This window comes from Natronomonas gomsonensis (genome assembly GCF_024300825.1).
GTDB classification, from domain to species: Archaea; Halobacteriota; Halobacteria; order Halobacteriales; family Haloarculaceae; genus Natronomonas; species Natronomonas gomsonensis.
Window position 1 is genome coordinate 2834470 of record NZ_CP101323.1, and the last position, 114967, is coordinate 2949436.

Sequence of the window (114967 nt, forward strand, 5' to 3'; positions counted from 1 at the left end):
CGACCGGACCGAGGCGACCCGTTGGACCATCGAGGGGATGGCCGACTACTACGCCGCGTTGCTCACTTACGAACAGGGACGAATCGACTTCGAGACGTTCCAATCCCAGATGGATGACGGGGCGCGCGACCGATACAGCGACGTACAGCTCTCCGACCCCGCGACGTGGGAGAACGGTCGTGGAAACTACGAGAAGGGCGCGCTCGTCTTCGGCCACCTCGACCGACGGCTCCGAGCGGACGCCGACACGACGCTTGCGGCCGCAATCGCCGAGTTCAACGACCCCGGGACGGAGTTGACACAACAGCGGTTCCTCGACGCCGTCGAAACCACTGGGAGCACTGCCATCCGCGACGATGCCGAACGGTACACCGAGACGACCGAGACGCCGGAGGTCTGGAGCCGCCAACAGCACCTCGATGCCTTCGGCGGCGCCGACATCCGATACGAGTTCGAGGGGTTCGCGGTGTCGGGTCCGTACCGTGAGGCCACAATCGATTCCCCGCGTGTCGTCACCGACGAGACGCTTGAACCGACCGTCCGGATCCGCAACGTCGGCACCGAGTCCGGCGAGTACACCGCCGAGTTACGCGTCGACGGCGAAACGGTCGCAGAGCGAACCGGCACCCTCGACGCCGACGCGGAGACGACGGTGACGTTCCAGCGACGCTTCGACGCCGCCGGCGAGTACGACCTTTCGGTCGGTACGACCACCACCACGGCTGTCGTCGAGGAACCGGCCGACGTGGCGGTCACCGACCTCACCGCAGACCCGGCAACGGCGGCGCTCGGCGAGTCGGTGACGCTGCGGGCGACCGTCGCGTCGTCGGCGGACCGACCGGCCGACGGCGACGTGACCTTCGCCGTCGGCGGCAAGTCGGTCGCAACCGAGCGGGTTCAACTGAACGACGGGCCGGTGACCGTCGAGGCGACGACGACCTTCGGGGAGTCCGGCGAGTACACCGTCACCGCTGGCGACCGTTCGACGACGGTGTCGGTCAAGGAGGTAACGGCGACGCCCGGCGGAACGGAATCGGCGATGCCGCAGTCGACGGAACAACCGGCTGACGGCTCCGACCGTCCCACGACGCCGACGGAGGGTGCCGGCTCCGGGTTCGGCGTCGGTACCGCGGCCCTCGCGACTCTCGCGGCGGCCGTGCTGTTCGGCCGTCGATAGTCGACGCGCCGCTACTTAGAGGTGTTCTGCGAGTGCGGGTGCGACGCTGACCGTCGATACCGCCCGCTCGATGGTGTCCGTTCCGAACACGCCGTCGACGCCGACGCGAGCCAGTTTCGTCCGGGCGCTGGCGGCGAGCATCGGGTGGACGCAGGTCACGAACACGCGGTCGGGATCATCCAATTGCGCGATGGCTGTGCTCATCGTCGACCCCGTGGCGACGATGTCGTCGACCAACACCACGTCGCGACCGGCCGTGTCGGCGTCGCTCGGTTGCATCTCGACCTCCGTATCCGAGAGGCGGTGTTTCTCGAAGTAATCCACCTCGCCGTCGCCCGCAGTGTCTCGAACGGTCTTCGCGAGGTCGATGGCACCCTCGTCCGGCGAGAGGAAAAGCGGGTCCGAAAGTGCCGGCAGGGTGTCGGCGAGCAATCCGGCGGCGTCGACGGCCCGACACGGCACATCGAAGAAGTCACACACCGCATTCTCGTGGGGGTTGACTGTCAGTACGCGGTCGGTTCCCGTCGAGATGGCTCGGGCCATCGCACGCGCGGAGACGGGTTCGCCCTCGGCGAAGGCCTCGTCCTGTCGTGCATACCCCATGTACGGGAGGACGGTGACGACCTCCTCGGCCTGCTGGCGGGCGGCGTCCTGCAACTGGAGCAACTCGACGTGGGCGCCGTCGGAGACCGTCGAGGCGACGACGACCGCGCGGTCATCGGTGTCCGGAACGCGGACGACCCGTTCCCCGTCGGCGAACTGTTCGTACTCGACGGCCGCAAGCGACTCTCCCAACGCCGCCGAGAGTGTGGCCGCGAGGTCCTGTGAGGCGGAGCCCGGAACTATCATGCGCGAGGCTCCGCGTTCCGGGGGTAAACGCGTTTTCCTTCGACCTTTTTTTGGCTCGGGTGTGCCGAAGGCGCACCGCGTGGCGGCTTCGCCGCCACGACATGCGGTTGCGGGACACAGGCCCGCAACCCACTCGCGGCAAAAACGTCGATGAAAAAGGCGCGAACGCGCCGACGGCGCGTTCGCGTGAACCGCGCTCGCTGCGCTCGCGCGGATGCTGGACTAATTACAACACAAGTTACCGCTCTCGAACCACGACGAACTCCGCGAGGTCTTCGAGATACCCGACTGCCTCCGAGCCGACGGAGTCGGCGGCTTCCAGTGCGGCGAGGGCTGCATCGGATTCCTCGCGGGCGCGCTGGTTCGCCTCTTCGGGCGTCATCTCCGTAATCTGGACCAGCGACGGCCGGGCCATCTCCTCGTCTTGGCCGGTCGGCTTGCCGAGTTCCTCGGCGTCGGCCGTCGCGTCGAGGACGTCGTCGCGAATCTGGAATGCAATACCGACCCGCTCGGCGTACTGGCCGAAGGCCTCGACGGTGTAGGCGTCGGCGTCGGCGGCGACCGCGCCCAACTCGGCGGCGGCCCGGAACAGCGCGCCGGTCTTCCGGCGGGCGAGTTCCATGTACTCGTCTTCGTCGGTCGGCTGGGCGACGAGCTCGGTCGCCTCGCCCTCACCGAGTTCGACCATCGACTCGCTGACGACCTGCATGGCGCGCTCGTCGGCCGAAAACAGCGCGAACGCTTCCCCGAGCAAGCCGTCGCTGGCGACGATGGCCGACCCGTGGCCGAAGGCCGCCCACGCGCTGTCGACACTCCGGCGCAGTTCGGACTCGTCGATGATGTCATCGACGACCAACGAGGCGTTGTGGACCAACTCGATGCCGACCGCGAAGTCGACGGCGTTTCGGGACGGCTCAGAGCCGCGGCCGTCGTCGCCGGACAGTTCGCCGCCGGCGGCCTCGAAGGCCAGAAGCGTCACCGTCGGGCGGACGCGTTTGCCCCCCGACAGCGAGACGTGTTCGAGGCGGTCGGTCATCGCCTCGGGGTCGGTCGAATCGAGGACGGCTTCGAGCCGGTCCTCGACGAACGACCGACGCCGCTCCAGATACTCCATAAAAGTGGTAGGTTCGTTCCTCGGAAGTACGTGTCGGATACGGACGAAAAATGTGGATATCGAGGGTCGAAAACCGGCCTACAGGTCGGGCGCTTCGCCGCCGAACTCCTCGATGAGTTCGGGAACGACATCGAAGAGGTCGTCGACGATGCCGTAGTCGGCGATGTCGTAGATAGGCGCGTTCGGGTCGGTGTTGATGGCGACGATGGTGTCGGCGCCTTTCATTCCAGCGACGTGCTGGACGGCCCCGGAGATGCCGATGGCGATGTACACGTCGGGGGTGACGACCTTCCCGGACTGGCCGACCTGTCGGTTCTTCGGCAGCCAGCCGTTGTCGACGATGGGTCGCGACGAGGACAGCGTCGCGCCGAGGGTGTCGGCGAGTTCCTCGACGAGCGGGAGGTTCTCCTCCTCGTCGATACCGCGGCCGATGGAGACGAGCACGTCCGCCTCGGTGATGTCGACGTCGCCGCCGCCGACTTCCTCGAAGCCGTTGACGGTCGTCCCGAGGGCGCTTTCGTCGATGTCAGCGTCGAAGGCCTCGATTGCGGCGTCGCCGGCCGCTTCGGCCTTCGGCCACTCCGCCGGCCGGATGGTCAGCGCGTAGTCGTCGGCGTCGATGTCGTAGGTCGTCTCGACCTTGCCACCGTACTGTTCGCGGGTGACTTCGAGGTTGCCGTTCGTCTCGAAGTCGACGACGTCGGTGACGAGCGGCAGGTCGAGTCCCTCGGCGACCGCCGGTGCGTAGTCGAGGCCGTTGACCGAGTTCGGCATCAGAAGCGCCGTCGGCTCGACCTCTGTGGCCAACTGCTCGATGGCTTGGGTGTAGACGCCGTGGTTGAACTCCTCGCCCTCGTCGACGGTGTAGATGGTGTCGACGCCGTCGCGGTTTACGTCGTCGGCGAAGCCCTCGACGTCGCCGCCGATGACGGCGAGTTCGAGGTCGGTGCCGAGGTCGTCGGCCAGTTCGCGGCCGGCCGTGACGAGTTCGTAGGACACGTCACGAACATCGCCGCGGCGGTGTTCGGTGATTGCGAGAACGGTCATCCTTCAACAACCCCCTTGTCGCGGAGGAACGTAGCCAGTTCTCCTGCGGTCTCCTCTGCACTACCCTCCCAGAGCGTGGCGTCGCCCTCGGATTCGGGCTCGTACATCGACGTGCGCTCGACCGGCGACTCGACGACGCTGTCGTCGAGGCCGAGGTCATCGAGCGTGTGAACGTCCAGCGGCTTGCGCTGTGCTTGTCGGATGCCACGGAGGCTCGCGTAGCGCGGTTCGTTGATACCGGTCTGGATGGTCAACACGGACGGGAGTTCGACGTCGGTGAGTTCCTCGATACCGCCTTCGAGTTCGCGGTGGACGGAGGCGACGCCTGCCTCGATGTCGAGGGCGTTGACGACGGCGGCCCACTCGAAGCCGATGCGGTCGGCCAGTGCGACGCCGGTTGCGCCGTTTGCGTCGTCGCCGGCCTGAACGCCGGTGAGGACGAAGTCGGGGTCCTCCTCTTCGACGACGGCGGCGAGGATGTCGGCTTTCGACTCGACGTCGAGGAACTGGGCGTTCTCGAGGGAGTCGTCCCACACGCGGAGCGCGCGGTCTGCGCCCTTCGCCAGCGCCATCCGAACGGTCTCCTCGGCGCGTTCGGGGCCGATGGTGACGGTGACGACCTCCACGTCGTCGTTCTCCTCCGAAATCTGTACGGCTTCCTCAACGGCGTAGTCGTCCCACTCGTTGAGATCATACTCGAGGGAGCCCTCGTCGATGTCGAGTCCCGAAATCTGGAACTCGTCGTCGACCTCGGCCACCTCTTTGACGGTGACGAGTATTTTCATGCGTTCCGATCGGTTCTAGCGAACTACGAAATCCAGATAAGTGTTTCCACTCGGCGCACTGGCTACGTTCAGTATCCGTCTCGGGCCCCCGCCGAAAGTTACATGCACGCACCGACAGTCACTCGATTCAATACAATGGATTCAGTACAGTCACTCGACGGACAGACGGCACTCGTGACCGGTGCGAGTCGCGGCATCGGGCGAGCAACGGCGGTTACACTGGCAGCGCATGGCGCAGACGTGGCACTAGCTGCCCGGAGTAGGGACGCACTATCGGCGGCGGCAGACGAGATTACGGACGAACATGACGTCAGTACGGTGGCCGTGCCGACCGACGTCACTGACGAGAATGCAGTAGAGTCGATGTTCGAGACAACGGTTGACACCTTCGATGGACTGGATATCGTCGTGAGCAACGCCGGGAGGGCCCACGAACGCCGACTTGGAGACCTCTCGACAGAAGAGTACCGAAGGCTGATGGCCGTGAACGTGGACGGGACGTTCTTCACCGCACGGAGCGCCGACCCGTACCTCCGAGCATCAAGCGGCCACCTCGTTTTCGTCGGGAGCATAGCCGCGAAGTACCCTGCCCCGAAGTTCCCGGTCTACGCTGCGAGCAAGTGGTGGATTCGTGGGTTTGCACTGAGTATTGCGGGCGACTTGGGGACCGACGACGTGGCGACGACTGTCGTACACCCGACATCGGTCCGTACAGATATCGGCGTGGAAGCCCGTCCAGAATCGCTCAAAGAGACCTATGCCCCCGGCGAGGTACCCGAACCGGAGGACATCGCGAGCGCAGTTGTCTTCTCGGTCACTCGCCGGTCTCCGAACACGGTTAGCGAACTCGACCTGTTCTGCCGTGACCAGTTCACTGGCTTTCTCGGTGGGTAAACCGTCGGAATCGGCCGCGGGACGAGCGACTACGTCCGTGAGGACGTAAAGTATAAGCGTATGATGGTGATTGACTAGGTATGTTAAATCTCGACGACGAGCAGCGGATGGTCGTACAGATGCTGTCGGAACTCGCGGAGAACGAGTTCGCTGACCGCGCGTTCCAGTGGGACGGCGAGTTCCCATGGGAAAATATCGAGTTGCTGGCCGACCAGGGGTTCATGGGAATCAACCTCCCTGAAGAGTACGGCGGCGGCGGCATGACGGAGTTCGAGGCTATCCTCGCGCTCGAGACCATCGGCCGGGTCTGTCCCGACACGGCCAACGCGCTCTACGGGCAGTCGATGGTGACGCCACGCGCGGTCGACATGTTTGGCACTGAGGCGGCCAAAGAGAAGTACATCCCACCGGTCTGTGCCGGTGAGTCCGCACTCGCTATCGCAATCAGCGAACCGCACGCCGGGAGTGACGCTGGCGCGATGGATACCCGCCTCGAGGAGAAGGACGGCGACTACTACCTCTCCGGCGAGAAAATCTGGGTTAGCTACGTCAAGGAATCCGATGCGGCCGTCGTCTGGGCGCGGTTCCCCGACGGCAACCTAGGTACCGTCATTATGGACTTCGACGCGCCCGGCATCGAAATCGGTGAACACTACGAGAATATGGCCGGCCACGTCCAGACTCATTTCTTTATGGAGGATGTCCCAATCCCCGAGGAGAACATCCTCGTTCAGGGGAAGGAAGCACTCAAAGAGCAACTGAAGGCCCTCAACTGGGAGCGCTGTGGGAGTTCGGCGTATGCCAACGCCATCGCTCGGTGTGCGTACGACCACGCGCTGGCGTACGCGAAGGAGCGCGAGCAGTTCGACCAGCCCATCGGTGAATTCCAGGGGATGCGCTGGAAGTTCGCGGACATGGCGAAGGAACTCGAAGCGTCCCGGTCGCTCACCTACCGCGCCGCGCTGAACGCGGAGGCGCAGGGGAGAGTGCCCGACCGGCTGGAGACCAGTATCGCGAAACTCTACTCTGGCGAGATGGTTGAGTACGTCGTCAGCGAAGCACTCCAAGCGTTCGGATCTACTGGGTACCAGCAGGATCACCCGTTAGAGTACCTGTACCGCCTCCAGCGCAGTCGCCGCATCGCCGCCGGGACCGATGAGATTATGAAGAACAACGTGGCCGACGAGGTCTTCGGGAACGGCCTCCCCGACCTAACCTGACCGCGGCCCGTCGTCTAGGCGCGCTCGCTCCCTCCGTAGCCACACCTCTCTCACCGTCGACACAGAAGTACTGTGCGACTGCACCTGAATCAAGGCAAAGACTTACACTGGTATGAGAAGTAGGTGGCAGTAATGGCAGCGAACGAACCGGTGTACATAGCAGGTGCCTTCGAACATCCGACCCGGGAAGCACCCGACAAGTCGGAGATGCAACTACACGCCGAGGTGGCGAAGGGCGCGCTTGATGACGCCGGCCTGCCGAAGGCCGATGTTGACGCGTTCTTTACCGCCGGTGTCCCCGAGTATGAGTTCGCTCTCTCGCCGCTCGTGGTCGCCGATTACCTCGGCCTCGACGTGTCGTATGCTGACACGACCGATTACGGCGGTTCGTCGTACATCGCGCACGTCGGCCACGCAGCGAGCGCGATTCGAGATGGGAAGTGCGACGTCGCGCTCGTCACGCTCGCCGGCCGACCTCGATCACGCGGGCAAGCGACAGGGTCTGGTGCTCGTGAACTCCGGACCATGCAGGACAGTTTCGAGCGCATCTACGGCGCCACCAATATTTCGATGTACGGGATGGCTGCACGCCGGCACATGCACGAGTACGGAACGACACCGGAGCAACTCGCGGAGGTCCGCGTCGCCGCGTCCCAGCACGCTCAGTACAACGACCAGGCGATGTATCAGGACCCGGTGACTGTTGAGGATGTAGTTGAGTCCAAGGTCGTCGCCGACCCCCTCCACCTGCTCGACTGCTGTGTCATCTCTGACGGTGGCGGCGCGCTTGTAATCGTCTCCGAGGACGCTCGCGCCGAACTCAACCGCAAGTGTGTCGAGGTGCTCGGCCATGGCGAGTCACCGAGTCATCACGATGCCGGCCGCATCGACCTCACGACGACTGGTGCGGTCCAGTCCGGTCGTCGTGCCTTTGAGGAGGCTGGGCTTGCCCCCGAGCACGTCGACTATGCCTCCATCTACGACTCATTCACCATCACCGTCCTCGAAGCCATCGAAGACCTCGGGTTCTGTGCGAAAGGTGAGGGGGGGGAGTTCATCGAAGGGGGGACACTTCAAGCACCCGACGGTGACCTCCCTTTCAATACTGACGGTGGTGGGCTCTGCTCGAATCATCCCGCCAACCGGGGTGGTATGACAAAGGTCGTTGAGGCCGTCCGGCAACTTCGGGGCGAAGCCAATCCGGAGGTACAGGTAGACGCGGACGTCGCCATCGCACACGGCACAGGTGGGAGCATCGCGACGCGACACGGTGCTGCTACGGTGGTTCTCGGAGGTGAAGACCGATGACGTGGGAGCCACGTCCCGTGCCCGACGTGACACCGGAGACTGAACCCTTCTGGAAGGGCGCGTCTGAGGGCCGCCTGCTCCTGAGCGAGTGCCAAGACTGCGGACTCGTATATCACTACCCCCGGGTGCTCTGTCCCGACTGTTTCAGCGAGGATGTAGAGTGGCTCGAAGCCGACGGTGAGGGCGAGGTGTATTCCTACTCGGTCACGCGCACGATGAGTGGTTGGCCTAAGGAGGACCTCCCGCTAGTTGTCGCTTACGTCGAACTCGACGAGGGGCCGCGACTGATGACGAACATCCAGGCCGACCAGGACGTGGTCGATGTCGGTACGCGCGTTACAGTCCGGTTCAAGGAAACTGAGACAAACGACATCGCCATCCCGGTTTTCGTCCCCATCTCGGCAGAGAGGTGAGACTATGCACCGAATATGCCTAGGAAATACAGTCTTCGAGGGGCTGAACAACGCGTACCTGTTTCCCTACGAGCAGACGACGCTCATCGACACAGGAGTCGACACACCCGCCGTACGCACCGAGCTTCGGGCGGCCCTCGACGAAGTGGGGTATTCCCTCGCCGACATCGACCGAGTGCTGCTGACTCACTACCATCCCGACCACTCGGGACTGGCAGCCGCGATTCAGGACGCTGGTGGTGCGTCAGTCCACGTCCACGAGGCTGACGCTCCGATGGTTCGCAAAGACGAGGCCGCGTGGGCGAGCTTCGAAGAACGCCAGCAAACCTGCTATGATGAGTGGGATATCCCGACGGACAAGCGAACAGAACTCCGGGCCGAGATGGCCAGCTCAATGGATCTCTACGGTCCGCCAGTGAGGGTAACGCCGTTCGTCGATGGCGATCGATTCAAGCTCGGTATCTATTCGCTCGAGGTTGTTCACACGCCTGGTCATACGGCGGGACAGTGCTGTTTCGTTGACCGCGAGCGGGGAACCGTCTTCAGCGGTGACACACTCCTTCCCCACTACACGCCGAACGTCGGCGGCGCGGATGTCCGGATGGATGAGTCGCTCGAACAGTACCTAACGAGCCTCGATCGCCTGATAGAGGGTAAGTTCGATCATGCGTTGCCTGGCCATCGCGAGGCCATCGTTGACCCAGCGGCATGCGCCCGTGACATCGTCCGCCATCACGAGGAGCGAGCGTACAGAATCGTTGCGTATCTCGACGAGGCTGGTCCAGCGACGACGTGGGAGGTCAGCGACCATTTGTTCGGCGACCTCGAGAGCATCCACATCCTGCACGGCCCGGGCGAAGCTCACGCCCATCTGGAACATCTGTGCATGGCAGATGACATCGAGAAGACGGACGGCGGTTACACCCTGGCCCCCGAGACAGCGACGCGACTCCGTGACGACGAGGGAGACCGCTGGCCGCTCCGAGTCTCTTCCTGAGCGCGTCGTGAACATTTAACCCGGTCGCCGACGGGATGGGGCGTATGCTGGAATGGCCGGAGGCCACAATCTACCAGGGCCTCACCTCTGTCGCCGCGTCTGCACCGTCCAGTCTCGCCCTCATCTTTGAGGACGAGACGACCACCTACGGCGAACTCGTCGCCGAGAGTCGTCGCCTCGCCCGCGCGCTTGCCGCCCTTGACGTCGGCGTGGGCGACACTATCGCCATCTGGCTTCGCAACCGACCTGCTTGGATCGAAGCACAACTCGCCGCCTCGTATCTCGGCGCATCAGTGGTTGCCGTGAACACGCGCTGTGGGTCCCGAGACCTCGACCATGTCCTTAACGATGCGGGCGTCGGGGTCGTCCTTACCGAGCCGGGGAGCAGTGACCCCACGCATCTCGAGATGCTCGCGTCGCTCGCCCCGGGAATTGTCGACGCCGACCTGGATGCCTTCTCGCCGGATCGCTATCCGGACCTGTCTCACGTCGTGACGACGACAGCGGCGCCGGGCTACGACGCCGTTAGGTCGCTCCAGGAAATGAAGGACATGGCAACGGCGGCCCCGACACCAGACCCGGTTGATACGCCTGCGGCCTCAGCGTGCGTCTTCTACACCAGCGGGACTACAGGCGATTCGAAGGGGTGCCCGCAGTCGAACCGGTCGCTTCTGAATCACTCCTACCAGGTTGGCGAACACTTCGACCTCTCGTCCGACGACGTGGCTCTCGGTGCCCTCCCATTCTGTGGTATTATGGGTCACAATACGTTTCTGAGCGCGCTGGCTCACGGCATCCCGCTGGTACTCCAGCCGGAGTTCGACGCGGCGGCGGCGATTGACCTGATCGAGACCCATGAGGTGACCTACTTCTCGGCTATCGGGTCAATGTACGAACGGATGGTTGTGACTGAGGAATTCACGTCCGAGCGGGTCACTACTCTTTCGAAAGGTGCCGTGGCGTTTGTCAGTGGGACCGATCGAGAGACGTTCGAGCGTGTCGAGGGCGCAGTCGGGTTCCCGCTAGTACGGCCCTACGGCCTCTCGGAGGCCAACAGCCAGGTGTTTGTCGGCGACCCGGACGCCACGGTCGAAGAACGCTTCCGCACTGGCGGCCCCCCGGTCCATCCTGACGAGGAAGCGGCACGGGTCGTCGACCCCGAAACGGGCGACCCGCTCCCGACTGACGAACAAGGGGAACTCTGCCTCCGGGGGTACAACGTCATCGATAGCTATCTGGGACGGCCGGAGGCGACGGCGGCGGCCGTCGACGAGGACGGTTGGTTCCATACCGGCGACCTTGCAGAGCGCGGTCCAGACGGGGTCTATTACCACGCCCGGATGGACGACGCTCTCCGTGTCCGGGGTTTCCTGGTCGCGCCGCGAGCGGTCGAACGGGCAGTCGAGTCCCACCCTGCAGTCGACGCTGCGCAGGTGGTCGGGGCACCTCACCCCCGCCATGGGCAGGTCCCCGTGGCGTTCGTCACGGGCGAGGACGCGGACGAGACTGCCGTCCGCGAGTTCCTTGTGGACCGCCTCGCGGACTACAAGGTCCCCGAGCGGGTGTTCGCCGTCGCGTCATTCCCTCGTACCGACGGTCCCCACGGGCGGAAGATACAGAAACACGAACTCCGCGACCGGGTCGAGACGCTATTTGAGGGGTGAGTGTCGTCGTCGTTGCGGCCGATCTAACGATGGGCACGCCGCAACGTTTTATATCGGTGGCTGGGGAAGTCACCTGTACATGTCCATCGAGACAGTTGCGGACATTCAGCAAGTGACAGTCATCGGCGCCGGTGAGATGGGACGCGGTATCGCCGCCGTCGCGGCCCTAGCGGGCTACGATACGATACTCCAAGATATCGACGAGGACCAGCTCAATGACGCGATTGAGCAGGTAAAGTGGAGTTACGGCAAGATTGTAGACGATGAGGATGTCACGGAGGCGGATGTTGAGGCAGCACTCGACCGGATTACATCCACTACGTCGCTTGAGGAGGCTGTCGCCAATACCGACATCGTGACTGAAGCCGCCGTTGAGAAACAGGCCGTCAAGGAGGACATCTTCGAGTCCGTCGACAACCTAGCTCCCGACGAGGCCATCCTGACGACGAACACGTCCGGACTCAACATCACCCGGCTGGCAGAAGTGACCGATCGACCTTCACAGGTCGCCGGTACTCACTGGTTCAATCCACCGATGCTGATGGATCTCGTGGAGATTATCGAGACCGAACACGTCGACTCACAAGTCGTTGACGTGGTAGAAGACCTCATCAAGGACTTCGAGAAGACGCCTATCCGTTGTCGCCGCGACGTGCCAATGTTCATCGTCAACCGCTGTATGCGACCTTACGGCGAGGCGGCGGCGTGGCTAGTTTACTATGACAAAGCGGAAATTGAGGAAGTCGACTCGGCGATGAAGTACCGTGAGGGCTTCCCAATGGGTCCCTTCGAGCTGGCTGATTTCACGGGCGGCATCCAAGTGCGCGTCGAAAGCGAGGAGGATCACCTCAACGACCCTCGCCCGCTCAACTACGATACCCGATACTGCCCGCTTCTACATGAGCGGTACGAGAAGGGTCACTACGGCCGGAAGTCTGGAAAGGGCTTCTACGACTATTCCGATCAGGACGAACCCGGTATCGATCCTGAGGCGGGCAAGGATGTCGACGTCCTGAAGATTTGGGCGCCGGTCATCAACGAGGCTGCGAAGATGGTCCAACATGACGTAGCGACGGTCGAGGACGTCGACACGGGGATGAAACTCGGTGGGAACTGGCCGGTTGGGCCGTTCGAGAAGGCCGACGAGGTGGGTGCGGAGACGGTCGTCCGGACCTGCGTCGAACTGGCTAACATGCACGAGCGTGTTGAGAACCTCGCCGAGACCCTCCCCTGTGACCTGCTCGTCGAGAAAGCGAAGGGAGACGAGACGTTCTACTGACGACCCACGCACCGGTTCTTATAAGACGATGGCCGCCATTACTTCTCAATGACCCGACGTGACAACTAATAGTGTCCCTCTCGACGAGGCCGAGTACCGGCCCGTCGGGAACTGCTACGAGGATTTCGAGGTGGGACGGACGTTCGAACACCATTGGGGTCGGACCGTGACCGACGGCGACAACGCACGGTTCACGACTCTCCGCATCAACCGGAATCCGCTGTATTTCAACGAGGAGTACGCGGCCACTTACGGGCACGAAAACGTGGTTATCGATCCACTGCTCGTGTTCAACACCATCCTCGGTCTCACGGTCGAGGACCTCAGCGAACGTGGTGGGCTCTTCCTTGGTGTGGACGACTGCACCTTCCATAAGCAACTGACGGTCGGCGCTACGCTAACCGCAGAGAGTGAGGTGCTAGACCGTCGACAGAGTGACTCGCGCCCAGACTTCGGGATCGTCACTTGGCGGACCCGCGGCTATGACGGCGAAGGCGACCTAGTCATTGAATACGATCGGACGAACATGGTGCCAAAGCGGTCCGATGAGGAGGGTGACGCATGACGGGCGAGCGCGATCCCGAATCGATGACGAGCGACGACACGTACTTCGAGGACTTCACCGCCGGCGACGTCTACGAACACGCTCGCGGGAAGACCCTCTCGGAAGATGAGATGCATGGCGTCGCTCATATGACGATGAACACTGCCGAGGCGCACTTCAACGCAGATGAGATGCGTGACTCTGAGCACGGCGAGCGTATCAACTACGGTGGAACAACGATGAGCATCGTCCTTGGACTGGCGAGTTCTGACACAACCGAGAACGTCGTCCAGACGACGGGTCTCGATGGCATTCGCTTCCACGCGCCTGTGCAGGCTGGAGACACGCTCTACGCAGTGACGAAGGTGCTTGAGACCGACGCCGACGCGACCGACAACCCGGATACCGGGTTCGTCCGTTTTGAGCACTATGGTCTGAACGAGGACGAGGACCACATATTTACCGGCGTCCAAGAGTGCGTCGTGAAGTGCCGACCCGGAGATGAGCGATGACTCGCCTCTGTCGAACCTTCCAGACGGCGCCGGCTGGCGTCGCGAAGGACAACACCGCCAAGTACCTCGAGTCGGCGTTTAACGCGACCGGCTTCCAAGTGCCAGACTGGCTCGTGCCGGACATCGAGGACGGCACGGCGCCGAGCATGAAAGAGACGGCGCTCGAGAATACCGTTGAACTAAGCGCCGAGTACGGCCCGGAGTTCGCCGGCGAAATTTGGCCGCGTGTGCAGTGGGCGTTCGACGACGAGTCGCTCCGAGAAGCCGGTACTCACGAAATCGAGACGCTGGTCCGGGAGGCGGGCGACCACATCGATGGCGTGGTCGTTCCCAAGGTTGGCCGCCTCGACGATGTTGAACGCGCGGCGTCGGCCGTCGCCAACGCAGAGGCGAACTCCGGCTACGACGCTGGAAGTATCGGCCTCAGCGTAATCGTGGAGACGGCACAGGCTAAATCTGACCTCAGGGAGATTGCGTCGTTCGGCACAGACAGTCGCCTCACTGGTCTCGTGTTCGGGCCAGTGGATTACACGGCGGAACTTGGTGCTCGAGAAATCGCCGGTGAGCGGCCGTCTTGGCCGGGAATGGTAGAGGATCTCTCGAACGAGGCGAGCGCAAACGACCTCGTCAGTATCGGCGGGCCGTTCGACCGCCTATTCCACACTCGGGCCGGCGTGACCGTCTACAACGCCGACGGCTACGCCGACCAGGTTGAGCGTGAGGCCCGTGTTGGATTTGACGGGAGCTGGTCGCTGCACCCAAAACAGACCGAGCAGGCCAATCGGATCCACATGCCTGACAGAGAAACGATCTCGCGGGCGGTGCGGAGCATCGAGGATTTCTCGGCGGCCAAGGCCGCTGGGTCCGGTGCTGTCACCATTGACGGTCAGATGATCGATGAGGCGACGCTGAAGAACTACGCCAACACCGTTGACACCGTCGTCTCCATCCACAAGGCCAGCGAACAACAGACCTCAAATGCGTACGATGACGATCTCCTCGAACGTGCGCTGTCGACGGACACGGATACCCGGACCTGAGCACAAAACTCATGTGCAAGATCTTCAGGACTTCCGCTGGCACGCGCATCTTTTCTCCATCTGTGTAGTCTAGCGACAGGTACAGCAGTTTCCGCGTGGCCGTAACGGGGTACCCGTACTTTTATACTAGCTACCCACCACTTGCGACCATGGATCGAAGTCTCAAACAGCTATCTCCGAGCGACGTGCGTGACGTAGCCGACCGATTCAGTCTCGACGACGAGTGTGCGCTGGTGACCGGTGCCGGAAACGGCATGGGTCGGGTGGTCGCATTCACCTTTGCTGCGGCGGGCGCCGATCTTGCTATCTCCGACCGCCTCACCGAGGACCTAACGGACACGGCCGCCGACCTACGTGACGCGTTTGACGTGACGATAACTGAAGTGGAAGCCGACGTGTCAGACCCTGACGCCGTCGCCGGGATGGTCGAGACAGCCACCGCGGACCTCGGTGACCTCGATGTCCTTCTGAACGTGGCTGGCGTCTCCACCTATGAGGACTCAGAAGACCTTGAGGTCAAGACTTGGGATCTCGTCCAAGACGTCAATCTCCGCAGCGTGTTCGTCGCCGCCCGCGAGGCCTTTCCTCATCTCAAGGGTGGTGGTCGAATCGTAAATATATCGTCTATTGCGGGTCTCTATGGCGCTTCCAGTATGAGTCACTACGGGGCTGCAAAAGCCGGCGTCCGGAACCTCACGCAGTCGCTTGCTGCTGAGTGGGCCGCGGATAACGTTCGCGTCAACGCGGTGGCACCTGGTCCCATCCTGACGCCGGGGGTTTCAGAGATGCTCGACGAGGCGGATGAGGACGCCTACGACCGATCTTCGGTCGATCGGCCAGTCGGGTCACCCGCTGAGATTGCCGATACGATGCTATTCCTCGCCAGCCCCTTGTCCAGTTTTGTCACCGGTGAGACGGTCCGTGTCGGCGGTGTCCCCCCGACGCAGGAAGACATCTCGATTACGCCGTACTGACCGTCAGAGACGTCGCTTTCACTGTCCGTCGCGTCAGTGACCCTCGAATTCGGGGTCGCGGCCCTCCTCAAAGGCCGCCATCGCCTCCACGTGGTCGTAGCTCTCGTAAGCGGTTTGCCGAAGGTCGGCGGCCCACTCGCGCTCTGCCGGCGTGAGCGCGGTCTTGTCGAGGAAAGCCCGGATGGTCCGCTTCATGCCGGCCAGCGCCAGTGGGGCGTTTTCGGCCACGCTCTCAGCCAGTTCGTACGTTCGCGCCTCTACCTCGTCCGACGGGACCACGTCGTTGACCAGCCCCATCTCGCGGGCACGCTCCGCGTCGACTGGGTCGCCAGTGTAGAGCAGCTCGCTTGCATCGGCCGGTCCGAGGAGGTGCAGATATCGCTGGATGCCACGTGCGGGGTAGACAATACCTAGTTTTGCGGGTGGGAGACCGAAACCTGCGTCAGTGCTCGCTACTTGGAGGTCACAGGTCGCCGCGAGTTCGACGCCACCACCCCACGTGATACCGTCAATCATGGCGACGACCGGGATGTTGACCGACCGCAATCGTCGCGCGAACCCGTCGAATGCGGCCGCCGACTCGTCAGCTCCCGCGTCGTCATCGAACGCCGAGAGGTCGAAACCGGCGCAAAAATTCCCTTCCTCAAGACTGCTCCGGATGACCACCACCCGCACGTCGTTGTCAGCTTCGGCGTCGTCGAGGGCCGTCTGGAGAGCGTCCAGCATTGACGGCGAGAGAGCGTTGCGCTTTCCTGGGTTCTCGAACTCGACAGTACAGATGTTGTTCTCGGTCTCGGTTGAAACACTGCCGGCCATGTCCATAAGTCACCTTGCGTGACCCTAAAGCTGCCGCCGGGATAGCGGATGATGGGAGCGGTGGCCGAAGCTTTATAATCCGGACTGGAGCATACTCGACTCGTCATGTCCGACCGACCAGTCATACTAGAGTACACCCACGACGGTCGCGCCGCCCGTCTTACGCTGAACCGGCCCAACAAAAACAATGCCATCGACCGGGCACTGCTGGAGACGCTAACGGCTCAAATCGAGGACATTGAGAGGGCAAACGACGTTCGCGTCGTTACTGTCCGAGGTGCGGGCGGGACTTTCTCTGCCGGTGCTGACTTGGCGGAGTTGAAAGGTACTATCGAGGACGGCGATCGCGCCGGGGCGGCGGCATTCCTTGACCTGATACACGAGACGCTCGACAGGCTTGCGGCTGTCACCGTCCCAACAGTCGCCATCGTCGAAGGATTCGCGCTCGCGGGTGGCCTCGAGACTATGCTTGCCTGTGATCTCACGATTTGCAGTCGCGACGCAACACTCGGCGACCAACATGCGAACTTCGGGCTCGTCGCCGGGGGCGGCGGGACCCAGCGGCTCCCGCGCATCGTCGGGCCCCGCCGTGCGAAGGAACTAATCTTCACTGGCCGCCGGCTGTCGCCTGTCGAGGCGAAGGAGTGGGGTCTGGTCAACCGTGTCGCCGATCCGGATGACCTTGATGACGCTATCGAGGATTTAGTCGATATACTGGCCGAAAAGAGCGGAAGAGCTGCTGGCGTTGCGAAATACCTTGTCGACCGCGGAGCCGACCTCGACATGGAGACAGGACTGGAACTCGAACGCGAGCAGGTCTGCTCGTATATGTTTGAGGACGACGCGAAAGAGGGGTTGAGGGCCTTCGCAGATGGGCGTGCTCCCGAGTTCTAGTAGCTCCGGGGCAGGTCAAGCAGGTTCTCACCGACGTAGTTAAGCACCATCTCGTTATTCACCGGCGCGATGCGGAGGAACCGTGTCCAGTCTCTGAGCGCGGCCAGCGGGTAGTCGTGACTGAACGCGTTTCCACCGAGCGCCTGTACGGCCGCGTCCATGGCCTTGTCTGCGGCCTCCGAGGCGGCGTACTTCGCGACGTTCGCGGCAGCCGCGGCGTTTCGCTGTCCCGCTTCGTGTGCAGCTGCGGCCGTCTGGAGCGTGAGCGCGGCCTGTTCGACAGCAACCTTCGCGCCGGCTAGCGGGTGCTGAACGCCTTGATAACTGCCGGTCGGGGCATCGAATATCTCTCGATCGTTCGCGTAGTCGGCGCCCTTTTCTATGACGAACCGACCGAGCCCGACCGCGAGCGCCGCGGTGACGACGCGTTCGGGGTTGAGTGCCGAGAACACATGCGAAAACCCGGCGTCTTCCCTCCCAATGCGGTTGTTGACCGGCACCCGGACATCGTCGAAGTGGACCGTGTACTGGCCGCTGGGTTCGGGGATGGACACGTCGAGCGGAGATGTCTCGATGCCATCTGCGTCCGTATCCACCACTAGCAACGTGCCACCGTGGTAGGGATTTTCGTTGGCGACGTCCTCGTAGGGGGTGGTACGGGTCACGAGTTGGATGTAATCAGCGCCGGCCGCGTCGGTGATGTAGGTCTTCTCGCCGTTCACGACGTACTCGTCGCCATCGCGTGTGGCGGAGGTTCGTATCCGGGAGGCGTTCGTCCCGCTGTGGGGCTCTGTGATGGCGAACGCAAATCGAAGGTCACCGCTGGCGATTCCCGGCAGAAACCGATTTTTTAGGTTGTCGCTCCCGTACTCAATGATGGGGAGCGGCGCCATCGTCGTCGTCGACAGGAACGCGAGCAACGGGACGCCGTGGGCGGCGAACGTCTCTATGAGCGTCGCGAGCGCTGGGATTCCCATCTCTTCGCCGCCATACTTCTCGGGAACGGCGATACCGAGGAACCCGAGCTCGCCGAGTTCCGCCCAGAGTTCGTCGACGAAGTGTCCCTCCCTACAGCAGGTCTGCCAGTAGTCGTGGTCGTATTCTGCGGTGAGATCGGCCACTGCGTCGGCTATCATCGACTGTTCGTCGGTCAGGGTGACGAGTGTGTTCATAGGAGCGTTTAATCAATTCACTCCGAGATGAGCACGTCTTCGTACTGATCGCGGAGCGTCTTCTTGTCGTATTTGCCGACAGATGTCTGAGGTATCTCGTCTACGACAATCATCTCATCTGGAATCCACCACTTCTCGATCTCGCCGCTCTCGACGTACTGCATGAGGTGATTCTCTAGATCGACATTCGCCTTGTCAACGCTATCTTCGAGCACTACGATGGCGAGGGGTCGTTCGACCCACTCCTCGTGGTTGACAGCGACAGTCACGGCGTCACTGATGTCTGGGTGTTCGGCAATGTGGTCTTCGAGGACTGGTGATGGTATCCATTCGCCACCGCTCTTAATCACATCTTTGATGCGATCGAGTACCTCCACGTTCCCCCACTCGTCGATGCGGACGAGATCACCCATCCTGAGATATCCGTCTTCGGTCGTCGCTTCCTCAGTCTTCTCGGGCATTCCCCAGTACCCGCCAGTTCCCCAGGGTGCTCGGTAAGCAATTTCGCCCTCGGACTTGCCGTCCCACGGGAGTGTCTCGCCGGTGTCCGGGTCGATTACCTTCGCCTCGGCACCGGTCACGAAGTAGCCGGCGACGTCGGCCTTGTACTGGAACAGTTCTTCTTCATCCATCGCCAACTCTCTGTCGCGGAGGTGATTCTGGATGTTGTAACAGAACTGAGGACCGGCCTCGGTGTATCCGTACACCTGCGAGGTATCTGCGCCGAGGTCCTCGAGGTCACGTAGTAGGGGCGTCGGCGGCGACTGTCCGCCGAACACGATTTCGAGGCCGTCAAGGGTGATGTCCTCTCCGTCCGTGCGGCGGTCCTCAACAATTTCGACGACTCGCTTGAATAGCGTTGCGACACCCGCTGTGAACGTCACATCCTCTTCGAGCAGAAGGTTCGCTAGATTATCTGGGTAGCCCGGCCCCGGAAGGACGAGCTGCGACCCGGCCGTAGGCGCAAGCCCCCAAAGAAGCCACCCGAGGTGGAACATCGGTGGTACCATCAACTGACTGTCTTGCGGGCCGACCCCTTTCGATGCGACCATACCAACCGTGTGGAGATAGACCATCCGATGTGTGTGGGCGACAGCCTTCGGTTTGCCGGTGGTGCCCGATGTGAACATCAAAACAGCTGTAGACTGCTCGTCGACCTCCGGGAAGTCGTAGGACGGCTCCTTGTCGGCCATCAGCTCTCCGATAACATCAAGCTCCCCTAGCGCGGTGTTACCGGGCTCGCCGCGGATGAGGTGGTACTCAAAGTCATAATCATCGCCAACGACTTCGGCGAAATCGTCAGTGAGCTCCGGAGCGACGAGTATCCGCTTGAACGGTGCGTTCTCGTCGACGTGGTCAAGACAGAACCGCTGGTGTTCCTTAGGGAGCTCCAAGTTGATTGTGAACGGCGCCGCGCCGAGACTGCTGATGGCGTACAGCAGTTCCATATACCGTGCCGTCGAATAGCCGTAGAGACCGACAACCTCTCCTGGTTCAATACCCATCTCTTCTAAGACGTGTCCCATCCGTTGGACGTTGTTCCACATCTCCGCGTACGTCGTGACTTCGTTGTCGTCCGCGTACGCGGTGATGACCTCTTGTTCTCGGTGTCCGCGTGCCGCGTGCTCGAGCAGCATTCGCGTGTTCAATTCAATGTCCGCAGTCGACCCTTGTAGCCCCTCAACTTTTTTTGTCATAGGTTGCCATTCCACACTTATATCACCGATTGTAATAAATCGTTCCCCACAGTTCGTCGTTTACGTTATCTGTTTTGGAGATCCGACGTACTGACCTGTTCAATATGCTTCTACCTGCTTCAGTTGGAACTGGACATGTCACTGATGGGTGACCATCGGACGGACAAGGACACATCCCGGGTGGTTACAAAAGCTTATCATCGTACCCCAAGGATTACCGTGTGCATGTCTAGCGAAGAGACGTACTCGACGATTCAGACGTATCGTAACGACGAGGACGACCGCATCTTCCACGTCGATCTCGACCGGCCAGATGACAATAATACGGTCACAGCGGAGTTGCTCTCAGAACTCGGTCATGCCGTCGAGTCTGCCGATGCTGCCGACGATGTGGATGCTATCGTTCTCGGAACCACGAGCGAGAACTTCTGTGCCGGCGGTAGTCTGGACGAACTCGGTGATATCGACCGTGAGGGGGGAAACCGGTTCCTCAGCGGCTACGTCGATACTGTCCACCTCTTGCGTGAAACCGGAAAGCCGACCGTCGCCGCCGTGAAGGGAACCTGCGTTGCGGGGGGCAATGAGCTCGTGATGGGGTCAGACATAATTGTCGCCGGCGAGTCGGCGAGATTCGGCCAGCCAGAGGCGCGTGTCGGCTCGACGGCCGCTGGTGGTGGCGTCCAGATGATGCCGCTCATCGTCGGCGAACAGCGCGCCAAGGACCTCCTTCTTACTGCCCGGCTTCTCTCGGCCGAAGAGGCTGAGGACTGGGGGCTCATCAACCGCGTCGTTGACGACGACGAGGTAGACGAACGTTCTATTGAAATAGCCCAAGACATAATCGACAACAATAGTCCACAGGCCTACCGAGTCATCAAGGCGATGCTCAAACAGTGGAATAATATGGCGATGATGAACCGTGAGGTCGCCCGCGAACTGACGGCGGCAGTCTGGGATTCCGAGGAGTTTTCCGACCGCGCTAACGCCTTCATGTCCGGTGAGGACCTTGACTCGCGCCAGTTCTCTGGAACGCTCGACAAGGGGGACGAATAAACGTACTTCACATCGCCGCGAGACCACCGTCGACGTTCAGTACTTCACCGGTGATCCACTCGCTCCGCGGTTCCGCGAGCGTTACGATACCCTCAGCGACCGCCGACGGTGGCACAGCGCCCTCCTTCGGCGTTTGTTCCTCCAGTTCTGCCATTGCCGCCGCGGTCTCCTCGGAGATCGACGTGTAGTAGTTGTCCTTGTCGAGCAGACCGGGGTTGACCGCGTTGACGGTGATGCCGTTGTTCGCTTGCTCGACCGCAAGATATCGGACTAGACACTCTAGCGCTGCCTTCGCACTTCCGAGGAGGCCGTGTAGTGGCATGAACGTGTGACTGTCGTTGCCCGAAACGGCGATGATACGGCCCCCCTCGTCCATACGTTCGATTGAGTGCTGGGCCGCCAGCAGGAACCCTGTAACACCGAGGTCGTAGGTCAGTGAGATATCCTGGGGCGTCACCTCGGTGAGCGGTTTGAACGCCGTCACGGCTGCATTGTGGACGAACACATCAACACGGCCGTACTCCTCGTCGACGCGCTCAAACAGGTGATCAATAGCGTCCGGGTCTGAGGCGTCTGCCTGGACGGCTATGGCGTCTGCCCTTTCGTGTGAATCCTTAACGGCTGCCACCGTCTTGGCCGCCGCATCTTCGTTGCTTCGGTAGTTGACAACGACACGCGTACCTCGCGCACCGAATGCTTCAGCAGTAGCGCGACCGAGCCCGCGACTGGCTCCAGTGATTACCACGACATCTCCTTGCAGGTCCGCTGACTGACTTGATGTCATCATTCCCCCGTGTCACCCGCTTGCTAATTAGTGTTTCCCGCCTCTAGAAATGTAGAAAATATAATATTAAAGTCAAGATTTAGTACAGTGACCGTACACAGCTTGAATGCATGGATATCGAAGCCATCGACACGATGTGTCGGGCGTTCTACGCCGAACCTGCACTCGCAAAACCACTGTTTGAGGTTCGAGAATTCAAAACACTTGCCGAATCGACGTTCGCGGGTGTGATGGCCCACCACGACATTCCTGAAGACGAAGCGTGGCGCGTCTTCGAAGTGCTGGGTAACGACTCGCTTGAAGAAACAGTTGACGAGATGGATGAGGTAGGCGTCGAAAAGGTGTTTATGGATCAGCTCGTTCAGTGGTCCCGTGATGCGAAGAAGACGCTTACAATGCTTAGCGTCGAGGAACTGGCCGAGATGGTGGACCGCTCGGACGGCCGTGTTGTCCCCGGCGTCGGGTACGACCCACACCGCATCCCCGAAAGCCTCGAACGCGTTGAGCGTGCCGTCGAAGATCACGATTTCAAGTACGTCTGGTTCCACCCGATGACGTACGGACTGCGCCCAACAGACGAAAAGTGCTATCCGCTGTACGCGAAATGTAACGAACTCGATGTCCCGGTCTGTTTCCAGACTGGGCACTCCGCGGAACCTCTCCCGAGTGAACCTGGCCACCCGATGTACGCTGACGAGGTCGCCATGGACTTCCCGGACCTGACACTTGTGCTTACACATGCCGGGTGGCCGTGGACGAGCGAGTGGTGCTCAATGCTCTGGCGACACCCAAATGTCTACGGGAACATCGGTGCCTACTATCCTTCCTTCCTTCCGGACAGGCAGGTCGAGTTCATTGATAGTAGCCGCATCCGCAACAAGGTCATGTGGGCAACCAACGGACTCGGATTCGAGCGCTGCAAGGAGGAGTTCCTTGATCTCCCGATTCGGGACAAAACTAAGCGAGCCGTACTTCGGGAAAACGCAATGAACGTCTTCGATATCTGATCGATGCTGTCCATAGTTCAATTACGGAGGTCAAACTATGAATAACGACCGGACCGACTTGCGCTACTTCGAGGATATCGAGGTCGGGACGGTTCACGAACTTGGAACGTATATGGTGAACAAAAAAGATATCATCGAATTCGCCGAACAGTGGGACCCCCAGTACTTCCACGTCGATGCGGAGGCTGCGGCGGATTCTATGTTTGGGGAACTCGTTGCAAGCGGTATTCACACGCTCGCTATCCTTCAACGTATCGCCTCACTAAACTACTACGCCGAGACTGATGTTCACGGCGGTCCTGGAATTGAGGACATCCAGTTCACTACGCCGGTCCGCCCGGGTGATACGCTCTCGGTGATAATGACAGTTGAGTCGAAACGTGACCTTGAGAGTAGTCCTAATCGCGGACTCGTTCACTTCGGGTTCACGGTCACGAACCAAAACGATGTGACTGTATTGACCGCGACAGTACTGAGTCTTATCGGGAAGCGTTGATAAACCGTACCTGCGGGGCAGAGTGTTTTTGTAGATGGGTGCGGTTTACCCTCTTGCATGACCGAGATGAGTTTCGAGACTATCCAGTGGTCGTTTGATGAGGTGACTGGTGTCGGGAAGATTGTCTTGGACCGGCCGGGAGCGATGAACTCGTTGTCGGCACAACTAAAATCAGATATAGGTGCGGGCTTCGACGCATTTGCAGAGGTGGATGATGAGGCTGACGGTGTGGCAGTTCGCGCAGTCGTTGTCGAGGGTGCCGGGGAGAAGGCCTTCTGCGCCGGCGCGGACATCAACGAATTTCGCGAGGTCACTCCGGGTGTATTTGAGATGGTTGAAGCCATTGAAGCACCGGAACAGTGCCCGGCCCCGGTGGTCGCGAAGATTGATGGATACTGTCTCGGTGGCGGGCTCGAACTCGCACTCGCCTGTGATTTCCGCATCGCTAGCAAGCGTTCGACCGTTGGACAGCCGGAGGTCGACCTCGGAATTATCCCCGGTGGTGGCGGTACTCAACGTCTTGCTGCGCTCGTTGGCGCGTCCCGCGCAAAATTCCTTTGTATGTCTGGGACACATATTGAGGCCGACACAGCGGCTGAAGACGGTATCCTTGATGCAGTCCACCCTGCTGACGAACTCGACACAGCGGTTGATTCGTTTCTCAACGAGATTGTTGAGAAGCCACCGCTTGCGGTTCGAGCAATTAAGGACGTCGTGAATGTCTCACAGGAGGTTGGCATGCAGGAAGGTCGTATGTACGAGAAGCGAGCAACGGATGGCCTCAAGAACACGGCAGACCACGCAGAAAGCGTTGAGGCGTTTGCTGAGGACCGCGAGCCGGAATGGCAAGGAAAGTAACCACTATGCGAGAGAATTGGACGACAGAATTTACCGCACGAGTGGCGGCCCGATGGGTGAAGAGGACAGGACAATCTCAAGAACGGAAAAGATGATGAGACGACATGTAGGGGAGTAACCGTGACGGCATCGCTTCGGCAGTGGCTGTCGAATCTGAACATCTACTATGGTTGGTTCGTCGTGGTGGCGTGTTTTCTGAGCGCGATGGCTGCGTTCGGCACGATCTACTCTTTTAGTGTCTTTTTCGGCCACATCGCCACCGCGTTTGACCAGTCGAGCAAGAGTACATCACTTATTTTTTCGCTCCAGTCAGTTGTGACCTATACGGGCGCGGCGGTTGTTGGGCTATACGTCGACCGTATCGGCGTCCGGCGGCTGCTCGTGATGGCGATGGTCCTCGTCGGAGGTGGCCTCTATGGTGCGAGCCAACTGCGCAGTCTTTGGGGCGTCACCCTCGCCTACGGGCTGGTCGCGGCTGCAGGGTTCGCCATTATCATCACTATCGCCATGGCGACGACACCACGCTGGTTCGGTCGCCGTCGCGGATTAGCCAATGGCATCGCTACCTCCGGGACCGGAGTTGGACTGCTGCTCGCGCCGCCGTTCGCCAGCGGCCTCATCGACCTATTTGGCTGGCGAACCGCCTATCTCGGGTTCACCGTCGTTGTCGTTGCCATCCTCGGTCTAGCGATGGTGCTGCTCGCTGATGGACCGGAGACCATTGATATCGAAACTGGCGATGAATTCTTGGATATGGATAATACGGTAGCGACAGCAGTAAGTAGCGAGCATTCTCCACTGCATAATATCGCTGTTACGGTTCGGCACCCGTCGTTTCTGCTAGTCTTTTTCGCTGTCCTGCTGGTGTACATGCCCGTATATGTCGTGCTCGTCTACCTCGTCGAGTTCGCGGCCAGTATTGGTGCCGGCCGGACGACGGGCGTCCTTGCAGTAAGCGTCGTTGGAGTGACCAGTATTGTCGGTCGCAACGCGGCCGGTGTCGCTTCAGACTGGTTCGGTCGCAGCTACCTCGCGGCCGCCTGTGCGCTCGTCATCGGAGCGTCAAGCATCAGTCTCACGATTTTTAACTCCCCAGTCGCGGTACTCGCTCTGGCAGTCGTCTTCGGCGTCGGGTACGGTGGAATCGGGTCACTTCTCTCACCGCTGTTGGCGGAACTGTTTGGTACAGGCGATCTCTATGCGTTGTTCGGCTTGACCAGTATTTCGTTCGCCATGGCCGGGTCGATTGGACCATACCTGTCGGGGGTGGGCTACGACGTGTTTGGGACCTTCCAGCCAGTATTCGTGACGGCCGGCGTTGTGGCTCTTCTGGCAGTCGGTATCTTCGTGGGAACGGCCATTGTCGTCGTCCCCGCCAGCGAAGGGTGACAGGGGAAAACCCCTGTTCCCGGTACGCTTAATAGCCACAGCACACATGCCATGCACATGGATTTCGGATTCACCGAAACACAGCAGATGGTTCGGTCACAGCTCCACGAATTCGTCACCGAACGCATTATCGGTGAGAATTTTGGATGGGATGACCGAGACTTCCCGACCGAGGTCTACGACGATATGGCCGACCTTGGGCTGCTCGGTCTTCATCTTCCCGAGGAGGCCGGCGGCGAAGAGTTTGATCCCGTCACGTCCGGCGTCGTCTACGAGGTGCTCGGCCGCGGTGACGTCGGCTTGGCGATGCTCGCACTCTCTGAGAACCTCGTCAACAAACTTCTCTGGGAGTACGGGGACAAATACCACCGTGATGTGGCAACGAGCGTCCGAGCGGGTGAGGAACATATCTGCTTCGCCTTGACCGAACCCGGGCAAGGTTCGGACGCACAAAATATCGAAACCCGAGCCAAACCAACCGACGATGGCTGGTTGCTCTCCGGAGAAAAAACGGCTATCACGGGTGCGACGCTGGCCGACCACTGTTTCGTTATCGCTCGCCAGACCGACCCCGAAGCTATCAGGGCGTACCTCATGCCGCTGGACGCCGACGGCGTTGACGTCCAGCCCTACGGCGGTATGGGTTGTGAAGTGAGTGGCTGGGGGCAGATATTCATGGATAACGTCGAGATACCTGCCGAGGCGCGGGTTGCCGACGAGAATGCGTTCAAGATGGCAATGCGGACGTTCGACCAGTCGCGAGCGTGGATTGCACTCTATGCGCTGGGTGCCGCCCAGCAGACCCTCGACGAGACGGAGTCGTACCTCACAGAGCGTGAGGCGATGGGCAAACCGCTGGCCGGCTACGAAGGCCCGCAGTTCGAGTTTGCCGAGTGCCAGACACGGGTTGATGCCGCACGCCTGAAAGCCTACCAAACCCTCTGGAAGGCCCGCGAAGAGAAAGCCCACACTCGCGACGCCGCGATGGTAAAGTGGTACGGCCCGCAGGTCGCTGTTGACACAGTCCGTGCGTGTCTCGTTCTGCATGGCCACTACGGCTACTCGGATGACTTCGGCCTCGGGAAGCGCCTTCAGGACGTGCTCGGCCAGCAGATAGCAGACGGGACGCCACACGTCCAGAAGATAATCGTTGCACGGGAGACGTTCGGTCGTGAGTACCTGCCCTACGACCGGTAAGCCGACTAGTTGTTGGCCAGGCCGATCTTGCTCCTGTGTCGTTTCAGACAGCGTCTATTATCGCCTCGATAGTTGAGTTCGGGGCCGAATACGGCGGAAAGAGCACGACGGTGTCACAGCCGGCGTTCTCATAGCGCTGGATGTCTTCCCGGAACTGTTCGGGAGTGCCGTAGATCGCCAATTCGTGGAGCATTTCGTCGGAGATTGCATCTGCGGCCCCCTCGCGGTCGCCCTCACGCCAGCGGTCATGGGCTTCGTTTCCCTCCTCGCCGAATCCGAATTTCTCGGCGAGTCGATTGTATCCCATCGCCATCTCTTGGGCGAGGAAGGACCGTGCGTGATTGGCGGCGACTTCTGGGTCGTCGTCAACGGCTGCTCCGACCATGGGGGCCACAGTTATATCATCGGGATCGCGGTTTGCTTTGCGCGCGCCCTCGGCGATGGCCCGTTGTGCGCTTTTGAGTTCGCTGTGGGGTATGAACGCAGGGAGCCAGCCGTCAGCGAACTCACCGGTCAGTCGACAGTTCGTCTCGCCCATCGCCGCGTTGTAGATGGGGATTCGGTCACGCTCAATGTCGAAGCCGATACTGTAGGGACCGACGTCGAAAATATCGCCCTCGTACTCGATGGCATCGCTGTGGAACGTCTGGCGAAGAATTTCGATGGTTTCGCGCATCCGCCTGAGCGGCCGGTCAAACGAGAGACCGTGGAAGTCCTCCACGACAGATTCAGAGCTCACGCCGAGCCCGAGGATGGTCCGGCCGTTGGACAGGGAATCGAGGGTCCCCCCACTCATCGCAAGAAGCGCTGGCGTCCGTGAGAAGACGTTCGCAATTCCGGACCCGAGCTTGATGTCATCGGTCTCGCGCGCAACGGCACTCAACGTCATGAGGCCGTTCCCCCACGACGCCTCGCCCTTCCATACGGAGTCGAACCCGGCGACCTCAGCACGCTTTGCGAAGTGTATAGTCTTCTCGACAGTCACACCAAACGCCTCGTCTGGCAACATCAATCCTAACTCGGCCATGTGGTCAGATACCACGAGCCGACAATAAAACTATTCCGGGAGTCGCCGCGACTGACACATAGGGTTATCGTTGTCATTCATAGATACCGTTTCATCGGGACCGGATGCCGTGGCCAGCCGTGGGTCTTCAGACTACTGGCTGGCTATGAGAATCCCGATCAGTCGTTCATCGTGAGACCCCCGGAGACGCTCAGTACCTGACCGGTGACGAATGAGGCGTCATCGGATACTAAGAAGGCAACGGCACCAGCAATGTCCTCGGGTTCGGCCATCCGGCCGAGAGGGATCTGGCTGGCCATGCTGCCAAGTATCTTCTCGCCGAGATCGCTGTCCTCGCGCATCTCGTCAACCAGTGGCGTCTCTGTCGGTCCCGGTGCGACGACGTTGACGCGCACGCCGTCGCGTGCGAGTTCACGCGCTAGCGTTTTTGAGAACGATATGACGCCGCCCTTCGCACCAGAGTAGACTGCCTCACCGGTACTGCCGGCACGGCCGGCGTCGGAGGCGATGTTGACGATGCGGCCGCCATTGTCTTCGGTCATGACCTCGCTGACGGCGCGTGCACAGTTAATCTGACCGCGGAAGTTGATGTCGATGATGCGGTCCCAGACGTCGGGATCTTGTTCGAGGAACCACTGCATCTCGTCCCAGCCGGCGTTGTTCACGAGGATGTCGACACCGCCAGCCTCGTCGATGACGTCGGACACCATCTCACGAACGTTTTTGAGATTCGTGACGTCGGCTACAGCCGAGAAGGCGCTCCCGCCGTCTTCCTTGATGAGTGACACCGTCTCCGCGGCGGCGTCCTCGTCTACATCGTTCACCGCGATTGTCGCCCCATCGCTCGCGAGTCGCCGCGCAATTGCTCGACCGATACCACTTCCACTCCCCGTAATAATTGCAACCTGACCGTTGATATTTGCCATTGCCATCAAGTGGGTCGGCTATCGACGACATAATTGTTCGGGTCAGTAGAACGTCATAGCGACTAGAACACTCGAGACTGCTCTTTCCTCGGTGGGGAACCAGCCACAAAGAACTAAGTAGCCTCCCGAGATACCCATGTAGAGAGTATGTTAAAAACCGAGTCATTAGAGAAACGGTTTGGGAATCTAAAGGCTGTCAATGATGTCTCGATAGATATCGAGGAGGGGGAATTCCGGTCGCTCATAGGGCCGAACGGGGCGGGTAAGACGACATTATTCAATCTCGTTACCGGGGCACTAACGCCGTCCAGCGGTCAAATCTACTTCGACGGCGAGAACATAACGGACCTCGAACCACATGAAATCGCCCAGCGGGGCTGTTCGCGTTCGTTCCAAATCACGAGCATTTTCCCCGACCTGAGCGTTGAGGAGAACCTCAGGGTGATGGCTCAAGCGAAACTGAGGGGCCGGCCCTCGATGTTCAAACGAAAGGAGGAACTCGTTGAGCCACTCAAACGAGTGGACGAACTCGTTGACCTCCTTGACTTGGAGGACGTCCGCGAGCGAACAGCGTCTGAACTTTCTCACGGACAGAAACGCCATCTCGAGATTGGACTAACGCTTGCACGGGACCCGAACTTGCTGATGCTTGATGAACCGACGGCAGGTATGTCTCAGGAAGAGACACGCGAGATTATCGACCTGCTCAATGAGATCAAATCTGACTACACGGTGTTGCTCGTTGAGCACGACATGGACGTCGTCATGTCCCTGTCCGACCGTATCATGGTTCTCCACCACGGTGAGGTTATTGCTGAGGGGACGCCAGATGTCGTCCGCGACGACGAACGCGTACGTGAGGCGTACCTCGGTGTGGAGGAAACCTATGTCTAGCATGGACACCACTGGGACCGGTGACACAGAACAGGACCTGCTCTCGGTTAAGGGCATCAATACGTACTACGGTGATTCCCATATCCTCTATGACCTCTCGATATCGGTCAGAGAGGGCGAGGTCGTTTCCATCCTTGGTCGCAACGGGGTCGGCAAGACGACGACGCTCCGGAGTATCATGGGTCTGACGCCGCCCCGAAGCGGCACTATCCAGTTCAGGGGGACTGATATTACCCAACAGGCCCCACATGATACGCTGATGGACGGCATCGCGCTGGTCCCGGAGGAGCGAGTTATATTCCCAAACTTAAGTGTGAAGGAAAACCTTCAGGTCCCGAAGGTAAGTAACAGCACCAGCGACCGCGGTGTCAGTATCAAGGACGTCTACGAGATGTTTCCACGCTTGGAGGAACGAAAGAAACAGACAGGCCACTCGCTGTCGGGCGGTGAACAGCAAATGCTCGCTATCGCGCGCTCGCTGATGACGAACCCGGATCTTCTGATGCTCGACGAACCGTCAGAAGGGCTGGCACCCCAGATTGTAGCCGACGTTCACGACATCATCGCCAAACTCGCAGACAGCGGTCTGACGATACTGCTCGTCGAACAGAACGTCAATATGGCCGACTCGCTGGCTGACCGTCATTATATCCTTGAGAAAGGGTCAGTCCAGTTTGAGGGACAGCTGTCGGACCTTGATACCGAACGCCAAAACAAGCTACTAGGCATCGAATAATCGAACGCTACGACGACGACGTCTGAGAGCCCGGAATGTGGCTTGTTCGCTCGCACGTACTGGGTCGCAGAAATCTCCCTGAGTCAGCAGAGCCCGACGCTTGTACTCCACACAGTCTATCGCTGATAACTGGGACCCAAAGATAAATATTCTAGCTCTCGATAGCTCATAGCATGCAACCCCTTGACGGGATAGTCGTGGTAGACGCATCGCAGGCGCTCTCTGGTCCGTACGCGACGCAGATTCTCGCGGACATGGGTGCGGAGGTCCTCAAGATAGAGAGTCCGAAGCGGGGCGATTTGACGCGCACGTTACCACCCAAATATGGCGAGGAAATCAGCGCGTACTTCGCGAGCCTCAACCGGAACAAGGAGAGCCTGACACTCGATCTGACCGCCGAGGAAGGGCAAACAGTCCTACACGACCTCGTCGCAGAGGCGGACGTGTTCATCCAGAACTTCGGGCCGGGAGCGGCCGAGGAGATGTCCGTTGACTACGACACACTTGAGGCCATAACCGAAGACCTCATCTACTGTGACGTTTCGAGTTACGGCGAGGACAGTCCCTACAGCGACCGCAAAGCGTTCGACATCGTGTTTCAAGGCCAGTCTGGACTGATGGGCGTCACCGGAACAGAGGACGAACCTATCCGCATCGGGACCTCCATCTCTGACATTGCCGCGGCGATGACGGCTACCTACGCAATCATGACGGCGTTGTATCACCGGTCGAACACTGACGAAGGGCAGTACATAGACGTCTCGCTCTTGGATACGAGCTTCCAGTTACTCATGTACCACGTCTCGACATTCTTCGCAACGGGTGAGAACCCAAAACGGATGGGGCGGAAACATTGGAACGTCGCGCCGTATGGTGTGTTCGAGACGGCTGACTCCTACATCGCAATGGGCGTCATCAACGAGCCGATGTGGCAGTCGTTCTGCCAAGCGGTCAACCGGGAAGAGTGGCTTGAGGACGGCCGATTCGAGACATTCTACTCCCGCGTGGACAACCGTGATATCCTCGACACGCTCGTGGAGAACCGCCTCAAGGACCAGACGACTGACGAGTGGCTCGACGTCCTGCTTGACCATGACATCCCGTGTTCGGCTATCAACTCCGTGGAGGATATCGTCAACGACCCCCATATCGAGGCCCGAGATATGCTCAAGACCGTCGAACATCCCGAGCACGGGGAGTTCACACTCATCAATAACCCGGTTAACTTCTCGACGCTGGAGGCAGAGGTCCGCACAGCGCCGCCAGCACTCGGTGAGAACACCGACGACGTGCTTGAAGCCCTCGGGTACTCCACCGAGGAGATAGCGTCACTCCGGGATCGGGGTATCGTCTGAGGCAGACCGTCGGATGTGGTGGTTCCAATTTTACTCACGCGAAATCAGCAGAAGTTTCCGTTGACAGGTGACTAACGGGAAAGATATTTTACTGACAACACCAATTCAAGTTGTATGCGAGTACGGCGTAGTGAGTTGACTACCCCCGGAGTTAGCCTCGATATGATGAAGAAAGCAGCGGCCTCCGCGGCCGACGAGGTGATGCTCGATCTCGAAGATGCTGTCGCGCCTGACGAGAAGGAGATAGCACGTGAGCGAATTGTCCGTGCTCTCGATGAATTCGACTGGGCGAAGACAGTGGTCTCCGTTCGTATCAACGGCCTCGACCATCCAAACTCGTACCGTGACCTCGTCGATGTTGTCGAGGCAGCCGGTAACAGTATCGACACCATCGTCGTTCCGAAGGTGCGCCAACCTGAAGACGTGTACGTGGTGTCAACATTGCTCGATCAGATAGAGGCTGCCACCGGCATCACTGACTCCATCGGTATCGAAGTACTTATTGAGGAGACAGAGGCCCTCCAGCAGGTTGACAACATCGCTGCCGCGAGCGACCGACTAGAGACGCTCATCTTCGGACCCGGAGATTATGCGGCCGCGCAGGGGATCAGCGTTGATCACCCCGGCGGACAGCCCGCGCCGGAACGGTATCCCGGCGACGTCTGGCACTACGCTCGCAATCGAATCGTGGTCGCAGCACGGGCTAACGGTCTTGACGCCATTGACGGCCCGTTCGCGGACTTCTCGAACCCCGAGGGATATCGACAGGAGTGTCGGTGGTCGCAGACGCTCGGATTCGTCGGCAAATGGGCCATTCATCCTAGTCAAATCGAAATCGCGAACGAGGAGTACCGACCCGATGCAGAGGCAGTGGAACGAGCACAGGAGATCGTTGATGCGATGGAGTCCGGCCACGAGTCTGGCCAAGGTGCGGTGCAGGTCGACGGCGAGATGCTGGACGAAGCCGTACTGAGGTCTGCCCGGCGCACACTGGCACGTGCTCGCCAAGTCGGCATGGTCAACGACGCACTGAACGATGATGAGAACTAAACATTTATATACGTAACAGGATACGTGGAGTATGTGCCCGCGGCTCACACCCTCGGAATTCGTGATGCCGGTGTATCGGTGGTTAGTGTCACACCCGGCCGACCGAACGCCGGGGGTAATGGATGCAATCGGTGGTATCAACATCCGTCTTCGCCTTCCAAACAAGGCTTCACAGCGGACGGACGCAGAATCGCTTCGCACTGAACAACGAACTACTTCCACAGATACGATATATGACATACCTTACAGACGAACTCAGAATGCTCCAGAACGAGACGCGCAAGTTCACTAAAAACGAGGTCCTTCCGGAAGCCAACGAACGTGATCCAGAGAACGAGCGAATGAGTAATGAATTGGTCAGAAAGATGGCAGACATGGGGTTTTTTGGGATTATGACGCCCGAAGAGTACGGAGGTCTCGGCATGGGGCCCTTGGCCTACGCCACAGTGACCGAAGAGCTAGCGCGAGGGTGGCTCAGCGTCGCCAGCATCATCGCCCGTGGCCAGAATCTCAGTGGTGCAACCGAGGCACAGAAGGAGGAGTACCTCCCGGATATGGCTGCCGGCGAGCGTCTGAAAGCCGTCAGCATCTCGGAACCAGGTGCCGGCAGTGACGTCGCAGGGATGTCGACAACCGCTGAGAAGGTCGGTGACGAGTACGAAATAAACGGTCAGAAGACTTGGTGTACGTTCGCGAAGGGAGCGGACTTCCTCGTGCTCTACGCCAGAACCGACCCCGACCCGCCGCGACGTCATGAGGGTATCTCGTCATTCATTGTCGACAAGACAGCTGGTGAGTTCGACGTCGACGGCCTCTCGGCGACGAAGCTCGATACTATAGGCTACCATGGTTGGCACTCCTACGAGCTCAGTCTGAACAACGTCCGGGTTCCTGAAGACAAGCTGATCGGTGGCGACGAGGGTAAAGGCTTCTACCATATCATGGATTTCTTCGAGCCTGCTCGCGTTCACACGGCGGCGCGAGCCATCGGCCTCGCCCGCGGCGCGCTGGAAGATTCACTGGAGTACGCACAGGATCGCGAGCAGTTCGACCAGCCCATCGGCGAGTTCCAAGCCATCCGGTTCAAGCTGGCGACGATGGCGACCAAAATAGAGGCCGCCAGACAGCTCACCCACTACGTCGCGAACGTCAAGGAGGAGGGCGGCCGTTGTGACATGGAGGCGTGCATGGCCAAGTACTTCGCCAGCGAGATGGCTGAGGAGGTCACCAGCGAGGGAATCCAGATTCTCGGTGGCAACGGGTACACGACGGATTACCCCCTGGAACGATACTGGCGGGACGCGCGCCTTACCAAGATATTCGAGGGAACTAGCGAGATTCAGCAACGAGTCATCGCCGATCGGCTATTCGAGAACGGCGTCCACGCGGGAGGCGTCTGACGATGATGCAGAGAGAGCATAGATCCTCCACTGTCTGTTTGAAAACGGCCAGTATCCAGACCAGAGACTCATGAGCCAGGACGCCAGCGCGGGGCCGCTTGCGGGTCTCGACGTCGTAGACATGACCCAGATGCTCGCTGGCCCGTTCGCTACGATGTTGCTCGCGGATCTTGGTGCGAACGTCGTCAAGGTTGAACCTCCCCAAGGCGACATGACGCGGTCGAATCCGCCTCACCTCAAGGACGACGAGGCCTATGGCGGCTACTTCCAGAGCGTAAACCGGAACAAGCGGAGTCTCGTCCTGAACCTGAAAGACGACACCGACCGCGAGGCGTTTGAGGGACTCGTGGCTGAGGCGGATGTTCTCGTCGAGAACTACCGGACTGGAACGATGGAGCGACTTGGCCTCCCTTACGAGGACCTGAGCGAAGATAATCCCGGACTGGTGTACGCGTCTATCCGTGGATTCGGCGACCCACGTACGAGCGAGAGTCCCTACGCCGAGCGGCCGGCATTCGACCTCATCGCCCAAGCGATGGGCGGCATCATGAGCATTACTGGGACGCCCGAGAGCGGCCCGGTGAAGGTCGGCCCTGGCATTGGAGACATCTTCCCTGCGGTCCTATCGGTGGTAGGAATCCTTTCGGCGATTCAGCACCGCGAGCGGACCGGTGAGGGCCAGTACGTCGACGTGAGCATGGTCGACGGCATTCTCTCGCTCACGGAGCGCATCGTTCACCAGTACTCCTACACGGACGAGGTTCCCGAACCACAGGGCAACACCCATCCGCTGCTGTTCCCATTCGATCGATTTGAGGCCGAAGACGGCTACGTCGTTATCGCAGCCCCAAATGCGAAACAGTGGCACGCACTCTGTGAGCACATGGACTGCCCCGACCTCGCGGAGCGATACCCGACTGAAGACGAACAGCGTGCCCACGCAGACGAGCTGCGCGCGGTCGTCAACGAGTGGACCAGCAGTTATACGAAGGGAGAATTGTTCGAGCTGCTCGCCGACGATGTCCCATGTGCGCCCGTCCAGACCGTCGCGGATATCTTCGAATCACCTCACTTCGACGCGCGGGATATGCTCGAAACCGTCAACCACGCTGAGACCGGCGAGGAGGTCACAATCGCGGGAACACCCATCAAGTTCACCGAGTGCGACACCGGTGTTCGCCACCGCGCGCCACTTCTCGGCGAACACACCGAGGAGATTCTACGCGAAAGAGATCTTCTCGGCGAGACCGAAAGAAAAAATATCTAACAGGAATCCGGAAAGTGCACCCGTAACCCGGTCGAACAAACCTAATTTATTAATTTACACACAATATTTTGCCAAGGATAGTTAGCTTTCCGAGAAAATGTGGCGGCAATATCATTTTTCCAAAACATATATATGATATGGGTGTAGAATGGTGTACGTTGGCATGACTAAAGATAACAGCCCCATGGAAAGACGAACATTCATACAGAGTGCAGGTACTATCGGTGCAATCGGAACTTTCGGCCTCGCCGGGTGCGCCCAGCAGACCGGCAATGGAAACAACACTCCGACCAGTACCGGGAACGGTGGTGGCGGCAGCAGCGAGGACACGCTTAAGATTGGCCTTCCATCAACCATCTCCGGCGCGTACGCGAGCCTCGGTGAGTTCAACAATGAGGGGTTCCGACTGAAGGCGGAACAACTGAATAGGAACGGCGGCATACTTGGTAAGGAGGTCGAACTCTTCGTTGAGGACAACGAACTGTCAGGTGATACTGCGGTTCAGAACACCCGTAAACTCGTCAATGAAGACGACGTGGATCTTATTATGGGCGTTCCATCCAGTGGTGTTTCATTGGCCGTCGCACCGGTCGCTGAGGAACTGGGCGTACCGTTCATCTCGACCGTCAACGGGACCGGACGATTGACGGGCGACCTCTGTAACAGGTATGTATTCCGGGTGAACAACAACGCGCCACAGGGAGCACGTGCCATGACGCGTTACCTAATGGAGGATCGAGGCTTTGAGACGCTATCGTTCGTCGGTAGCGACTATGCGTGGCCCCAATCGGTTCTCGAATACGTTCGTAGTGAATTAGAAACGCTAGGATACAACCCGGATGATGTAATTCAGTCTTCGGAGTTCGCACCGCTTGACACCCAAGATTACGCCTCATACATCACGTCGATGACGAACTCCGGCGCCGACGCGGGGATGGCTATCTTTGCCGGGACGCCGGCAATCCGGTTCCTCACGCAAGCGCGGAACTTCGGGTTGATGGACGAGATGCATATCTCGGGCACGACCCTCGCGCAAGTTGACCACATGCGCCCGGTAGGCGAAGACATGCGTGGTATCTCGTCGGTCGCTCGTTGGACCTTCACTCTTGATACCCCTGGTAACAACGAGTGGGTGAGCAACTACATTAGTGAGAACGGACGAGCTCCCCAGAACTTCACTGCTTCCGCTTGGCAGGGGCTTACAGCGGTCGCTAATGTTATAGAAGAGGCAGGATCAGTTGATCCGGATGACTTCATCTCCACATTTGAGGGCTACACTTGGGAAGATCCGTTCGAGGGCGAGTTCACCATGCGCGCTGAAGATCACCAAGCCTCGAATCCAGAATATATGGTGGAAGTTGTTTCCGAAAGCGAGTGGGATGGTAACTACGTTGGCGATGTTGAGACAACTGTCTTCCCAAACATTGTCCGAGAATTCCAGCCGGACACCGTCATGCGGAGTACTGATGAGACCGGTTGCTCGCTCTAGGCAGCCATGAATAATAACCACCCCCCGGAATTGCAGATCCGACAGCTGTCACGGCGGAGGAGTCAGCCATGATGGCCATAGCGCAGATAACAGTGAATACTCTGCTCACCCAAGCACTACATGGCCTTGTGTTCGGTATGATCCTGCTGTTGCTTTCTCTTGGCCTCTCACTCATCTTTGGTATTGCAGGCGTAGTCAATTTTGCACACGGTGCTCTGTATATGGTGGGTGCCTACGTGACTTTCGTGGTTTCATCCGAGTTCACCAACGTACTCGGCGGCCTCGTTGCAGCCTTCGTGGTTGTCGCACTGATTGGGGGCATTGCTGAGGTACTCGTGCTCCGGCCGTTGTACGACCGCGATGCTCTATTTCAGCTTCTTGCGACATTCGGCATGGTGTTTATTATTGATGGTGCGATAATCAACATATTCGGAGTAGAGACTCACCGAGTTGCCACCCCAGAGTTTGCGCAAGGTCCCCTCATGCTCGGAGACCTTATTTATCCAAAATACCGTCTTGCACTGGTGGGCATCAGTGCACTGTTCACAATCGGGTTGTGGATGCTACTGGAATTCACTGACTACGGCGTCCGCGTCCGTGCGGCGACATTCAGTTCCGAAATGGTCGATGCCCTCGGGACGAACACCAAGACGCTTCTCACGGGCACATTCATGCTCGGTGCTGGACTGGCTGGTATCGCTGGCGGCTTCGCCGCTCCCGTGTTCACTGTTTACCCGGCTATGGGCCTGAATATCATCATTCTCGTGTTCATCGTCGTGGTTGTCGGTGGACTCGGCTCGTTCCGTGGTGCCGTTATCGGTAGCCTCATTGTCGGTGAGTCGATTATGCTAGGACGGGTCTTCATAAGTGAGTACTCAGCAGTTGTGCCGTACATCGCAATGATAGCAATATTAATGGTACGACCGCATGGCCTACTAGGCCGCGAAATGGAGGTTGAGTGACCATGGACGACAAAACTTCTACCGGAGTCGTCACCATCAGCGGATACGACCTCTCGTGGATGGATATGTTCCGTGGTCTCATCATCGTGGCCGCGATCGCGGTCCCCCTCGTTCTCCCGGACTTCCAGACCGCGCTCGTAATTGAGATATTCCTACTGGCGATGTTCGCCATGAGCCTCGATTTGCTCATGGGATACACTGGCTACGTTTCGTTCGGTCACGCTGCGTTTTTCGCGACCTCTGCATACCTGACTGGATTAACGCTCATGCACGTTACTACATCGGCGTTAGTGGCGATATCCGTGGGTATCCTGTCAGTAGCTATTATAGCTGTACCGATTGGGTATTTTTCTCTAAAGCGGACCGGTATCTACTTTGCGATGCTCACGCTCGCGTTCTCTCAGGTCCTGCACGTATTGGTCGTTAACGATTTTATGGGCCTAACAGGAGGTTCTGACGGACTGACTGGCCTTCCAAGAGGGAACTTCGCAATACCCGGTATTTTTGATTTCGTGCCGACCCAGATGGGGTACTACTACCTCTTACTGACCACATTCGTTGTGGCCTATCTGTTGATGCGCCGAATCGTCAATTCTCCATTCGGTGCTGTGATGGTCGCCATCCGGGAGAACGAAAACCGCGCAAAGTATGCAGGCTACGACGTTGATCGCTTCAAACTCATCGCATTTATTGCGAGTGCGATGTTCGGCGGACTGGCTGGCGCGCTATACATGCCGTTCTATCAAGTACTCTCGCCGGATATTTTCTTTTGGGATTTCAGTGGTGAGGCCATCGTGATTGTCCTAGTCGGCGGTATGGGGACGCTCGTCGGGCCCGTTCTCGGCGCTTTCCTGTTCGTAGGACTCCGTGAAATCGTGTCTCCCTTCCTTGCTGACTGGACTATGGTGCTCGGCGTCGTATTCATTTTGTTCATCTTGTTCCTTCCGAACGGGATGATTTCAATTCGGGACTTCGTTATCCACCACCTCGACAGCGAAGACGACGAGTCTTAATTGGCCACGCCAACCCAAATATTCTTATCATCTCGGGTACTGAATATTTTTATGACGGTCAGTAGCGTAATCGGAGTCCATCGTGGCACTATGCAGATGGATAAGAATTTTTCACTCGAAGCGCACACAATCGCTACCCGCTCAGAACCAAATCCGGACCTTGAGTTTGCAGACACCCCCATTTACAACCTTATCATCGAGCATTCTGAGGGGACAATATTGTGGGACACAGGTGTCCATCCTGATGCAGGCGACGGTCACTGGCCACCGGGGCTGTTCGAGGCATACCCAATAGAAGACGCTGCAAAGCACACACTTAAGGCAGATCTCAACCGTACCGGATACGACTTATCAGACATCGATTACGTGGTTCAGTCCCACTTACACATGGACCATGCTGGTGGCCTCCACAACTTTGCCGACAAAGACATCCCTGTGTTCGTCCACGAAGCGGAACTACAGTACGCTTATTTCAGTGCTCAGACGAAGGAAGGGAGTGCCGGATACATCACCGATGACTTTCATCATAATATAAACTGGCAGGTGATTAGTCTTGACCGAGAGTCATACTTCGACGGTATCGAATTCATACACCTGCCCGGTCACACGCCTGGGATGATGGGCCTACGGGTGGAACTAGATTCGGGACCGCTATTTTTTACCAGTGATCTTATTGAGGAACAGGCCAATTACTCACAACAGCGCCCGCCCGGGCCGGGACTCGTCTGGAACCGAGAGCAATGGATGGAGAGCTTCAAGCGCGTCAAAGACGAGGTGCGACGAACAGGAGCCGAAGTGATATTCGGCCACGATCTAGACCAGCTTGACCGCATTCTCGAGGGATGGTAACAACCCCCGACGACAGACCAGTGAACGTCGTCAATATGGATAGTCCCACAGTTATTGATTTTTTATTATTTATTTGAGCACGTCTCTGTATTGGTCACGGAGGGTTTTCTTGTTGAATTTCCCAGTCCCAGTAATGGGTATTTCGTCGACAATGATTTCATCGGGTACCCACCATTTTTCGATTTTGCCTGCCTCAATGTAGGGGGCAAGGTGCTCATCAAGATCAAGATCTAGGGCTTCGGCGGAGATGCCCTCAACAGGTTCGATAACCACGACAGGGCGTTCACCCCATTCGGGGTGGTCTGCGGCGATGACACACGACTCGGACACCTGTTTGTGTTCGTTGATATACTCCTCGACAGTGGGCGACGGAATCCACTCGCCACCGCTCTTGACGGCATCTTTAACACGGTCAAGGACGGTCACGTTCGCGTGCTCATCGATTGAGACGAAATCACCCATCTTGAGGTATTCGCCGTATCGATTCTCTGCAGTCCGTTCTGGCATCTTCCAGTAGCCGGATACACACCATGGTGCCTTTATTGCGATCTCGCCAGGCGAATCACCATCCCAAGGGAGTTCGTCACCAGTTTCGATATCGAGAACCTTCAGGTCTACTCCGAGTGCTGGATAGCCTGCCACTTCAGAGACGTAATCGAACAATTCGGCGTCATCCATTTTGAATTCTCTGTCGCGAAAGTCACCCTGCTTGTTGTACACGAAGTGGGGGCCGCCTGCAGATTCAGAGTAGCCATATGCTTGTGAGGTGTCTGCACCGAGGTCTTCCAAGTCCTTGAGAAGATCACGCGGCGGCGTCTGACCGGCGAATGTGACCCGTAATCCGTCGAGCGAGAAGTCGGGGTCCTCCTCTCGGCGCTCCTTGGCCATCTCGGCAGCCCGGCGGAACAGAGTTGCGACACCAGCTGAGACGGTCACGCCCTCTTCGAACAGGAGGTCAAGGAGGTTGTCAGGGTAGTTTGGCCCTGGCATGACGAGTTCAGCACCGGCAGCCGGGACGAATCCCCACATGTCCCAGCCCCAGTGAAACAAAGGCGGGACCATGAGTGCGGTATCCTGCGGGTCAACCTGTCCGCCAGCGACGAATCCTTGGTTATGCAACCAGAGCGCGCGATGACTGTGGGTGATAGCCTTCGGCTTGCCCGTAGTACCCGACGTGAATCCGAGAATTGCGGCGGTATCTTCGTGCACTGTCGGCCAGTCGAACTCAGTGTCGTAGCCCTCAATGAGTTCCTCGTAGGTCGTTACCGGTTCGATATCGGCCTCGTCTTTACCCCCAACGGGACGGGTGACGACGTATTCGAGTGCTTCGGTGTCAGGGGCATTCGACTGGAGCGTGTCAAGCATCTCCCCGTCGACAAACATGTACTCGAGTGAGGCGTGCGTGCTGACGTGATCAATGCAGAACTCTTGGTGGTCCGGAGGTAGTTCGACATTGACAATGAACGGTGTGGCGCCAATGCCTCCCGCCGCGAACAGCAATTCAACGTTGCGGTAGGTCGAGTACCCGTAGATACCGATGGCGTCGCCCGCCTCGACACCGAGATTCTCCAGCGCCGCGGCCGCCTGCTGGACGCGCTCGTACATCTCCGCATACGTGTACCGGTGTCGCCCGTCTTGCATGTCCGTGACGACCGTCTGATCGCCATGTGCACGTGCCGCGTGCTCAATGAGCTGTCGAGTATTCAGTTGGACGTCGGCCGTGGTGCTCTCAATGCCGCGTCTAATCTCAGTCATTCGTTCTCCCGAGTATGTTCCAGCCTTCGCCTCAAATAGTTATCGTCGCTAGGGAGGGGGACGACACGATGGCTCACCCCTCGTCCGTCAGCCCGCGGAAGAACGCTGGGACCTCCTGTGAGGCGACAGCGGTACCGGGGACGGGAAGGTCGACCGACTCAGCAAGATCAAGCGCGAGCAAGAGATCCTTCTGACAGATGTGGGCGACCCCATCCCAACCACCCGGCTGGACGTCATCCCATCCGTCCGTGAGCCATTCCCAGTTCTCCAGTACGAAACTGTCGGCCGAACTCTCAGCCATCACCGCCAGAAGGTCCTTTTGATCGAGCCCCCACTCCGTACCAAGGGCGACCCCCTCGGCAGTCGTCATCATGTTGGAGATCCCCACGAGATTGTTCGCGATTTTTGCCACCTCGCCGCTACCGACGTCGCCCATCGCGTGCACATTTGCCCCCATCGAATCGAGATATGGACGAACATAATCGAGTGCCTGCTCGTCACCGCCAACCATAAACGCGAGGTCAGCCGACTCAGCACGGGTACGCGTACCACTGACCGGGGCGTCGAGGACGGTCACGTTCCCGGGCGCCGTCTCTGCCAGTTGTTCGGGCGTCTCGGGGTGAATGGTGCTGTGTATCAATACAAGCGTCTCATCGCCACAGTGATCGAAGACACCATCGGGCCCGGCGACGACGTTCTTGACTTGATCGTCGTCCTGAACGATGACCGAGACGATGGCGCATTCGGTTGCCAGAGCGGCAAGGCTGTCTGTACGGTCACCGCCCGCCTCAACGAATGCCGCCAGTATCTCTTCACGGAGGTCGAATCCGGTGACGTCAAATCCCGCCTTGATCGCATTTTTTGCCATGGGCATCCCCATAGTCCCGAGGCCGACGAAGCCGATACTGGTCTCCGATACGGGTCTCTCCAACATACACGTGCAGTGTCTCACGCCAGTAATAAGTAGTGTTCGGAGACGTGATTAATAATCAATACTATCGAGCACAGTATTGACAGCGATGCTGGACTAGGCCGCCAACACGGCTTCGGATCGAGCGAACGTTTAACCCGATTTCGTCAGTAGACCACTGACAGGATGGAGTTCGACCTCAATCCCGAAACGGATGCTCAGAGGGGAGATTCGGCAGTTCGTCGTCAAGAAGTTCCGCCCGCTCCTCGATGATGTGCAGACAGCCAATTCGGCCTGCCCGAAGTATCCATCAGCATTCTACCAGCAGGTGGTGGCACTCGGCAACTCGCTGCCATCGCCGGTGCTGGCGTTGCCAAAGAACTCATTCTGACGGCTCGCATTTTCGATCCCGCCGAGGCTGACGAATGGGGACATCGTGAACCACGTCCATTCGCGCACGACATTTGATGACGCCGTGGAATCAATGGCCGCGGATATGGTTGAGAACGCCGCTTGCGTTCCGTCTAACGAAATGCACATTCGCCCCCATAGAAGAGAGCATTAACCGCGGAGAGTACCTCAAGGGGGCTCGACTTCGAGCAAACCTCGGCCCAATCCCCTGCGGCCGCTACCAACCCACGCCATTAGTTCCGTATTCTCGAATCTATTTGTCTTCATCTAATGCCTCAAGTAGGAGCTATCAGACGATTCTAGGGAAGTTTACTCCTATAATGTGGAATACTATGTCCTCTATTGCCGTTCGATTATGTGGAACAATATCATGTAACGGACGGCCTCATTGCCTCAACATGACTTTCGATGGTACCGTAGAGGTTCCGGCCGTTTTCTGGAAGGTATTAGAGTCTGGTTGGACCGCCGACCAATGCGATCGGCGAGAGTACCCGCTATCTGTCCACTCTTTATCTAATTTTCAAACTGAGACTCTATAGATCGGTTTTGTAGCTTTAATTAAGATCCTCTATAATTTATATGCAAGAAACCGTTCTTCACACGGTTATCCACGAACCTTGTGAGAAACTGGCTTCTCAGCAAATCGCAAGATGTGAAGAGGTTTTCGACAAAGCCGTTTTGTATGTTTGAACCATCGCCTACAGCCTATACTTCCTATTTCATCTTATGATCCTCAAGATACCTCATAAAAACCATTAGATAGCGACCGAATCTTTGTCTCTTCGATGTCTGTTTTCACTTCACATAGCCATTACGATACTAGAATTGTAAAGGCCATTTTTTCTATTCCGTATTCTCGAACATAGCCAATAGGGTAACCATTCACATCATTAACGGACGGCCCAGTTCGGGCAGTAGCAGAGGGTATAAGGGGCGCTAACTAGCGTGGAATGACGTCACTCGCGGATGCACAGTGACAGAAACACAGGAGAGCGTTCCGGGATCAGGCGCGGTACTTGTAACGCTGCTTCTTGCCGGTGGCGGTGCGTGCGAGTTCGTCGACAAGTTCGTAGACGCGGGGGCGCTTGTAGTCAGCCAGTCCCGTATGTTCCTTACAGAACGTCTCTAGTTCGCCCTTATCAACAGTGCCATCTGTCGCCACGTAAGCCTTGACAACCTGTCCCCACTCCTCATCCGACTCACCAACGACAGCGGCGGCCTCAACAGCCTCGTGCTGCTCTAGGGTCTCTTCGACCTCGATGGGCGAGACTAGTTCGCCGCCGCTCAGTATCATGTCGTCGGCACGTCCTGTGATAGTGAGGAAGCCGTCCACGCTCCTCACACCAAGGTCCCCGGTGTAATACCAGCCCCTTCGGAGCGACTCGTCCGTTGCTTCTTGATTCCCGAAGTAGTAGTCGAGTACAGCCCCACCAGAGACAATAACCTCACCCTCCTCACCCGCTGGCACTACCTCGTGGGGCTGGACATCTCGTTCTTGATCAAACTCGACGACTCGCACCTGTTTATCAGGGCTAGCTCGGCCGACTGTGCCGGCTTGCTCAGGTAGGTTCTCCGACCCGAGCGTTGAGTCGAGCAACGTCTCGGTCGTGCCGTAGCCGTTATAGATATTCGGCGTCAGATTCTCCAGCAGGTTGTTGGCGAGTTGTTCAGAGAGGGGCGATCCCATGCACATCATACACTCGAGCGACGAGAAGTCACGCTGGTCGACATCGTCCATGTTCGCGATTCGCTGGGCGACGGTCGGCACACCCACGATGTGGGTAATACCCCGGTCCTCAATGAGAGCGGCCACCGGTTCGGGCTCCCAGTCCCTCGTGACGAGGATGGTCCCGCCGGCACAGATGGTCGGGTGGATGGTGAGATCGATTCCGCCAGCGTGGAACCACGGCGACACCTGCAGTGCGACGCTGTCCTGCGAGAGTCCGAGATCGAGCATCCCCTCTTGTGCGCGGTTGAACGCTGTCTTCCCGGAGAAGGTGACGCCCTTCGGTGCGCCCGTGGTCCCGCTTGTGTAGAGGATGTAGGCGACATCGCCAGGATTCATGGGGATCTCCGGAGGTGTCTTGGCTGTCCCCGAGGAACGGACGACGTCGTAGGATTCCCCGTCGGCTGGCTCGTCACCGACGCAGATTTTGTCCGGTGTCCGTACCGCCTCTTCGATGGCCCCTTCGACTTTCTCACCCACGTCAGCGTCGTACACGACGAACTCGGGGTTTACATCGTCGAAAATGTACTTGAAGTTGTCCTGTGCCAGCATGTAGTTCGCCGGGATGGGGACGGCACCGACCTTGTAGATGGCGTACAACATCACCGGGAACTCTAGGGTATTGTACAGCACCATAGCGACCCGGTCGCCCTTCCGGAGGCCACGGTCCCGGAGCGCGTTCGCGAGTTTGTTAACCTCGCTATCGAACTCCTCGTACGTGTACGTCTGGTTTGATGGCAGATCAACCAGCGCAGTCTCGTTTGGACGCCACTCGAGGTTTCGCTCCAGCAGTTGTCGATGAGATAACATCGGTCCATACACTACTTCGAAACGTTAAAAATATTGACCTACATGTAATATAGCCTTTACGAACAGCGGGCATATGATAGCCAAATACGTTCCGGTGGAATCCGGATTTTAATCCATTTTACATTCGGAACAAGCGGGTCTGAGTCGGGTTGACCGGAATCTATTTGCCGCGTGCATCCGTCGATAACAAGGATGAGCGTAGTCACTGACGAGTTCGTTCAGCTGAGCGAGAACCAGAAACTGGTCCGGAACAGTATTCAGGACATCTGCGACAACTTCGATCATGAGTATTGGCGCGAGCGGTCGGCGGCGGGCGAGTATCCCACTGAATTCGTTGACACCCTCTCAGAACAGGGCTGGATGGGGGCACTTATTCCCGAGGAGTACGGCGGTGCCGGGATGGCCACGACCGAGACTGTCGTTATGATGGAGGAGATTGCCGCTAGCGGCGGCGGATTCAGCGCGGCACAGGCCATTCACGGTGGCATCTACAACAGCGTACCACTGGTCAAGTATGGAAGTGAGGAGCAGAAAGAGCGTCTCCTCCCGGACATCGCGGCCGGAGACACGTCAATCCAAGCGTTCTGCCTCACGGAGCCCAACTCTGGATCGGACTCGACATCTATCGAGACGCGGGCCGAACGCGAGGGCGGCGAGTGGGTCATCTCTGGCCAGAAGATCTGGACCTCACGGCTCGACGTGAGCGATTACGCCATCGTTGTTGCACGCACGACGCCGAAAGAGGAGGTCGAAAAAAAGACTCAGGGCATTTCGATGTTCCTCGTGAATGTCGCGGATGCCGTCGAACAAGGCGGCCTCGAATACGACCAGATAGACAAGACAGCGAGCGATTTCGTTCACTCATACTCGGTCTACTTCGACGACCTCCGTATCCCGGGCGAGAACATACTCGGCGAGAAGGGTGACGGGTTCTACCAAGTGCTCGATGGGCTGAACGAGGAACGACTCGTCATTGCCGCGGAGTGTCTGGGGCTCGGTCGCCTCGCCATCGACCGCGGCGTCCAATACGCCAACGAACGCGAGGTGTTTGACCGTCCCATCGGCAAGAACCAAGCGGTTCAGCATCCGCTAGCCGACGTGTACGCCCGCCTCCAGAGTGCAAAGCAGATGACCTACAACGCCGCCGAACAGGGCGAAGACGCCACCGACCTCGGGGCGCTCGCGAACATGTCGAAGTACCTCGCTTCGGACGCCGCTTTCGAGGCAGCGGACGCCGCCGTTCAGACCCATGGAGGGTTCGGTATCGCACGCGAGTACGACGTTGAGCGGTACTTCCGCGAGGCGCGACTGACTCGGCTGGTCCCTATCACACAGCAACTCGTCCTGAATTACGTCAGTGAGAAGGTACTTGGTCTCCCCCGTTCGTACTGAACAACAAAATGACACACACAATCGATGCCTCCCTCGCCGGCTTCGTCGCCGGGGCTACCGGGCCCGATATTCCGGACGAGGCACGACGGATAGCAGAACGTGCGTTCGTCGACACCGTCGGCGTGACACTCCCCGGTATCGTCGACCCTGCTGGTCGGACGACCCGCGCTGTGTTCGCCAGTAAGTGTGGCGGTCCGGCCAGTGTCCTCGGAACGACGGACGCCACGTCCGTGGCAGACGCAGCACTCGTCAACGGGACAGCTGGCCACGCCCTCGACTACGACGATGTCACTTGGGGTGTCTGGCACCCGAGCGTCACTCTCGTCGCCCCCATCCTCGCCGTCGCCGAGCGTGAGGGGGCAAGCGGTATGGACGCAATCACTGCGTTTGCCGTCGGATTCGAGACCCAGTGTTACCTCGCTGAGGCCCTCCTGCCAGGCCACTACGAGCGGGGCTGGCACGCCACCGCCACTTTCGGGACGATTGGTTCCGCAGCCGCCGCCGTGTCCCTCCTCAACCTTGACGAGACCGCAACGCGACACGCTCTTAATGTCGCCGCGTCGATGCCCGCGGGGTTGAAATACAACTTCGGGACCATGACCAAACCACTGCATTCGGGGCTGGCGGCGCGGTCGGGCGTCACGGCCGCACTACTCGCCGCCGAGGGATTCACGGGCGCCGATGGTGCGCTGGGAACCGATCGTGGTTTCTGTGATCTCTACAGTGATAACGACGGTCCATCCGACGTAGATCCAGCGACCCTTGGCGACCCTTGGGCGCTCGTCGAGTACGGCTTGCAGGTCAAGAAGTACCCGTGCTGTTACTTCACTCACCCCGGAATCGCTGCGACCCAGCACCTCGTTGCGACCCACGACATCAAACCCGCTGATATCGAGCAGATTATCGTCACTGCCTCGCGGGGCGCTGCGGACGCGCTCCACTACTCGGACCCGTCGACGGGACTGGAGGCAAAGTTCTCGATGCAGTACGTCATCGCGTCGGCCGTCGCCCGTGACCGGGTCGGCCTCGCGGCGTTTGAAGACGACGCCATCAACAACCCTGCCGTCCAAGCCGTCCGCGAGCGCGTCGACTTTGAAGTCGACCCCGAGCTCGCGTACAACCCGTACCAGACAATGGTTAGCATTGAGACGACAGCCAGCGATCGATACTCGCACACGCAGGACCGGCCACCGGGAACGCCGGAGAATCCGCTTTCGGACGCCGAACTCCGGGCGAAGTTCGACGCGGTGGCGGCACACGCGCCCGACGGCATTGACGCTGATCGCGCTTATGACCTGTTGGACGACCTCCGGGCCGTCGAAGATGTTCAGACGCTGGTTAAGACACTGCGGTCGGTGTGACTCGTGGGACCACATTTATTAGCCCACCGCGACTTCAGAGCAACGACTGCGGCGATACAGACTGTCGCCTCGGCAGCGCCAGAGACAAACAATGCCCACGAAACCACTCTCTGAACTCAAAGCACAGGTCGGTCAGAGCGTACAGACAGTTGAGAAGCTCGAGATAGAGGCCGGTAAGGTCGAAGAATTCGCGCGCGCGTTCCGCGACGACAGCTCCGTCTTCCGGGACGAGGAGGCGGCACAGGAGGCAGGGTACGACAGCATCCCAGCCCCCCTGACGTTCACCCGAATCGCGTACTTTCCGCGGTACCGCCCTGACGATATCGGTGCCAACCTCGGGTTCGACCTTGGTCTCCGCAAGGAGAACATCCTCCACGGCGAGCAGGAATACGAATACGAACGTCCGCCCGTGTTCGGCGACATCCTCTCCGGGACGACTACCTTGGTCGATGTCTACCAGTCCGAAGGGAGCCGCGGCGGGACGATGACCTTCTGCGTCTATGAGACGGAGTATCGTGACCAAGACGACCAACTGGTGTTGACGGAGCGCCTCACGCGCATTGAAACCGGCGGCGACAGTAAGGAGGAAGACGAATGAGCGACGCCAGCCAGCGGTCCCCAACTGCAGCTGACCTCGCCGTCGGAGATGCCGGCCCGGAACTCGTCATTGAGAATCTCGAACGAAAAGACTTCGTGAAGTATGCCGGGGCGAGCGGCGACTTCAACCCTTTGCACTACGACGAACCGTACGCGAAGGCAAATGGTAATGACAGCGTCTTCGGACAAGGGATGCTGACCGCGGGCTACGTTGCCCGCATGGTGACCAACTGGTTCGGTATTGACCGTATCTCGAACTTCAGCGTTCGGTTTCAGGCTCGGGTCTGGCCGGGCGATACGATCACCATCACCGGCGAAGTAACCGATGTTACAGAGACAGACGACGGTGCGACCATCACGGCCGATCTCGTTGCCACCAATCAAAACGGCGATGCAGTCATCACCGGGTCAGTGACAACCGACCTACCGGCCGAGTGACAGCCACGGCAGTTCGTGTGACCGAATGTCCACGGGCACCATCAAGTTGGTATCGACACCGTTGTCCGATCAATGGCTGTAACGGAAGCCCACACAAGGTTTAGGTAGTTGGCTCCCGGCGTTACACTGTGAATCTCAGCACACTCCGTGTCCTTGACCTGACGCGTCTGCTGCCCGGTCCGTTCGCAACCCAGTTAATTGCCGACCTCGGGGCAGACGTCGTGAAGGTTGAGGATACAGACCGTGGCGACTACGCACGCGAGATAGACCCACAGTCGAAGACGGGCGTTGGGACGGTATTCGAAGCGGTGAACCGTGGGAAGCGGAGTGTCGCCATCGATCTCAAGTCGGACGAGGGTCGACAGGCGTTCTACGACCTCGTGGAGACGGCGGATGTGGTCATCGAGGGATTCAGGCCCGGCGTTGTCGACCGACTCGGTGTTGACTACGACACGCTCACCGAGTATAACGAAGACCTTGTCTACTGCTCGCTCTCGGGGTTCGGCCAAGACAGTCCACTAGCCAATCGCCCAGGACATGATCTCAACTACGCCGCGCTGTCGGGCTTTCTCGACCTTGACAGAGCCGATACCGACAGTACTCCCCACCCTCCGGGGTTTCCGGTTGTCGATATGGCGAGCGGGCTGTTCGCCGCATTTAGCATCCTCGGGGCACTTCTCGACCGGACGTTCGGCGACGGTGCCGGCGAATACGTAGACGTCGCGATGGCGGACGTGATTACGGCCTTCGCACAGTACCACGTCGGCGACACACTTCGTGGGGAGGAACCCCGACCCGGTGAGTCCCGCCTCGGCGGTAAGTACCCCTGCTACGACGTGTACGAGACGGCCGATAGCCGGTATGTCGCCATCGCTGCGCTCGAACCTCCCTTCTGGCTGGAGTTCTGTGCGGCCGTCGACCGCGAGGACCTCGTTGATGCCCACCTCAGTGACGACCCTGCAATCCGCGCAGAACTCCGTGCCGAACTCGAAGAGGTATTCTCGGCGGCGACCCGGGACGAGTGGGAGAGGCGGCTGAGTGACGTGGACGTCGCAACGATGGGCGTGTACACCCTCTCGGAGACGCTGACACACGACCATACCGAAGCGCGAGACCTCCTTGTCGAGTTCGAGGACTGGCCCACACGGCTGGGATTCCCCGCGAAGATGCGGAGTGGATTGCAGGTCGACGGGTCGATACCCAGTCATGGCGAACACACCCACGCGCTCCTCCGAGAGGTCGGGCGTTCTAACGCGGAGGTCTCATCACTTGCCCAAGCCGGTGCGGTACACACCCTCAAGTAACCGCCTCAACATCCTGCCGAGGACAGTACCGCTGCACCGCCGGTCATGCCAAGTCGCGAGGGGTATCAGCGATCCTACACAACGTTTATAGGGGTTTCGGGGTTTCGGTGAGACATGGTCGATTTTACCCCCAGTAACGAGATTAGCCTGATGCTACAGAGTCTCGATGACTTCCACGAAGCCGAGATCGCACCACTCCTTGAGGACCACCGTGACCTGCTCACTCCCGACTACAACCGCCTCGATCCCGACGGCCGGCTGAAAGACGAGGCCGTCGATCTTGTCGAGACAGTCCGCCGTCGCTCGGGAGAGGCCGGATTCTACGGCGTCACCATGCCGGAGTCTGTCGGCGGGAGCGACGTGAGCACCGTCGAACTGGTCCAGCTCATCATGCGGCTCTACTCGACTGGCCTAGGTCTCAACATGCACGTTATCGAGGGGGCCCCTGGTCCTCATCGCAACCTTCTCGAACTCAATGAATCCCTCCAAGAGGAGTACCTCATACCGACAGTCGAGGGCAAGCAGAGCGGTTGTTTTGCGCTGACTGAAAGTTCCTCCGGGTCTGACGCCACCGATATGGAAACTACCGCCGAACGCGACGGTAACGAATGGGTCATCAACGGCAACAAGATGTGGATTACCAACAGCCCTTACGCTGATTACGGACAGATCTTCGCCGAGACCGACTCCGATGCCGAGGGTGCACGCGGTATCTCCGCGTTCCTCTTCGACACAGACAATCCAGGGTTCTCGGTCGAACGGATGAACGAGACCATCCTGAATGACGGGATGCAGGCCGAGATTTCGTTCAACGACTGTCGCGTGCCCGACTCGCACCTCATCGGCGAACCAGACGAAGGGTTCTACCTAGCGATGCGGTTTCTGAACATGGGTCGGATCCGTATCGCAGCCCGATGTGTCGGGCTCATGTCGTTCCTGCAGGACTTGGTTGTCGAGTACGCGAACCAGCGTGAGAGCTGGGGGAAGCCAATTGGAAAGCGCCAGCACGTCCGCCGGATGGTGGCGAATATTGCCACTTGGAAGGAAACACTCGAGAGTCTCGTCCTCCGGACGGCTTGGCTCATCGACCAAGGAGAGGATCCCGCCAAACAGGCCTCGATGGCGAAGTACTATGGCACCGAGAAGTTGTTCTCGGCTGGGGACAACGCAGTCCAAGTGTTCGGCGCGAACGGCCTGACTCACGACTACCCTATCCAACGCATCTTCCGCTACGCACGCTTGATGCGCATTCCGGAAGGTACGTCCGAGATTCAGCAGGAGACCATCGCTAGGGAGGTCGGTCTGTGACCGATTACGACCTCCGCGTCCTCGAAGAAGGCGCTTACGAGGAGATTTACGGAGAGTTCGAGTGGGACGTTCCGGAGACGCACAACCTCGCTGTCGACGTCTGTGATCGCTGGGCCGACGCCCGCTCAAAGGTCGCGCTCCACTGGGAGGACAGCGAAGGAGCCGTCGAGTCGTACACGTTCGCCGGCCTCGCCCGACGGTCGAACCAGTTCGCCAACGCGTTGCGAGCGCGTGGCGTCGACCGCGGTGATGTCGTCGCGGTGTTCGTCCCGACACTCCCCGAAGCGATCGTGGCGATGCTGGGAACCCTAAAACTCGGTGCCATCTGCATGCCACTGTACCATTTGTTCGGTCCTGATGGCCTCTCACCGCGTCTTGAGGCAGCCGAACCGGTAGAAATCGTCACGGACACCGGCGGGCTGGAGAAACTGAGACAGGCCACCGATGTTCCGGAGAACGTGATCTTAGTCCGGAGCAACGATCCTGAGAGCCACACCACCACGACAGACTTCGATGCGGCGCTCTCGGCCCAAGCGCGGACCTTCGAACCGGTCGCCACCGATCCGACAGACCCCGCGATCCTGTTCTACACATCGGGAACGACCGGCGACCCGAAGGGCGTCCTTCAGCCACACCAGTACTCGATCGGCCAGCGGTACGTCGGCCAGTACATGCGAGATTACACGCCCGAGGACGTCCTCTGGCACAGTGGTGACTTGGCGTGGGCCGGCGGGTTCGCCAACCTCGTCGAGGCGTGGACACTCGGCATGCCGATGCTGAAGTATCGTGGCAAATTCGAGGCGCGGAAAGCGCTCCAGTTACTCGAGGCCTACGGTGTGACGTTGTTCGTCACCGCCCCGACCGCGTTACGTGCGATGATGGATGTCCCGAATGCCGAAATAGCTGACTACGACCTCAACCTGCGGCTGGTGGCAGCCGGCGGCGAGCGGGTGACACCTGACCTCCTCGAATGGACCGAGGAAACTTTCGATGTCTTCGCCACAGTTGGGTGGGGACAGACCGAGTGTTACGGCGTCGGCTACCCCCCTCTTGGTGCTGACCGCGACCGGGAGCTCGGCGCGCTCGGCCGACCTCTCCCCGGGTTTGAGGCGACTATTCTCGACGAGGCAGGGAACGAACTGCCGCCCGGCGAGGTCGGCGAGATGGCTATCAATCGTAACTCGAACCCCTGCCTGTTCTGCGAGTACTTCGACGACCCGGAAGCGACCGCTGCGGTCACCGAGGGCCGCTGGCACCGGACCGGCGATGTCGCCATCGTCGACGAAGATGGGTTCTTCTGGTTCTGGGGTCGGGACGACGACGTAATCATCAGCTCGGGCTACCGCATCAGCCCGGCTGAAGTCGAGTCGTCGTTGAACGCCCACCCGGCCGTCTTCGAGGCTGCGGTCATCGGTATCCCCGACGAGGAACGAACGAACGTCCCGAAGGCGTTCATCCAACTCGTCGACGATACCGAAGAGAGTGACGACCTCAGACGGGAGATACAGACACACGTCAAGGACGAACTCGCAAAATTCCAGTACCCTCGCGAGATATCTTTCATAGCCGAGTTGCCGAAGACCATCACTGGGAAAATAGAACGGAACACTCTCCGTAAACGTGAGCACGACCAGTGATGATGCTTACAACAGGGCGATCGAGATGGCGACTGTGACTTGACGTTCCGGGGACAATAGCTATAAGAAGTCGCTGTGTTATCTTTACCCGTAGAAATGTCATCACCGTCGTTACCGACGAATATCGCAACAGCTGATGAGCAAAACATCACGGTAAGAGGCCGAGACCTCACTCGCGAAATGATGGGCGAGACGAGTTTCGGCGAATTCTTTTACCTCCACTTGACTGGGGAGATGCCGACGGAATCGGAGCTTCGGATCTTCGATACGCTACTCATTACCGTCGTCGAACATGGTGTGACCCCGAGCGTCATCGCAGCGCGGTTGACCTATGACTCCGCGCCCGAGGCGGTACAAGGCGCCGTCGCGAGCGGGCTGCTGGGTGCCGGTAGTACCTTCCTTGGGTCGATGGAGAATGCGGCGGAGATGGTCCAAGAGGGCGTCAAACGGACGGCGAACGGTGAAGATGCGACTGCTGTCGCACTAGAGATGGTTGAGAAGCGCGAACGCCTGCCCGGTTTCGGGCATCCGCTGCACGAACCCACTGACCCTCGGACCGATGCCCTGTTCGAACTGCTTGAAAAAGAAGGGTTCGACGGTGATTATCTCGCGTTCATGCGAGCGGTTCAAGCCGCAACCGAAGAAGTGTACGGAACTGAACTCCTCATCAACGCGACCGGTGCTATCGGGGTCGGTATTTCGGAACTCGGCCTTGACCCAATCGTTGGACGTGGTATCGCCCTCGTAGCCCGCTCGGCGGGCCTCGTCGGGCACCTGAACGAGGAGATAGAACAGCCAATGGCTCGGGACATCTGGGCCGTCGTAGAGGATAACGTGGAGTACCAGTCATGATAGAAGACAAAGTCATCATCGTCACCGGTGCAGCGAGCGGTCTTGGACGCGCAACCGCGATGCAATTGGCCGATCTCGGCGCAACTGTCGTGGTCTGTGACCTTGGGGCCAAGCCACACGGGAAAGCCTCCGATATCGGGCCAGTAGAAGAGGCGGCCGAGGAGGTCCGTGAGCGAGGCGGTGAAGCGATGGTGAGTTTCGGCGACGTCACCGACGAGAAGTACGTCTCCGGGATGGTCGAAGAGGTGTACGATGAGTACGGCCGCATCGATGGCGCGGTCAATTACGCTGGCTTCCTCCGGGACGACATGTCGTTCAACATGCCTTTGGAGAACTGGAAGGCGGTGCTTGATGTTCATCTGACAGGACACTTCCTCCTCCTCAAGCACCTCGGAGCCCACTGGCGCGAGCAGTATAAGGCTGACAATATCGACAGCCAGCGATCGTTCCTCGCGGTTTCCTCAGCATCTGCACGGGGGAGCGCCTCACAGATCAATTACTCCGCAGCGAAGGCGGGAGTCCTCGGATTGACCCGGACGGGCGCACGTGACCTCCACCGCTACGACGTGCGAGTGAACGCTATGATGCCCGCCGCATTCACCCGAATGCTGGACGCGAACGTCCCCGAGGAGATACTGGAGAAGTTCCCGAAGGACTCACTCGGCCCAGAGAAGGTCGCGCCGCTGCCAGCGGTCTTGATGTCCGATGGAGCCGAAGACATCACTGGCTGGACATTCGCAATGGGCGGCGATACCATCTACACGGTCACCGATCCCGAGTTCGACCGGACAAACACCATGAAGGGTGGCTGGACGCCAGACGCGCTTGCGGATGCCCTCGAGGACCTCATTGACGGCCAGCCTCGAGCGAAAACAGACCCTGGCGGCCTCCTGAGCAAAATTGTCGAGTGATCCGAGACCGCGAATCGGGTCTTAAACGGGACTCTACCGTTTAACAGTTGTGCGGCCTCCCCTCAGCACTCAGAAGGGGAGTGAGAGACATCACTGCTACCTAACGGCCAGCAACAGCACATTACTCAGGAGTCCCCTGTCGTCCAGTCGAACGCCGCCGAAAGGTCGTGTGGCATGTGACCGCCCTGCTTCCGGGACTGTTCGTAGTACCGGGAGAGTTCGGCACGGTAGTCTGGGTGTGCGCAGTTCTCGATGAGCTCAACCGCTCGCTCACGCGGAGAAAGCCCGCGGAGATCGGCGATACCTTGCTCGGTGATAACCGCCGAAACGTCGTGTTCAGTGTGGTCGACGTGGGGTGCCATCGGCACCACGCGCGAGATTGCCCCGTCACTGGCTGTCGACGGGAGCGCGACGACAGAGACAGCGGCGTGGCGGTTGTAGTCGTTACTTCCACCGATGCCGTTGATGAGGTGGCTCCCATCGACGTGTGTCGAGTTGACATGTCCATAGAGGTCGACCTCAAGGGCGCTATTGACCGCGAACACGCCCATGCGTTTGATAGTCTCCGCCGCGTTCGAGACATCAGCAGGCCTGAGAACGACGTTCTCGGCGAAGGTGTCGATATTCTCGAACAATCGGTCCTGACCCTCCGCCGAGAGGGCGAGTGTGGTTGCGCTTGCGACCGTCAGGTCACCGTCCGCGAGGAGGTCGAGCAATCCGTCTTGGATGACCTCTCCGTAGTACGAGACTGACCGGTCGCCGAAGTTGTCGGCGGCGAGTTCACTCATGAGGGCGTTCCCAAGGCTCCCAACCCCGAACTGCAACCGGACCGTCTCCGCAAACACCGGATTGCGCTCCAGTTCGTCAGTGAGAAACGACCGGAAGTTGGCCGCAATCGCTTGGTCCTCATCCGTCGGCGTTCTGAACGAGTACGGTGAGTCTCGGTGGTCAGTTCGCACGACACCGACGAGCTTCTCGGGGTCGAACCGTATCTTCGGGTCGCCGATGCGCTCTCCGGGGCCCATGAGAGGTATTGGCTCGCGCTGCGGTGGCATCGCGGGCCGGTAGATGTCGTGGAATCGCGCGAGATTACGTGGTTGTACGGCGTTCACCTCAACGACCAGGTTGTCGGCCTGTTCGACGTATGCAGGGGTGTGTCCAACCGATGTAGTCGGGATAAGCCAGTCTTCTCCGACAGCAACGGCTTCGACCACAGCTACGTCTGGGCTGGCGAGTTCCTCAAACACGATTTCGTCCGCCAGACTACCGATGTGCCGGTCATGGAGTGCGATATTCCCTGTGTTGACCGCATCGCGCGCGATGCTAGTCGATTGGTACGGAAAACGACGAGCGATGGCTCCAGATTCAACCAGTGCTGTATCGATCTCTTCGCCAACGCTCCCTCCACTGATGACAGTGAGTGACAGGTCCCTTCCGCTGTTCGCCAGCGCTAGGGGCACTGCTTTCGGGTACCCGACGCTTCCAAACCCGCTGACGGTCATCGTCGCGTCATCAGAGATAGCCTCAGCTGCTGCTGCCGCCGATAGCTCGGGTACGTCTCCGCCGACACGGTCCATATTCGACCAGCTAGTCATCTTGAGCTAGTTCCTCCTCGGTCGTTCCAATGCCCTCGGGCCACCCGGGTGGACACTCGGCCGACGGCTGTGCGTGCACCCGCTTCAACAACATGCCGGTCCGATTCAACGAGAGAACCTTCGTGTCCTCTTGGTTATAGGCGCGAAGTTCAGTCGTTACGATTCCCACGTGGTCACGGGAGTCGCTCTCTCGTTTGTCTATGACCTCGCTCTCCACGAAGAGCGTATCCCCGTGGAATACTGGCGCATGGTGACGAACGTTGTCGTACCCTAGGTTCGCTGTCGCATTCATCGAGACATCAATAACGCTCATCCCCACGGCAAGTGAGATGACGAACAACCCGTTGACGAGGCGCTCTCCGAACTCTGTCTCCGCTGCGTAAGCCTCGTTGAAATGCATTGGATTGAGGTTCATCGTAATGTTTGTCACCCAGACATCGTCGGTTTCAGTAACCGTCCGTCCGTACGGATGTTTGTAGATGTCTCCGATCTCGAAATCTTCGTAGTACCTGCCCTGCCATCCAGACCGGAGAGTACGCTCTGGCTGGGGGGTTTCTGAATTTCCGACCATATCGTTCCATTGTGTTCCACCTCTACTTAGCCTTGTGGTATATCCACACACACAAACGGTTAAAACTGCCATCCACCCCTTTATATAGTATCTGACAGCTCAGTTGAACTCCACATCGCCTGCGATGGAGTACTTAGTTAGTATTGGAGCAGACACCAGTAGTTAGCCCGGGGAAAGACCTAATAAGTTCGCCAAGTACTGGCAGGGTATGGATTTGGGGATCTACGATTTAACCCAGTACGACGCCGCAGAATCACAGGCGGAAGTCTGGCAGGTTATCAGAGATGTGGCTATATTGGTAGACGAAAGCGGCTTTGACTCGCTGTGGTTTGGGGAGCATCACGTGACTCCCGAGGACCAGTACATCCAGGCACCTATTGCATTGGCCGCCGCTGCTGAAGTGACGAGCAACGTCAGGCTCGGTGCCGGTTCGATGCTGTTACCGCTACACAACCCCGTCCACGCAGCAGAACTCGCCGCCTCTATCGATGTGATAAGCGACGGTCGACTGGTACTCGCGTGTGGGCTGGGATACCGGGACGCAGAGTTCGACGTCTTCGGCGTCGACAAATCGACCCGCGTCGGGCGACTGGAGGAAGGCATCGAGGTTATGCGCCGGGTCTGGACGGAGGACCACGTAGACTACGACGGACGCATGTTTCAGTTTGAGGACGTCACCATCAACCCAAAGCCTGTCCAAAACCCTCACCCACCACTCCTCGTCGCGGGATACGTCGATGCAGCCGGCGAGCGGGCCGCCCGCATCGGTGACTCTTGGTACTTCGGAAACTTAGCGAGCCGCGAGGAACTAGCCCGCCAGTTCGCGGTGTATCGAAACGCCGTCGCGGAGCACGGCCGCGAGGACGAGACGTTCACGCCGCCGGTGATGCGCGAGGGCTACGTGCTCCCGGATGAGGACGAGGCGTTCGAGACCGTCAGGCCTTACCTCCAGTCGAAGTTCGAGAGCTACGCTGGTTGGGGGCTAGATGGGGTCGACATCGAGGACGACTTCCGTGACGCCGCCGAGAGCCGCTTCCTCATCGGGTCGCCTGAAACCGTCCTTGAACAAATAAAAAGATACCACGATCTCGGTGTCGAAGAGATTACCCTGCGGGTTCAGTTCCCGGGCATGGACCCCGCGGATGCTAGGCGCAGCATCGAAACTATCGCAGACGAAGTGCTCCCCCACCTTCCCTGATACGGTTAAACCTGTGTGATGTGTCCGCCATCGTGTTTAGTTAAGCGAATTCCAACAGATGGAGAAGGCTTGCAGCCATGTTTCTGCTGTCGTCAGCTGCACGTGGCCAAAACTATTACTAAACGAAGAAGTACGTCGTTTTACTTCTCTAAATATATGTTCAACAGTATTCCGGTTTCCATGGCGAACCGTCTGAAACCGGAGCCCTGCTCGGCGGAGTGCTGTCGCTAGATGATGAGCGTAATCGATGAGAAACACGGCGTTCACAAGAGCAGAACTCTTGTGCAGCCTATCAGAACGCAACGCGTTCTGAGGACGTCGGAGACGTCGTGTTTCTCCTGAAGCTCTCGCAGAAACTGCTGTCTTAATACGGTCGTAGTGGTCATAAACAGCCGTATATGCAGGAATTTGTTCGTATCTGGATCGACAGCCGCGTACAGCCAAAACTGCTGCCCATTGATTTGGATCACGGTTTCGTCGAGCGCAACGTGATTCGGGCTGGCATCGTCGGCCGGCTGTAGATCGGCCTTCTGCACCCAATCATGACGGCTTTCCGTGACCGTTTGACACCGAACTTCTCAAGTTCTCGAATGGTATTCAAAATGATAGTCCAGAGAGATGGAGCCGAACATCGAGCTTCATCAGCTCACTCGATGTCCGCTCTCGCTCCACAAAATCTAACTTAATCCAGTCGATATGACCGCTGAGGCGTGTGATTTCTGCCATAAACCAGCACAAAATCACCATGCCGCACTCTTCATCCTTAACTAAACACGACCCTCAAGACCACCGCAATACTGAATACACATCAGCCGAAATCATCCCAATCGAACGCGAAACAGCAACGTCCAGAAACTCCTCGGCCGAATGGTCTCAGTCACAGAAGGCAAACTCGGACAACTCCGCAACAGCGGAGAGTGGATCCTCGGCACTTTTCGAACAATTGCCGAAGTCAAAGATCTTTGAGAACGATATTACCTAATATGGCGTTCCCGAAATCCTTGATTGCAGCTGTGGGTTCTCAGGATAGATTTCAACCACGTAGTTATGGATATTAGCGTTTGTCACAATTGCAAAGAGTTAATATACGCATCGTACTTGTAAATTTGCATATGAATACAGAACAAGCCGAATCGAAAGGAGTGCTTTCCGTTAGTAATATCGGTGGAATCGACGAAACGGAACTCACAGTCGAATCGGGTATCACTATACTCTCAGGCCGAAATGCCACCAACAGAACCTCGCTGCTACAATCGATTATGGCAGCCCTCGGCAGCGACAACGCCTCTATCAAGGCTGACGCCGACGAAGCACACGTCGAACTCGACATCGGCGGAGAAACCTACACGCGGACGCTCCAGCGCCGAAACGGCACGATTCAAACCAGTGGTGACCCGTACCTCGAAGACCCAACCGTCGCAGACCTGTTCGCGTTTCTCTTAGAATCTAACGAGACCCGGCGGGCCGTCGTCACTGACGCAAACCTCCGTGACATCATCATGCGACCGGTCGACACCGACGAAATCCAATCGGAAATCGACCAACTCCTCGACGAACGACGGCAACTCTCCGACGAACTCGACGAACTCGACTCGCTCAAAAATCGACTGCCGTCGCTCGAAGAAGAACGGACCCAATTGCAAAACCAAATCGAGGAAAAACAAGCTGAACTCGAAGACCTCGAAGCCGACATCGAACAACGAGACGCCGACGTCGAACAGAGCCGCGACGACAAAGCCGAACTCGAAAACACGCTCGAAGACCTCCGCTCGAAACGCTCGGACCTCGAAAACGCCCGATACGAACTTGAAACCGAAGAAGACAGCCTCGAATCGCTTCAGACGGAGAAACAGGAAGTCGAAGACGACTACGAGAACCTCCCCGAGACGCCCGCCGGCGACCTCGACGAAATCGAATCCAAAATCGACCAACTCCGCGCCGAAAAACAATCGCTCGAATCCGAAGTCAACGAACTCCAGAGCGTCATCGGATTCAACCAAGACCTGCTCGAAGACGCCGGCAACGGCACATTCGACGCGCTTCAAACCAGCGCCGAAAGCGAAGAGGTAACTGACGAACTGCTCCCCGACGACACCGTCACCTGTTGGACCTGCGGCAGCGATGTCGAGGCCGACCAAATCGAAACCACCGTCGAAAAACTCCAAGACCTCAGCAAAGACACTGTCAGCGACATCAACGACCTCGACGCGGAACTCGATGACCTGAAAGAACAACGCCGTGAACGCCAAGACCAACAGCGAACGCGCGAACGCCTCGAGCGTCGCCAGCGAGAACTCGAATCCGAAATCGAAGACACGGAAGACCGAATTGAAACCCTCGCCGAGCGCCGTGACGACCTCCGCGAGGAGATTAAGACCGTCGAAGAAGAGGTCGATGAGTTGGAAGACGAATCCAACGAGGAACTACTCGAATTGCACAAAGAGGCCAACCAGCTTGAGTACGACCTCGGGTCGCTCGAGAGCGACCTCGAACGCGTCGAAGACAACATCTCGTCCATCGAAGAACGGCTCGACGAAGAAAGTGACCTCGAAAGTCGCCGCGAGGACATTAACGACGAAATCGAGGAGCTACGGACGAAGATCGAGCGCATCGAACAGCAAGCCATCGAGGGGTTCAACGAGCACATGGACACGGTGTTGGAGACGCTCGACTACCAGAACATCGCCCGAATCTGGCTCGAACGAACGGAACAGGAAGTTCGCGAGGGCCGGCGAAAGGTGACCAAGAGCGTCTTCGAGTTGCACATCATCCGCCAAACCGAATCGGGGACGACCTACGAGGATTCGATAACGAATCTCTCCGAGAGCGAGCGCGAAGTGACGGGGTTGATTTTCGCCCTCGCGGGCTATCTCGCCCACGAAGTGTACGAAACCGTCCCGTTCATGCTGCTCGATTCCCTGGAAGCAATTGATTCGGACCGCATCAGCCGCCTCGTCGACTACTTCGCCGGCTACAGCGACTTCCTCGTTGTTGCACTGCTGACCGAAGACGCACAAGCACTGGACGACAGCTATCACCGGATTACCGAGATCTAAGACGCGCCTCTCAGTCGGTTTTCTCGTCGAGGATTTCTTTGAGCCTGCTCTTCCCGAGTTCCTCTATAAGGACGGAGAGTTCGAGGATTTTCTCTTCGCCCAGCTCCTCGACGAGGGCCTCGATTTCGTCGGGCGAGAACGTACGAGCGAGACTCGACATCGTGTCGACGACCTCGCCGGTTTGCTCGGCGACCTCCGGCGTCGGCGCAATCGTGAGCGGCCGATTAACGAACTCACCGTCCTTGTTATAACAGAAGCGGAGCTGGGTGTGGTCCGTCTCTTCGGGCGTGACGATCTGGACGACGCCGTAGCCGCCCTCCCACGTGTCAATCGGTTGGTCGAGCAGTGTTCTGAAACGCATACACACAACGATTCACGCATAGTTCCGTAAGCGTATTCATTTATTATACCCTTACACAACAGCCAACTACGTCACGCAGCTCACTCTCTCGTAGCTTTATTCGGGTGTCAACTCACTTAAGCAGTCCGAGCTCACTCAGTTCCTCCTCAACTACATTGAGAGCATCTTCAGCGTCCTCAAGGTGTTTCCCGCCAGTCACAACGAATTTGCCACTCCCAAAGAGAAGTACGACGACGTTCGGGTCATCGAGCCGATAGACGAGTCCCGGAAACTGTTCGGGTTCGTATTCGACGTTCTCGAGTCCTAATCCGATCGCGATCGCATTTAGATTGAGTACGTGTTCAAGATCCCCGCTAGAAACGATGTTCTGGATTTCGATCTCTGGTGTATCGGCTACCTCAATACTCAAGTCACGGAGTTCATCAAAGACGTGCTCAAGAGCTGCTGTCACATCGTCTACGCTGTTCGCACCCGTACAGACAACTTTCCCTGAGCGAAAGATGAGCGTCGCGGCTTTGGGCTCTTGGGTTCGATAGACGAGTCCAGGGAAATTATCGGGGTTAAAATCGGCCGTTGGGAAGTCCGTAGCGAGCGTTTCGAGATCGAGTTCCTGCCCAATATCAGACGAGGCCACCACGTTCTCGACCTGAATTGACTTCATTGTCGCGCTCATATACGTAGCTACCAGGCACGAGCGGTATAAAACGGGGAGTAACTTCAACCGTTGGTTGGTACCTTCCGAACTAGACGTCGCAGACCTGATCACCTTCCGGTCATTGACGTGGATGACGATAGTTTTCGTTGTGGCCCTGAGTCCGGGTTCTGTATCGAAATTATGGTCACCTTCGTCGATGAGTTGTTTCACGGAGCGTACGGGCTTTCTTCCACGGCAAAAGACGTGGGCTTCCGAGCTGCTATCGGTGTGATTGCCGACAACCAATCGACTGTCTAGTGTATTGACACTCGAGGGTTTTTAAGGTAGTTCCGATCCCTCTTACCGGTAATGACTGACCAGCCGTCTCTCACAACGCAGGAGGCCTCTACTGATATCCAGGAACTCCCACCAAGTGCAAAACTCGTCGCAAAAACGCTGGAATACGAGGGCGAAAGTACCCAGTTGGATCTCGCTGAATCGACACGTCTCCCACCACGAACCGTTCGCTATGCGCTTACCCAACTCGAAGAAATCGGCGTCGTCACGGCACGTATCTCAATCATGGATGCCAGACAGAGTATTTACTCCCTTGAACTAACCAATGACTGAAACAGTAGAGCCGCACTTCAGAGTGTCCTACTCTTCCGTCTCCCAGACGAAATTTAACTAGAGTCAGTCGGCCTGCGGAGTGATCGGTAGTTGAGTTCTATCCCGCCTGTGACTGTTCCAGTCATGCCGAATCACCGCACGTGAATGGCATCAGAACCCAGATGCCTCAAATCCTCGAAACCGCGGGGTTATCCCCCTGAACACTGTATATAGAGGCACGGTGCCCTCTCCCAAATCTCTCGGACGTTCTCCAACTCCAAAGACGACGCTTTACTGTCCGACTTGCGGTCATGCAAGCCGTATCGACGGCGATTGGGTGGTTTGCAAACATGGCGAAACTACCGACATCAATTGTCCCGAGTGCGACCACACACTCACCACTCGCCCCACCGCCGACCAGTCGACCGAGGAAAGTAAGGTGCCCGGCGAGAAGCGTCTCGCCCCCTGACCACTTGGCGCCTCTGTTACCTGTATCAAGTGGCGACGCGGCGGTAGTATTTTTGGTAGCTACCACGTTCTCATTCCTGTCTCGGTCTGTCGATGGCTCACATCTCGATACCGGGACCGCACATATGGGTCGTGTCTGGTTTTCGCAGATGGTCCCGGGCACGGCCCGGATAGTGCGCGGGCGGAGAATACTCTGAGTGATAGACAAACTGACTCCCGAGCTGTCTTTTTCCGCATCCTATGAGAGATCGCCCATCACAGGGACGTTTCAGGATGCGACCGCCATAGAGAGCATTTCCGGCACCAAGGACCCAATCAGGACAATGAAATCGAATGGGAGGGAAAGGCGCTTAGCGCCCCAATCCAAGCAACAAACAGTCCAAACAACTATCTTCTAACTACACCAACACCCATCTATGTCGAGCGGTACTATCGATATCGAGGAATTCGAGAACGCCGATAGCGACGAATTCGAAGAGCGGACGGATACCGAGCGAATCGTGCTTTTCCTCGATGCACACGACGACCGTGCGTGGAAGGCTGCGACGATCGCCAAGCGACTCGGGATGGAGACGGACGCCGTCAGTGCAATCCTCTCACGACTGAAAGAGCGCGGACTCGTGCGGCATAAGCGTCCGTACTGGGCGATCACCGACGACGACGAGCGGCTTCAAGCCGCCTACCAACTTCACCAGTACCACGAGAATGCAACCGAACAGTACGGCGGGGAGGATCTCGAGGCGTTGCGTACCAGCGAGATGGAGGATGTGCAGTGACTGCATTTGACGAACTGAAACGTGGCGATATCATCTGGGGGTCCGACCCACTCTCAGAGAAGGGGCGGCCGATGCTCATACTTGGGAGCCCTCGATTTCCGGTCCACGGTATCCAACTCATCACGGTCCTGGTTTCCACGAAAACCTACCACGAGGACTCGCTCACGCTCCGAGATAACGACTACGAGGGCGATCCCCTCGGGGAACGAAGTCATGTTCTTCCATGGTCGCTCGCGACCCTCAACGATGCTGCAGACGTTGAGTTGTATATGACATCCCTCGTCAGCGATCGCACGGCCGAAGTAGCAACACGTGCAATCGAATACATTTCCTGAATCGATACGAGATGAATACGCAATAGATAGTCCGATAATGCCATCCGACAACTCGACACTTGGCCGATGCCCCGACTGTGAAGCATCGATCCCGAAACGATGCCTCCTCATCGAATACGAGACTGAGGATGGTGATGCGTCTGCGTACGCCGAATGCCCGGACTGTGATAAGGTCGTTTCACCCGACGCCTGAACAGCAGTCGGTATTCTTAACATTTGATAGATTAACAGATATGTATGCACGATCTGACGGGATTCCAGCGCGATTTACTATACGTGATCGACGGCCTCGACAATCCCCATGGCCTCGCAATCAAGGCAAGCCTCGAAAACTACTACGAGAAAGAAATCCATCACGGTCGGCTGTATCCCAATCTCGACGAACTCGTTGAGAAGGGACTCGTCGAAAAAGGTGAGAAAGACCAGCGGACAAACATCTATACGCTCACACGTCGTGGTCGCCGGGAAATAGAGGCGCGACGTGAGTGGGAGCAACAGTATGTTCAGCCTCAAGAGTAACACCCCACTTGCAGTTGCCAGAAGAGGCCCTCTGAACATCGGGGTTCTCCCGCTTTCACAACCCCCACCCAGAACCGTGCGAACCAATGTATCGTGCTCAATCGTTCAATATAGGAGACTCACATATCAGTCAACCCGCGGACTTACTTGATACCAGCCAGGAATGCCGTACGAGATACAGAGAGTACGTACACCGGACGGCCGCAGACGAGTGTGTGATTTCTAAGTAGACACCGAACCCCGGCAGGCAAGCGCCCAATACCATCTCGAACCGTCTCTATGGGTGAGCAGTAATCTATGTTACGAGCGTGTAGTTATTTATTCAGAGTCCACCAACGCCCCGGTATGGGGGGTAAACCGAGTCGACGACAAGTACTGTCACTGATGGGTGCGACACTCGGAGGGGTCGCTGTCTCCGGGCGAGTCACGGGAGACGACGCGACGGATGGGACTGTCTACGCCGTCTCCGAAGCCGGTGAACTGGTCGCCTTCGCCGCGGCGACCGGCGACCGCCGGTGGGGATTTGAGTTCTCAGCCGACCCGCCCAGCACTGCGGGACCGCCGCTGGTCTGGAATGGGACAGTCTACCTCAACGGTCGGGGGCGACTGTACGCCGTCGACGCCGCGACAGGAGAGGAGGAGTGGGCCTTCGAGACCGACTTCCCGGCAATCAGCCCTCCGACGATCCACGACGGATCCGTCTACATCCAGAATTATTCCGGTGCCACACCCAGAACGGTCCCTCGTCGCCCCAAGGGGACAGCGTACCTGTACGCGCTCGATGCCGAAACGGGTGAACGAACGTGGCGGACTCGCAGCGCGGTACTCACGCTCCCATGTCAGGCGCCGCTAGTGTACGACGGATCCGTGTTCGTACTCGGGAAAGCCGCCTTCAGCGGGGGCACGATGTCGGCCTACGATGCCGAGACCGGCGACCAGCTCTGGGAGCAAGGGACCTACGACGGGCTTCCACTCCGCGTCCCACGGTACGGGCCAGTCGCTCTCGACGGAACCGTCTACGTGCGAGGGATAAACATTCTGACCGGAGTGGATCCGGACACCGGCGAGACTGTCTGGGGCGTGGGCGAAAGCTTGCTACGGGACAAACCCGGAGGTCCCAACGCAGGGAAATTGTCGGTGTACGGACAGACGTTATTATCAGCTCGCGACGAAACAATGGACCGGTTCGACCCGGACTCGGAGAGACCAACTTTTCGCCCGTTCGACAACGTTGGCGAACTCGGCTACCTGAACTCCGCGTTCGTCGTCGGGCGTCCCACGGCGGCGCGCCACCCGTACGTGGTGGTCGGGTCCCGACCCGAATTAGACGACGGCGCTGGAGACGATCCAAGCGTCCGGTTCCGAGCAACGACGGCGAATCCCACATTCTTCAATCCGGACCCCGAATGGACGTACGAACAGTCGACCCTAGTGAATCCGACGGCCGCCGGCGCCACCGTCTTCATCGGCGGCGCGGAACTGACAGCGCTGGACATCCGGGACGGAACCGAGCGGTGGTCGTCCGACGCGTTTGCGGATCGAATCGTCACTGCTCCGACCGTCGCGACTGACCCGGAGGGCGGCCACAGCGTCGACGAACGGATCCGCCATCAGACCATCAACGGCCACGACGAACTCGGACCGCGTCCGGCGTCGTTCCGAGTGGGTGCCGGTCGACTCTCCGCATCCGGACTCAATACCGGGGACGAGTACTGGTTCCCCGACGAGCAGATAGAACCTCGAATAAAACTCGACTACGACACGCGGTACGTCGGTCGAATCGACGACGACCGAATCGTTGTTCCGCGGGCGGCAGTGGATGAATTCCGAGCCGAACACAACGGCTCTCTTGGGGTCGTAGTGATGTTGCACAACACCGGTGGCGTGGCGACCGAGAAGCCAGTCGAGGTACGCGTCGGAGAGACGACGCTACAGACGAAGGTACACATTCAGGGGTACGGTGCCGGCCTCCTGTACCTGTTCGAAGACGTGGCGGCGACTCCAAGGTACGTCGATTCGGAGAACATCGAGGCGGGGACGACGACGTATTTCGACAGTTCGACACACGTCAGTCTCTCGGGGGAGCGGTTGCTGAACAACGGTTACACCGACCTCACGGTCGCGACACCGGACCACGAGCGGACGATTCGATTCGAGGGCGCCGCGTCGGGTGACACTGCAGCCCAGACAGAATCTCCGGAGGGCGCCGACTCCTCGAATGAGCAAACAGAGCCAGTAGACGGGGGAGGGCAGGATGCGACTGAAGCGTCTGGCTCCGGATTCGGAGTGGCAACTACACCTGCTGCGATAGCAGCTGGGGGATACGCTCGATATGTGTGGCAGAAGCGAAACGAAGAAAAATAAGAGTTATTCAGTGTAAATCGCCCTATCTAGGTGAAGCACGTATCATTCAGTACAGGCGGGATATTTACGTCAGTATTGTTCGATTAGACGACTAATGACCGATTGGGAGCGAGTGAGACAAGAACTCAAAGAGGCGGGATATTCTGGATTCGAGTTCGATAGCGGCGATACGGCCGTGCCAGGATTGTCTGGTGAGTGGGTATCCGGTCAGATCCCACGCGAGGGAGGACTGAAACACGAGAACCAACCACTTTGGATACGGATTCTCGACGCGTTACCGATGGGTGATACTATAGAAGCCGACCCGAAAAATGCCCCGGAAAGCATACGCAACATTGCCACTGAACACGAGTTGAAAGTCGTGATATTCACCGTCTCTGCCGACGAGGTACGCATCGCACTTTGTGACCCCTCAGAACATGATTTGTAACAGTGTGTTCGCACGTCTACAATCCGCTGGGGATTGCGCATATAGAAGGACTTCAATCCCGAAGGTGTTGAACGCCGAAAATCATCACTCCTCGTGTGGTAATTTCCATCACCCTAAAAATCAGTTGTGATATCCCTCCGTAGTGACGGCGCTTCGAGAGCTATACCACCGGATTTCGTGAAAAGGCCTCTCAGAAAATTCTCCTTGGCACGCTCAACGTCGGGACACAAGCATGGAAGAAGTCCGCCCTCTCTCTAAACTACTGCAAGTAATCTGAATCCTGCAGGGCAAGCGGCAGACCGATTCTGTATAAAAATTCGACTAGAATATCGTGTAATGTACTGGATGCTTTATTTGAACTTGAGATAGATTAGCAATGCCCGATTACCACGAACTGTTCGAGAAAATCCCGGATGGGATTACGCTCCACGACACGACAGATGGCTCACTTCTCGATGCCAACGAACAGTTCTGTGAAATGTTGGGCTACACCCGCGAGGAACTCCTTGAATTGCGCTTTGAAGATATCATCCTTGACGAACCACCCTATACGAGCGAGCGCGCCGAGGAATACATCCAGAACGCAGCCACCGACGGCCCCCAGACCTTCGAGTGGCGTGACATAACCAAAGCCGGAGACCCCCTCCCCGTCGAAGTCCATCTCAGACAAACCACTATCGATGGCAAGCAACGCATTCTCGCGGTCGTTCGGGATATCACCGACCGGAAGCAACGCGAACGCGAACTGCAACGCAAAAACGAACGGCTTGAAGAGTTCGCCAGCGTCGTCAGCCACGACCTCCGTAACCCCCTAAACGTCGCACAAGGATGGCTCGACCTCGCCCGCGAAGAGTGTGACAGCGAACACCTTACTGCCATCGAGCGAGCCCACGACCGGATGGACACGCTTATCGAGGATTTGCTGACGCTCGCCCGCGACGGAGAAACGACGATGGAACTCGAGAACGTGGTGCTAGCGGACATCACCGCCCGCTGCTGGGAGAACGTTGAGACAGCTGCAGCAACGGTACACATCCAGACGACGCAGACGATTCGAGCCGACTACACCCGCCTCCAGCAATTACTTGAGAATCTGATGCGGAATGCTACCCAACATGGCGGGGAGGATGCGACGGTCACGGTGGGTGAGTTGGCTGATGGCTTCTTCCTCGAGGACAACGGGCCCGGAATCCCAGAGGAAACACGCACACGGGTGTTCGAGGCGGGGTACACCACATCCGCCGAGGGCACAGGCTTTGGCCTCAAAATCGTGAACGAAGTCGCCGTTGCCCACGGATGGGACATCACCGTAACGGAGGCCGAGACCGGCGGCGCACGCTTCGAAATCACCAACGTCACCCTGAGTGAGTGATGGGCAATATCGAAAGTTAACAGACCAACCCAGACGGGCGAACAGAAATCTAAAACAACTGCTGTTCGACCGCACGACGAAGGCGCCCCGGTTGGCTTTCCCCGTAGACAATCAGCGTGCCGTGTTCTGTCCCAGCAGTCACGGGGTCGGTGCGACCGAACAGCCGGTCGGTAAGCCCACGCTGGATACCGCTGACAACAATGACATCGGAGTCCGCAGCCGCGAGTTCGATCGCTTCATCGATCCCCGACTCGATAACTCTCGTCTCGACCGGCGCCTCACACAACTCAACCAGCTCAGAGAGGTAATCGTTGGTCGTGTTCCGGCGACTCTCCGGGGCGTCCGCTCCAAGCGGGAAATAGAAGGTAATGGTTCCACCAACAGCCGTGGCGAGGGCGTCGGCCAGCCCCACCTTCGTTGGATCGAACGGCCCTTCGTCGGTCACGACGCCGATACGTTCGACGGCTTCGTGATCGAGATTCGAGACTTCGATCACATCACAGGGAGCGTGGTTCTCGATCCAGTCCGCATCACTGCCCAGCAACGGCTTCGATCCGGCCGAACGCTCGATAATCAGGGTATCGGCGTCGACCTCGGCGGCGTAGTTGACGATAGCGTGGCGGGTGTCGTGGCTGACGACCTCGCCGTACCGAATCGGTATCGTCGAATCAGTCGCCCGATCAGCCATTCTCGTCTCGAAGGCTTGGTCGGCCTCGGTGAGGGTATCGGCGGATTGCGGAAGGGGCGTCTGGTCGGGCGCCTCGTCGAACTGGACGACACGGACACCGCCCTCACGAGTCTGCGCTAAATCCACAGCAAGGTCAATCAGTGCCCGCTCAACGGCAGGGGCCGTCCGCTCGGTGACTGCCACCAGCACCTCGTCGCCGCCGGTTTCCACCGCAGCTTGGGTCTGCTCGACCACGTCCCGCCCAACGCTCCGTCGGACGGCGTCAGTCATTGCGCCCTCACGCCCGACCCCGCCCCGGCGGGAGACGAAGAGATAGTACCACCCCATCGAGCCCGCAATGATGACGACAGCCCCGACCAGCGGAACGAACCCAATGTATCGCAGGAGAACGATTCCGCCGACAATGCCGACCAGCTGAGGAAGGGGGTACAGCGGTGATTCGAAACTGGGGTCGTAGGCTTCGATTGAGCCCTGTCGGAACGCGATGAGCGCGACGTTGATGAGGATGAACACCAGGATTTTGAACGCACTGGCGAGTTTGGCGATGTCGTCGATTGGGACGAATGCGATGAGGACGAGCAACACGCCGCCGGTAATCGTAATGGCGTTGACTGGCGTCTCGAAGCGGTCGCTGACGGTCTCGAAGATGTCGGGTGCGAGACCGTCGCGACTCATCGCGAAGGGGTACGCGACGAGGAGAGAATGCCCGCATTAGCGGTGCTGATTAGCGCGAGGAGCGCCGCGATAACGACAGCGATGACACCAAGGGCGGGGAGGGCGTTGTTGGCGGCGACTTCCATCGGGGTTTGCGTGTCGGTTAGGGCGGCTTGGTCGGCGACGCCGACCATGACGGTCACGATGGCGACGTAGATAGCGGCGGTGATGATGAGCGACCCGAGGATGCCGAGTGGGAGGTTCCGGTCGGGGTTTTCGACCTCTTCGGCGACGCTGGCAATTTTCGTGACGCCGGCATACGAGACGAAGACGAACCCGGTCGCCCCGAGGATGCCTTCGAATCCACTATCGAAGAAGCCCTCGAAGCGGGCGCCTTCGACGCTCGGTACGCCGGCGACAATGAACCAGACCATTACCGCCAGCATGACCGCGACGATAGCGATTTGCATCCGCCCGGTCTGCTTCGCGCCGGCGATGTTCAGGACGATGAGGAGTGCCGCGACGGTAAGTGCGACTGGTGTCACCGGCAAATCGAACAACAGGACCAGGTACGGTGCGCCGCCGACCAGCGCCAGCGCTCCCTTGAACGTCAGCGAGAACCAGGTTCCGACCCCGGCGATAGTCCCGAACAGCGGGCCCATCGCTCGCTCGATGTAGAGGTATGTCCCGCCGGCCTCGGGCATCGCCGTCGCCATCTCGGATTTGCTCAGGGCGGCGGGCAACACCAGCACCCCCGCGAGGAAGTACGCGAAGACGACTGCCGGCCCAGCCATATTCATCGCCAGCCCCGGCAGGATGAAGATGCCGCTGCCAACCATCGCACCGATACTGATGGCCGTTACCGACGGGAGGCCCAGGTCGCGCTCCAGTTGTTTTCCCATTGTGTGGAGATACCGGCTCGTCAGTTGTTTGCGGACGAGTCCACGATCGACGCGGTCTCGAAAACTGGGCCGGTCGGGTACCCGTATCGGATGCTCAACTGCAAGCCAATTAAGTAACGCGATACGGTGTCGAATATCCCGCAAACGCGCCGAAACAGCTGGTAAATTGGACTACTACGAAACCATCAATGTGGACTTGATTGAGACAGACGAACGACATAGCTGGCCAGTTGGGTCTCAACTCACTCCGTATACGTTTCAGTCTCCGGTGTCTTCGACAGGAAACGATTCCGACAAGAATAGTTAAGAGTTCGTCAGAAGACACCACTCCATGGCTACAACTCAGAGGCGTCTTAGGTGTGGTCTCTTAAATTATATCAATTCAGCAATATTATGTATCTTGGGGAATCTTTTATTTTGGAGTCAATCCATGAAATTGTATGTTTCGGACGTTAAAGAGGCTCCTTGGTACTAATGAGAGGAAAGCTGTAGAGACAGTAGAAACCGCGATGGATGCCGCAATGGTGGAAGCAAGCAGTGGTGGGGAGACGACATTTAAATCCTATGAAGAGCAGAAGAGAATCGCGGAAAAAAAGAAGGGCAAGCAGCATCGCCAGCAAGAACAACAGTACAACGAGCATTTTGACGGATGCCCTTCATGCTCCAAACACGGCTTGACTATACAATGGATTATCCTTAGTGAAAATAAGAAAGCCAAATCAATTGAATGCCAATACTGCAATACAATGTTTCGTGAAAAAGTTGTCAATGGTGAACTTGAACTCCAAGCAGTGGATTCTATTCACGATGTACGCCCAGTAAAATCAGCCGAACAATACGAACGACGAAAGCATGAGAAATTAGGTAATTTATAGTTCGAGAACTCTGACCCTTACAATGCTGGCGTCCACGTTCATTCCTGATCAGGACTCCCTATTACATATTTTCGGAATAGACGAACGCCTTATCACCACTATTGAGTTCGCGTGCGAGTTCCCCTTCCAAACGCTCTGCCTCTTCCGAGGAGGAACAACCGTGTATCTTGAGTATACTCCTTGGTCGATACACATGAGTAAACTTGATTCCGTGATGACCACTCCCGGCGTTATGCGCCTTCATCCGCCTCAATAAATCATCTGCTTTCCCGACATAGATCAAGCTTTTATTCTGATTTAAAGCAATAGCGGCTTGGTCAACCGGATCTAAAGAGTCCAACGCTTGGTCAGCAATTAATTTCGCTTTAGCCATAGAACGCTTATGCGTGACCTTAGCAGGCTCTTCATGCCCTTTGGGTGGGGTGCAATTCAAGACGTACACAAATGATTCTGAATCAGCCAAATCTGAGTTTTGGTCAAGCCAATCCCTAAGGACCTGTTCACATCTATCATCGAAATTGGCGATAGGTACGACATCAGGTTCTATAACTCCACTACGATGAGGGATATCAGGGGAAGAGTCCACTTCCTCAGGAAGATCAGTTGGCACATGATTTTCCTGTTGGACGACTTCTTGGTCTGTGTTGGCGTCAAATGCTACAATGCACTTCGCGTAGAGACGATTTGTTATTGTACCACCCCACATATCGTGAGGGGGATGCCCAATTCTTTCGTGTAGCAATATTGCCAGCCCAAGCGACCGCTTACCTACCGGATCTAAATCATCTGAGAACTCCTCACTGCGAGATGCATAATCTATCGGAGTATGTTCAGGGGCCAATTCACGGAACATCACTTCGCACAGCGGGTTATAAGAAGTGGGTCGCTCACCAGTACGTTCCTCAAATGCGTCCCTGAGTTCTCGCTTAGTGTTATTCCGCTCCCATACCTTGATTTCTTCGCGAAAATCGGCCATTTATGCTAGATTACACCCAGACAAAATAATAGTGATCGGTCGTAACTGGGTCAATTATCACATCGACTCGCAATGAATAGCTGCCAGCAATCTCCCCCGGATTACAGCACTCGATATCGAGTGTTTCCTCAAATCCCTCTAATTCAGACCGAACTCACCCGGAGAACCGGTTCAGTATTGAATCATCTTTATAGACTCCTAACGTAGAACTCCAGTACACTTCCACCCACTATGTCATCACCCTCTGATTCTGAACACACGCCACGGCAGTCTGCTGACGATCCACCAGAGGTGACTGAAAACGACCTCTTCGAGTACCCACGAACGATTTCCCCCGCCGAAATCGGTGAGTACATCAGTTTCGACCAGTGTCCTCGCTATTTCAAACACCGCGTGGAAGAGCAAGATTCGTCCTAGTACCACGATGGAAGTGACTTCACCGAAGCCTTCCGGGCATTGAATCTCCTCCTCTCAAAGGCAGGACAGGACTTCGAAGAAGAAGTCGTCGAGAAAGTCGCAACCGATGCCTGTGATCTACTGGATTTAGAGCGGGACGTCGACGACTTCACGCCAGATCACGGCACGCTCGTCGAGACAATCGCTACAGCGTGCAGCCAGCAGCCAGCCCCAGATACACCAGCCATCATTACTCAGGCGAGTGTCGCCGGGACGATTGGCGTGTGGAACGTCGGTGGTGACATCGACCTCGTATTCGTGTGGGCAACCGATACCGGTGCGAAAGTTCGAATTGTCGACATCAAGCGAACCGACGAGGAAAAAAGCTACCACCAGATACAGGCGGCGACGTATGTGGCCCTGCTGGAAGACGTACTCGCTACTGCCCCCAGTGTCGATACCGAGATGGTGACTGTCGACGCCGGAATCATTACTCAGGACGATACTGACTCAATCGCACCGATAGCCGATGCCGTACCGACGTTCGATGTCGGGCCACGAGTGATGGATATCAATCGGCTACTTTCCTCGGGCGGCGAGTTACAGGAACTCTCAGAGACTGACTTCAAGGACGTTTCCTACCAACTGAATACGAAATGTGCAAACTGCCCATATAACGAGTCCTGCCTGACGGACGCCTATCAGGAAGGCCATCTACGACTACTCGGGCTTACAATCTCCCAGCAAGAGCTACTGGCGGAACACGGGATTGAATCTGTGAGTGACCTTGCTGACCTTTGCCAGCCACCAGATGATGATGACTGGTATCCGACTGAGTATCGACGCGGGCGAAACGGGACACCCGTCTATCAAGAATTGGAAACAACTCCGGGGATCGGCGAGTTACTTCCAACGTTAGTCTACCGAGCCCAAATTCTCGAAGACCAACTCCATTCAACTCAATACCCGAGCGAGGAGAATGGAGGTCAAAAGGCATCTGGTAGCGGGGTTAGTGACCGCCCGCGGCCGTGGGTTCCTGGGACGGGTCGGTGTTCACTACCTGATGATGAGCCCGATGATGATGGGCCATTTGAGACAGTGTGGCGCAATGGGTCGATGATTCGCGTGTATCTGAACGTCCAGCGGGATCATCTTCGCGACCGAATTCTACAGATTAGCGGGCGTGTGACGGCAACAGCGAGTGAGGTTGAACCACAGCGGATGGCAGTCGCGAGCGATGGGGCGCCAGATCTCGACAGTGGCGCAGACACGGCTGAGAAAGCACTGCTCCAGGAGTTCATCGGTGAGCTATACGAAGCCATCAGAAGAGTGGATACGGGAATCGACTATACTGGCGTTGCGCAGACAGACCCACTCCTGCATTACTACCTGTATGATTCAACGGAGATGAGGGCGCTACAAGACGCGTTCGGCCGACACGACGACGAGCTCATAGAGTCATTCCAGGATGTCCTAGAGGGAGAGGCCGGGAAAGATCGACCGATGGTGTCCGTCCTCAAGCCGATTGTCAGCCAGCACCTCCAATTACCAACTCCCGCCATCGGGTTGCTTACCGCCTACCGGTCGGTGTCCCCGCCGACGGATGCCTATCGCAAACCCCGCACGAACGACGAGTGGAGTTACACGCCTGAGGGGAGTTCCGAGACGTTCGAGCTACGTCGGGTCTTTTCGTATCGATTGTTTAGCCGAACCGTCACGGGTGACCCAGACCCTGACGGGGGCGGAATCGTTGACCCGACCAGGGGAGCTGGTGGGAGTGGTGTTCCCACGCGGATGCGATACGACTCGAGCATCCCGCTTGGATATCTCTGGAGTGCAGTCGGGCGGATTGATGCAGAATGGGTGCAATCAGTGCGGGAGAAATATGAACTGGGCGACTACCCGCTTCAATCGTTCCGGTATCGGGATACAGCGGGGGAAACAGCTCCACTTCGCCCAACGGATATCGAGACGCTTGGGCGGCATTTCTGTGACGCACTCGAACACATCGAACGGAGTCTCACAGTCAAGGATGCAACGCTCGATAAACAGCCATACCCAATCGAAACGCTTGCCGAGGACTCGTTTGAGTCGCCAACGCTGGCCGAAGCCGGACGTGAATATCTCCGGATTGAGCATAGTGTCGCTCGAAACGAAGAGTATTCTCACTACCGAATGCAGCAACCCCAGCGGTTGCTTAGTGGGAATACGCTTCCCGTCCAAATCATCGATATCGAAGAAGTATCCGATATATCAGCCCGGGTTACCGGTCGGGTACGGTACGATAACCAGTTCCACAACCCGACGAACGCCGAGCGCGTGAAGCGTGCGTGTCGGGTGAAAGGAAGTGATGGATCAAGCAGCGGGTCGTGGATGGTAGCAAACGAATGGCAGCCGGGGCGGACTGACGAGGTCGTCTCAACACCCTACGGGATTGAGTCAGGCGTCCAAGCAACCATCGAAACGTTAGACCTTGACAACAACGAGGTTGTGTTCAGTCTGAACAATTTCTGGGGGTCGAGTGCCGAATTCGGTCGACGGCACGACAAATGGGCGACAGACCCAGCCAAAGGTGGACCAGAGTCTCCGTATGTGGTGTTCAAAACAGGCGACTCGGTATTGCTTGACCCACAGACTGACGATATCAATGCAGGGCGGGTCGATACCGCACTTGAGTACATCGACGACAACGCTCTACATACTTGTTTGGAGCGAATTCGGTGGGGGAAAACCCCTGCACCGGAGACTAGCCTCTTCGAAGAGCGGTATCTCAACGCCTTTGGCGAATTTCTAGCCGACAACATCAACCCGGATGTCGAAGATAGCGAAGAGGCCGAATCCTCCTTCCCTAGCAATGAACAACAAGCCTTCATCAGAGAACACGAGTCACAAATTGTTGGCCTGCAAGGGCCGCCTGGAACTGGGAAAACAGACGGGGCGTTCGCGCCAGCAGTTCTGGCGCGAGCTTGGGATCGAAGCCGACGAGAGTTGCCGTTTGCCGGACTTGTTACTGCACCGTCCAATACAGCGATTGATGAACTCCTCGAGAGCGTTTCCGACCTGTATGCGGCGTGCAATTCAAAAGATCCGTCGAGTGCGCTGGGGTCTGTAGAGTTAGTACGGATTACCGGTGACAAACCGGCTGACGCGCCGGAGTGGGTATCGTATATTGATTACAATGATTCTGATGATGACGCTGAACTAGAACGCCTTGGACAGCGACTCCGAGAGACAACACCAGGAGAGCAAGGAACACGAGCCGACTTCGACGATGGTAATGACTCGGCAACACAGACGGTCGTATTCGCAACGCCAAGTCGGGCGTGGAAGCTACTTGACTATATCATCCAAGGTGACGAGGAAGCGGAGACTGCGGCTGCATCCATCTGGCATCTACTGACTGTCGATGAGGCCTCAATGATGACGACGCCACAGTTCTTGCTGTCCGGCGTTGGGCTTCAGGAAGCTGGTCAGGTGTTGGTCGGCGGCGACCACCGGCAACTGTCTCCAGTGCAGAAGCACGACTGGAGTGAGGAGCGGCGACGCAGTATTCGAGCAACCGTTCCGTACCTCTCTGCGTTGGACTATCTTCGTGTCCTTCGCGGTGAGGAAGAAGACGTCCTCGAGGAAGATGCAGCTGACGAGTGGGAACACAGCCGAGATGCTGAGGCGGAAGATAACAAGATTGCAGGGCGACCAAACGATCTCCCGGACGATGTGCCCGCTAAAGCGACGATCACGATCAAGGAAATCAACGACAACCGCTACTCCTACTGGCAGTGGAGAGAAGGCGAAAAAGTGATTTCCAAATACAAAGACCCAGTCAATCTAGATGAGTGAACTCGAACAGATAGACACCCCATGTTTCCGTTGTTTCTCCACGCAGTCCTCATCACAGACGGAACGAACCACTAAAAAACCGTAGGGCAAACCCCTGTTTTCGAGCTGAGGCGGTCGCGATATCGCGAACGGAAGGAGAAAACAGGGTTTCAGAACCAATGGATTAGCAAAAACGAAGAGCAATGAATTGGCACCAGTTAGAGTGCTTATAGGTCGGTATCGACGATGCTCGCAAACGCGACATTCTTAACCTAGCAGGATGGCGAGTTCATAGAGATTCCTTGACAGAAACTGTCGGAGCTAGTCGAGACCATCGAACAGGGTGTATCCAATGTGATCAGTAATCAGATCTCTAGTAAACCTTTTAACTGTTACCTGATTAGTGGTAACTACCAGATGTACGAGGTTCTCGACGACACGGCGGCACAGACTCTCCTCGCCATCGAGAGTGGTAACTCCATCCGCCGTGTCGCCCAACACCTCCACACGCCCTACGAGACAGTGAGACAAGCCGTCAATCGGCTCGAAGACGCAGGCTATGTCACCTATGACGACGGGCTCACTGTTGTCGACGAGCGCATACGCGACGCAGCGCTCGAGCTCGTCGCTGCCAGCGCCGGCGTCAGTCCACCCTCCATCGAGGAAACGTACGTCATCACACAGTTCAGTGATTGGCCGTTCGCGTTCACGCGGATCGACGCCGTCTACGTGTGGACTCAGGGCGGCTACCAGGTCGGTCGCGAGCCCGACGACTATCCACTGTTCCTGGCTGTTCGTGAGCAGGACGTCGACGCTTGGGAGACATTTTTCGAGTGGTTCGACCTCCCGACCGTATTCGAACGACAGCCCCGAGACGAGTTGGACGGACCGCTGCAGATCGTCCTCGAGCCACACGCGTCACTCGATATCGAGCACGTCGAAGGGTACCCGGTAATCCCGAGAGCCGAGACGATCGAGTACATGCGCGAGAACTACGCCCAATTCCAGTCGGCGCTGGCGATGCTCGACCGGATGTACGAAGACCTCGACCTCGGCGTCACGTATCGAGAGACGGAACGGCACAGCCATGAGCTTCAACAATCGAAGTGACGCACTCATCGAACTGCTTGAGGAGCTCACCCAAGAAGGCCACGACTACGTTCTCGTCGTGGCTACGCAGCCTCAGCGTTCAACGCACGCTTCTCTACGGACCTCGATATCGTCGTCGCACCGGACTCCAAGGCCCCGGTATCTTGATCGTAATCTTCATTGAGAAATTTACTGATATAGATATCCTGGAGAATATCGACCTCTCCCAGTTCCAGCAGGATACTGGAGACGACAATATGTTCCCATAACTTACCCGTGTGGCAACTAAACTCCAAGCTACACACCTCAGTATGCCCCCAGCAGATTCCTCCCAGCAACAGACGGACGACTTCCATAGTCATCCGCCTATCCAGTGTGATGCGTGCGAGTCTGCTCTCCACTCTAACAGAGGTCACACAGTATCCTACCTTCTCGTGGATCAGCTCACACTCCCCCTTGTTGGATGTAATGAACACCTGGAGCAGTTCGCCTCTGTCTGCGGATTCACTACCGAGAATACAGCCGAACTCATAGAGCATCGGCCAGCCGGCGGTATCAACTGTCCTAGTTGCCACCTCGCACCCCATAATCCAGATCAACCTGTCGTTCCGGTACAGGACGGAGCAGTGGCAATCATTGCCTGCCCTGAGCATCAAGTAGAGATCGTCGATCGGTTCCACACAGGTCTTGATATACAACAGCAGCTAACTGCTTCTCTCGATACGCTACAATAGGCTTCACATATTCTGATTTACACGGAATAGTATCTGGACCACGTGACGGGCTTGCTCCCTGTATTCCTTCATCTCGTCTTTAGTGATGTTGGTCTCGATGGAGTGGGCTTCTGCGTTGGCGTTCTGCCAGAAAGCGTCTAGTTCGTTAATGAAGTCGCTGTCAAGGCCTCCAGAGCTATGCTGGAAGTCGTCGAGATTTTCCTCGAAGGTATTGATGAGATCGTTGAACGTCCTGGACCGCCGGTTTTCAAGAAGGTAGTACAGATCAATCTCCTGCTTCCCGTACTGGTCCCGGAAAATGTCGATAAGGAGATTCTCTAAGAGCTTCCATACCAGGACGTACGTAGCGTCGTTAATCCCGATACGGTTGCACTGGTTGATGTCCTCAACCAGATCCGGGTAGAACGTGCCCGGGACGTTGTCGATGTCGAGAAACCGTTCGGAGCGAAACGTAGAGTGGAGCACTCCTGTACCATGTTCCTCGTCCACGAGGGGATCGAGACCTACGACGCCTCGTACTACGAGACGCAGCTTATCAAAGCGGTCGAGAGCGTGCTTTCACCGCTCGGGTGGGACCGATCCGACATTCGCCGGGAGCTCTCCGGTGAGAGGGACGCCGTTTTGAGCTCGTTCGGAGCCTCCAACGAACCTTCGTAGTGGACACCACCCCTGGTTTCCGTCGTTTCGATCCAACCCCACGTTTCCGACGTAATTTTCGACCCCCCTCGTTTCCGTCGTTTCCTCACGCCCACCCCGGATTTCCGTCGTCCGCATCCACTCAGTAGTAGGGGGTCACTACTCGCGAGTCCAATCCTGCATCCGGCTGTCCTCGAGGATCGTTTCGCGGACGACCTGGGGATCTTCGATGAGTCGGTTCTGGAGGTGGATGCCGCCCGCACTCCCCTTGTTGATCTTCTCGATTTCGACAACCCCGAGGAAGGCTTGCTCTTTCAGGATGTCGCGGAACCGGCGGACTGAGAGGATATCCATATCGAGATGGTTGCAGATGCGTTCGTACTGGTCGTACACCCGACTCGTGAGGAACGCATCGTCGTTGCTGTTGACACTCAGCTCCGTGAGCGCCAGCAACGCTGCCTTCGCCTGCGTGGGTGCGCCGTTCACGAGTTCTCTGAACCGGTCCTTTTCGGCGTGCTGCTGTGCCTGGCGGACGTGTTCCTCCGTCACCTGCTCTGCTCCGGCCTCGTAGGCGACCTCCCCGGCGTGGCGAAGAATGTCGATCGCCTTCCGAGCGTCACCGTGCTCCTGCGCGGCGAAGGCCGCCGAGAGCGGAATCACGTCCTCGGAAAGGACGCCGTCCTGGAAGGCGTCCTCACGGTTGAACATAATCTCCCGTAACTGGTTGGCGTCGTATGGCTTGAAGAACAGCTCCTTGTGCTGGAAGCTGCTTTTCACGCGCTCGTTCACGTTGTCGACGTACTGGATCTTGTTGCTGATCGCGATGACACCGACGCTACAGTCGATTTTTCCCGCCTCCTCAGCGCGCGAGAGCTTCATCAGCACGCTGTCGTCGTTCATCAGATCGATCTCGTCGAGGATGATGATCACAGAATCAAATTGGGCGTCGAGCGTCTTCCAGAGGAGTTTGTAGTATTTCGACGTACTGAGGCCGGTATGTGGGACGGAGATTCCAGTCGAAGATTCATCGTTCAGCTTCGCGGCCAGTGAGGAGATTGCTTGAGTCTCCGTGTTGTCTTCAGCACAGTCGATATACGCGGTTCCAATCTCGACGCCATCCTGAGCGGCATTCTTAGCTCGTTGGCAGACGTGTTTTGAAACGAGAGATTTACCGGTCCCAGTTTTCCCGTAGATCATCACGTTTTCCGGGGAGTACCCGTGGACAGCACCGTTGAGACGTTTCGCGAGCTTCGAGATTTCCTCGTCGCGACCGACGATCCGGTCAGCCTCCGGCACGTGGCCGATTTTCAGGAGATCCTTGTTCGCGAAGATGCGATGCCCGGATTCAAAGAGTGGATCGTCGACAGAACTGGGTGAAGAGTCGGGCGTCATTGAATATCACACGGTGTGAGCGGGGGGAGTATAAATCTAGTGGAGAACGCCACCCCACGTTTCCGACGTTCCTTGTCCGAAACCGGCGGTGAAATGCCGTCATTCGGTGGAATTGGATTGCTGACAATATAGCCGGGTTTCCGAAGTGAGATAGGAAACCCGTAGACGGAAGCGATGCGTTGTTGTCGAATCACGAACCCACACACCCCACGTTTCCGTCGTAATCACCGAACAGGTGGGGAGGGGACTCGAAGAAGACGTCCATAACGAGATACCAAAGACGAGAGCGGCCTAACCGTCCAATACTGGCCGTCTACAGAAGCAGCTGGAAAGGATCGTTTCATCTGAGGGGGTGAAGTACTTCGCCCCTTTCATAGCTGAAGTGCACTTAATGAGCGTTTCTCAGCTATGCTACTTTAATCTATGTGTCCCAGATATTAGTTCATCTCTAGATTGGTTCTAGGTCAACATAATTAGTGGTTGCATACCACTATCGTAGCCTCTCCCTACGCCGTCGTGGAGAAACGACGGAAATGCGGGGGGTGTGGTCCCTTCGAAATCAACGTCACCCCCTCCACCCACATCCAGTTACGACGGAAACGTGGGGTGGGTGTCCTCCCTCACCGCGTTTTACTCGTCCGGGTTGACCGGGCCCTTGTACTGAGAACGAATCTTCTCTCCCTCCCGCCACTGCCAGTAGTAGTAGCGATTGTCGTTGATTTCCTTGATCGTGATCGTCGCTTTGGCCGGGACGTCGTCCGGAAGATTGTCTGGTCGTTCTTCGACCTCTTCTTGATCTGCCGACTCCTCGAGACGGGCCTCTCGTTCCTTGTGCTCGGCGAGCGCCTCAGCGTACGTTGCAACGTCTCGAAGCTGCTTCGGGTCCGACTCGTTGAGCGTGTTGACGATCTCCGTCGGGAGGTTCGCCGGTGGGGTCGGGGGTTCGTAGGACATCGGCTACTCTCGTGTTAACCAACACGGCCCACGAATCCATAGTTTTGTTGGTTAAGACGATGGAGACGACTCTCGTGCCTGCTGGCTGTAACACTACTCGAAACTTCTTTATATACAAGTTTCGTACTATGTTACACCGTGCTCCGGCGTATCGAACTCGAGGTCCTCGCCACGGTCGAACGCGGCGACACGATCTCCGAACTCGCGACGAAGCTCAACCACAGCGAGAGCTACCTCTCTCGTGCCGTCGCCGACCTCGTCGAAAAGGGACTCGTCTACACGGAACGCGACGGCCGCCGAAAACGAGTCATCCCGTCAGACGCTCGTGCCGTCGAGCTCTACCAGGACCTCGTCCGCCAGCACTCCCACATCGACTTCCCCGAGCTGCTGACCGGGAAGACACTCGAGGTGCTGTACTACCTCGACCAGCCGCGAACCGTCTCCGAGATCGCCGACCGGAGCGACAACTACCGCAACACGGTCAATCGGGTCCTCAAGCGGTTTCGCGACCGTGGTCTCGTCGGGACGGCCGACGGCCACTACGAGTTCAACGCCGACTTCGACCGCCTCCACGAGTTCGCCCGTGAACTCGCACACCATCTGCATCGCCAGTGCCTCGAAGCCGTCGCCCCGAAGGGCACGATTCTCTGGGAAGACTACGACGAATTCCTCGCGCAGGCCGAGACGGAGATCGACGCAGCGGCGTTCCACGAAACAGGCCTCGCTCGGTTCGCGGCCTTCGACCTCCAGTTCCTGCTCACTGGCCATCGCTACTACTTCTACTCAGAGGATCTCGACGCAGTCTCGCCGGCGGAACTTTGTTGTCACACGCTACTGATCGACGACGGCAGCCGCCACCGTTCGTACTGTCTCCTTCTACTCAGCCAAGTCGACGTCGACGAGGAGGATCTCCGAGAGCAGGGGGCGAAGTATGGCCTCGAAGACGAAATCGACGCCTTGCTGCGCTACCTCGAGACGCACGGCGAGGTCGACGACGACCGGCTCCCGGGGTGGGACGAGTTTCAGGAGTTGGCGGCTGAGTACGAGGTGCCACTACCACAGTAAGCTCACTACGGCCTATGGGTCGTAGTGTTCACCGTGGACTCCCGCTCTGGCCGAATCCGGCAGGGGCTTAACCCCGTTCGCGTTCAGCATCCCGGTGTTTAAGCGCACGCCTACGGGTGCGCCTCCTTCGCCACCAGTTTGGTTGCGAAGGAGTCGATAGCCGATGTTCTTCGCTGCGTTGTAGTCCGCGTGGTTCTCGTATCCACAGGACTGACAGCGGAAGGTGTCCCGCGACGGGCGGTTGTCCTCGTGGGTGAACCCACACGACGAGCACCGTCGGGACGTGTTCTTCGGGTTTACCTGCTTAACCTGAATCCCGCGTCCCTTGGCCTTGTACGAGACGTAGTCGTACAGGCGACGGAACGCCCACTCGTGGAACTTACGGGCATCGGGCACCCGACGGCGGATATCCGTCAAGTTCTCGAAGGCTATCACCCTGCAGCCATTTTCAACTGCCTCGTCTACGAGTTCGTTCGCGACACGGTGAAGATACTGCTTGAAGCGTCCCTTCTCCTTTCGCCCGACCGCTTGGACGTTCTCGTGGGCCCACCGCGACCCACACTCTTCGAGTGACTTGCGGCGTTGGACGTACTCCGTTCGCCAGTGGTTGAGTTCGTCGGCAGACCAGAACGCGCCAGTCGAGGTGACGGCGATGTTCTCAATCCCGAGGTCCACACCGAGAACCGTTCCGTTCTCGGCCGGTTTGGGATCGTCCACGTCCGCCTTTGTTCGGACGTGGAGATAGAAATCGCCACGGCGATAATGGAGTGTCGCACCAGCAGTCTCCCACTTGTTGCACTGCAGATATTCGGAGAAGGGCGTTTCACGGGTTACCTCGGGAATGACGTATTCGACAATGACGCGTCCATCGACGGTAGATAACGAGGCATGGTCGTCGTGGAATGTGGCGTTGCGCTGGTTATATTCCACGAAGTGCGAGGTGAACGTGGGCAATGAAGCATACTCTCCCTTCGACCACTTCGCGACCACACTTTCGAGTGCGTCAACGGCGCGGTCGCGAGCCGACTGAACGTGGTTGCTGTGAAGCCGTGTCTGCTCGCGTAGTTCGTCGTAGGTCAGGTCGTGAAGGACGGACTTTCGGGTCTCGGCCCATTCGCCGTCCCACGCGGTATCTACGACATAGTTGGCGGCCCACCGAAACTCGTCGATAGTCTCGTGAAGCAGTTCCGCCTGCTCTTCGGTCACATCGAGTTTGACCGGAACAGTGCGGTGGACCTCCATACATATCACAAAACAACCTGTGATTAAAAGTATTAATAAGGTCTAGTGGGGGGTCAACTCTGCCATGGACTGTAAGGCGGCTCACGAGTGTCGGTTTTCTCCCTCACCCGTAGTCTCGGGCACTCCTATTGATCTACTATGAGACCAACATTCGGACGTGAGTACATCGAGAACGAATTCCAGCGAATCGGAGACGGGCTATCTGAACCGCTCACGGTCTACCTGATCGGTGGTGGCGCGATGTCGCTGCGCGACCTCAAGGGAGCGACGAAAGATATCGACCTGGTCGTCCCAGATGGCGACGCGTACGGCCAGCTGTGGGCCGTCCTGATGGACCTCGGGTATGCGGAAGTTCAATCGCTGGATCCAGATTACCGGGCGCTGGGGGCGACGAGCTGCGTCGAAAACGACGATGGGTGTCGCCTCGACATCTTCAACCAGCAGGTCGCGAACAAGCTCGTGCTCACCGACGGGATGCGAGAGCGCAGCGAGCCGTTCCTCGACACGGATCGACTGACGGTCCGGCTAGTCAGCAACGAGGATATCTTCCTGTTCAAGGCGATCGCAGGCCGCGATGACGACATCGAGGACATGAATATGCTCGTGCAGGCCGGCCTCGATTACGACGTCGTCCGGGCTGAACTCGAAGCCCAGATCGAACGCCTGGGGGACGATCAGTTCGCCACGTTCGCGAATGAGGCCCTGGTCGAACTCGAGGAGCGGTACGGAGTGACCACACCGATCGAGGACCGCGTCCAGGAGCTCACGAACAGGTACTACCGGGGGCTCGAAGTCCTCCAGGCACTCGACGAGCCGATGGCCGTCGACGAACTGGCCGCCGAACTGGAGTTGGGCACCGACGAGGTTCACGACCGGCTCGCGTATCTCTCAACGTTCGACCGGGCCCAACGAGATGGCGACACGGTCCGTCCTGTGGAGTAGCTCAATCGTCGCCCTACGGGGAAGGAAGGCGGCCGTCTGGTCGGGGAACGCGGCCCCGTTTGATCTCGTGATCGACGCGGCGCAGGTGCTTGCAGCCGCCTTCGGGTGAACGTTGCTGCCAGTCGGGGCAGGTACACGATTCGTCGATGATGTCGACTTCGTACCTATTGACGGACGCGGACTGACTTCGTAGCGACCACCTTTCGAGAGGAGCGAGACATCCATCGACAGTCGACACCTCACGATGAAGAATTGAATTAAAATCCAGTAGGGACTTGGTTTTGATTGAGGTCGACAGTTTTCGCATCGATTTTTGGACGAGGCTTTTCAAGTAGTTCACAGAACCGCTCAGTATGTTCGAGGCGGTTGAACATCTCCTTGAGCGGGTCTGGCGAGAACATCTGATTACGCGTAAAAACCGCTCGCGCTGTTTCGGTTAAATAATAATACAGTCGATTGTCCGAAGAAGACTGTCTAGTCGACGTAGCTGTCGCGAGAACGCCTACCTTGGCGAGTGTGTCGAGTCGTTCTTGGAGGGTTCCCTCTGAAGTTTCAGGATTCAGGATAATGAGTTCTTCAAGTGAGACAGTGCCTTTCGGATGTGCAACTAAATCCATAATTAGTGGTGCATACCCTTCATCAGATCCGTACCGTTGAATCTCTGCCGCTGTATCTTTTGAGATTGAAGGGGAGTCACGAGATGCCATTGGCTCTAAATAGTGCTAAGGTCTAGCAATGTATGAATATTCGGCCACCACATCACTTGCCCATCGAAGGTTCCGCTCCGCAGCTTCCATGGTCTTGACTTGGTTTGGCGAGTAACGCCAAAACCATCCCAAACCGATTGATACCCTCTAAGAAAGCACTACAGACAACCTGTGTAGTATTTTCTATTATTCCAGATGCTTTTTTACCTCCATCGTTTCCGAAGCTTCTGCTGGCAAGCCGCCTAGCTCTTACCAAACATTAGCACGGACTACTGAGCACTATTTGGTAAGACACACTCAAGATGTAGGGCGCGTATCGGTCACCGGAACCCAATCGAATTGCTCCAGAAGTCCACTGAACCGGCAAAGGACTACCTTACGAGCGAACTGAGTGAGTAATCCTGCCGATTTGTGGTCATGTTCAAATCCCCTGCCACGCCCCGCCGGCGACGAGACCGCCCAACACAAATCCAGCACCATGCGCGAAGATATTCGTGAACGTCCCACCACTGATAGGGTCTTCTGGGAATAGCGCAACCACAACCGTCAGCAGCACTATACCTACCCCGATAGCCAGCCAGATTTCTGTCCACCATGCTTCTCGTCGGTCCCAAGCGTCTCGCCACGATACCGCACGGAGCAGCAACACCCAACTGAGTGCCAGACCGAACGCGACGAGGGCAGTCACCCGAACATCGACCCAGCCGGAATATATCACCGACAGTTCCCAGAGTATGAGCAATACGGCCATCTGCCCAACAGCCTGTGTCGCGGCGAGTCCGACCTCTCGGTTCACCCACATCAAGAACGCAACAAAGACCAGCCCCGCGAACCCTGCCACCACACCGGAAAACCCACGCTCAACCGGCGTCGCCGCCGGCGCGAACCACCCAAGCAGCACATAACTCGATAGACTCACGAGCACTGGCAGGACTGTCAAGAACGCCACAGTTGATACCCAGAACCACCGCCGAGCGTTGAGTACCCGACAGAGGATGTATGCCACTCCGGCGATAGCCACGAACCCACCAACGTTCTGAAGCAGATGGGCCCACCCGTCGTGCACGTACGCGTGCGTCCACAGTGTCCAGGGAATGAACGCCCCGTGGTCAAATGCTAGCTGGGCCCGTAGACCCGATGGTAAGAGTACGCGGATACCCACGAGCACCCACGCAAGTAGGCTGAGAAGACCGGCGTCGACGACCAGCCGGCGGTCAACGACGTCGGGCATGGGTGTCAGAACGTTAGACCACTCCACAGATGGTCACCTCCAGGGACAGTGAGTCAATCCATACAGACACTCTTCGAGACTCGATACGCCTGTGTTGACCGCAAGCTCGGTTCGCGTTGAGCATCGACAGATCGATATATGCACATCAGGCATATAATAGAGAATCACCGTTCAAGCACCGCTACTGGGTGTTTGTGGCGACCAAGACGGTCTTGGTCACGGCCAAATGGGTGCCACTACCAGCAGTCACGCTCAAGTAGGCGCCGGATGGTATATCAGACGGCTATGGCAGAGCTGCCTGCCGAGTTCCGGGAGCAGTACGACCAGAAGGGCGATACCTTCGAGACGATTGCCGAAATCGTCCTCACGAATCACGGGCGGCAATTCACAGCCGATGACATCGCTGCCAAAGTCGAACCCAAACGGGAAGCGGTCCGGCAACATCTCAAGACACTCGAAGATGATGGCTGGATCGACGGTGCTGATGGCCCCAAACGGTATACCTGGAACACGCAGAATCACAACCCAGCAGAGCAGCAGGCCACTGAGGCTGTGGGGTCGGTCACTGACGACGCCCTCGCACTCGCCTCACGAGCGACCAACAGTGTCCCAGAATTCTTTGCTGTTGTCGCGATACTCAGCGTAGTAACGGGGATGGTGTTAGCTGTGACTGCAATGGTCGCCATCCTGCTGCCAGTGGGTGCAGCAACGCCTCTTTCGTACGCGGCCATCGGGGGTGGCTACGCGCTCGGTGGGCTCGTCACGCTGGGGTTAGTCTGGCTTGCGGTCCAGTGGACGCGTCGTCAGCCTTAAGACTGTCAGAAACAGGACCATCTTCAATACTCACTGGTATCTAACCCTCCACCGTTTCCGAAGCTTTCAGCTGGCAGATTTACTTACCTTACCAAACATACCGGAGGGGTAAAACGGTATGTTAGGTAAGACTGAATCGAAGGTATCCATTTCTCTCTCAATGGTTTCCAGCTCTTTTGGGGTGATTGAGACCCTCCACCGTTTCCGAAGCTTTCAGCAACGAGAGATCACTCGATTTTTCCTTTGGAGACCGCAGAAACAGGCTTAATAGTCGGAAATATCCGACTGAAGGAGATTGTTATCGTTGGCCGTCGACTGGATAATGTTCGCGAGGTCCTCGAATCGAGATGTCGAAAGAAGGACCTCAAGCACGGCTTTCAGCGGAACGTCAAGCTCGTATTCGTGATACCGGCCAGCCGAGAGCCCTTCATTCCGTTCATAGACGCTGATGAGCCCGAGCATATTCATATCCGAGAGGTGGTCGCGAACTCGCCGTTCGCTCACGCTGTCGGCGTCAAGCCGATCGCAGATTTTCGCGTACCGTTCGTAGAGATCACGGGATCGGATAGGGACGTCGTCGAGTGCCTGGTGATACGCGAGCGCACAGAGGACGGCATGTCCCTGGGTCGTGAGTTCCTGCATGCCCTCGTAGAGTTGATTTTTTTCGAGTTCGTCTTGGGCATCCCGGACGTGCTCCTCGGTCACAGTATCGGAATCGTCAGCTTGCGCGAGTTCGCCGGCCTCACGAAGCAGTCGGATCGCCTGTCGGGCCGATCCCGTGTCCTGAGCAGCAAACGCTGCACAGAGTGGAACAACATCGTCGTCGAGGACACCATCGTGGAACGCTTTCTCGGCGCGGGGGGTGAGAATCGAGCGTAACTGATTCGCGTCGTATGGCGGGAAGAGAACCTCCTTTTCGGCGAGTGTGTCTTTGACTTTCGGCGAAAGATTATCGCGGAACTGGAAGTCGTTGCTGATACCGATTATCACCGGACGGACGTCGTCGACGTAGTCATTTGACCGCGCTCGAGGAAGCCCATAGAGGATGTCGTCGGAATGCCCGATGTTGTCAATCTCGTCGAGGACGATTACGACAGTACCACCGAGTGCGTCAAGTTCCTCGTAGAGGATGTCAAAGACTCGTTGCTGGGAGTAGCCAGTAGTACTGATGCGGTCTTTGTCCTGGCTTTCACGGAGCTCGTTGACGAGGGCGACGGCGACTTGGTAGGACGAGGAGAGATTCTCACAGCTGACCCAGACAGTTGAGAGATCAACATCGTCGTACTCGGCAGCATCGGTCTCGAGATGGGATAGCATGAATTTCGTCGCGACGGTCTTCCCTGTTCCCGTCTTGCCATACAGAAAGATGTTCGACGTCGGCCGGTTGTCGATAATCGGCTGGAGGGCTCGCTGATATTTCTCGAGTTCCTCGTCCCGTTCACGAATATCCTCGGGCTCGTATGAATCGTCAAGTGGTTCGGCGTCAGCGAACACCTGACGATCCCGTTGGAACATCCCCATGACCATGATAGGTTGCCACACAGCACAATATGATAAAACCACCGCTTCCTTAGCTTCCGAAGCGTCCTAAGCTAAACCATTTATATGCATTCCCATGACCAGCGCTTCCGGAGCTACGTTTCTTTATAATACCCTCTCACTCCACTATTTCCGAAGCTATCGACAAGAGACGTGGTCCCGACATTAAGGAAAAGCTATCTAAAGCCAAAGAATTAAGACAATTACCTCACTACCATAGCCGCACTAGAGCTAAAACAATATTCTAGAAAGAGAATATGTTTAGTGTGAAAGAACAGAAGCCGTGTTGCTGTTGATTCTCTCGGCAATCTATGCCGCATCCGTTGTTACCCCTTGTTTCTCTCGAGGATAGCTTCGGAAATAGTGGAGTGAGGGTTTTTGTAATCTCCCGCCAGCAATAGCTCCGGAAACAGTGGAGGGTTGCTGCACTTCCCGTCCAGATGATTTCCGGAGATCTTCCCCTCGCGTCTAGTTTCTGCTTCGAGCTGGTTCCTACTGCCGAAGGAGGCGATTAGACCGAGTTACCACATTGTTCAGCGATTACCCAAACGACGGTAGATTACTGTTCAGGACCAATCTAAACCGGGGGTAGCTCCGGAACTGGTGGAGGGCGAGCTTAACATCTCAGTCAAAAGCTTCGGAAATGACGGAGGGGGTGGAATATACGGTGAATCCACATCTTCCGCTGCTTCGAACCACCCGATAATCCTCCGGTGTCGTCTACCTTTCTGGTGTTTGCTTCGGAAATGGTGGGGGGTTGCAGAATCTTACCAAACATTTATTGCTTCAGTCCTTCGATTGTTTGGTAAGACAATGCCAACCCATCCCACGGCTCCAGAGTCTTTGCCGCAGTATCTCGCTGAAGGAGTCCCGAAGCAAGACGACGAGGACTTACATGCCCTTCAGGACTGGATCGACGACCTCCTTGAGTACCGCCAAGACATCGCCGCCGAGGACATCGATGCCAGTGAGGGCGAGTCAATCGAAGCCGTCGAAGAATCGAGCAGTGGGACTGTGGTAATCAAGAAGGTCAGCTGCGGCAAGGATAACTGCAAGTGCCAGTCCGGCGAACTGCATGGCCCCTACAAGTACGTCGTCCGTCGACAAGGCAACAGTCTGAATTGGGATTACAAAGGTCCAGTATCTGAATAGACCCGCATATGTTGCTCTATAGTGACGACTGCTGCTCTAGGCTGATGCCGACGTCATCGAAATCGCGCTTCTCCTCGATCTGTGCACATGTGGAGTGTGTAGATTCTAGTGCCGATTGAATCAAGGAAGATTCCAGCCTTAGTGAGCAACAACCACATTCTCAGATAAATCCCGCGCGATTACAGTTCCGTCCCATCCAATTTGCCGTCGAGGAACTGCCGGCCTTTCTTGGAGATTATGTAGTAGCCTGAGTCGTTGACTTCTTTGACGAGTTCGTGTTGAGTGAGCCGCTCGAGGCGGCGCTTTACCGTCGAGCGGTGAGGAGAGGCGACATCCCGCAGTTCCAGATTGAATAGGATTACCCGTGGGGGTACAGCGGCTCCACAGTCCGCTAAAAATTCCAGTATTGGACCGTCGTACTCGCTCCACCACCGGGGTTGCACACTTGAGTGTCCAAAACGCCGCTACATAATACGCGGCGAAAAAATTGCAACAAAATAAATCAAGTTGCAACGAGATAGGTTATCTTTATGTCTGACGGGGGCATAGATGATTACTGGAGAGCGATAGGGCCGGCGGTACCCACGCCGGGTGAGCAGAGAGTCTCATCATCAATAGGGGTCAACAGCCATGACGGCGACAGTACACGGACGGATAGACGATCGTATCGGCACGCTCATCGAAGCCATAACGGGGGATGCCTTCAGCGAGTGGTACCAAGACTGGCAGGTCAAACAGCACATGCGGGACGGCCAGCCGTGGCAACACACGCCGGCGTCGGTTACGCCGCCAGAGCGGCACTCTCCGAGTCAGTTGCTCAAATGCCAGCGGAAGGCATACTACTCAGCGCAGAACGCACCACAGGAAGATGAGGATCCCTCGGGTATATTCTGGGCAGGTACACGCATCGAGGAAGACATCGTCATGCCGTTTCTGGAGACCATCGCCGATCAGGTCGAGGAACCGGCCTACGTGCAGAACTCGATGTGGATCGATTACGGGCTTGACACCAAGGTAGGGCCGCTCCAGGTGTGCGGGGCGACTGACCCGGTGCTCTGTACGAGAGATGGGACACCGCTGTTGCCGACTGAAATCAAGACCAAAGAGTCCCTCGAAGGCTTCGACAGGGAATCACCGTCACCAAGTCGTCACCATCGGGCCCAGTTACACGCGTATCTTCGGGGGTTTCAGGCCGACGAAGAGGTGTCTCACCCTGTGGAGACAGGATTAATCATCTACGTGAGCCGCAAGCAGCACGATTTGCTGCCGATTCGTGTCGAGTTCGACGCGGAGTTCTTCCAAGAGACGGTCGTCAAGTGGGCGGCCGAGCAGACGACGTACCGGCTTGAGGAGTCACTCCCGCCGGCGGAGCCGGAGGCTTCCTGGGAGTGTGGCTATTGTTCGTATCGGGAGCGATGCGGCGTCGGCGAGGTACCGTATGAGGACACCCCGGCGCAGGAGTTTCTGCCGGGAGTTGTCTACCCGCAGCGGCAAGTCGATCGAGCGATTCGCGCTGAAGGGGGGGCAGCGGCTCTTACCCCGACGCTAGCGCATGAGTATCCGGAGCTGGCAGCCGAGTACGACGTCTTAGAGTGGCGGTGTCCGGTCTGTTCGTCGACGTATGCGTACGAGACGGTCGAGTGGAATGGACGTGTTGAGGCTCCCCCACCGTGTCCGAAGTGTACGGAGGCGACTCGATTCGTCCCACTGACGAGTGAATCACCGAAGCTGAACGCAACCAATGAGTGATTCTTCCGAAGGGGTGGTAGCGAACCCGGAAATAAAACTTGAAGACGTATCGCTTGAGCCAGAAGGGAATGTTTGCCTTGGGCGTGGACGAGGGACGGCATCTAGTCGAGGATACAACTCTAAGCGACTCGCGCACGCTGTTCTAGATAATCTTTCTATTTTCTTTAGAACTGGTGGGCCATCTTGGTTTGATACAACGGTGTACCGTAACTATGAGACTTGGTGCGCGATTGAAGCCAAAAGCTGCATTCGTCGGTATCCTTCTGGAGGCTATGGCCGATTTCGGATTTGGAGACGGAATCATGAAACTCTAATCAAGAAGTCTGTGGAGAAGTGCGATAAGGAATACTTTTACTTTTTTGTAGTATATGAAATTGCTGGAAAAATTGAAACTGAGAAGGAAGTTGGGAAGCTTGTTGCCCCTGTTCAGGTAGTTGACGAGGTACTGAACAGTTGGTCGCTACGGAACCACGATACGATGGGGGAAGCAGAAGCTCGCGATATATCTTGGCACTACCTACTGAAGAAACTCGACGTATCTAAGGAGCAGTTCGAAGCCGTGGATGCGGTAGATCTTACAAAGTAGTCTATTCGACTCCTGATTGAGCTAAGATCTTTTCAAAGTCTCGGTAGAGAACGTCAGGTCGGTCTTCGTCTATGTTGTAGACTGAAAGCACGCAACCCCCGTATCTCTAGCACATCAAAATATAGTGATGTTCGGTGTTGCACTACAGACGGAAAGTCCACAATTTCTGTTAAATAGCAATCAAATCAGCCGGAGAAACATCTACTCTTCTTCGGCAATAGAGATTATATGTGGAAGCTCCTCAAAGAAATCCTTGCGACCTCGAATGTAACGTTCACACCGCTTGATACCCTCAAGATCCCTGAGATTTATCTCACCGTCAGATATGGCTCCAAGGAAGTCTTCAGTCCTGCAATCATTGCTGCCCATCGATAACTCAATCCGCTCGCTGCTGCTATCGGGAAGGCTTGCTGAGCACCAGATACAACTATCGAAGTGACGCTCAGTCCACCGTCCGCAGTTGTTATTTGTACACTCAATTGGAGCAATTGGAGAGGGCTTGTCGAATGAGTCAAAATCGGCGCCGTCGGCCGCTGCAACATGTCGTGCAGTCTGCTGTGAGTAGTTAGCTATGTAATGTTTAGGTTTATCAGAACCAAAACTCCAACCACCAAGATTCCGGAGATCTTGCTCGTCGATTGTCGGCCGAGAGGCTAGCACACTAGCCCGACTACGGCGTAAATGTCGGCCGGTGACTGGCTTGTCGATATCCGCCCGTTCTGCGAGCTTTCCGAAGATTTTGGCATAGCTATTGTATCTCAGCAATTTATTCTCTTGCTGTTTAACCCATATATACGTATCTGGTGTCGGCCCATCGTTGACGCTATTCTGTGCTGGATGCTCATGATATAACCACTTCCGCAGTAGCGGCGCCCCAGCAAACAAATATGCAGTTCTGTAGCCGGTCTTTGAATCCTCTGGGATAGTCAACTTGATGTGACTACCTTGGTCATCGACGTGACAGAACTGCATCGAATGCATTTCGGCCTCTGGTCGCGTCATAGCTGACCACTGTGTTGCCACGATTGCCTTGTCACGGATGTGTGAGCGAGTTTCGCACATATCGACGATATCGGACCATTCGACCACTTCACTCGGGAGCGGAACTGGGTTCAAATCACGAAAACTCCAAGGTGTGATGTCTGCAAATCTCTCTGGAAGATCTTTATCATCGACCTCGAGCATCGTCCGGGCGAAGTCCTTGAGCGCACCATATTTGATTTCAAGAGTAGTACCTGCGACATTCTCGTTTTCGTAATGTTCTAAAATTGAGTCGACAGCATTGACGCCTACTTGGCCACTCTCAAGGGTTTCGGCGAGCAGCTCAGTTTGAACTGCAATCAGTCGGTTCTGCTCAAGCAGTTGTGACTGTCGACCCTTCTGTTGGCTGGCATTCTGTCGGTTCCGGGCTGCGAGTCGGTCATAGTAGGTCAATAACAACTCTTGATCACAGTCACGAAGACGTGACTTCGGTGGATCTTTAATCCGCTTGACCGCTCGCCTGATTTTGTCGTCGTCCTGTGTCGCCATATTATTACCCCCAGTTGATTTTGGATAAAGATTGGGCGTAACTCAGACAATCAATTACAGACCCCCGAACGTTGCCGGGTGCGGAGCGAGTCTCGGTACTCCATCGCGAGTACACCCAAAGCCAGTAGGAGTACACCGAATACAAGGAGTTCACCAAAGACCGGGATTTCCCCTAAAAATTAGATTTTGTGGAGCGAACACCGAGCGAGTTGGTGAAGCTCGATATTCGGCTCCATCCATCAGTACTATCATCCTCAAATATAATATATTAAATTGATATATTTGGTGTTAAACGGCCATGAATATCCGTTCATAATTGGGTACAGAAGACCGATCTACAGTTGGCCGACGTTGCCAGTGCGGATCACGTTACGCTCGACGAAGCCGTGACCTGAATCAATGATCAGCAGTTTTGACTGTACGTTGCTGTCGATTCAGAAACGAACAAATTCCTATATTTGCGGCTATATACGGCCACTAAGACCGAATTAACATAGCGGTCACTGTGAGAGATTCAGGAGAAACATGACCTCTCCGATGCCGTGTTTCTTGCCGATTACACTCAATATCTAGTGGCGGCCCTCCTCGGGGTAGGGCTCCGATTTCAGAGAATTCCTCATGGAAACCGGGATGCTGTTAAATGTAATTTTACGATATAAATTGGTACACTTATTTGATTACTAATATTTCTACCACGTACAGCCGCCGACGGCAGAAACATGGCTGCAAGTCTTTGATGTCTAGTGATGTTCGCTTAACTAAACACAACAATTCTATCGAAAAGAAAATTCTTCCGTCTGCCTGAAAATTCAATCGACGAAATTAGCGGTTCTCCTTGTACTCGGCAACGACCTCCTGCATCGACTGCTTGCCGTCGCCGAACAGCATCACCGTATTATCCCGAGCGAACAGGGGATTCGGGATACCCGAGAAGCCAGGGCTGAGACTCCGCTTGTTGACGACGACGGTGCCGGCTTCGTAGACGTTCAACACTGGCATCCCGGAGATGGGGCTGCCATCGGCCTCGTTGGCCCGCGGATTCACAACGTCGTTCGCGCCGATGACGATAACGACGTCCGTCTGGGAGAACGTCGGATTAATTTCCTCGAGTTCTTTCATCTTGTCGTAGGGAACGTCCGCCTCGGCCAGCAGCACGTTCATGTGGCCGGGCATTCGGCCAGCGACGGGGTGAATGCCGAACTCCACCTCGACGCCGTCCTCATCGAGTAGCTCGGCGAATTCGGCGACAGCGTGCTGGGCCTGCGCGACTGCCATCCCGTAACCGGGCACGATGACGACGCGTTTGGCCGTATCGAGCAGCATCTCGAGTTCCTCTGGGGATGTCTCGGTGATGTTGCCCTCGTAGATGTCGTCCATCTCCTCCGAGGTGGCCTCCTCGCCGAAGCCGCCGAACAGCACATTGGCGAGCGACCGGTTCATCGACTCACACATGATGACCGTGAGGATCATCCCGGCAGCGCCCACGAGCGTCCCGGCGATAATCAGCGCGGTGTTGCTCAAGACGAAGCCGGTCCCTGCGGCGGCCAGCCCGGAGTAGGCGTTCAGCAACGCGATGACGACCGGCATGTCGGCGCCGCCGATCGAGATGACGAGCATCACGCCGAGAATCGACGCAGCGGCGATAAGTACCCAGAACGCCGGGACGACCGCCCCTTGGAGGACGCCCGCCAGCAGATCGGGCTGGATGACGATGTAGGCGCCTGCGAGGACGGCAACCCCGAGTAACAGGGCCTTGACGACGTGTTCGCCGGTGTAGCGGATCGCCGATCCGGAGATCAGGCCGTGGAGTTTCCCAGCGGCGACCATACTCCCGGTGAACGTGACGGCGCCGATAATCCCCGAGGCGGCGGCCGCGATGGCCAGGTCTCCCGGGAACGCCCCGGCAGTCGTCGTCTGAAACTCAATCAACTCTGCACCAGCGACGAGTGCAGAGGCACCGCCGCCGAAGCCGTTGAAGACGCCGACGAGTTGCGGCATTTCGGTCATCTCTACCTTAATTGCAAGGCCGGCACCAACGAGTCCGCCGACCGCAAGCCCGCCGATCAGCACTGCTGGCGAAAGAATCTCGAACCACAGCACTGTGGCGGTAACGGCGATTAGCATCCCGCCGGCCGATGTGAGGTTCCCCCGGACCGCGGTTCTGGGATGGGTCATGTCGCGGAGCCCCTGGATAAACAGGATTGCTGCCAGCAGGTAGATTAGCCGGAGAATCGATTCGGAGAACAACTCGACCATCCTACCGACCCCCTCCGTGGAAGTCCTCGAGCATGAAGTGGCTCACGAGGTAGCCGCCGACGACGTTGATGGTCGCCATGACGACCGCTAGGAACCCCAGTACCGTTGCCACTGTCGTGGAACCGGAGCCAGCGACCACGACCGCACCGACGAGCGTAATCCCCGTGATGGCGTTGGCTCCGGACATCAGGGGCGTGTGCAGCGTCGCCGGGATCTTCGTTATGACCGAGTAGCCGAGGAACGCCGCCAAGACGAACAGTGTCAGGTGGGTAATGATGTCGGCCACGGCTACGCACCTCCCTCCAGGCGGACCGCTACATCCGCGGACGCATCACCACTCTCTGACGCCGGTTTTCGGTTAATCTTCATCATCGACCTCCACGTCGGCGGCCTCCTCGCCAGAACCGTCGTTCTGGTCATCTTCGGACGCCTCGTCCGGATCGGGTCGCTCCGCCGGGTGAGTCCACTGCACCTCCCCGGCGTGGGTGAGCATTGTCGAGTCCACGATTTCGTCGTCGGTGTCGATCTCGCCGGTGTCATCGTCGTAAAGATTTTCCAGGAAGTTCGCGATGTTGTTGCTGTATAGCTGGCTGGCGTGGTGGGAGACGGTCGCGGGCAGATTCGTCGGCCCGTGAATCGTGACGCCATCGTGTTCGACCGTCTCGTCTGGAACGGTGAGTTCGCAATTCCCTCCCGTCGCGGCCGACAGGTCGATGATTACTGACCCGGAATCCATTCCTTCTACCATCTCGGTGGTCACCAACTCCGGGGCGGGCCTACCGGGGACAGCGGCGGTCGTGATGACGACGTCGGACTCTCCGACGACGCGGGTCAACTCCTTGCGCTGTTGTTCGAGGAACTCGTCGTCCATCTCCCGAGCGTACCCCTCTTCGTCGCCGGACCCCTCGGTCTCGAGGTCGAGTTCGACGAAGTCGGCACCGAGGCTCTCAACCTCCTGTTTGACCTCTAATCGGATGTCGTAGCCACGGACGGAGGCTCCGAGACGGTCGGCGGTTGCGATGGCCTGCAGCCCTGCAACACCGGCGCCGACGACGAACACCTCCGCTGGCTGGACGGTTCCGGCGGCAGTCATCTGCAGCGGGTACATCTTCGGAAGCGCCTCGGCGGCCACGATCGCCGACTTGTAGCCGCCGATACTCGCCTGAGAGGTCAGCGCGTCCATGCTCTGTGCCCGGCTGATTCGCGGGATGAGCTCCAAGGCGAGGGTGGTGACGCCGCGGTCGGCCAGATCCTCTAGCTCCTCATCAAGTTCATAGGGACCGAGCTGGCCGACGACGATCTGCCCCTCCGTGTAGGGGTCGACGTCGCCGGGGGTAGCCCCGAGCGCACGGACCTGCACCACGATGTCCGCGCGCTCAAAAACGGTCTCGCGGTCGTCGACGATTTCACAGCCGACCTCGCGGTAGTCGGCGTCGGACCAGTCAGAGCCTTCGCCGGCACCCGCGGCGACGCAGACCTCGTGTCCGTCTTCGATGAGGTCCTCGGCGACGGAGGGAACAAGCGCGACCCGCGTCTCATCTCCAGCGGTCTCCCAGGGAACTCCGATTATCACGCCCCATCACCCGGTAGGGGATTTCGATGGCAATAATCTGGAATCTGTGTTCCACACATGTTACTTACCGTATGTTTCATTCATCTTTGTTTTGAACATACATTTTCTCCATCGAGGAATGTTACCATATCAGACTTAAATATTTAGGTAGAGGCGATATTACTATGACATTGTCCGCTTATCAGATTCGAGCGAAACTGAGAACGAAACGTTTGGAAATACATCCGTGAGAGCTGTTGATATGACGGCAGATACTGTTAAGGAGTAGCATGACGATAAACTCCGAATAGGGCGGAGGCTATAGTAACATGGCCACTATGGAGCGAGGAAATAACATATTGAAGCAAGCAATCACACTTGTTAAAGAAGAACGCTCATCGATTAAGGCGGAGCAATGCGCCTTCAAGGCGTTCCGAGAGTCGGTCAGCCATGCCCAAACGACCACCGGAAACGGTGGAACACAGACCGGATGTCTCCTCGAAGCATACAAAGAGACGGTTATGTCGACACCGGACTTCGAGGCGGCCTACGATGAACCCGTTTCTGAAAGTCTCGAAGCCGAATTCACTCCTTCGATAGCGAATGCGCTCCAGGAAAACGAACCGGTAACACAGCGGTTCAAGCGTAATCTGCTAGTTACGACGACCGCGGCTATCGAATCGCGCACCAGATTCGTCCGGGTGCTGGAGGCCGAACACGAATCGATTCAAACCGTTCGGGAGGCGGTTCTAGACATCGAGGACACGCTTCAGGAACTGCCGGCCTGCTCGTTGCAATGTCTCCAGTTCGAGCGGTTCGTCGACATCTGGGAGACCTGCGAAGAGGCCGTTGAGCGATGCGACCGGCTCTCCGAACAGCGGCAACGCCACATCGCCGAGCGACGGACCATCGACGAACGCGCGAACATCGAGGCACACGCACTCAACGCCTACCTCTACGACGACCTTGAAACCCAATTTCCAGCGTTGCATGCCCTCGCGGAAACGCGACGACGTATCGAACGATGTCGTGGCGAGGCGACCGGACCGGCCAGCCACACACAAGACGGCAACTGCGACGGTGGCCTTGAGGCGTCGTCGAACTGAGGAAATCATCGCCGTCACCAAGGAGGTTACTGAGAACTACCGAAAGGCCAATCGCGTCGCCGACGCGAATGTGGTGATATCGACGAAGGTTAACCGATTCACGAGCAGGTCGCCGCCGTGGCTGAGTGTATGAGAAACTGACTATAGAAATTCATCTACATCGACCGGACGGTCGATGTCTTCTAGAACTCCCGGATTGCCAGTCTCGACCGCCCGCGCGCCAAAGCGTTCGGTCAGTAATCCCCGGCCGCCAACGTCGCCCTCGATATCCGCGAGTCGGTCAAAGAACCGCTCGTCGAATAGTACCGGATTGCCCCGTCGGCCGTCGCAAGCCGCAGCGAGGATATCCGCGACGCCGCGCTCATACGCTTCGAGCAGCAGGTTGATTGACGCGACATCGACGGCCGGCATGTCCCCCAACGCTACGAGCACCGCGTCGGCGTCGTGGTCCCGGGCCGCTACCACGCCGTCGCGGACGGAAGTGCTCTGTCCCGCCTCGTAGTCGGAGTTCTCCCGAATCTCAACGGGCAAGTCGTTGAGCGCGTCTCGAACGCAGTCACCTTCGTAACCGACGATGACCGTCACGCCGTCGAGGGAACTGCCGACCAGTGTCTTCGCCGCGTGACGGACGAGCGGCGCACCGTCGATGTCGGTGAGCAGTTTGTTGCTCTCGCCGTACCGGGTGCTCTTGCCGGCCGCGAGCACCACCCCCCAGGTTCGCTTGTCTGCACGTTCGCTGGTCTCCCGGATGGACTCGATCGAGACGGTGGGGAGGTCTTCGGGGGTCATTCGAGGACTGGGTAAGGGACTACGCTGACCGTTTCACCCGCCGATAGCGACGACTCGGTGAGGATGAACCCGTCGGCCCTGGTTGCCCGCGTCGTCGACGACAGGACGCTCGGGTCGAACTGGTGGTTGTACACGTGGAGCCGGGAGTCGGCGTGACCAAGGGGGACCGCTGTGTCGCCATCAAAGACTACCGGAACGGCGTACTCGAACCCTTCAGGACCCAAGTCGACAGCCGATCCCATCGTCGCATCGACTGTCGGGAGGAACGACGACCCAGTGAAGAAGGGTCGCGCGACGAGCGTCGTGATTGTGTGCGCTCCCAACGGTTTCCCGGGAATCGCAAACGCTACCGTGTTCTCTTTCTCTCCCACCGTTGCGGCAGCGATTGGTTTCCCCGGGCGGACACGCACCCGGTGGAAGTGGACGGTACCGAGGTTGGCCAGCGCGCGGATTACGTAGTCCTTATGACCGACGCTTGTTCCCCCCGTTGTGAGGACGACATCGTGTCCGTCGGCCAAGTCAGCGATGGCCGCTTCGACCGCTTCGTAGTCGTCCGGTACGGTCCCCTCATAGGTCGGCTCGTGGCCCCACGACCGAACCAGAGCCGCGAGCATAGCGGAGTCGAGATCATCGCGCCGTCCCTCGTGAATCTCAGTGCCCGTCGCGAGAATCCCGACTGAGAACCGCTCGGCGACGGACACTTCGTCGTACCCCAGGTCGCCGAGCAAAATCGCGTCTTTTGCCGAGAGCCGTTCGCCCGCCTCAAAGAGCCTCTCGCCCGCCCTAACATTGCTCCCACGGGCATAGGTGTACGTCCCTGGCTCTATTCTGGGTCCGTCAAGCTGTCCATCCTCGACTGTCGATTCCTCTCGTTTAAGCACCGCGTTCGCCGCCTCCGGGAGTGGTGCACCGGTCGCAATCTCGACAGTCTGACCATCGTCCAAAGACGGTGGTTCGTCCTCAGGGAATACCTCTTCGTCGACGATCGAGAGCGGGTATTCGTCGCTTGCGTTGACGGCATATCCGTCCATCGTCGCGTAGTCGGTCGCCGGAATGTCCTGTTCTGCGACGATCGATGTCGCGAGGACACGTCCCGAGATATCGCCGATTCCAACCGGTTCGGACTCGGTCCGGGTGAGTGCCGACCGACGGAGTTTGAGGACCGTTTCGACGGCCGCCGACCGCCAGACCATGTCCTCGTGTTCGTGACCCATACCCAATCGAACGGATAGGTGGCTCAAAAGGGTTGTCGTCACTGATACAACCCTGACCGCGACATGAACCCATGGATTTTTGATGGCGGATGACTATCGGTAACACATGTCTGACAGAGACCAACAAGCGGCAGGCTCGGAAGCGGCCGACGAAGACTACGTGTTCGACCCGACGGAGACGACGCTGAAACTCTCCGGGCGGCACGATGTCTCGAAGTTCGACGTCAAAGACATGGAGAAGATGGACCTCGCGACGGTGGAGACCGAAGAGCGCGACGGGGAGACGGTCGTCACCGAGTGTACGTTTAATATGACCGCGCTGGCGTCCGTCATCGGCGAACTCGACGTCGTCGAGCGCAAGATGGGCGACGACTGGCGAGAGACCAGTTGGAACCCACGGGTCCGGCTGAAGTACCTCGACGCCTGAACGCTGTATGCGTTATCCGTTCCTGAAACCTCGATAAAAGCCAGTCAGCGTCGGCTCAGTCGCCGGCGGCCTGCGAGAATTCGTCGGGACGGGACATGGAGTCCATCTGCTTGCCGTGGAATTCGTAGGCGGCCTCGAATTTTGCGTCAACGATTTCCCAAACTCGTTCCTGGGTTGCGTCGTCGGTCGCGAAGCGCGCGAGCATCTTCTTGCCGAGATTGATGTGGTTTCCCTCATCGATTTTGGCTTTGTGAATCACGTCCTTGGTTCGGGGGTCGACGATGTCTTTCTCCATGATCGCCTTGAACGCCTCGGCCAGCGCTGGCTCGCCGGCGCAGTTCAGGGCGGTAATGATTTCGATTGGCTCGTCCCAGTCGGCGGTTCGCTCGAGCAGGAACAGGTCCTCGTCTGTCGGCTTGTAGTGGATTACGTTCGGGTCCCCACCCAACTCCTCGACCCGACGGGAGAAGAGCTTCGAGTGTTTGACCTCGTCACGAATCTGGTCCCCCAGGCCAAGCATGATGTCCATGTTTCGACGTCGATTTCGTAAGCACCGTCGTACATCATCGACATGACGCGCATCGGTGGGATGACGCCCAAGTAGAACTCCGACCACATGAACCCCTTGAGCATTGGGATGAGGTCGTCACCGGTAATCGTGTCGTCGGCGTCGAACACCTTCTCCGCGAGTTCCTTCCCGCGGCGGTTGGACTCCGCTATCACTTCCTTGGCGAATTCGTCGCTGTCCATAGCCATAACGGCCGATACACGGTTACGAACGCACTTATCGTTTGTGGTGCGTTATCATGGGTGTGGGTAGCATCGCCGGTGACGCGATAGCCGTGCTTCCGGAGTTGAACCTGTTGTTGCTTATCGCACCGACGCTAAGGAATGCATCTCGCCCCACGGTGGAGAGCATGTACGCGAGCACGATTATCGTCCCTGTTCGTAGGACAAGAAGACCGACTCCTCAGGCGTCACGGGGAGGGGGAACATGGTCGCCAGCATTGCTCATAAGGCGTATGCGACTTTCTCAAGGAAAGATTCAGTAGCACCAGCAAACTCGTTATAAATCGATTAGTTCGTCGACTGAAACTGATGTGTCATCTCAGTATGTCACCTGTGGTTCGGCTCAGTCGAACTGATCGTCGGCCCACTCGGCCTCGGCTTCGGTGAGTTCGCCCGATTCGACCCACTCCTCTAGGTGGGGGACGATTGCGAGGTCGTGTTCCGGACTCTCCTCGGTGATTTGGACCCACTCGGGCTCATCGATGAGTTGGAGGTAGTAGAACTCCGTGTAGACGTCGCTCTCCCGGTAGCCGTACCTGATTGCGTCAGGTCGGCTCCGGACGATGACGCTCCGGCCGTAGTGGACATCGACGAGGATGGGCCGCTCGCCGCCGGCCAGCGCCAGCGGCGGTGTACGTCCCGACTCGTCCGGCCGCTGGACGAGAAATGAGTCCTCGTTGAGCCGTTCGATTCGTGCATCCCCCCAGTCCTCGGGCGGTGTAATCGAGGGCGTTGAGGTGTCACTGCGCTTGGGATCCTGTGACATGCTATTCGTGATGTTGGTATCATTGGTAATATGTGTTCGGGGGCGCGAAGAACTTGGACTGTCGGTAGGTATAAGCAACAGGCTTGACTTGCTGTTGGTATGGGTCAGCAAGAACCAGTCGAACGACCGGCGGATACCGCCCAGGACGCGCCGGACGGACCCGTCGGTGAACGGGAGGTCCGCGTCGACGCCCTCGGAAAGGTAACCGGGGACGCAGAGTACACGGGTGACATTCCATTCGATGACTTGGCACACGGCCATCTCGTGCGGAGCACCGTAGCGCACGGCCGCATCGAGTCGATCGATGCCGACGATGCGCTCGCACTCGAAGGCGTAATCGACATCATCTTCGCCGACCAGATTCCCGGCGAGAAAAAAATCGGCTCGATTGTCCCAGATCAGCCCCTTTTCAACGACAAAAAGGTCCGCTATCTGGGGGACCCTGTCGCCCTCGTCGTTGCGGAGGACGAGTCGACCGCCCGGGAAGCCGCCGACAAAGTCAATATCGAGTACGACCGGCTACCGAAGGCACTCGACGCCGAGGAAGCGTTGGCCGAGGATGCGGAACCGATTCACGAGTCCGGGAACCTGATCGACGAGTACGAGTACACTCGCGGCGACCCCGAGGCCGCTTTTGAAGAAGCCGACGTAGTCGTCGAGGAGTCGTACCAAAGTTCGATGATTGACCACGTGCCCCTCGAACCGGAGGCCTCGACAGCCAAGCGGTGTTACGACGACACTGTCGAGGTATGGGCGAGCACGCAGCACCCCCACGGCGACCGTCAGAGTATCGCGCGCGTCCTTGACCTCCCTGAACGGGACATCGAGGTGCATCGTCCGGCGGTCGGTGGCGGGTTCGGCTCGAAACTCGAGCACAACCAGCCATGCTACGCTGCGGTGGCTGCTTGGGTGACCGAGCGCCCAGTCCGAGTCAAATACAAGCGCGACGACGAGTTCCGCGGGACGGTCAAGCGGAACACGCTCACACTCGACTACCGCATCGCTGCTGATGAGGATGGTTCGTTGCGGGCGATTGAGGCCGACGTTACCGTCGACGGTGGCTCGTACGTCTCATTCTCCAGTGGTGTCGCGGTGCGTTCGTTGGTCCACTGCACCGGCCCGTACTATGTCGACGCGGTTGAGGCCAGCGGACGGGCGGTCTACACGAACAAGCCTTGGGGCGGTGCTATGCGATCCTTCGACATGTTCCAGACGACCTTTGCTATCGAGTCCACGCTGGACGTGCTAGCCGACGAACTCGATATTAGCCCGGGTGACCTCCGGGAATTGAACGCCTTTGACGGCTCCGAACCTGCTTCGACGACGGGCCAGGAAATCGAGGCAGCAGGGCTGCCCGAGACCATCGCGGATGTCCGGGCCGCCCTCGACGAACTCGACGTCGAACAGCCCGACGACCCAGCCAAGCGCCGCGGCGTCGGTCTGGCGTCGATGTGGTATGGATGCGGCGAGACCGGGCACCATCACCCCTCGAGCGCGTTCTGTGAAGTCCACTCGGACGGTTCCGTTACCGTGCAGTGTGCCGCCGCGGAGATCGGGCAGGGATCGGACACTGCGCTCACCCAAATCGCGGCGGAGACCTTGGGACTCGACACCGAAGATGTGAAACTCGTCACTGACAGCACGGTCGCGCCCAACGCCAACGAGACCTCCGCCAGCAGGCAGACGTTCGTCTCCGGAAACGCGGTCCGCCTGGCGGCCGAGGACGCCCTTGGGACAATTTTCGAGAAGGCGGCTGAGGTCTTCGAGGAGCAATTCGATGCATCGGTCTCGCCCGCGGACTTGCGCGCGACCGACGGTGAAATCGTTGCTCCAGCGGTTGACGAGACCATCTCCTTTGAGAAGGCGGTGCTTGCCTGCAACAATGACGGCCTGCTCCTCACCGGGACGGCCGCGTATACGCCCCTGTTTGACTTCGACATCGAGACCTTCGAGGGTGCCCCCTACCCGACCTTCTCTTTCGCCACGCACGGTGTGGTCGTCGAGGTGGACGTCGAGACCGGTGTCGTCGAGGTCGAGCGCATCGTCGCCTCTCACGATGTCGGAACGGCAATCAACCCGGCTATGGTCGAAGGACAAATCGAGGGCGGTGCGGTGATGGGCATGGGCCACACGCTCATGGAGGAGGTCGAACTCGACAGCCAGGGTCAGATTCTCAATGCCTCGCTCATGGACTATCACATCCCTCAGAGCCGCCAGACACCCAAAATCGACACCCATCTCGTCGAGTCGGCGGCCGACGACGACGGCCCCTTCGGTGCAAAGGGCGTTGGCGAATCCGCGTTGATTCCCATCGGGCCGGCTATCGCAAACGCCGTGGCCGACGCCACCGACGCACGCATCACCGAACTGCCCCTAAAACCAGAGCGCGTCGTCCGTTCACTTCCACGGGACCTAATCTACCAGTAGGCCGCCCTTTCGACGACTTTTTTACCGCTTTGAGACGTGACCTCTCTGACTTCGACTGATCTAACGAAATAATTTCGAGCGTCGGTTAGACGTGCTCGACCAGTTCGACCTGGAACCCGGCGGTGTGGCGTTCCTCAAGGAAGATGATACGGGTCCCGCCCGCACCGGGCATCGGATCGTCGCTTTGGAATGTGAAGCCGTCCTCACGGAGGGCCTCGACGGCCGCGTCGACGTCGGCGACTCGGTACGCCATGTGTTGATAGCCTGGTCCGTGACGTTCAAGAAACGTCTTGACGTTCCCGGGACCAGTCGGTTCGAGGAATTCCAGATAGACGCCATCGAAGTCGAGGAAGACAGCGCGGATGTCGTACTCCGGCAGGTGCTCGTCGATGACTACCTCCTTGCCGAGGCGCTCGTAGAACGCGGTCGCCGCGTCGGCATCCCAGACGGGGGCACCGACGTGGTCGATGCCCTGTAACCTGATCTCGTCGTCACTCATTCGGAGCAGATTAGTCCAGGTTCTCGCTCGCGGCGCGGATCGTATCGAACTCGAGGAGAGCCTTCTCTTGGCCGCCGTCGACGTCGATGACGCCGCCGTTTACGAAGCTGGCCTGTTCGGAGGCCAGGAACGTCACGACGTTTGCGACCTCCTGTGGCTCACAGATACGACCGAGCGGGATGGAGTTTTCAGCGACCTCCATCGCTTGGTCGAAGGTCAGGCCCTGCTCCTCGGCCATAATCTCGACGAGGTAGTCCCAGCGGCCGGTCGCGACTGGACCGGGATTGACGGCATTGACGCGGACGCCCTCGCGGCCGTACTGCTTTGCCAGCGCTTCAGTCATGTTGATGTCGCCGGCGTTGGCCGCACCGGGCGCTAGCTCGCCGGGGCTGGGTTTCGTCCCATCGTTGCCGACTAGGTTAACCAGCACTCCCTCGCTCTCGACGAGGTGGGGCATCGCTTCGGTCGCCCCGCGGACATGCCCCATCAGCTTCAGGTCAAGCGCCTTATACCAGTCGTCCTCATCAAGGTTCTCGAGCAGGCCACCGGGCGCGCTGCCGGCGTTATTGACGAAGATGTCGATTCCCCCGTAGTGGTCCGCAACCGAATCGACGAACGCCGCCACGTCGTCACGCTCGGTGAAGTCGGCTGTCTTCGCGAAACACTCGACGCCGTGTTCGGCCTCGATTTCCTCTGCAGCCTCCTCGAGCGGGCCTGCGCTCCGCGCACAGATCGCTAAGTCGGCACCTTCGCTCGCGAGCGTGTTCGCGATTGCGTTGCCGATCCCTTTACTCCCGCCCGTCACGACTGCAACTTTGCCAGTGATGCCTAGATCCATTGTGTTACCTCGACCGAGGCAACACGCTAGTACTACAAAAATGTATGGTATAATACCAAATACTGAATATTTGAGATACCGATCAAAAGGGTCTCTGTGGGACAGAATCGACTGTTCGACCTTTGCAATGACGAGACATTGTTAGGTCTCAGGGCGGGTTGCGGCGCGTTCTAGTCGTCGCTCGTCGCAGTGTCGGCGTCCGGGTCGAGCGAGGTATCCTCGATTCGGTCGGCAGCGCCCAGCACCGCATCGTAAATCTTAGCGTACCCGGTACAGCGACAGAGGTTGCCCTTGATACCGTGCTGGATTTCTTCGCGGGTCGGATCTGGGTTCTCCTCGAGTAAAGCGACGGACATCATCGCAATGCCGGGGGTACAGTAGCCACACTGCATTCCGAACTCGTCGACGAACCCCTGTTGGACGGGGTGGAGATCCTCGCCTTCCTCGGCCCGGTCTGCGAGCCCCTCGATGGTCAGCACGTCCGTACCCTCGGCTTGGCCGGCGAGACGCTGACAGGACTTAGTCGCCTTTCCGTCGACGATTACCGTACAAGCGCCGCACTTGCCCGTCTCGCAACCGCGTTTCGTTCCCTTGAGTTCGAGTTCCTCACGCAGGAGCTTCGATAGCGGCACCGTTGGGTCGACCTCGACCTCCTTTTCCTCGCCATTGACGGTGAGCGTAACGGTCATTCCGCCCCCTCCGTGGCCCGCTCGGCGGCGGTCCGAAGCACCTTCTCGGTCAGGCGCTCAGCTAGACGGTTCTTGTACTCAACGGAGGCGTGCTCTTCGCCCACCGGTTCGGTGAAATCATCGACGTGTTCTGCGACTGCGCGCTGACGGTCGGCATCGTGGACTGACGAACCCACGAGGGCTGCTTCCATCTTCTCCATCCGGAGTGGCGTCGGACCCATACAGCCGACGACGATGCGGGCCTCCGTTATTTCGGTTCCGTCAACGGACAGCCGCGCGGCGACGTTAACGAGCGACATATCACCCTTCCGCCAAGCGAACTTTTCGAAGGCGACGCCGGTCCCCGCAGGCGGGCGGGGAATCCGGATGCCGGTGACTAGTTGGTCGGGGTCGAGGACAGTAACATACTCGCCGAGATAGAATTCTTCGAGGGGGACGTACTCGGTGGTCTCACCGTCCGAGCACTCAACCTCGGCATCCATCGCAATCATCGTGGGCGGATAGTCCAGCGACGGGTCGGCGTGGGCAATCGAGCCGCCTACAGTCCCCCAGTTTCGGACTTGGCGGTCGCCGATCTCTTTAGCTGTCTCGATTAATGCGCTCCAAGGCGTCTCCTTGAGATCGCTCTCGATTAGCTCGCGGTGGGTCGCCAGGCCACCGAGGTAGAGGCTGTCGCCATCGGGGTTAATTTCGTTGTGACCGTCGATTGCCGAGACATCGACGATCATGTCCTTGTCGATTATACCTTGCCGGAGGAGCGGCATCAAGCTCTGTCCGCCGGCGATGATGGCGGCGTCGTGTTCGCGAAGGAGCGTGGCTGCCTCGGCGAACGAATCCGCCCTGCAAAAGCCGCTGTCGTTGCGCTGCTCTATCGCCATGATAAGAAAACATTCCCGGCCCCGCATCATAAATGTATGTGCTGTGGTGTACCGTCTCTCACCATCTGCAGTTCACCGCGCGCAGGGAGACGAACCATGGGGTGACCACGGTGTAGCCGATTATACACCGTGCCAGCGGCGTATGACCACGCTAGGCTGAGATTTCGTCACTGTACCGTCGGCGCCTTCTGAGGTGGGTGGCGACTCCCGACAGAACATGGTTACAACCAGTACGGCGACGAATACGGCGGTTAGCGACCCATTGATACACCTCGTTTTGTATTGAGATACACCTGTGCTGTTGCATCCGATTCCTCTGTGTCTCTAACAGCGAGACGAAAATATATATGCGACACCTCGCAATAGACGCATGGTATGAGTAAGCACGAAACCGTCTCTGAGGAGACGGTCGAGCAGGAACCCGACGAGGAAACCGATGTCGTCGGGTCCTCTGAAGAGCGCCTTGACGCCGTGAGCAAGATCATCGGCGAGGCCGAGTACACGTACGACATCGAGAAGCCACGGATGTTGCACGTCGAACTCGTCCACAGTAAGCACGCACACGCGAAAATTCTGGATATAGACACGAGCAGCGCCGAAGCGATGACTGGCGTCGCGGCTGTCATCACCGGGGAGGACGTTCCGGACAACCGGTTCGGCTCGGGAATCGACGACGAGTACATTCTCCCGAAGCAAAAGGTCAGGTTCGTGGGAGAACCGGTGGCGGCCGTCGCCGCTGAAACTGAGGAGATTGCCCGCAAGGCTACGGACGCCGTTGAGGTCGAGTATGAACCTCTCGATGCAGTCTTCGACACACGCGAGGCGCTCAAAAAGGACCCACCCGCTGTTGTCCACGATGACCTACACGAGTACGATACCAGTGACGTGCTCGAACCGCGCCTCGACCCCGATCGGCCGAATCTCTACGCCAACCATCGCATTCGGACCGGTGACATCGAAGCCGGCTTCGAGGAGGCCGACCACGTGTATGAGGGTTCCTTCGACACGGACATGATGCATCACGTCCAGATGGAGCCCCACGTCAGCGTCGCCGAGTGGACACCCGAGGACGAACTGAAGGTGTGGACTTCCACCAACACGACCTACCGGGTGAAGAACATGCTCGCGGCAGCCTTCGACGTGCCATCCTCGTCGGTCAATCTCGAGGTTCCCTACGTCGGTGGGAGCTTTGGCGGCAAGGAGGGTGTCACTGAACCGCTTGCGGCCGCGGTCGCCCAGCACACTGACTACCGGCCCGTCAAGTTGGCCTTCACGCGTCAGGACCAGTTCATCGAGGGAACCTACCGGACGCCGTTCGAGACGGACCTGAAGATTGGCGTCACCGACGATCAAAAAATCACTGGGCTCAAGATCGAGACCTACCTCGGCGGCGGCGCCTACGCCGGAACCGGCTTCTTGGTTACTCGAAATTGTGGGTTCGCCGCTGTCGGAACCTACGACATCCCGAACCTGAAGTTCGACTCCTACGGCGTCTATACGAACCTTCCCATCGCCGGTTCCTTCCGTGGCTTCGGGAACTCACAACTCATCTTCGCTATCGAGTCCCTAATCGAGGACATCGTCATGGACCAAGGCTGGGACCCGACCGCCTTCCGTGAGCGGAACACGATGGAGGAAGGTGACGAGAACCCGGCCGGTGAGGTGATGAAGAGCATGGGGGCAAAGGAGTGTCTGGACCGCGCGGCGAAGGCCATCGATATGGACAATCGCGAACGCGAAGCCGAGGACGACGAGTGGCTCCGCGGCGTCGGCCTCGCGCAGGGAAGCAAGTACAGCATGGCCCCGACCGCCTCCAGCGCGTTCGTGAAGGTCCACGGCGACGGCAAGATCGAGGTGCGAACCACGGCGGAGGAAATCGGCACCGGGTCGATGACAGTCCTCGCCCAGATCGCCGCCGAGGAGTTCGGCGTCGACTTGGACGACGTGCGCGTCCTCCGTGGGAACACGGAGGTCACGCCCTACGACGACGGATCGATTTCCAGCCGGCTGACGTTCAACACTGGCAATGCCGTCCGGAAGGCCTGCCACGACGCCAAAGAACAGCTGTACCAGCACGCCGCCGCGAAGTTCGACGTTGAACCGGAGGACCTCGCGACCGACGACGGTGAGGTGTACGTTCAGGGCGAAGGCGATGGCCAGCGGATGCCTTTCGCAGACCTGTTCGAGCCGACCGTATTCGCCGGCGGTGGGTTCCTGAAGGAAGGCGGTGAGATCTTGGGGAAAGCGACGTGGCACTCACCGGTGAAGAACGTCGACCCCGAAACGGGACGGGGAGACCGCTTGACGGCGTTCTACACGCACGGGGCGCAGGCTTGTGACCTCGAGATCAACAAGTACACCGGCGAAGTCCGATTCAACAAGTTCGTCTCAGTGTACGACGTCGGCAACGCGATCAACCCGAAGATGGTCGAGGGCCAACTCGAGGGCGGCATCAGCATGGGCATCGGCTCCACGCTATACGAGGCGCTTACCCACGACAACGGCCGCATCGACAACGCAAACCTGCTGGACTACAAGGTTCCGTTCTCGACGGAACACCCGCTGAACATCGAGACACAGATCGTTGAATCGGCCCACGAGGACGGTCCGTACGGCGCGAAGGGAGTTGGCGAGGCGGTCTTAATCCCCAGTGCCGCTGCAATCGGGAATGCAGTCAAAGACGCGACTGGCGGCCGGATGGGGAAGATTCCCTTTACACCGGAAATGCTACTGGATGCGGTCGAAAAAGGTCCCGACTACGGATCCGAGTGATGTCGCGGTTGTCGAATCGCTGCTGAACGGATTCGCGTTCGCGTTCTTCTTCGTTTCGGGCCGTGGTCGCTTGCCTTTCGGTTCCGAAGGTGTCGATCCCTTACGTCAGCGTTGCATCGGTCAGTCCGAACGTCTTAGCCGAGGAGGCCACCGGACTCTTCGGTTTCGACTTCACCGAGTTCACCCTTGAAGTTGTCAATGGCCTTGTTCGTCTGGCGCATACCGACGCTCTTGACGATTCGGCTGCCCATGTTCATGATGCGGCCGGTGACGTCGACGTGGTTCTCCCATTTGATGTCGGTCACATTCGGGTCGTCTCCCTCAGACATGCGGACCGTGACGTTGGATTCCATCCGACTGTCGCCCTCCTTGGCGTTGCCGGTAAGGCGGAACTTCAGCAGTTCTTCTTCGATTTCCTCGGTGATTTCGGCGTTCACGTCGAAGGTCACCGAGATATGTGACACCGAGACTCCAATCTCGGCGGTGTAGTGCGTGTCGTCGATAACTTTGATGTCTTGGCAGTTGGGAATGACTGTTCCGATCTGCTCGGGGTCCTGCAAAAAGGCCCAAGTCTCCGACGGACTGCTCGTGACACTAAATTCTCCTTCGAATTCCATGCAAGTGTTCACACACGAACAACCGACTTAATTCTTCTCCCGATCGCTACCCGACGAATCGGAATACACCGCCAACACCTATGAGATTTAACAATAGCACACGGGCTTAGGGCGTGGGATAGTGTCGAATCCCTTAACAAAACGCCGCCCCCCAATCAGATTGACTCGAGGTCTGGTAGTAATTCGCGCCTGATATCGTTTAGGTGTTTCGTCGTGCGCCTAACATTGGTAACCTTTGACGGGGAGATATCGGTGGTGAGGGTGTCGGGTTCGGTGCCGAGGGTGCCGAGTTCCTCGCCGCGGGGGTCGATTACGGTAGAGGCCCCGAAGTGGGTCTGGCCCCCCTCGGTGCCCGCGCGGTTGACACCGACCACGTAGACGGAGCTCGAGACGGCAATGCCGGTGAGTTCTTTCACCCACACTTCGTCGCGATTCTCCTCACCGAAACTGCAGGTCGGCACGAAGACCACGTCGGCCCCACGGAGCGCCTGGACGCGGGCGATCTCGGGAAAGTGGCGGTCGAAGCAAATCATAACGCCGATTGTGAGACCACCAACGTCGAACACCGGCGCCCCCAAGTCACCGGGTGAGAAGTAGTAGGTCTCGTTGTAGCCGGGGCGCTGGAAGGGGTGGAGTTTGCGGTACTTGCCCGTAAGCTCTCCCCCGTCGTCGATTATCAGCGCCGTGTTGTAGTTGCGGCCGCCCGGGTATCCCTCTTCGAACACCGGTGCGACGATAGCGGTGTCGAGGTCAGCTGCGGTTTCCCGGATTCGGTCCACGAATTCGCTGTCGTCGCGGACGGCAAGCTCGAAATTGTCCGGGTCCTGCTCGGCCGGGAAGTATGGCGTGGCGAAGTACTCGGGAAGACAGGCCACGTCCGCGTCGGCCGCAGTCTCCCGCAACTCGTCTATCGCGCGCTCGAGATTCTCCTCCGGCGAGGCGTCCGGACCGGCCTCGAACTGCACAGCGGCGATGGTCGGGCTCATTTGTCGCGGATCACGAAGACCCGTGCTGGCGCACCGTCGCCGTTGGCCAGTCGCATCGGGACAACGTACGTAGTGAACTCGTCGGGTAGTCCGTCGCAGTTGACCACGTTCTCAACGATGACCTTGTCGGCCTCGAGCAGAGTGTAGTGGTTCCGATACCCCTCGTCGCCGGGGTCGATCGCCGCGTCGGTAATCAGACCGCGCGCGCCGCGCTCAACGACGTACTCCGCGATCCCCTCCGAGTAGTAGGGGTTATCGCCGTAGAACGACTGCGTCCCTTCGTGTTCGTCGCTCCAGCCCGTGTGGACGAAGAGGAACTCTCCTTCTTCGAGTGGGCTGGACAGGCGCTCTTTCACCTGATCGAGCGTAATCTCCGTGTTGGGTTCGGCAACGTCGCGCACGTCGGCGCGTTTCGTGGGTCGAATCGTCTCCGTCAGCTCGATGTCACCGATTCTTCGGCCGTCGGCATCGAAGTGGTACGGGGCGTCCATGTGTGTGCCGATGTGAGTCGTGGTGGCCATGAAGTCGCTCTCGTAGTCCGATTCTTCGTGTCGGACGACCCGACCTTGCCGGAACGTCGGCAGCTTCGGTGGGACGCTCGTCTCTTCGTCGACGCGGATAGATAGGTCTTGAATCTCCATCTCCGACTCGACGTGGTTGAGCGAGATATAAATAGATTCCCACCAGACGCGATCGATTTCGGATATCCGGCACACACGACAAGTACGGCCATCCGGTCGTCGCTTGAGCGACAGGGAGTCTACCGAGCTCGTCAGCCTTCGTACTCTTCGGCCGCGTGCTCGACGGCGTCGAAGATTTTGGTGTAGCCGGTGCAGCGACAGA

Annotated in this window: 108 protein-coding genes and 6 pseudogenes (2 of these 114 running past the window's edge); 67 read left to right on the forward strand and 47 right to left on the reverse strand. The window is 58.0% G+C overall.

Going from position 1 to position 114967, the window contains the following annotated elements:
• On the forward strand, positions 1-1177 hold the 3' portion of the coding sequence (locus NMP98_RS15105; protein WP_254858694.1) for a CARDB domain-containing protein. The gene continues 800 nt to the left of window position 1, outside the view; 1177 of the gene's 1977 nt are visible here — the last part of the coding sequence; the start codon falls outside the window, past its left edge; it ends in the stop codon at positions 1175-1177.
• Positions 1178-1192: 15 nt separating this feature from the next.
• Here the strand turns inward: NMP98_RS15105 and prs are convergent, their stop codons facing one another.
• The 4 genes from prs to NMP98_RS15125 all read right to left on the reverse strand — a co-directional run bounded on the left by prs (position 1193) and on the right by NMP98_RS15125 (position 4972).
• A complete protein-coding gene (prs, locus tag NMP98_RS15110; RefSeq protein ID WP_254858695.1) occupies positions 1193-2026 on the reverse strand; it encodes a ribose-phosphate diphosphokinase in 834 nt (277 codons plus the stop codon).
• Between the two features lie 238 nt (positions 2027-2264).
• A complete protein-coding gene (locus tag NMP98_RS15115) occupies positions 2265-3140 on the reverse strand; it encodes a polyprenyl synthetase family protein (RefSeq protein WP_254858696.1) in 876 nt (291 codons plus the stop codon).
• A 78-nt stretch (positions 3141-3218) separates the two neighbouring features.
• Entirely contained in the window at positions 3219-4187 is a 969-nt protein-coding gene (locus NMP98_RS15120; RefSeq protein ID WP_254858697.1) for an electron transfer flavoprotein subunit alpha/FixB family protein, read from the reverse strand.
• A complete protein-coding gene (locus tag NMP98_RS15125) occupies positions 4184-4972 on the reverse strand; it encodes an electron transfer flavoprotein subunit beta/FixA family protein (protein ID WP_254858698.1) in 789 nt (262 codons plus the stop codon). Before NMP98_RS15125 ends, NMP98_RS15120 begins: the two co-directional genes overlap by 4 nt.
• A 135-nt stretch (positions 4973-5107) precedes the next feature.
• Between NMP98_RS15125 and NMP98_RS15130 the strand changes: the two genes are divergently transcribed.
• The 11 genes from NMP98_RS15130 (at position 5108) to NMP98_RS15180 (ending at position 15817) form a co-directional block, all read left to right on the forward strand.
• Positions 5108-5866: an SDR family oxidoreductase gene (locus tag NMP98_RS15130; protein ID WP_254858699.1), complete on the forward strand. Its 759-nt coding sequence runs from the start codon at positions 5108-5110 to the stop codon at positions 5864-5866.
• 80 nt (positions 5867-5946) lie between these two features.
• Positions 5947-7086, forward strand: coding sequence for an acyl-CoA dehydrogenase family protein (locus tag NMP98_RS15135; RefSeq protein ID WP_254858700.1), 1140 nt, complete (start codon positions 5947-5949; stop codon positions 7084-7086).
• A 132-nt stretch (positions 7087-7218) separates the two neighbouring features.
• On the forward strand, positions 7219-8394 hold the full coding sequence (locus tag NMP98_RS15140; protein ID WP_254858701.1) for a thiolase domain-containing protein: 1176 nt from the start codon (positions 7219-7221) through the stop codon (positions 8392-8394).
• Positions 8391-8807, forward strand: a complete 417-nt coding sequence (locus tag NMP98_RS15145; RefSeq protein WP_254858702.1) for a Zn-ribbon domain-containing OB-fold protein — start codon at positions 8391-8393, stop codon at positions 8805-8807. Before NMP98_RS15140 ends, NMP98_RS15145 begins: the two co-directional genes overlap by 4 nt.
• A gap of 4 nt (positions 8808-8811) precedes the next feature.
• Positions 8812-9804 carry an MBL fold metallo-hydrolase gene (locus tag NMP98_RS15150; protein WP_254858703.1) on the forward strand — a complete coding sequence of 331 codons (993 nt, stop codon included), beginning with the start codon at positions 8812-8814 and terminating at the stop codon, positions 9802-9804.
• A 44-nt stretch (positions 9805-9848) separates the two neighbouring features.
• Complete coding sequence (locus NMP98_RS15155) at positions 9849-11468, forward strand: class I adenylate-forming enzyme family protein (RefSeq protein WP_254858704.1); 1620 nt, start codon at positions 9849-9851, stop codon at positions 11466-11468.
• A 79-nt stretch (positions 11469-11547) separates the two neighbouring features.
• On the forward strand, positions 11548-12747 hold the full coding sequence (locus NMP98_RS15160) for a 3-hydroxyacyl-CoA dehydrogenase (protein WP_254858705.1): 1200 nt from the start codon (positions 11548-11550) through the stop codon (positions 12745-12747).
• Positions 12748-12805: 58 nt separating this feature from the next.
• Positions 12806-13312, forward strand: coding sequence for a MaoC family dehydratase (locus NMP98_RS15165; RefSeq protein WP_326494478.1), 507 nt, complete (start codon positions 12806-12808; stop codon positions 13310-13312).
• Positions 13309-13803: a MaoC family dehydratase gene (locus NMP98_RS15170; protein WP_254858707.1), complete on the forward strand. Its 495-nt coding sequence runs from the start codon at positions 13309-13311 to the stop codon at positions 13801-13803. The genes NMP98_RS15165 and NMP98_RS15170 overlap by 4 nt, the downstream gene beginning before the upstream one ends.
• Entirely contained in the window at positions 13800-14843 is a 1044-nt protein-coding gene (gene citE, locus NMP98_RS15175) for an L-malyl-CoA/beta-methylmalyl-CoA lyase (RefSeq protein WP_254858708.1), read from the forward strand. Before NMP98_RS15170 ends, citE begins: the two co-directional genes overlap by 4 nt.
• Positions 14844-14992: 149 nt before the next feature.
• Positions 14993-15817, forward strand: coding sequence for an SDR family NAD(P)-dependent oxidoreductase (locus NMP98_RS15180; protein ID WP_254858709.1), 825 nt, complete (start codon positions 14993-14995; stop codon positions 15815-15817).
• A 33-nt stretch (positions 15818-15850) separates the two neighbouring features.
• Here the strand turns inward: NMP98_RS15180 and NMP98_RS15185 are convergent, their stop codons facing one another.
• Entirely contained in the window at positions 15851-16633 is a 783-nt protein-coding gene (locus tag NMP98_RS15185) for an enoyl-CoA hydratase/isomerase family protein (RefSeq protein WP_254858710.1), read from the reverse strand.
• 105 nt (positions 16634-16738) lie between these two features.
• On the opposite strand from NMP98_RS15185, the gene NMP98_RS15190 reads away from it, so the two are divergent.
• Positions 16739-17527, forward strand: coding sequence for an enoyl-CoA hydratase/isomerase family protein (locus tag NMP98_RS15190; protein WP_254858711.1), 789 nt, complete (start codon positions 16739-16741; stop codon positions 17525-17527).
• Here NMP98_RS15190 and NMP98_RS15195 read toward each other — a convergent pair.
• The gene (locus NMP98_RS15195; RefSeq protein ID WP_254858712.1) at positions 17524-18699 is read right to left on the reverse strand and encodes an acyl-CoA dehydrogenase family protein; all 1176 of its coding nucleotides are present in this window, start codon (positions 18697-18699) and stop codon (positions 17524-17526) included. The two genes, NMP98_RS15190 and NMP98_RS15195, sit on opposite strands and share 4 nt — an antisense overlap.
• A gap of 17 nt (positions 18700-18716) precedes the next feature.
• Positions 18717-20336, reverse strand: coding sequence for an AMP-binding protein (locus NMP98_RS15200; protein ID WP_254858713.1), 1620 nt, complete (start codon positions 20334-20336; stop codon positions 18717-18719).
• A gap of 204 nt (positions 20337-20540) precedes the next feature.
• On the opposite strand from NMP98_RS15200, the gene NMP98_RS15205 reads away from it, so the two are divergent.
• Positions 20541-21449, forward strand: a complete 909-nt coding sequence (locus NMP98_RS15205; protein WP_254858714.1) for an enoyl-CoA hydratase/isomerase family protein — start codon at positions 20541-20543, stop codon at positions 21447-21449.
• Between the two features lie 7 nt (positions 21450-21456).
• Here NMP98_RS15205 and NMP98_RS15210 read toward each other — a convergent pair whose 3' ends face one another.
• Complete coding sequence (locus NMP98_RS15210) at positions 21457-22236, reverse strand: SDR family NAD(P)-dependent oxidoreductase (RefSeq protein WP_367997241.1); 780 nt, start codon at positions 22234-22236, stop codon at positions 21457-21459.
• 107 nt (positions 22237-22343) lie between these two features.
• Here NMP98_RS15210 and NMP98_RS15215 point away from each other — a divergent pair, with 107 nt between their 5' ends.
• The 5 genes from NMP98_RS15215 to NMP98_RS15235 all read left to right on the forward strand — a co-directional run bounded on the left by NMP98_RS15215 (position 22344) and on the right by NMP98_RS15235 (position 27180).
• Positions 22344-23240 (forward strand): amidohydrolase family protein, encoded by an 897-nt coding sequence (locus tag NMP98_RS15215; RefSeq protein WP_254858716.1) that lies wholly within the window; start codon positions 22344-22346, stop codon positions 23238-23240.
• A 37-nt stretch (positions 23241-23277) separates the two neighbouring features.
• Positions 23278-23736, forward strand: a complete 459-nt coding sequence (locus tag NMP98_RS15220) for a MaoC family dehydratase (protein ID WP_254858717.1) — start codon at positions 23278-23280, stop codon at positions 23734-23736.
• A gap of 57 nt (positions 23737-23793) precedes the next feature.
• Entirely contained in the window at positions 23794-24594 is an 801-nt protein-coding gene (locus tag NMP98_RS15225; RefSeq protein ID WP_254858718.1) for an enoyl-CoA hydratase/isomerase family protein, read from the forward strand.
• 120 nt (positions 24595-24714) lie between these two features.
• Entirely contained in the window at positions 24715-25983 is a 1269-nt protein-coding gene (locus tag NMP98_RS15230; RefSeq protein WP_254858719.1) for an MFS transporter, read from the forward strand.
• 57 nt (positions 25984-26040) lie between these two features.
• Positions 26041-27180, forward strand: a complete 1140-nt coding sequence (locus NMP98_RS15235; protein ID WP_254858720.1) for an acyl-CoA dehydrogenase family protein — start codon at positions 26041-26043, stop codon at positions 27178-27180.
• A 43-nt stretch (positions 27181-27223) separates the two neighbouring features.
• Here NMP98_RS15235 and NMP98_RS15240 read toward each other — a convergent pair whose 3' ends face one another.
• Together NMP98_RS15240 and NMP98_RS15245 are read right to left on the reverse strand one after the other, a co-directional pair.
• Positions 27224-28207, reverse strand: a complete 984-nt coding sequence (locus NMP98_RS15240; protein ID WP_254858721.1) for an LLM class flavin-dependent oxidoreductase — start codon at positions 28205-28207, stop codon at positions 27224-27226.
• A 158-nt stretch (positions 28208-28365) separates the two neighbouring features.
• Positions 28366-29133: an SDR family NAD(P)-dependent oxidoreductase gene (locus NMP98_RS15245; RefSeq protein WP_254858722.1), complete on the reverse strand. Its 768-nt coding sequence runs from the start codon at positions 29131-29133 to the stop codon at positions 28366-28368.
• 147 nt (positions 29134-29280) lie between these two features.
• Between NMP98_RS15245 and NMP98_RS15250 the strand changes: the two genes are divergently transcribed.
• The 10 genes from NMP98_RS15250 (at position 29281) to NMP98_RS15295 (ending at position 40148) form a co-directional block, all read left to right on the forward strand.
• Positions 29281-30027 (forward strand): ABC transporter ATP-binding protein, encoded by a 747-nt coding sequence (locus NMP98_RS15250; RefSeq protein WP_254858723.1) that lies wholly within the window; start codon positions 29281-29283, stop codon positions 30025-30027.
• Positions 30020-30763 carry an ABC transporter ATP-binding protein gene (locus tag NMP98_RS15255; protein WP_367997242.1) on the forward strand — a complete coding sequence of 248 codons (744 nt, stop codon included), beginning with the start codon at positions 30020-30022 and terminating at the stop codon, positions 30761-30763. Before NMP98_RS15250 ends, NMP98_RS15255 begins: the two co-directional genes overlap by 8 nt.
• Positions 30764-30936: 173 nt before the next feature.
• Positions 30937-32118 carry a CaiB/BaiF CoA transferase family protein gene (locus NMP98_RS15260; RefSeq protein WP_254858724.1) on the forward strand — a complete coding sequence of 394 codons (1182 nt, stop codon included), beginning with the start codon at positions 30937-30939 and terminating at the stop codon, positions 32116-32118.
• Between the two features lie 114 nt (positions 32119-32232).
• The gene (locus NMP98_RS15265) at positions 32233-33168 is read left to right on the forward strand and encodes an HpcH/HpaI aldolase/citrate lyase family protein (protein ID WP_268105286.1); all 936 of its coding nucleotides are present in this window, start codon (positions 32233-32235) and stop codon (positions 33166-33168) included.
• Positions 33169-33401: 233 nt separating this feature from the next.
• Complete coding sequence (locus NMP98_RS15270; protein WP_268105288.1) at positions 33402-34568, forward strand: acyl-CoA dehydrogenase family protein; 1167 nt, start codon at positions 33402-33404, stop codon at positions 34566-34568.
• A 70-nt stretch (positions 34569-34638) separates the two neighbouring features.
• Positions 34639-35835: a CaiB/BaiF CoA transferase family protein gene (locus NMP98_RS15275; RefSeq protein ID WP_254858727.1), complete on the forward strand. Its 1197-nt coding sequence runs from the start codon at positions 34639-34641 to the stop codon at positions 35833-35835.
• A 163-nt stretch (positions 35836-35998) separates the two neighbouring features.
• The gene (locus NMP98_RS15280) at positions 35999-37324 is read left to right on the forward strand and encodes an ABC transporter substrate-binding protein (RefSeq protein ID WP_254858728.1); all 1326 of its coding nucleotides are present in this window, start codon (positions 35999-36001) and stop codon (positions 37322-37324) included.
• A 71-nt stretch (positions 37325-37395) separates the two neighbouring features.
• Positions 37396-38286, forward strand: a complete 891-nt coding sequence (locus NMP98_RS15285; protein ID WP_254858729.1) for a branched-chain amino acid ABC transporter permease — start codon at positions 37396-37398, stop codon at positions 38284-38286.
• Between the two features lie 2 nt (positions 38287-38288).
• Positions 38289-39299 (forward strand): branched-chain amino acid ABC transporter permease, encoded by a 1011-nt coding sequence (locus NMP98_RS15290; protein WP_254858730.1) that lies wholly within the window; start codon positions 38289-38291, stop codon positions 39297-39299.
• Positions 39300-39350: 51 nt separating this feature from the next.
• Positions 39351-40148: an N-acyl homoserine lactonase family protein gene (locus tag NMP98_RS15295; RefSeq protein WP_254858731.1), complete on the forward strand. Its 798-nt coding sequence runs from the start codon at positions 39351-39353 to the stop codon at positions 40146-40148.
• A 69-nt stretch (positions 40149-40217) separates the two neighbouring features.
• Here NMP98_RS15295 and NMP98_RS15300 read toward each other — a convergent pair whose 3' ends face one another.
• Both NMP98_RS15300 and NMP98_RS15305 read right to left on the reverse strand, forming a co-directional pair.
• Positions 40218-41903, reverse strand: coding sequence for an AMP-binding protein (locus NMP98_RS15300; RefSeq protein ID WP_254858732.1), 1686 nt, complete (start codon positions 41901-41903; stop codon positions 40218-40220).
• Positions 41904-41976: 73 nt separating this feature from the next.
• Positions 41977-42837 carry an NAD(P)-dependent oxidoreductase gene (locus NMP98_RS15305; protein WP_254858733.1) on the reverse strand — a complete coding sequence of 287 codons (861 nt, stop codon included), beginning with the start codon at positions 42835-42837 and terminating at the stop codon, positions 41977-41979.
• A 190-nt stretch (positions 42838-43027) separates the two neighbouring features.
• Here NMP98_RS15305 and NMP98_RS15310 point away from each other — a divergent pair, with 190 nt between their 5' ends.
• Together NMP98_RS15310 and NMP98_RS19555 are read left to right on the forward strand one after the other, a co-directional pair.
• Positions 43028-43204: a hypothetical protein gene (locus NMP98_RS15310; protein WP_254858734.1), complete on the forward strand. Its 177-nt coding sequence runs from the start codon at positions 43028-43030 to the stop codon at positions 43202-43204.
• Positions 43129-43281, forward strand: a complete 153-nt coding sequence (locus tag NMP98_RS19555; protein WP_367997273.1) for a hypothetical protein — start codon at positions 43129-43131, stop codon at positions 43279-43281. The genes NMP98_RS15310 and NMP98_RS19555 overlap by 76 nt, the downstream gene beginning before the upstream one ends.
• A 946-nt stretch (positions 43282-44227) precedes the next feature.
• Here NMP98_RS19555 and NMP98_RS15315 read toward each other — a convergent pair.
• Complete coding sequence (locus NMP98_RS15315; RefSeq protein ID WP_254858735.1) at positions 44228-45760, reverse strand: class I adenylate-forming enzyme family protein; 1533 nt, start codon at positions 45758-45760, stop codon at positions 44228-44230.
• 192 nt (positions 45761-45952) lie between these two features.
• Here NMP98_RS15315 and NMP98_RS15320 point away from each other — a divergent pair, with 192 nt between their 5' ends.
• From NMP98_RS15320 to NMP98_RS15360, 9 genes are all read left to right on the forward strand, one after another.
• Positions 45953-47152 carry an acyl-CoA dehydrogenase family protein gene (locus NMP98_RS15320; RefSeq protein WP_254858736.1) on the forward strand — a complete coding sequence of 400 codons (1200 nt, stop codon included), beginning with the start codon at positions 45953-45955 and terminating at the stop codon, positions 47150-47152.
• An 8-nt stretch (positions 47153-47160) separates the two neighbouring features.
• A complete protein-coding gene (locus NMP98_RS15325) occupies positions 47161-48513 on the forward strand; it encodes an MmgE/PrpD family protein (protein WP_254858737.1) in 1353 nt (450 codons plus the stop codon).
• Between the two features lie 91 nt (positions 48514-48604).
• The gene (locus NMP98_RS15330; protein ID WP_254858738.1) at positions 48605-49111 is read left to right on the forward strand and encodes an FAS1-like dehydratase domain-containing protein; all 507 of its coding nucleotides are present in this window, start codon (positions 48605-48607) and stop codon (positions 49109-49111) included.
• The gene (locus NMP98_RS15335; protein ID WP_254858739.1) at positions 49108-49548 is read left to right on the forward strand and encodes a MaoC/PaaZ C-terminal domain-containing protein; all 441 of its coding nucleotides are present in this window, start codon (positions 49108-49110) and stop codon (positions 49546-49548) included. The genes NMP98_RS15330 and NMP98_RS15335 overlap by 4 nt, the downstream gene beginning before the upstream one ends.
• A gap of 128 nt (positions 49549-49676) precedes the next feature.
• Positions 49677-50852 carry a CaiB/BaiF CoA transferase family protein gene (locus tag NMP98_RS15340; RefSeq protein ID WP_254858740.1) on the forward strand — a complete coding sequence of 392 codons (1176 nt, stop codon included), beginning with the start codon at positions 49677-49679 and terminating at the stop codon, positions 50850-50852.
• A gap of 114 nt (positions 50853-50966) precedes the next feature.
• On the forward strand, positions 50967-52160 hold the full coding sequence (locus NMP98_RS15345; RefSeq protein WP_254858741.1) for an acyl-CoA dehydrogenase family protein: 1194 nt from the start codon (positions 50967-50969) through the stop codon (positions 52158-52160).
• Positions 52157-53797 carry an acetate--CoA ligase gene (locus NMP98_RS15350; protein WP_254858742.1) on the forward strand — a complete coding sequence of 547 codons (1641 nt, stop codon included), beginning with the start codon at positions 52157-52159 and terminating at the stop codon, positions 53795-53797. The genes NMP98_RS15345 and NMP98_RS15350 overlap by 4 nt, the downstream gene beginning before the upstream one ends.
• 96 nt (positions 53798-53893) lie before the next feature.
• Entirely contained in the window at positions 53894-54649 is a 756-nt protein-coding gene (locus NMP98_RS15355; protein WP_254858743.1) for a citryl-CoA lyase, read from the forward strand.
• A complete protein-coding gene (locus tag NMP98_RS15360) occupies positions 54646-55560 on the forward strand; it encodes an SDR family NAD(P)-dependent oxidoreductase (RefSeq protein WP_254858744.1) in 915 nt (304 codons plus the stop codon). Before NMP98_RS15355 ends, NMP98_RS15360 begins: the two co-directional genes overlap by 4 nt.
• A 125-nt stretch (positions 55561-55685) precedes the next feature.
• Here NMP98_RS15360 and scpC read toward each other — a convergent pair whose 3' ends face one another.
• Both scpC and NMP98_RS15370 read right to left on the reverse strand, forming a co-directional pair.
• A complete protein-coding gene (gene scpC / locus NMP98_RS15365) occupies positions 55686-57155 on the reverse strand; it encodes a succinyl-CoA:acetate CoA-transferase ScpC (protein WP_367997243.1) in 1470 nt (489 codons plus the stop codon).
• Positions 57148-57726 carry a MaoC family dehydratase gene (locus NMP98_RS15370; RefSeq protein ID WP_254858745.1) on the reverse strand — a complete coding sequence of 193 codons (579 nt, stop codon included), beginning with the start codon at positions 57724-57726 and terminating at the stop codon, positions 57148-57150. Before NMP98_RS15370 ends, scpC begins: the two co-directional genes overlap by 8 nt.
• A 208-nt stretch (positions 57727-57934) precedes the next feature.
• On the opposite strand from NMP98_RS15370, the gene NMP98_RS15375 reads away from it, so the two are divergent.
• A complete protein-coding gene (locus tag NMP98_RS15375) occupies positions 57935-58924 on the forward strand; it encodes an LLM class flavin-dependent oxidoreductase (RefSeq protein ID WP_254858746.1) in 990 nt (329 codons plus the stop codon).
• Between the two features lie 36 nt (positions 58925-58960).
• Here the strand turns inward: NMP98_RS15375 and NMP98_RS15380 are convergent.
• Positions 58961-59650: pseudogene (locus NMP98_RS15380) on the reverse strand (IS6 family transposase).
• Positions 59651-60036: 386 nt separating this feature from the next.
• Here NMP98_RS15380 and NMP98_RS15385 point away from each other — a divergent pair.
• Complete coding sequence (locus NMP98_RS15385; RefSeq protein WP_254858747.1) at positions 60037-61980, forward strand: archaea-specific SMC-related protein; 1944 nt, start codon at positions 60037-60039, stop codon at positions 61978-61980.
• A 10-nt stretch (positions 61981-61990) separates the two neighbouring features.
• On the opposite strand, the gene NMP98_RS15390 is transcribed toward NMP98_RS15385, so the two are convergent.
• Positions 61991-62341, reverse strand: coding sequence for a DUF8109 family protein (locus NMP98_RS15390; protein WP_254858748.1), 351 nt, complete (start codon positions 62339-62341; stop codon positions 61991-61993).
• A 112-nt stretch (positions 62342-62453) separates the two neighbouring features.
• A complete protein-coding gene (locus tag NMP98_RS15395) occupies positions 62454-63014 on the reverse strand; it encodes a TATA-box-binding protein (protein WP_254861334.1) in 561 nt (186 codons plus the stop codon).
• A gap of 330 nt (positions 63015-63344) precedes the next feature.
• Between NMP98_RS15395 and NMP98_RS15400 the strand changes: the two genes are divergently transcribed.
• From NMP98_RS15400 to NMP98_RS15430, 9 genes are all read left to right on the forward strand, one after another.
• Positions 63345-63605 carry a winged helix-turn-helix transcriptional regulator gene (locus NMP98_RS15400; protein WP_254858749.1) on the forward strand — a complete coding sequence of 87 codons (261 nt, stop codon included), beginning with the start codon at positions 63345-63347 and terminating at the stop codon, positions 63603-63605.
• A 220-nt stretch (positions 63606-63825) separates the two neighbouring features.
• Positions 63826-64053 carry a DUF8106 domain-containing protein gene (locus tag NMP98_RS19665; RefSeq protein WP_497007554.1) on the forward strand — a complete coding sequence of 76 codons (228 nt, stop codon included), beginning with the start codon at positions 63826-63828 and terminating at the stop codon, positions 64051-64053.
• A 415-nt stretch (positions 64054-64468) separates the two neighbouring features.
• Positions 64469-64828, forward strand: a complete 360-nt coding sequence (locus NMP98_RS15405; protein WP_254858750.1) for a MarR family transcriptional regulator — start codon at positions 64469-64471, stop codon at positions 64826-64828.
• Complete coding sequence (locus NMP98_RS15410; protein WP_254858751.1) at positions 64825-65163, forward strand: hypothetical protein; 339 nt, start codon at positions 64825-64827, stop codon at positions 65161-65163. The genes NMP98_RS15405 and NMP98_RS15410 overlap by 4 nt, the downstream gene beginning before the upstream one ends.
• A 37-nt stretch (positions 65164-65200) precedes the next feature.
• Positions 65201-65356 carry a DUF7837 family putative zinc-binding protein gene (locus tag NMP98_RS19620; protein ID WP_438269620.1) on the forward strand — a complete coding sequence of 52 codons (156 nt, stop codon included), beginning with the start codon at positions 65201-65203 and terminating at the stop codon, positions 65354-65356.
• A 44-nt stretch (positions 65357-65400) separates the two neighbouring features.
• Complete coding sequence (locus NMP98_RS15415; RefSeq protein ID WP_254858752.1) at positions 65401-65682, forward strand: helix-turn-helix transcriptional regulator; 282 nt, start codon at positions 65401-65403, stop codon at positions 65680-65682.
• A 384-nt stretch (positions 65683-66066) separates the two neighbouring features.
• Complete coding sequence (locus NMP98_RS15420) at positions 66067-68046, forward strand: outer membrane protein assembly factor BamB family protein (RefSeq protein ID WP_254858753.1); 1980 nt, start codon at positions 66067-66069, stop codon at positions 68044-68046.
• A gap of 94 nt (positions 68047-68140) precedes the next feature.
• A complete protein-coding gene (locus tag NMP98_RS15425; protein ID WP_254858754.1) occupies positions 68141-68476 on the forward strand; it encodes a hypothetical protein in 336 nt (111 codons plus the stop codon).
• 376 nt (positions 68477-68852) lie between these two features.
• Positions 68853-69848, forward strand: coding sequence for a sensor histidine kinase (locus NMP98_RS15430; protein WP_254858755.1), 996 nt, complete (start codon positions 68853-68855; stop codon positions 69846-69848).
• Between the two features lie 49 nt (positions 69849-69897).
• Here the strand turns inward: NMP98_RS15430 and NMP98_RS19625 are convergent.
• Positions 69898-72092: pseudogene (locus NMP98_RS19625) on the reverse strand (amino acid permease).
• 440 nt (positions 72093-72532) lie between these two features.
• On the opposite strand from NMP98_RS19625, the gene NMP98_RS15445 reads away from it, so the two are divergent.
• The gene (locus NMP98_RS15445) at positions 72533-72967 is read left to right on the forward strand and encodes a hypothetical protein (RefSeq protein ID WP_254858758.1); all 435 of its coding nucleotides are present in this window, start codon (positions 72533-72535) and stop codon (positions 72965-72967) included.
• 61 nt (positions 72968-73028) lie between these two features.
• Here NMP98_RS15445 and NMP98_RS15450 read toward each other — a convergent pair whose 3' ends face one another.
• Positions 73029-73943: a GIY-YIG nuclease family protein gene (locus NMP98_RS15450; protein ID WP_254858759.1), complete on the reverse strand. Its 915-nt coding sequence runs from the start codon at positions 73941-73943 to the stop codon at positions 73029-73031.
• 456 nt (positions 73944-74399) lie between these two features.
• On the opposite strand from NMP98_RS15450, the pseudogene NMP98_RS15455 reads away from it, so the two are divergent.
• The 3 genes and pseudogenes from NMP98_RS15455 to NMP98_RS15460 form a co-directional block, all read left to right on the forward strand.
• A pseudogene (locus NMP98_RS15455) lies at positions 74400-77840 on the forward strand (AAA domain-containing protein); the annotation flags it as partial.
• Positions 77841-77918: 78 nt separating this feature from the next.
• On the forward strand, positions 77919-78179 hold the full coding sequence (locus tag NMP98_RS19630) for a DUF6788 family protein (protein WP_411911612.1): 261 nt from the start codon (positions 77919-77921) through the stop codon (positions 78177-78179).
• 396 nt (positions 78180-78575) lie between these two features.
• Complete coding sequence (locus tag NMP98_RS15460) at positions 78576-79268, forward strand: helix-turn-helix domain-containing protein (protein ID WP_254858760.1); 693 nt, start codon at positions 78576-78578, stop codon at positions 79266-79268.
• Positions 79269-79330: 62 nt separating this feature from the next.
• On the opposite strand, the gene NMP98_RS15465 is transcribed toward NMP98_RS15460, so the two are convergent.
• Together NMP98_RS15465 and NMP98_RS15470 are read right to left on the reverse strand one after the other, a co-directional pair.
• On the reverse strand, positions 79331-79927 hold the full coding sequence (locus tag NMP98_RS15465) for a hypothetical protein (RefSeq protein ID WP_254861350.1): 597 nt from the start codon (positions 79925-79927) through the stop codon (positions 79331-79333).
• Positions 79928-79984: 57 nt separating this feature from the next.
• Positions 79985-80470, reverse strand: coding sequence for a hypothetical protein (locus NMP98_RS15470; RefSeq protein ID WP_254858761.1), 486 nt, complete (start codon positions 80468-80470; stop codon positions 79985-79987).
• On the opposite strand from NMP98_RS15470, the pseudogene NMP98_RS15475 reads away from it, so the two are divergent.
• Positions 80462-80638, forward strand: a pseudogene (locus tag NMP98_RS15475) (DNA polymerase domain-containing protein); the annotation flags it as partial. The gene NMP98_RS15470 and the pseudogene NMP98_RS15475 sit on opposite strands and share 9 nt — an antisense overlap.
• Positions 80639-80776: 138 nt before the next feature.
• Here NMP98_RS15475 and orc4 read toward each other — a convergent pair.
• Both orc4 and NMP98_RS15485 read right to left on the reverse strand, forming a co-directional pair.
• Positions 80777-82009: a DNA replication protein Orc4 gene (orc4, locus tag NMP98_RS15480; protein WP_254858762.1), complete on the reverse strand. Its 1233-nt coding sequence runs from the start codon at positions 82007-82009 to the stop codon at positions 80777-80779.
• A 630-nt stretch (positions 82010-82639) separates the two neighbouring features.
• Positions 82640-82963, reverse strand: coding sequence for a DUF6788 family protein (locus tag NMP98_RS15485; protein ID WP_254858763.1), 324 nt, complete (start codon positions 82961-82963; stop codon positions 82640-82642).
• A 138-nt stretch (positions 82964-83101) separates the two neighbouring features.
• Here NMP98_RS15485 and NMP98_RS15490 point away from each other — a divergent pair, with 138 nt between their 5' ends.
• Positions 83102-84028 (forward strand): ArsR family transcriptional regulator, encoded by a 927-nt coding sequence (locus NMP98_RS15490; RefSeq protein ID WP_254858764.1) that lies wholly within the window; start codon positions 83102-83104, stop codon positions 84026-84028.
• Positions 84029-84040: 12 nt separating this feature from the next.
• Here the strand turns inward: NMP98_RS15490 and NMP98_RS15495 are convergent, their stop codons facing one another.
• The gene (locus NMP98_RS15495; protein ID WP_254858765.1) at positions 84041-85270 is read right to left on the reverse strand and encodes an RNA-guided endonuclease InsQ/TnpB family protein; all 1230 of its coding nucleotides are present in this window, start codon (positions 85268-85270) and stop codon (positions 84041-84043) included.
• Between the two features lie 138 nt (positions 85271-85408).
• On the opposite strand from NMP98_RS15495, the gene NMP98_RS15500 reads away from it, so the two are divergent.
• Positions 85409-86212, forward strand: coding sequence for a DUF6036 family nucleotidyltransferase (locus tag NMP98_RS15500; protein WP_326494479.1), 804 nt, complete (start codon positions 85409-85411; stop codon positions 86210-86212).
• Between the two features lie 13 nt (positions 86213-86225).
• On the opposite strand, the pseudogene NMP98_RS15505 reads toward NMP98_RS15500, so the two are convergent.
• The 3 genes and pseudogenes from NMP98_RS15505 to NMP98_RS15515 form a co-directional block, all read right to left on the reverse strand.
• Positions 86226-86440 (reverse strand): annotated as a pseudogene (locus NMP98_RS15505) (hypothetical protein); the annotation flags it as partial.
• A gap of 29 nt (positions 86441-86469) precedes the next feature.
• Positions 86470-86919, reverse strand: coding sequence for a hypothetical protein (locus NMP98_RS15510; RefSeq protein ID WP_254858767.1), 450 nt, complete (start codon positions 86917-86919; stop codon positions 86470-86472).
• A 421-nt stretch (positions 86920-87340) separates the two neighbouring features.
• Positions 87341-88150: a hypothetical protein gene (locus NMP98_RS15515; RefSeq protein ID WP_254858768.1), complete on the reverse strand. Its 810-nt coding sequence runs from the start codon at positions 88148-88150 to the stop codon at positions 87341-87343.
• Positions 88151-88435: 285 nt separating this feature from the next.
• On the opposite strand from NMP98_RS15515, the gene NMP98_RS15520 reads away from it, so the two are divergent.
• Entirely contained in the window at positions 88436-88963 is a 528-nt protein-coding gene (locus NMP98_RS15520) for a helix-turn-helix domain-containing protein (protein ID WP_254858769.1), read from the forward strand.
• Positions 88964-89227: 264 nt separating this feature from the next.
• Here the strand turns inward: NMP98_RS15520 and NMP98_RS15525 are convergent, their stop codons facing one another.
• A complete protein-coding gene (locus NMP98_RS15525) occupies positions 89228-90484 on the reverse strand; it encodes an orc1/cdc6 family replication initiation protein (RefSeq protein ID WP_254861335.1) in 1257 nt (418 codons plus the stop codon).
• Positions 90485-91315: 831 nt separating this feature from the next.
• Here NMP98_RS15525 and NMP98_RS15530 point away from each other — a divergent pair.
• Complete coding sequence (locus NMP98_RS15530; protein ID WP_254858770.1) at positions 91316-91654, forward strand: DUF6788 family protein; 339 nt, start codon at positions 91316-91318, stop codon at positions 91652-91654.
• A gap of 179 nt (positions 91655-91833) precedes the next feature.
• On the opposite strand, the gene NMP98_RS15535 is transcribed toward NMP98_RS15530, so the two are convergent.
• The gene (locus NMP98_RS15535; RefSeq protein ID WP_254858771.1) at positions 91834-92097 is read right to left on the reverse strand and encodes a hypothetical protein; all 264 of its coding nucleotides are present in this window, start codon (positions 92095-92097) and stop codon (positions 91834-91836) included.
• A 187-nt stretch (positions 92098-92284) separates the two neighbouring features.
• On the opposite strand from NMP98_RS15535, the gene NMP98_RS15540 reads away from it, so the two are divergent.
• On the forward strand, positions 92285-93403 hold the full coding sequence (locus tag NMP98_RS15540; RefSeq protein WP_254858772.1) for a CRISPR-associated protein Cas4: 1119 nt from the start codon (positions 92285-92287) through the stop codon (positions 93401-93403).
• On the forward strand, positions 93396-93989 hold the full coding sequence (locus tag NMP98_RS19670; protein WP_497007555.1) for a PD-(D/E)XK family putative nuclease: 594 nt from the start codon (positions 93396-93398) through the stop codon (positions 93987-93989). Before NMP98_RS15540 ends, NMP98_RS19670 begins: the two co-directional genes overlap by 8 nt.
• A gap of 201 nt (positions 93990-94190) precedes the next feature.
• Here the strand turns inward: NMP98_RS19670 and NMP98_RS15550 are convergent, their stop codons facing one another.
• Positions 94191-95519 carry a tyrosine-type recombinase/integrase gene (locus tag NMP98_RS15550; protein ID WP_254858774.1) on the reverse strand — a complete coding sequence of 443 codons (1329 nt, stop codon included), beginning with the start codon at positions 95517-95519 and terminating at the stop codon, positions 94191-94193.
• 188 nt (positions 95520-95707) lie between these two features.
• Here NMP98_RS15550 and NMP98_RS15555 point away from each other — a divergent pair.
• Positions 95708-96263: pseudogene (locus NMP98_RS15555) on the forward strand (transposase domain-containing protein).
• Between the two features lie 78 nt (positions 96264-96341).
• Here NMP98_RS15555 and NMP98_RS15560 read toward each other — a convergent pair.
• The 3 genes from NMP98_RS15560 to NMP98_RS15570 all read right to left on the reverse strand — a co-directional run bounded on the left by NMP98_RS15560 (position 96342) and on the right by NMP98_RS15570 (position 99348).
• Positions 96342-97775 (reverse strand): NAD(P)(+) transhydrogenase (Re/Si-specific) subunit beta, encoded by a 1434-nt coding sequence (locus tag NMP98_RS15560; RefSeq protein WP_254858775.1) that lies wholly within the window; start codon positions 97773-97775, stop codon positions 96342-96344.
• A 1-nt stretch (position 97776) separates the two neighbouring features.
• Complete coding sequence (locus NMP98_RS15565) at positions 97777-98061, reverse strand: NAD(P) transhydrogenase subunit alpha part 2 (RefSeq protein WP_254858776.1); 285 nt, start codon at positions 98059-98061, stop codon at positions 97777-97779.
• A gap of 72 nt (positions 98062-98133) precedes the next feature.
• Complete coding sequence (locus NMP98_RS15570; RefSeq protein WP_254858777.1) at positions 98134-99348, reverse strand: Re/Si-specific NAD(P)(+) transhydrogenase subunit alpha; 1215 nt, start codon at positions 99346-99348, stop codon at positions 98134-98136.
• 317 nt (positions 99349-99665) lie between these two features.
• Here NMP98_RS15570 and NMP98_RS15575 point away from each other — a divergent pair, with 317 nt between their 5' ends.
• A complete protein-coding gene (locus tag NMP98_RS15575) occupies positions 99666-100433 on the forward strand; it encodes a DUF7260 family protein (RefSeq protein WP_438269634.1) in 768 nt (255 codons plus the stop codon).
• A gap of 141 nt (positions 100434-100574) precedes the next feature.
• Here NMP98_RS15575 and NMP98_RS15580 read toward each other — a convergent pair whose 3' ends face one another.
• Complete coding sequence (locus NMP98_RS15580; RefSeq protein WP_254858779.1) at positions 100575-101222, reverse strand: nucleotidyltransferase family protein; 648 nt, start codon at positions 101220-101222, stop codon at positions 100575-100577.
• The gene (locus NMP98_RS15585) at positions 101219-102436 is read right to left on the reverse strand and encodes a molybdopterin molybdotransferase MoeA (RefSeq protein ID WP_254858780.1); all 1218 of its coding nucleotides are present in this window, start codon (positions 102434-102436) and stop codon (positions 101219-101221) included. The genes NMP98_RS15580 and NMP98_RS15585 overlap by 4 nt, the downstream gene beginning before the upstream one ends.
• Before the next feature lie 106 nt (positions 102437-102542).
• Between NMP98_RS15585 and NMP98_RS15590 the strand changes: the two genes are divergently transcribed.
• Complete coding sequence (locus NMP98_RS15590) at positions 102543-102863, forward strand: hypothetical protein (protein WP_254858781.1); 321 nt, start codon at positions 102543-102545, stop codon at positions 102861-102863.
• Positions 102864-102918: 55 nt separating this feature from the next.
• On the opposite strand, the gene NMP98_RS15595 is transcribed toward NMP98_RS15590, so the two are convergent.
• The 3 genes from NMP98_RS15595 to NMP98_RS15605 form a co-directional block, all read right to left on the reverse strand.
• Positions 102919-103392 (reverse strand): ferritin-like domain-containing protein, encoded by a 474-nt coding sequence (locus NMP98_RS15595; protein ID WP_254858782.1) that lies wholly within the window; start codon positions 103390-103392, stop codon positions 102919-102921.
• Complete coding sequence (locus tag NMP98_RS15600) at positions 103290-103613, reverse strand: hypothetical protein (RefSeq protein ID WP_254858783.1); 324 nt, start codon at positions 103611-103613, stop codon at positions 103290-103292. Before NMP98_RS15600 ends, NMP98_RS15595 begins: the two co-directional genes overlap by 103 nt.
• A 382-nt stretch (positions 103614-103995) precedes the next feature.
• Positions 103996-104418, reverse strand: a complete 423-nt coding sequence (locus NMP98_RS15605; protein ID WP_254858784.1) for a hypothetical protein — start codon at positions 104416-104418, stop codon at positions 103996-103998.
• Positions 104419-104517: 99 nt separating this feature from the next.
• Here NMP98_RS15605 and NMP98_RS15610 point away from each other — a divergent pair, with 99 nt between their 5' ends.
• Complete coding sequence (locus NMP98_RS15610; RefSeq protein WP_254858785.1) at positions 104518-106845, forward strand: xanthine dehydrogenase family protein molybdopterin-binding subunit; 2328 nt, start codon at positions 104518-104520, stop codon at positions 106843-106845.
• Positions 106846-106930: 85 nt separating this feature from the next.
• Here the strand turns inward: NMP98_RS15610 and NMP98_RS15615 are convergent, their stop codons facing one another.
• The 4 genes from NMP98_RS15615 to NMP98_RS15630 form a co-directional block, all read right to left on the reverse strand.
• On the reverse strand, positions 106931-107344 hold the full coding sequence (locus tag NMP98_RS15615; RefSeq protein WP_254858786.1) for a VOC family protein: 414 nt from the start codon (positions 107342-107344) through the stop codon (positions 106931-106933).
• Positions 107345-107354: 10 nt separating this feature from the next.
• A complete protein-coding gene (locus tag NMP98_RS15620) occupies positions 107355-108182 on the reverse strand; it encodes an SDR family oxidoreductase (RefSeq protein WP_254858787.1) in 828 nt (275 codons plus the stop codon).
• A 170-nt stretch (positions 108183-108352) separates the two neighbouring features.
• Entirely contained in the window at positions 108353-108871 is a 519-nt protein-coding gene (locus NMP98_RS15625; RefSeq protein ID WP_254858788.1) for a (2Fe-2S)-binding protein, read from the reverse strand.
• Positions 108868-109749 (reverse strand): FAD binding domain-containing protein, encoded by an 882-nt coding sequence (locus tag NMP98_RS15630; RefSeq protein WP_254858789.1) that lies wholly within the window; start codon positions 109747-109749, stop codon positions 108868-108870. Before NMP98_RS15630 ends, NMP98_RS15625 begins: the two co-directional genes overlap by 4 nt.
• 375 nt (positions 109750-110124) lie before the next feature.
• Here NMP98_RS15630 and NMP98_RS15635 point away from each other — a divergent pair, with 375 nt between their 5' ends.
• On the forward strand, positions 110125-112521 hold the full coding sequence (locus NMP98_RS15635) for a xanthine dehydrogenase family protein molybdopterin-binding subunit (RefSeq protein WP_254858790.1): 2397 nt from the start codon (positions 110125-110127) through the stop codon (positions 112519-112521).
• A gap of 134 nt (positions 112522-112655) precedes the next feature.
• On the opposite strand, the gene NMP98_RS15640 is transcribed toward NMP98_RS15635, so the two are convergent.
• The 4 genes from NMP98_RS15640 to NMP98_RS15655 form a co-directional block, all read right to left on the reverse strand.
• Positions 112656-113138, reverse strand: a complete 483-nt coding sequence (locus tag NMP98_RS15640) for an SRPBCC family protein (protein ID WP_254858791.1) — start codon at positions 113136-113138, stop codon at positions 112656-112658.
• 155 nt (positions 113139-113293) lie between these two features.
• Positions 113294-114103 (reverse strand): carbon-nitrogen hydrolase family protein, encoded by an 810-nt coding sequence (locus NMP98_RS15645; RefSeq protein WP_254858792.1) that lies wholly within the window; start codon positions 114101-114103, stop codon positions 113294-113296.
• 17 nt (positions 114104-114120) lie between these two features.
• The gene (locus NMP98_RS15650) at positions 114121-114765 is read right to left on the reverse strand and encodes a cyclase family protein (RefSeq protein WP_254858793.1); all 645 of its coding nucleotides are present in this window, start codon (positions 114763-114765) and stop codon (positions 114121-114123) included.
• 131 nt (positions 114766-114896) lie between these two features.
• On the reverse strand, positions 114897-114967 hold the end of the coding sequence (locus NMP98_RS15655; RefSeq protein ID WP_254858794.1) for a (2Fe-2S)-binding protein. Its footprint extends 418 nt past the window's final position; 71 of the gene's 489 nt are visible here — the last part of the coding sequence; its start codon lies off the right edge, out of view — the gene reads right to left on this strand; the stop codon is at positions 114897-114899.

What these genes read in the sequence shown, in the direction of transcription:
- prs (WP_254858695.1), bottom strand. Translation starts at nt 2,026, where the DNA reads ATGATAGTTCCGGGCTCCGCCTCACAGGACCTCGCGGCCACACTCTCG.
- NMP98_RS15115 (WP_254858696.1), bottom strand. Translation starts at nt 3,140, where the DNA reads ATGGAGTATCTGGAGCGGCGTCGGTCGTTCGTCGAGGACCGGCTCGAA.
- NMP98_RS15120 (WP_254858697.1), bottom strand. Translation starts at nt 4,187, where the DNA reads ATGACCGTTCTCGCAATCACCGAACACCGCCGCGGCGATGTTCGTGAC.
- NMP98_RS15125 (WP_254858698.1), bottom strand. Translation starts at nt 4,972, where the DNA reads ATGAAAATACTCGTCACCGTCAAAGAGGTGGCCGAGGTCGACGACGAG.
- NMP98_RS15130 (WP_254858699.1), top strand. Translation starts at nt 5,108, where the DNA reads ATGGATTCAGTACAGTCACTCGACGGACAGACGGCACTCGTGACCGGT.
- NMP98_RS15135 (WP_254858700.1), top strand. Translation starts at nt 5,947, where the DNA reads ATGTTAAATCTCGACGACGAGCAGCGGATGGTCGTACAGATGCTGTCG.
- NMP98_RS15140 (WP_254858701.1), top strand. Translation starts at nt 7,219, where the DNA reads ATGGCAGCGAACGAACCGGTGTACATAGCAGGTGCCTTCGAACATCCG.
- NMP98_RS15145 (WP_254858702.1), top strand. Translation starts at nt 8,391, where the DNA reads ATGACGTGGGAGCCACGTCCCGTGCCCGACGTGACACCGGAGACTGAA.
- NMP98_RS15150 (WP_254858703.1), top strand. Translation starts at nt 8,812, where the DNA reads ATGCACCGAATATGCCTAGGAAATACAGTCTTCGAGGGGCTGAACAAC.
- NMP98_RS15155 (WP_254858704.1), top strand. Translation starts at nt 9,849, where the DNA reads ATGCTGGAATGGCCGGAGGCCACAATCTACCAGGGCCTCACCTCTGTC.
- NMP98_RS15160 (WP_254858705.1), top strand. Translation starts at nt 11,548, where the DNA reads ATGTCCATCGAGACAGTTGCGGACATTCAGCAAGTGACAGTCATCGGC.
- NMP98_RS15170 (WP_254858707.1), top strand. Translation starts at nt 13,309, where the DNA reads ATGACGGGCGAGCGCGATCCCGAATCGATGACGAGCGACGACACGTAC.
- citE (WP_254858708.1), top strand. Translation starts at nt 13,800, where the DNA reads ATGACTCGCCTCTGTCGAACCTTCCAGACGGCGCCGGCTGGCGTCGCG.
- NMP98_RS15180 (WP_254858709.1), top strand. Translation starts at nt 14,993, where the DNA reads ATGGATCGAAGTCTCAAACAGCTATCTCCGAGCGACGTGCGTGACGTA.
- NMP98_RS15185 (WP_254858710.1), bottom strand. Translation starts at nt 16,633, where the DNA reads ATGGCCGGCAGTGTTTCAACCGAGACCGAGAACAACATCTGTACTGTC.
- NMP98_RS15190 (WP_254858711.1), top strand. Translation starts at nt 16,739, where the DNA reads ATGTCCGACCGACCAGTCATACTAGAGTACACCCACGACGGTCGCGCC.
- NMP98_RS15195 (WP_254858712.1), bottom strand. Translation starts at nt 18,699, where the DNA reads ATGAACACACTCGTCACCCTGACCGACGAACAGTCGATGATAGCCGAC.
- NMP98_RS15200 (WP_254858713.1), bottom strand. Translation starts at nt 20,336, where the DNA reads ATGCTGCTCGAGCACGCGGCACGCGGACACCGAGAACAAGAGGTCATC.
- NMP98_RS15205 (WP_254858714.1), top strand. Translation starts at nt 20,541, where the DNA reads ATGGGTGACCATCGGACGGACAAGGACACATCCCGGGTGGTTACAAAA.
- NMP98_RS15210 (WP_367997241.1), bottom strand. Translation starts at nt 22,236, where the DNA reads ATGATGACATCAAGTCAGTCAGCGGACCTGCAAGGAGATGTCGTGGTA.
- NMP98_RS15215 (WP_254858716.1), top strand. Translation starts at nt 22,344, where the DNA reads ATGGATATCGAAGCCATCGACACGATGTGTCGGGCGTTCTACGCCGAA.
- NMP98_RS15220 (WP_254858717.1), top strand. Translation starts at nt 23,278, where the DNA reads ATGAATAACGACCGGACCGACTTGCGCTACTTCGAGGATATCGAGGTC.
- NMP98_RS15225 (WP_254858718.1), top strand. Translation starts at nt 23,794, where the DNA reads ATGACCGAGATGAGTTTCGAGACTATCCAGTGGTCGTTTGATGAGGTG.
- NMP98_RS15235 (WP_254858720.1), top strand. Translation starts at nt 26,041, where the DNA reads ATGGATTTCGGATTCACCGAAACACAGCAGATGGTTCGGTCACAGCTC.
- NMP98_RS15240 (WP_254858721.1), bottom strand. Translation starts at nt 28,207, where the DNA reads ATGGCCGAGTTAGGATTGATGTTGCCAGACGAGGCGTTTGGTGTGACT.
- NMP98_RS15245 (WP_254858722.1), bottom strand. Translation starts at nt 29,133, where the DNA reads ATGGCAAATATCAACGGTCAGGTTGCAATTATTACGGGGAGTGGAAGT.
- NMP98_RS15250 (WP_254858723.1), top strand. Translation starts at nt 29,281, where the DNA reads ATGTTAAAAACCGAGTCATTAGAGAAACGGTTTGGGAATCTAAAGGCT.
- NMP98_RS15255 (WP_367997242.1), top strand. Translation starts at nt 30,020, where the DNA reads ATGTCTAGCATGGACACCACTGGGACCGGTGACACAGAACAGGACCTG.
- NMP98_RS15260 (WP_254858724.1), top strand. Translation starts at nt 30,937, where the DNA reads ATGCAACCCCTTGACGGGATAGTCGTGGTAGACGCATCGCAGGCGCTC.
- NMP98_RS15265 (WP_268105286.1), top strand. Translation starts at nt 32,233, where the DNA reads ATGCGAGTACGGCGTAGTGAGTTGACTACCCCCGGAGTTAGCCTCGAT.
- NMP98_RS15270 (WP_268105288.1), top strand. Translation starts at nt 33,402, where the DNA reads ATGACATACCTTACAGACGAACTCAGAATGCTCCAGAACGAGACGCGC.
- NMP98_RS15275 (WP_254858727.1), top strand. Translation starts at nt 34,639, where the DNA reads ATGAGCCAGGACGCCAGCGCGGGGCCGCTTGCGGGTCTCGACGTCGTA.
- NMP98_RS15280 (WP_254858728.1), top strand. Translation starts at nt 35,999, where the DNA reads ATGACTAAAGATAACAGCCCCATGGAAAGACGAACATTCATACAGAGT.
- NMP98_RS15285 (WP_254858729.1), top strand. Translation starts at nt 37,396, where the DNA reads ATGGCCATAGCGCAGATAACAGTGAATACTCTGCTCACCCAAGCACTA.
- NMP98_RS15290 (WP_254858730.1), top strand. Translation starts at nt 38,289, where the DNA reads ATGGACGACAAAACTTCTACCGGAGTCGTCACCATCAGCGGATACGAC.
- NMP98_RS15295 (WP_254858731.1), top strand. Translation starts at nt 39,351, where the DNA reads ATGACGGTCAGTAGCGTAATCGGAGTCCATCGTGGCACTATGCAGATG.
- NMP98_RS15300 (WP_254858732.1), bottom strand. Translation starts at nt 41,903, where the DNA reads ATGACTGAGATTAGACGCGGCATTGAGAGCACCACGGCCGACGTCCAA.
- NMP98_RS15305 (WP_254858733.1), bottom strand. Translation starts at nt 42,837, where the DNA reads ATGTTGGAGAGACCCGTATCGGAGACCAGTATCGGCTTCGTCGGCCTC.
- NMP98_RS15310 (WP_254858734.1), top strand. Translation starts at nt 43,028, where the DNA reads ATGCTCAGAGGGGAGATTCGGCAGTTCGTCGTCAAGAAGTTCCGCCCG.
- NMP98_RS15315 (WP_254858735.1), bottom strand. Translation starts at nt 45,760, where the DNA reads ATGTTATCTCATCGACAACTGCTGGAGCGAAACCTCGAGTGGCGTCCA.
- NMP98_RS15320 (WP_254858736.1), top strand. Translation starts at nt 45,953, where the DNA reads ATGAGCGTAGTCACTGACGAGTTCGTTCAGCTGAGCGAGAACCAGAAA.
- NMP98_RS15325 (WP_254858737.1), top strand. Translation starts at nt 47,161, where the DNA reads ATGACACACACAATCGATGCCTCCCTCGCCGGCTTCGTCGCCGGGGCT.
- NMP98_RS15330 (WP_254858738.1), top strand. Translation starts at nt 48,605, where the DNA reads ATGCCCACGAAACCACTCTCTGAACTCAAAGCACAGGTCGGTCAGAGC.
- NMP98_RS15335 (WP_254858739.1), top strand. Translation starts at nt 49,108, where the DNA reads ATGAGCGACGCCAGCCAGCGGTCCCCAACTGCAGCTGACCTCGCCGTC.
- NMP98_RS15345 (WP_254858741.1), top strand. Translation starts at nt 50,967, where the DNA reads ATGGTCGATTTTACCCCCAGTAACGAGATTAGCCTGATGCTACAGAGT.
- NMP98_RS15355 (WP_254858743.1), top strand. Translation starts at nt 53,894, where the DNA reads ATGTCATCACCGTCGTTACCGACGAATATCGCAACAGCTGATGAGCAA.
- NMP98_RS15360 (WP_254858744.1), top strand. Translation starts at nt 54,646, where the DNA reads ATGATAGAAGACAAAGTCATCATCGTCACCGGTGCAGCGAGCGGTCTT.
- scpC (WP_367997243.1), bottom strand. Translation starts at nt 57,155, where the DNA reads ATGACTAGCTGGTCGAATATGGACCGTGTCGGCGGAGACGTACCCGAG.
- NMP98_RS15370 (WP_254858745.1), bottom strand. Translation starts at nt 57,726, where the DNA reads ATGGTCGGAAATTCAGAAACCCCCCAGCCAGAGCGTACTCTCCGGTCT.
- NMP98_RS15375 (WP_254858746.1), top strand. Translation starts at nt 57,935, where the DNA reads ATGGATTTGGGGATCTACGATTTAACCCAGTACGACGCCGCAGAATCA.
- NMP98_RS15385 (WP_254858747.1), top strand. Translation starts at nt 60,037, where the DNA reads ATGAATACAGAACAAGCCGAATCGAAAGGAGTGCTTTCCGTTAGTAAT.
- NMP98_RS15390 (WP_254858748.1), bottom strand. Translation starts at nt 62,341, where the DNA reads ATGCGTTTCAGAACACTGCTCGACCAACCGATTGACACGTGGGAGGGC.
- NMP98_RS15395 (WP_254861334.1), bottom strand. Translation starts at nt 63,014, where the DNA reads ATGAGCGCGACAATGAAGTCAATTCAGGTCGAGAACGTGGTGGCCTCG.
- NMP98_RS15400 (WP_254858749.1), top strand. Translation starts at nt 63,345, where the DNA reads ATGACTGACCAGCCGTCTCTCACAACGCAGGAGGCCTCTACTGATATC.
- NMP98_RS15405 (WP_254858750.1), top strand. Translation starts at nt 64,469, where the DNA reads ATGTCGAGCGGTACTATCGATATCGAGGAATTCGAGAACGCCGATAGC.
- NMP98_RS19620 (WP_438269620.1), top strand. Translation starts at nt 65,201, where the DNA reads ATGCCATCCGACAACTCGACACTTGGCCGATGCCCCGACTGTGAAGCA.
- NMP98_RS15415 (WP_254858752.1), top strand. Translation starts at nt 65,401, where the DNA reads ATGCACGATCTGACGGGATTCCAGCGCGATTTACTATACGTGATCGAC.
- NMP98_RS15420 (WP_254858753.1), top strand. Translation starts at nt 66,067, where the DNA reads ATGGGTGCGACACTCGGAGGGGTCGCTGTCTCCGGGCGAGTCACGGGA.
- NMP98_RS15425 (WP_254858754.1), top strand. Translation starts at nt 68,141, where the DNA reads ATGACCGATTGGGAGCGAGTGAGACAAGAACTCAAAGAGGCGGGATAT.
- NMP98_RS15430 (WP_254858755.1), top strand. Translation starts at nt 68,853, where the DNA reads ATGCCCGATTACCACGAACTGTTCGAGAAAATCCCGGATGGGATTACG.
- NMP98_RS15445 (WP_254858758.1), top strand. Translation starts at nt 72,533, where the DNA reads ATGTTTCGGACGTTAAAGAGGCTCCTTGGTACTAATGAGAGGAAAGCT.
- NMP98_RS15450 (WP_254858759.1), bottom strand. Translation starts at nt 73,943, where the DNA reads ATGGCCGATTTTCGCGAAGAAATCAAGGTATGGGAGCGGAATAACACT.
- NMP98_RS15460 (WP_254858760.1), top strand. Translation starts at nt 78,576, where the DNA reads ATGTACGAGGTTCTCGACGACACGGCGGCACAGACTCTCCTCGCCATC.
- orc4 (WP_254858762.1), bottom strand. Translation starts at nt 82,009, where the DNA reads ATGACGCCCGACTCTTCACCCAGTTCTGTCGACGATCCACTCTTTGAA.
- NMP98_RS15485 (WP_254858763.1), bottom strand. Translation starts at nt 82,963, where the DNA reads ATGTCCTACGAACCCCCGACCCCACCGGCGAACCTCCCGACGGAGATC.
- NMP98_RS15495 (WP_254858765.1), bottom strand. Translation starts at nt 85,270, where the DNA reads ATGGAGGTCCACCGCACTGTTCCGGTCAAACTCGATGTGACCGAAGAG.
- NMP98_RS15500 (WP_326494479.1), top strand. Translation starts at nt 85,409, where the DNA reads ATGAGACCAACATTCGGACGTGAGTACATCGAGAACGAATTCCAGCGA.
- NMP98_RS15510 (WP_254858767.1), bottom strand. Translation starts at nt 86,919, where the DNA reads ATGGCATCTCGTGACTCCCCTTCAATCTCAAAAGATACAGCGGCAGAG.
- NMP98_RS15515 (WP_254858768.1), bottom strand. Translation starts at nt 88,150, where the DNA reads ATGCCCGACGTCGTTGACCGCCGGCTGGTCGTCGACGCCGGTCTTCTC.
- NMP98_RS15520 (WP_254858769.1), top strand. Translation starts at nt 88,436, where the DNA reads ATGGCAGAGCTGCCTGCCGAGTTCCGGGAGCAGTACGACCAGAAGGGC.
- NMP98_RS15525 (WP_254861335.1), bottom strand. Translation starts at nt 90,484, where the DNA reads ATGGGGATGTTCCAACGGGATCGTCAGGTGTTCGCTGACGCCGAACCA.
- NMP98_RS15530 (WP_254858770.1), top strand. Translation starts at nt 91,316, where the DNA reads ATGCCAACCCATCCCACGGCTCCAGAGTCTTTGCCGCAGTATCTCGCT.
- NMP98_RS15540 (WP_254858772.1), top strand. Translation starts at nt 92,285, where the DNA reads ATGACGGCGACAGTACACGGACGGATAGACGATCGTATCGGCACGCTC.
- NMP98_RS19670 (WP_497007555.1), top strand. Translation starts at nt 93,396, where the DNA reads ATGAGTGATTCTTCCGAAGGGGTGGTAGCGAACCCGGAAATAAAACTT.
- NMP98_RS15550 (WP_254858774.1), bottom strand. Translation starts at nt 95,519, where the DNA reads ATGGCGACACAGGACGACGACAAAATCAGGCGAGCGGTCAAGCGGATT.
- NMP98_RS15560 (WP_254858775.1), bottom strand. Translation starts at nt 97,775, where the DNA reads ATGGTCGAGTTGTTCTCCGAATCGATTCTCCGGCTAATCTACCTGCTG.
- NMP98_RS15575 (WP_438269634.1), top strand. Translation starts at nt 99,666, where the DNA reads ATGGAGCGAGGAAATAACATATTGAAGCAAGCAATCACACTTGTTAAA.
- NMP98_RS15580 (WP_254858779.1), bottom strand. Translation starts at nt 101,222, where the DNA reads ATGACCCCCGAAGACCTCCCCACCGTCTCGATCGAGTCCATCCGGGAG.
- NMP98_RS15585 (WP_254858780.1), bottom strand. Translation starts at nt 102,436, where the DNA reads ATGGGTCACGAACACGAGGACATGGTCTGGCGGTCGGCGGCCGTCGAA.
- NMP98_RS15590 (WP_254858781.1), top strand. Translation starts at nt 102,543, where the DNA reads ATGTCTGACAGAGACCAACAAGCGGCAGGCTCGGAAGCGGCCGACGAA.
- NMP98_RS15595 (WP_254858782.1), bottom strand. Translation starts at nt 103,392, where the DNA reads ATGGACATCATGCTTGGCCTGGGGGACCAGATTCGTGACGAGGTCAAA.
- NMP98_RS15600 (WP_254858783.1), bottom strand. Translation starts at nt 103,613, where the DNA reads ATGGACAGCGACGAATTCGCCAAGGAAGTGATAGCGGAGTCCAACCGC.
- NMP98_RS15605 (WP_254858784.1), bottom strand. Translation starts at nt 104,418, where the DNA reads ATGTCACAGGATCCCAAGCGCAGTGACACCTCAACGCCCTCGATTACA.
- NMP98_RS15610 (WP_254858785.1), top strand. Translation starts at nt 104,518, where the DNA reads ATGGGTCAGCAAGAACCAGTCGAACGACCGGCGGATACCGCCCAGGAC.
- NMP98_RS15615 (WP_254858786.1), bottom strand. Translation starts at nt 107,344, where the DNA reads ATGAGTGACGACGAGATCAGGTTACAGGGCATCGACCACGTCGGTGCC.
- NMP98_RS15620 (WP_254858787.1), bottom strand. Translation starts at nt 108,182, where the DNA reads ATGGATCTAGGCATCACTGGCAAAGTTGCAGTCGTGACGGGCGGGAGT.
- NMP98_RS15625 (WP_254858788.1), bottom strand. Translation starts at nt 108,871, where the DNA reads ATGACCGTTACGCTCACCGTCAATGGCGAGGAAAAGGAGGTCGAGGTC.
- NMP98_RS15630 (WP_254858789.1), bottom strand. Translation starts at nt 109,749, where the DNA reads ATGGCGATAGAGCAGCGCAACGACAGCGGCTTTTGCAGGGCGGATTCG.
- NMP98_RS15635 (WP_254858790.1), top strand. Translation starts at nt 110,125, where the DNA reads ATGAGTAAGCACGAAACCGTCTCTGAGGAGACGGTCGAGCAGGAACCC.
- NMP98_RS15640 (WP_254858791.1), bottom strand. Translation starts at nt 113,138, where the DNA reads ATGGAATTCGAAGGAGAATTTAGTGTCACGAGCAGTCCGTCGGAGACT.
- NMP98_RS15650 (WP_254858793.1), bottom strand. Translation starts at nt 114,765, where the DNA reads ATGGAGATTCAAGACCTATCTATCCGCGTCGACGAAGAGACGAGCGTC.